General features: G+C 65.5%; 113 protein-coding genes, 2 tRNA genes, 2 pseudogenes and 1 riboswitch (1 of these 118 running past the window's edge). Of the genes and pseudogenes, 42 read left to right on the top strand and 75 right to left on the bottom strand.

Going from position 1 to position 111,008, the window contains the following annotated elements; genetic code table 11:
• Positions 1-204 (top strand): annotated as a pseudogene (locus ABIC21_RS14370) (HNH endonuclease); the annotation flags it as partial.
• An 80-nt stretch (positions 205-284) separates the two neighbouring features.
• Here the strand turns inward: ABIC21_RS14370 and ABIC21_RS14375 are convergent.
• Positions 285-629 (bottom strand): hypothetical protein, encoded by a 345-nt coding sequence (locus ABIC21_RS14375; RefSeq protein WP_354351075.1) that lies wholly within the window; start codon positions 627-629, stop codon positions 285-287.
• 212 nt (positions 630-841) lie between these two features.
• On the opposite strand from ABIC21_RS14375, the gene ABIC21_RS14380 reads away from it, so the two are divergent.
• Positions 842-1,315 (top strand): YybH family protein, encoded by a 474-nt coding sequence (locus ABIC21_RS14380; RefSeq protein WP_354351076.1) that lies wholly within the window; start codon positions 842-844, stop codon positions 1,313-1,315.
• A 1-nt stretch (position 1,316) separates the two neighbouring features.
• Here ABIC21_RS14380 and ABIC21_RS14385 read toward each other — a convergent pair whose 3' ends face one another.
• Together ABIC21_RS14385 and ABIC21_RS14390 are read right to left on the bottom strand one after the other, a co-directional pair.
• The gene (locus tag ABIC21_RS14385) at positions 1,317-1,637 is read right to left on the bottom strand and encodes a GYD domain-containing protein (RefSeq protein WP_354351077.1); all 321 of its coding nucleotides are present in this window, start codon (positions 1,635-1,637) and stop codon (positions 1,317-1,319) included.
• Positions 1,638-1,832: 195 nt separating this feature from the next.
• The gene (locus tag ABIC21_RS14390) at positions 1,833-2,291 is read right to left on the bottom strand and encodes a universal stress protein (protein ID WP_354351078.1); all 459 of its coding nucleotides are present in this window, start codon (positions 2,289-2,291) and stop codon (positions 1,833-1,835) included.
• A 257-nt stretch (positions 2,292-2,548) separates the two neighbouring features.
• Here ABIC21_RS14390 and ABIC21_RS14395 point away from each other — a divergent pair, with 257 nt between their 5' ends.
• Positions 2,549-3,106 (top strand): hypothetical protein, encoded by a 558-nt coding sequence (locus tag ABIC21_RS14395; RefSeq protein ID WP_354351079.1) that lies wholly within the window; start codon positions 2,549-2,551, stop codon positions 3,104-3,106.
• A gap of 2 nt (positions 3,107-3,108) precedes the next feature.
• Complete coding sequence (locus ABIC21_RS14400) at positions 3,109-3,657, top strand: hypothetical protein (RefSeq protein ID WP_354351080.1); 549 nt, start codon at positions 3,109-3,111, stop codon at positions 3,655-3,657.
• Here the strand turns inward: ABIC21_RS14400 and ABIC21_RS14405 are convergent.
• From ABIC21_RS14405 to ABIC21_RS14420, 4 genes and pseudogenes are all read right to left on the bottom strand, one after another.
• The gene (locus ABIC21_RS14405; RefSeq protein ID WP_354351081.1) at positions 3,654-4,166 is read right to left on the bottom strand and encodes a mycothiol transferase; all 513 of its coding nucleotides are present in this window, start codon (positions 4,164-4,166) and stop codon (positions 3,654-3,656) included. The genes ABIC21_RS14400 and ABIC21_RS14405 overlap by 4 nt on opposite strands.
• Before the next feature lie 80 nt (positions 4,167-4,246).
• Positions 4,247-6,242 (bottom strand): annotated as a pseudogene (locus ABIC21_RS14410) (aldo/keto reductase).
• Positions 6,239-6,793, bottom strand: coding sequence for a hypothetical protein (locus ABIC21_RS14415; RefSeq protein WP_354351082.1), 555 nt, complete (start codon positions 6,791-6,793; stop codon positions 6,239-6,241). Before ABIC21_RS14415 ends, ABIC21_RS14410 begins: the two are co-directional and overlap by 4 nt.
• A gap of 108 nt (positions 6,794-6,901) precedes the next feature.
• Positions 6,902-8,224, bottom strand: coding sequence for a hypothetical protein (locus tag ABIC21_RS14420; RefSeq protein WP_354351083.1), 1,323 nt, complete (start codon positions 8,222-8,224; stop codon positions 6,902-6,904).
• 403 nt (positions 8,225-8,627) lie between these two features.
• Here ABIC21_RS14420 and ABIC21_RS14425 point away from each other — a divergent pair, with 403 nt between their 5' ends.
• The gene (locus tag ABIC21_RS14425; protein WP_354351230.1) at positions 8,628-10,817 is read left to right on the top strand and encodes a transglycosylase domain-containing protein; all 2,190 of its coding nucleotides are present in this window, start codon (positions 8,628-8,630) and stop codon (positions 10,815-10,817) included.
• A 169-nt stretch (positions 10,818-10,986) separates the two neighbouring features.
• Here the strand turns inward: ABIC21_RS14425 and ABIC21_RS14430 are convergent, their stop codons facing one another.
• Complete coding sequence (locus ABIC21_RS14430; RefSeq protein ID WP_354351084.1) at positions 10,987-12,315, bottom strand: MFS transporter; 1,329 nt, start codon at positions 12,313-12,315, stop codon at positions 10,987-10,989.
• A 174-nt stretch (positions 12,316-12,489) separates the two neighbouring features.
• Here ABIC21_RS14430 and ABIC21_RS14435 point away from each other — a divergent pair, with 174 nt between their 5' ends.
• Positions 12,490-13,326, top strand: a complete 837-nt coding sequence (locus tag ABIC21_RS14435) for a shikimate dehydrogenase family protein (RefSeq protein WP_354351085.1) — start codon at positions 12,490-12,492, stop codon at positions 13,324-13,326.
• Between the two features lie 127 nt (positions 13,327-13,453).
• Positions 13,454-14,251, top strand: a complete 798-nt coding sequence (locus ABIC21_RS14440) for an IclR family transcriptional regulator domain-containing protein (protein WP_354351086.1) — start codon at positions 13,454-13,456, stop codon at positions 14,249-14,251.
• Here the strand turns inward: ABIC21_RS14440 and ABIC21_RS14445 are convergent.
• Together ABIC21_RS14445 and ABIC21_RS14450 are read right to left on the bottom strand one after the other, a co-directional pair.
• Complete coding sequence (locus tag ABIC21_RS14445; protein WP_354351087.1) at positions 14,248-14,727, bottom strand: MmyB family transcriptional regulator; 480 nt, start codon at positions 14,725-14,727, stop codon at positions 14,248-14,250. The genes ABIC21_RS14440 and ABIC21_RS14445 overlap by 4 nt on opposite strands.
• 75 nt (positions 14,728-14,802) lie before the next feature.
• The gene (locus ABIC21_RS14450; RefSeq protein WP_354351088.1) at positions 14,803-14,952 is read right to left on the bottom strand and encodes a helix-turn-helix domain-containing protein; all 150 of its coding nucleotides are present in this window, start codon (positions 14,950-14,952) and stop codon (positions 14,803-14,805) included.
• 197 nt (positions 14,953-15,149) lie between these two features.
• Here ABIC21_RS14450 and ABIC21_RS14455 point away from each other — a divergent pair, with 197 nt between their 5' ends.
• A complete protein-coding gene (locus ABIC21_RS14455; protein WP_354351089.1) occupies positions 15,150-15,449 on the top strand; it encodes a hypothetical protein in 300 nt (99 codons plus the stop codon).
• 142 nt (positions 15,450-15,591) lie between these two features.
• Here the strand turns inward: ABIC21_RS14455 and ABIC21_RS14460 are convergent, their stop codons facing one another.
• From ABIC21_RS14460 to ABIC21_RS14475, 4 genes are all read right to left on the bottom strand, one after another.
• Complete coding sequence (locus ABIC21_RS14460; RefSeq protein WP_354351090.1) at positions 15,592-17,526, bottom strand: plasmid pRiA4b ORF-3 family protein; 1,935 nt, start codon at positions 17,524-17,526, stop codon at positions 15,592-15,594.
• Between the two features lie 144 nt (positions 17,527-17,670).
• Positions 17,671-18,066: an Asp23/Gls24 family envelope stress response protein gene (locus ABIC21_RS14465; protein ID WP_354351091.1), complete on the bottom strand. Its 396-nt coding sequence runs from the start codon at positions 18,064-18,066 to the stop codon at positions 17,671-17,673.
• Positions 18,059-18,673: an Asp23/Gls24 family envelope stress response protein gene (locus ABIC21_RS14470; RefSeq protein ID WP_354351092.1), complete on the bottom strand. Its 615-nt coding sequence runs from the start codon at positions 18,671-18,673 to the stop codon at positions 18,059-18,061. The genes ABIC21_RS14465 and ABIC21_RS14470 overlap by 8 nt, the downstream gene beginning before the upstream one ends.
• Positions 18,664-19,260 carry an RNA polymerase sigma factor gene (locus tag ABIC21_RS14475; RefSeq protein ID WP_354351093.1) on the bottom strand — a complete coding sequence of 199 codons (597 nt, stop codon included), beginning with the start codon at positions 19,258-19,260 and terminating at the stop codon, positions 18,664-18,666. Before ABIC21_RS14475 ends, ABIC21_RS14470 begins: the two co-directional genes overlap by 10 nt.
• Before the next feature lie 191 nt (positions 19,261-19,451).
• On the opposite strand from ABIC21_RS14475, the gene ABIC21_RS14480 reads away from it, so the two are divergent.
• From ABIC21_RS14480 to ABIC21_RS14500, 5 genes are read left to right on the top strand one after another with little or no spacing between them, the layout of a single operon-like run.
• Positions 19,452-19,955, top strand: coding sequence for an Asp23/Gls24 family envelope stress response protein (locus tag ABIC21_RS14480; protein WP_354351094.1), 504 nt, complete (start codon positions 19,452-19,454; stop codon positions 19,953-19,955).
• A gap of 57 nt (positions 19,956-20,012) precedes the next feature.
• Positions 20,013-20,192, top strand: a complete 180-nt coding sequence (locus ABIC21_RS14485; RefSeq protein ID WP_307465510.1) for a hypothetical protein — start codon at positions 20,013-20,015, stop codon at positions 20,190-20,192.
• Positions 20,189-20,623, top strand: a complete 435-nt coding sequence (locus tag ABIC21_RS14490; protein WP_354351095.1) for an Asp23/Gls24 family envelope stress response protein — start codon at positions 20,189-20,191, stop codon at positions 20,621-20,623. Before ABIC21_RS14485 ends, ABIC21_RS14490 begins: the two co-directional genes overlap by 4 nt.
• Entirely contained in the window at positions 20,620-21,207 is a 588-nt protein-coding gene (locus ABIC21_RS14495) for a DUF6286 domain-containing protein (RefSeq protein WP_354351096.1), read from the top strand. Before ABIC21_RS14490 ends, ABIC21_RS14495 begins: the two co-directional genes overlap by 4 nt.
• Before the next feature lie 47 nt (positions 21,208-21,254).
• On the top strand, positions 21,255-21,872 hold the full coding sequence (locus ABIC21_RS14500) for an Asp23/Gls24 family envelope stress response protein (protein ID WP_354351097.1): 618 nt from the start codon (positions 21,255-21,257) through the stop codon (positions 21,870-21,872).
• On the opposite strand, the gene ABIC21_RS14505 is transcribed toward ABIC21_RS14500, so the two are convergent.
• Positions 21,869-22,048 (bottom strand): hypothetical protein, encoded by a 180-nt coding sequence (locus ABIC21_RS14505; protein ID WP_354351098.1) that lies wholly within the window; start codon positions 22,046-22,048, stop codon positions 21,869-21,871. The two genes, ABIC21_RS14500 and ABIC21_RS14505, sit on opposite strands and share 4 nt — an antisense overlap.
• Before the next feature lie 64 nt (positions 22,049-22,112).
• Here ABIC21_RS14505 and ABIC21_RS14510 point away from each other — a divergent pair, with 64 nt between their 5' ends.
• On the top strand, positions 22,113-24,260 hold the full coding sequence (locus tag ABIC21_RS14510) for a transglycosylase domain-containing protein (RefSeq protein WP_354351099.1): 2,148 nt from the start codon (positions 22,113-22,115) through the stop codon (positions 24,258-24,260).
• A 131-nt stretch (positions 24,261-24,391) separates the two neighbouring features.
• On the top strand, positions 24,392-26,803 hold the full coding sequence (locus tag ABIC21_RS14515; protein ID WP_354351100.1) for an alpha/beta fold hydrolase: 2,412 nt from the start codon (positions 24,392-24,394) through the stop codon (positions 26,801-26,803).
• A gap of 62 nt (positions 26,804-26,865) precedes the next feature.
• On the opposite strand, the gene ABIC21_RS14520 is transcribed toward ABIC21_RS14515, so the two are convergent.
• On the bottom strand, positions 26,866-27,081 hold the full coding sequence (locus tag ABIC21_RS14520) for a hypothetical protein (protein WP_354351101.1): 216 nt from the start codon (positions 27,079-27,081) through the stop codon (positions 26,866-26,868).
• 143 nt (positions 27,082-27,224) lie between these two features.
• On the opposite strand from ABIC21_RS14520, the gene ABIC21_RS14525 reads away from it, so the two are divergent.
• Positions 27,225-27,419: a hypothetical protein gene (locus ABIC21_RS14525; protein WP_354351102.1), complete on the top strand. Its 195-nt coding sequence runs from the start codon at positions 27,225-27,227 to the stop codon at positions 27,417-27,419.
• Between the two features lie 21 nt (positions 27,420-27,440).
• On the opposite strand, the gene ABIC21_RS14530 is transcribed toward ABIC21_RS14525, so the two are convergent.
• On the bottom strand, positions 27,441-28,175 hold the full coding sequence (locus ABIC21_RS14530; RefSeq protein WP_354351103.1) for an NUDIX hydrolase: 735 nt from the start codon (positions 28,173-28,175) through the stop codon (positions 27,441-27,443).
• Between the two features lie 107 nt (positions 28,176-28,282).
• Here ABIC21_RS14530 and ABIC21_RS14535 point away from each other — a divergent pair, with 107 nt between their 5' ends.
• From ABIC21_RS14535 to ABIC21_RS14545, 3 genes are read left to right on the top strand one after another with little or no spacing between them, the layout of a single operon-like run.
• Entirely contained in the window at positions 28,283-29,344 is a 1,062-nt protein-coding gene (locus ABIC21_RS14535) for an SPFH domain-containing protein (RefSeq protein ID WP_354351104.1), read from the top strand.
• Between the two features lie 10 nt (positions 29,345-29,354).
• Complete coding sequence (locus ABIC21_RS14540; protein ID WP_354351105.1) at positions 29,355-30,254, top strand: diacylglycerol kinase catalytic domain-containing protein; 900 nt, start codon at positions 29,355-29,357, stop codon at positions 30,252-30,254.
• A 9-nt stretch (positions 30,255-30,263) separates the two neighbouring features.
• Complete coding sequence (locus ABIC21_RS14545; protein ID WP_354351106.1) at positions 30,264-30,953, top strand: DUF3841 domain-containing protein; 690 nt, start codon at positions 30,264-30,266, stop codon at positions 30,951-30,953.
• A 51-nt stretch (positions 30,954-31,004) separates the two neighbouring features.
• Here ABIC21_RS14545 and ABIC21_RS14550 read toward each other — a convergent pair whose 3' ends face one another.
• The 9 genes from ABIC21_RS14550 to ABIC21_RS14590 form a co-directional block, all read right to left on the bottom strand.
• Positions 31,005-31,361 carry an endonuclease/exonuclease/phosphatase family protein gene (locus ABIC21_RS14550; RefSeq protein ID WP_354351107.1) on the bottom strand — a complete coding sequence of 119 codons (357 nt, stop codon included), beginning with the start codon at positions 31,359-31,361 and terminating at the stop codon, positions 31,005-31,007.
• 247 nt (positions 31,362-31,608) lie between these two features.
• Positions 31,609-32,268 carry a DNA alkylation repair protein gene (locus tag ABIC21_RS14555; RefSeq protein ID WP_354351231.1) on the bottom strand — a complete coding sequence of 220 codons (660 nt, stop codon included), beginning with the start codon at positions 32,266-32,268 and terminating at the stop codon, positions 31,609-31,611.
• A 48-nt stretch (positions 32,269-32,316) separates the two neighbouring features.
• Positions 32,317-32,664: a GNAT family N-acetyltransferase gene (locus ABIC21_RS14560; RefSeq protein ID WP_354351108.1), complete on the bottom strand. Its 348-nt coding sequence runs from the start codon at positions 32,662-32,664 to the stop codon at positions 32,317-32,319.
• 238 nt (positions 32,665-32,902) lie between these two features.
• Positions 32,903-33,622: an HNH endonuclease family protein gene (locus ABIC21_RS19340; protein WP_502936008.1), complete on the bottom strand. Its 720-nt coding sequence runs from the start codon at positions 33,620-33,622 to the stop codon at positions 32,903-32,905.
• Positions 33,623-33,795: 173 nt separating this feature from the next.
• Positions 33,796-34,131, bottom strand: coding sequence for a hypothetical protein (locus ABIC21_RS14570; RefSeq protein WP_354351110.1), 336 nt, complete (start codon positions 34,129-34,131; stop codon positions 33,796-33,798).
• 432 nt (positions 34,132-34,563) lie between these two features.
• Positions 34,564-35,652 (bottom strand): class I SAM-dependent methyltransferase, encoded by a 1,089-nt coding sequence (locus ABIC21_RS14575; RefSeq protein WP_354351111.1) that lies wholly within the window; start codon positions 35,650-35,652, stop codon positions 34,564-34,566.
• A gap of 171 nt (positions 35,653-35,823) precedes the next feature.
• Positions 35,824-37,446, bottom strand: a complete 1,623-nt coding sequence (locus ABIC21_RS14580; protein ID WP_354351232.1) for a LuxR C-terminal-related transcriptional regulator — start codon at positions 37,444-37,446, stop codon at positions 35,824-35,826.
• A gap of 65 nt (positions 37,447-37,511) precedes the next feature.
• Positions 37,512-40,061, bottom strand: a complete 2,550-nt coding sequence (locus tag ABIC21_RS14585; RefSeq protein ID WP_354351112.1) for an AMP-binding protein — start codon at positions 40,059-40,061, stop codon at positions 37,512-37,514.
• 154 nt (positions 40,062-40,215) lie between these two features.
• A complete protein-coding gene (locus ABIC21_RS14590) occupies positions 40,216-40,842 on the bottom strand; it encodes a dihydrofolate reductase family protein (protein ID WP_354351113.1) in 627 nt (208 codons plus the stop codon).
• A 346-nt stretch (positions 40,843-41,188) separates the two neighbouring features.
• Between ABIC21_RS14590 and ABIC21_RS14595 the strand changes: the two genes are divergently transcribed.
• On the top strand, positions 41,189-41,713 hold the full coding sequence (locus tag ABIC21_RS14595) for a DUF2087 domain-containing protein (protein WP_354351114.1): 525 nt from the start codon (positions 41,189-41,191) through the stop codon (positions 41,711-41,713).
• Between the two features lie 11 nt (positions 41,714-41,724).
• On the opposite strand, the gene ABIC21_RS14600 is transcribed toward ABIC21_RS14595, so the two are convergent.
• Genes ABIC21_RS14600 through ABIC21_RS14610 form a run of 3 tightly spaced genes read right to left on the bottom strand, consistent with a single transcriptional unit; the run spans position 41,725 to position 43,223 of the window.
• Positions 41,725-42,372: a dihydrofolate reductase family protein gene (locus tag ABIC21_RS14600; RefSeq protein WP_354351115.1), complete on the bottom strand. Its 648-nt coding sequence runs from the start codon at positions 42,370-42,372 to the stop codon at positions 41,725-41,727.
• Positions 42,372-42,878, bottom strand: coding sequence for an SRPBCC family protein (locus ABIC21_RS14605; protein ID WP_354351116.1), 507 nt, complete (start codon positions 42,876-42,878; stop codon positions 42,372-42,374). Before ABIC21_RS14605 ends, ABIC21_RS14600 begins: the two co-directional genes overlap by 1 nt.
• Positions 42,879-42,881: 3 nt before the next feature.
• Positions 42,882-43,223 carry an ArsR/SmtB family transcription factor gene (locus ABIC21_RS14610; protein WP_354351117.1) on the bottom strand — a complete coding sequence of 114 codons (342 nt, stop codon included), beginning with the start codon at positions 43,221-43,223 and terminating at the stop codon, positions 42,882-42,884.
• A 457-nt stretch (positions 43,224-43,680) separates the two neighbouring features.
• Here ABIC21_RS14610 and ABIC21_RS14615 point away from each other — a divergent pair, with 457 nt between their 5' ends.
• Positions 43,681-44,115, top strand: a complete 435-nt coding sequence (locus tag ABIC21_RS14615; RefSeq protein WP_354351118.1) for a hypothetical protein — start codon at positions 43,681-43,683, stop codon at positions 44,113-44,115.
• Positions 44,116-44,575: 460 nt separating this feature from the next.
• On the opposite strand, the gene ABIC21_RS14620 is transcribed toward ABIC21_RS14615, so the two are convergent.
• The 7 genes from ABIC21_RS14620 to ABIC21_RS14650 all read right to left on the bottom strand — a co-directional run bounded on the left by ABIC21_RS14620 (position 44,576) and on the right by ABIC21_RS14650 (position 50,573).
• A complete protein-coding gene (locus ABIC21_RS14620) occupies positions 44,576-45,364 on the bottom strand; it encodes a hypothetical protein (protein WP_354351119.1) in 789 nt (262 codons plus the stop codon).
• Positions 45,365-45,482: 118 nt separating this feature from the next.
• Complete coding sequence (locus tag ABIC21_RS14625) at positions 45,483-46,295, bottom strand: AAA family ATPase (RefSeq protein WP_354351120.1); 813 nt, start codon at positions 46,293-46,295, stop codon at positions 45,483-45,485.
• Positions 46,292-47,620, bottom strand: a complete 1,329-nt coding sequence (locus tag ABIC21_RS14630; protein WP_354351121.1) for a TnsB C-terminal domain-containing protein — start codon at positions 47,618-47,620, stop codon at positions 46,292-46,294. The genes ABIC21_RS14625 and ABIC21_RS14630 overlap by 4 nt, the downstream gene beginning before the upstream one ends.
• A gap of 140 nt (positions 47,621-47,760) precedes the next feature.
• Complete coding sequence (locus tag ABIC21_RS14635; RefSeq protein WP_354351122.1) at positions 47,761-48,375, bottom strand: recombinase family protein; 615 nt, start codon at positions 48,373-48,375, stop codon at positions 47,761-47,763.
• A gap of 308 nt (positions 48,376-48,683) precedes the next feature.
• On the bottom strand, positions 48,684-49,274 hold the full coding sequence (locus ABIC21_RS14640; RefSeq protein ID WP_354351123.1) for a hypothetical protein: 591 nt from the start codon (positions 49,272-49,274) through the stop codon (positions 48,684-48,686).
• Positions 49,275-49,285: 11 nt separating this feature from the next.
• Complete coding sequence (locus ABIC21_RS14645; protein ID WP_354351124.1) at positions 49,286-49,948, bottom strand: TasA family protein; 663 nt, start codon at positions 49,946-49,948, stop codon at positions 49,286-49,288.
• Positions 49,949-49,982: 34 nt separating this feature from the next.
• Entirely contained in the window at positions 49,983-50,573 is a 591-nt protein-coding gene (locus ABIC21_RS14650) for a signal peptidase I (protein ID WP_354351125.1), read from the bottom strand.
• 367 nt (positions 50,574-50,940) lie between these two features.
• On the opposite strand from ABIC21_RS14650, the gene ABIC21_RS14655 reads away from it, so the two are divergent.
• From ABIC21_RS14655 to ABIC21_RS14665, 3 genes are all read left to right on the top strand, one after another.
• Entirely contained in the window at positions 50,941-51,372 is a 432-nt protein-coding gene (locus ABIC21_RS14655) for a MarR family winged helix-turn-helix transcriptional regulator (RefSeq protein ID WP_354351126.1), read from the top strand.
• A gap of 458 nt (positions 51,373-51,830) precedes the next feature.
• Positions 51,831-52,220 (top strand): hypothetical protein, encoded by a 390-nt coding sequence (locus ABIC21_RS14660; protein ID WP_354351127.1) that lies wholly within the window; start codon positions 51,831-51,833, stop codon positions 52,218-52,220.
• A gap of 151 nt (positions 52,221-52,371) precedes the next feature.
• Positions 52,372-52,674, top strand: coding sequence for a DUF4193 domain-containing protein (locus ABIC21_RS14665; RefSeq protein WP_354351128.1), 303 nt, complete (start codon positions 52,372-52,374; stop codon positions 52,672-52,674).
• Between the two features lie 693 nt (positions 52,675-53,367).
• On the opposite strand, the gene ABIC21_RS14670 is transcribed toward ABIC21_RS14665, so the two are convergent.
• Positions 53,368-54,549: an MFS transporter gene (locus ABIC21_RS14670; RefSeq protein WP_354351129.1), complete on the bottom strand. Its 1,182-nt coding sequence runs from the start codon at positions 54,547-54,549 to the stop codon at positions 53,368-53,370.
• 134 nt (positions 54,550-54,683) lie between these two features.
• On the opposite strand from ABIC21_RS14670, the gene ABIC21_RS14675 reads away from it, so the two are divergent.
• Together ABIC21_RS14675 and ABIC21_RS14680 are read left to right on the top strand one after the other, a co-directional pair.
• Positions 54,684-55,616 carry an ABC transporter ATP-binding protein gene (locus ABIC21_RS14675; RefSeq protein WP_354351130.1) on the top strand — a complete coding sequence of 311 codons (933 nt, stop codon included), beginning with the start codon at positions 54,684-54,686 and terminating at the stop codon, positions 55,614-55,616.
• Between the two features lie 7 nt (positions 55,617-55,623).
• The gene (locus ABIC21_RS14680; protein WP_354351131.1) at positions 55,624-56,943 is read left to right on the top strand and encodes an ABC transporter permease; all 1,320 of its coding nucleotides are present in this window, start codon (positions 55,624-55,626) and stop codon (positions 56,941-56,943) included.
• 1,796 nt (positions 56,944-58,739) lie between these two features.
• Here ABIC21_RS14680 and ABIC21_RS14685 read toward each other — a convergent pair.
• Together ABIC21_RS14685 and ABIC21_RS14690 are read right to left on the bottom strand one after the other, a co-directional pair.
• Entirely contained in the window at positions 58,740-59,429 is a 690-nt protein-coding gene (locus tag ABIC21_RS14685) for a hypothetical protein (protein WP_354351132.1), read from the bottom strand.
• Positions 59,430-59,561: 132 nt separating this feature from the next.
• A complete protein-coding gene (locus ABIC21_RS14690) occupies positions 59,562-59,810 on the bottom strand; it encodes a hypothetical protein (RefSeq protein WP_354351133.1) in 249 nt (82 codons plus the stop codon).
• Between the two features lie 223 nt (positions 59,811-60,033).
• Between ABIC21_RS14690 and ABIC21_RS14695 the strand changes: the two genes are divergently transcribed.
• On the top strand, positions 60,034-60,420 hold the full coding sequence (locus ABIC21_RS14695) for a PadR family transcriptional regulator (protein WP_354351134.1): 387 nt from the start codon (positions 60,034-60,036) through the stop codon (positions 60,418-60,420).
• Positions 60,417-61,133, top strand: coding sequence for a hypothetical protein (locus ABIC21_RS14700; protein ID WP_354351135.1), 717 nt, complete (start codon positions 60,417-60,419; stop codon positions 61,131-61,133). The genes ABIC21_RS14695 and ABIC21_RS14700 overlap by 4 nt, the downstream gene beginning before the upstream one ends.
• 356 nt (positions 61,134-61,489) lie before the next feature.
• On the opposite strand, the gene ABIC21_RS14705 is transcribed toward ABIC21_RS14700, so the two are convergent.
• On the bottom strand, positions 61,490-61,948 hold the full coding sequence (locus ABIC21_RS14705; RefSeq protein WP_354351136.1) for a hypothetical protein: 459 nt from the start codon (positions 61,946-61,948) through the stop codon (positions 61,490-61,492).
• 698 nt (positions 61,949-62,646) lie between these two features.
• Here ABIC21_RS14705 and ABIC21_RS14710 point away from each other — a divergent pair.
• Positions 62,647-62,790 (top strand): hypothetical protein, encoded by a 144-nt coding sequence (locus ABIC21_RS14710; RefSeq protein WP_354351137.1) that lies wholly within the window; start codon positions 62,647-62,649, stop codon positions 62,788-62,790.
• 140 nt (positions 62,791-62,930) lie between these two features.
• Here ABIC21_RS14710 and ABIC21_RS14715 read toward each other — a convergent pair whose 3' ends face one another.
• Positions 62,931-63,158: a PLD nuclease N-terminal domain-containing protein gene (locus ABIC21_RS14715; RefSeq protein ID WP_354351138.1), complete on the bottom strand. Its 228-nt coding sequence runs from the start codon at positions 63,156-63,158 to the stop codon at positions 62,931-62,933.
• A gap of 199 nt (positions 63,159-63,357) precedes the next feature.
• Here ABIC21_RS14715 and ABIC21_RS14720 point away from each other — a divergent pair, with 199 nt between their 5' ends.
• From ABIC21_RS14720 to ABIC21_RS14730, 3 genes are all read left to right on the top strand, one after another.
• Entirely contained in the window at positions 63,358-63,891 is a 534-nt protein-coding gene (locus tag ABIC21_RS14720) for a GNAT family N-acetyltransferase (RefSeq protein ID WP_354351139.1), read from the top strand.
• 84 nt (positions 63,892-63,975) lie between these two features.
• Positions 63,976-64,485 (top strand): GNAT family N-acetyltransferase, encoded by a 510-nt coding sequence (locus ABIC21_RS14725; protein WP_354351140.1) that lies wholly within the window; start codon positions 63,976-63,978, stop codon positions 64,483-64,485.
• Between the two features lie 104 nt (positions 64,486-64,589).
• Entirely contained in the window at positions 64,590-65,339 is a 750-nt protein-coding gene (locus tag ABIC21_RS14730; RefSeq protein WP_354351141.1) for a phosphotransferase, read from the top strand.
• 61 nt (positions 65,340-65,400) lie between these two features.
• Here ABIC21_RS14730 and ABIC21_RS14735 read toward each other — a convergent pair whose 3' ends face one another.
• Positions 65,401-66,453 (bottom strand): S66 family peptidase, encoded by a 1,053-nt coding sequence (locus ABIC21_RS14735; protein WP_354351142.1) that lies wholly within the window; start codon positions 66,451-66,453, stop codon positions 65,401-65,403.
• Positions 66,454-66,692: 239 nt separating this feature from the next.
• On the opposite strand from ABIC21_RS14735, the gene ABIC21_RS14740 reads away from it, so the two are divergent.
• A complete protein-coding gene (locus ABIC21_RS14740) occupies positions 66,693-67,907 on the top strand; it encodes a virginiamycin B lyase family protein (RefSeq protein ID WP_354351143.1) in 1,215 nt (404 codons plus the stop codon).
• Positions 67,908-68,428: 521 nt separating this feature from the next.
• Here the strand turns inward: ABIC21_RS14740 and ABIC21_RS14745 are convergent.
• Together ABIC21_RS14745 and ABIC21_RS14750 are read right to left on the bottom strand one after the other, a co-directional pair.
• Positions 68,429-68,878 (bottom strand): hypothetical protein, encoded by a 450-nt coding sequence (locus ABIC21_RS14745; protein WP_354351144.1) that lies wholly within the window; start codon positions 68,876-68,878, stop codon positions 68,429-68,431.
• A 343-nt stretch (positions 68,879-69,221) separates the two neighbouring features.
• Positions 69,222-69,575, bottom strand: coding sequence for a hypothetical protein (locus ABIC21_RS14750; protein ID WP_354351145.1), 354 nt, complete (start codon positions 69,573-69,575; stop codon positions 69,222-69,224).
• 921 nt (positions 69,576-70,496) lie between these two features.
• Between ABIC21_RS14750 and ABIC21_RS14755 the strand changes: the two genes are divergently transcribed.
• The 4 genes from ABIC21_RS14755 (at position 70,497) to ABIC21_RS14770 (ending at position 72,682) form a co-directional block, all read left to right on the top strand.
• The gene (locus ABIC21_RS14755) at positions 70,497-70,862 is read left to right on the top strand and encodes a hypothetical protein (RefSeq protein WP_354351146.1); all 366 of its coding nucleotides are present in this window, start codon (positions 70,497-70,499) and stop codon (positions 70,860-70,862) included.
• Positions 70,863-70,977: 115 nt separating this feature from the next.
• On the top strand, positions 70,978-71,190 hold the full coding sequence (locus tag ABIC21_RS14760) for a hypothetical protein (protein WP_354351147.1): 213 nt from the start codon (positions 70,978-70,980) through the stop codon (positions 71,188-71,190).
• Between the two features lie 348 nt (positions 71,191-71,538).
• Positions 71,539-71,715, top strand: coding sequence for a CsbD family protein (locus tag ABIC21_RS14765; protein WP_069951468.1), 177 nt, complete (start codon positions 71,539-71,541; stop codon positions 71,713-71,715).
• 376 nt (positions 71,716-72,091) lie between these two features.
• On the top strand, positions 72,092-72,682 hold the full coding sequence (locus ABIC21_RS14770; protein WP_354351148.1) for an ABC transporter permease: 591 nt from the start codon (positions 72,092-72,094) through the stop codon (positions 72,680-72,682).
• 369 nt (positions 72,683-73,051) lie between these two features.
• On the opposite strand, the gene nrdF is transcribed toward ABIC21_RS14770, so the two are convergent.
• The 8 genes from nrdF to ABIC21_RS14810 all read right to left on the bottom strand — a co-directional run bounded on the left by nrdF (position 73,052) and on the right by ABIC21_RS14810 (position 82,342).
• Positions 73,052-74,026, bottom strand: a complete 975-nt coding sequence (gene nrdF / locus ABIC21_RS14775) for a class 1b ribonucleoside-diphosphate reductase subunit beta (RefSeq protein ID WP_024368367.1) — start codon at positions 74,024-74,026, stop codon at positions 73,052-73,054.
• Positions 74,027-74,121: 95 nt separating this feature from the next.
• Positions 74,122-76,242 (bottom strand): class 1b ribonucleoside-diphosphate reductase subunit alpha, encoded by a 2,121-nt coding sequence (nrdE, locus tag ABIC21_RS14780; protein ID WP_354351233.1) that lies wholly within the window; start codon positions 76,240-76,242, stop codon positions 74,122-74,124.
• A 71-nt stretch (positions 76,243-76,313) separates the two neighbouring features.
• Entirely contained in the window at positions 76,314-76,802 is a 489-nt protein-coding gene (gene nrdI / locus ABIC21_RS14785; RefSeq protein ID WP_354351149.1) for a class Ib ribonucleoside-diphosphate reductase assembly flavoprotein NrdI, read from the bottom strand.
• A 42-nt stretch (positions 76,803-76,844) separates the two neighbouring features.
• Positions 76,845-77,090: a glutaredoxin-like protein NrdH gene (nrdH, locus tag ABIC21_RS14790; protein WP_354351150.1), complete on the bottom strand. Its 246-nt coding sequence runs from the start codon at positions 77,088-77,090 to the stop codon at positions 76,845-76,847.
• Between the two features lie 533 nt (positions 77,091-77,623).
• Positions 77,624-78,862: a class I SAM-dependent methyltransferase gene (locus ABIC21_RS14795; RefSeq protein WP_354351151.1), complete on the bottom strand. Its 1,239-nt coding sequence runs from the start codon at positions 78,860-78,862 to the stop codon at positions 77,624-77,626.
• Positions 78,859-80,232, bottom strand: a complete 1,374-nt coding sequence (locus tag ABIC21_RS14800; RefSeq protein WP_354351152.1) for a class I SAM-dependent methyltransferase — start codon at positions 80,230-80,232, stop codon at positions 78,859-78,861. The genes ABIC21_RS14795 and ABIC21_RS14800 overlap by 4 nt, the downstream gene beginning before the upstream one ends.
• Complete coding sequence (locus ABIC21_RS14805; RefSeq protein WP_354351153.1) at positions 80,229-80,960, bottom strand: DUF1365 domain-containing protein; 732 nt, start codon at positions 80,958-80,960, stop codon at positions 80,229-80,231. The genes ABIC21_RS14800 and ABIC21_RS14805 overlap by 4 nt, the downstream gene beginning before the upstream one ends.
• A complete protein-coding gene (locus ABIC21_RS14810) occupies positions 80,957-82,342 on the bottom strand; it encodes an NAD(P)/FAD-dependent oxidoreductase (RefSeq protein WP_354351154.1) in 1,386 nt (461 codons plus the stop codon). The genes ABIC21_RS14805 and ABIC21_RS14810 overlap by 4 nt, the downstream gene beginning before the upstream one ends.
• A 171-nt stretch (positions 82,343-82,513) precedes the next feature.
• On the opposite strand from ABIC21_RS14810, the gene ABIC21_RS14815 reads away from it, so the two are divergent.
• Positions 82,514-83,446 carry a LysR family transcriptional regulator gene (locus ABIC21_RS14815; RefSeq protein WP_354351155.1) on the top strand — a complete coding sequence of 311 codons (933 nt, stop codon included), beginning with the start codon at positions 82,514-82,516 and terminating at the stop codon, positions 83,444-83,446.
• Positions 83,447-83,512: 66 nt separating this feature from the next.
• On the opposite strand, the gene ABIC21_RS14820 is transcribed toward ABIC21_RS14815, so the two are convergent.
• The gene (locus tag ABIC21_RS14820; RefSeq protein WP_354351156.1) at positions 83,513-84,919 is read right to left on the bottom strand and encodes an aldehyde dehydrogenase family protein; all 1,407 of its coding nucleotides are present in this window, start codon (positions 84,917-84,919) and stop codon (positions 83,513-83,515) included.
• Positions 84,920-85,018: 99 nt separating this feature from the next.
• Between ABIC21_RS14820 and ABIC21_RS14825 the strand changes: the two genes are divergently transcribed.
• The gene (locus ABIC21_RS14825) at positions 85,019-85,525 is read left to right on the top strand and encodes a DUF2004 domain-containing protein (protein ID WP_354351157.1); all 507 of its coding nucleotides are present in this window, start codon (positions 85,019-85,021) and stop codon (positions 85,523-85,525) included.
• Positions 85,526-85,653: 128 nt separating this feature from the next.
• Here ABIC21_RS14825 and metE read toward each other — a convergent pair whose 3' ends face one another.
• Both metE and ABIC21_RS14835 read right to left on the bottom strand, forming a co-directional pair.
• A complete protein-coding gene (gene metE, locus ABIC21_RS14830; protein ID WP_354351158.1) occupies positions 85,654-88,017 on the bottom strand; it encodes a 5-methyltetrahydropteroyltriglutamate--homocysteine S-methyltransferase in 2,364 nt (787 codons plus the stop codon).
• A 41-nt stretch (positions 88,018-88,058) separates the two neighbouring features.
• Entirely contained in the window at positions 88,059-89,033 is a 975-nt protein-coding gene (locus tag ABIC21_RS14835; RefSeq protein ID WP_354351159.1) for a methylenetetrahydrofolate reductase, read from the bottom strand.
• A 432-nt stretch (positions 89,034-89,465) separates the two neighbouring features.
• Between ABIC21_RS14835 and ABIC21_RS14840 the strand changes: the two genes are divergently transcribed.
• Complete coding sequence (locus tag ABIC21_RS14840) at positions 89,466-89,669, top strand: hypothetical protein (RefSeq protein ID WP_354351160.1); 204 nt, start codon at positions 89,466-89,468, stop codon at positions 89,667-89,669.
• Positions 89,670-89,703: 34 nt separating this feature from the next.
• Here the strand turns inward: ABIC21_RS14840 and ABIC21_RS14845 are convergent, their stop codons facing one another.
• The 4 genes from ABIC21_RS14845 to ABIC21_RS14860 form a co-directional block, all read right to left on the bottom strand.
• Entirely contained in the window at positions 89,704-90,957 is a 1,254-nt protein-coding gene (locus ABIC21_RS14845) for an ROK family transcriptional regulator (protein ID WP_354351161.1), read from the bottom strand.
• 83 nt (positions 90,958-91,040) lie between these two features.
• Positions 91,041-92,252, bottom strand: coding sequence for a class I SAM-dependent methyltransferase (locus ABIC21_RS14850; protein WP_354351162.1), 1,212 nt, complete (start codon positions 92,250-92,252; stop codon positions 91,041-91,043).
• 45 nt (positions 92,253-92,297) lie between these two features.
• Positions 92,298-93,458 (bottom strand): NAD(P)-binding domain-containing protein, encoded by a 1,161-nt coding sequence (locus ABIC21_RS14855; RefSeq protein ID WP_354351163.1) that lies wholly within the window; start codon positions 93,456-93,458, stop codon positions 92,298-92,300.
• Positions 93,459-93,474: 16 nt separating this feature from the next.
• Entirely contained in the window at positions 93,475-93,828 is a 354-nt protein-coding gene (locus ABIC21_RS14860) for a zinc ribbon domain-containing protein YjdM (protein ID WP_354351164.1), read from the bottom strand.
• 167 nt (positions 93,829-93,995) lie between these two features.
• Between ABIC21_RS14860 and ABIC21_RS14865 the strand changes: the two genes are divergently transcribed.
• Positions 93,996-94,442: a DoxX family protein gene (locus ABIC21_RS14865; RefSeq protein ID WP_354351165.1), complete on the top strand. Its 447-nt coding sequence runs from the start codon at positions 93,996-93,998 to the stop codon at positions 94,440-94,442.
• 80 nt (positions 94,443-94,522) lie between these two features.
• On the opposite strand, the gene ABIC21_RS14870 is transcribed toward ABIC21_RS14865, so the two are convergent.
• The 13 genes from ABIC21_RS14870 to ABIC21_RS14930 all read right to left on the bottom strand — a co-directional run bounded on the left by ABIC21_RS14870 (position 94,523) and on the right by ABIC21_RS14930 (position 108,363).
• Positions 94,523-94,595: transfer RNA gene (locus ABIC21_RS14870), tRNA-Ala, on the bottom strand.
• Between the two features lie 309 nt (positions 94,596-94,904).
• Positions 94,905-94,977, bottom strand: a tRNA-Ala gene (locus ABIC21_RS14875).
• A 139-nt stretch (positions 94,978-95,116) separates the two neighbouring features.
• A complete protein-coding gene (rsfS, locus tag ABIC21_RS14880) occupies positions 95,117-95,518 on the bottom strand; it encodes a ribosome silencing factor (protein WP_354351166.1) in 402 nt (133 codons plus the stop codon).
• A 117-nt stretch (positions 95,519-95,635) separates the two neighbouring features.
• Complete coding sequence (locus ABIC21_RS14885) at positions 95,636-97,015, bottom strand: hypothetical protein (protein WP_354351167.1); 1,380 nt, start codon at positions 97,013-97,015, stop codon at positions 95,636-95,638.
• 7 nt (positions 97,016-97,022) lie between these two features.
• A complete protein-coding gene (gene nadD / locus ABIC21_RS14890) occupies positions 97,023-97,667 on the bottom strand; it encodes a nicotinate-nucleotide adenylyltransferase (protein ID WP_502936009.1) in 645 nt (214 codons plus the stop codon).
• 55 nt (positions 97,668-97,722) lie between these two features.
• Positions 97,723-97,962 carry a hypothetical protein gene (locus ABIC21_RS14895; RefSeq protein WP_354351169.1) on the bottom strand — a complete coding sequence of 80 codons (240 nt, stop codon included), beginning with the start codon at positions 97,960-97,962 and terminating at the stop codon, positions 97,723-97,725.
• 80 nt (positions 97,963-98,042) lie between these two features.
• Positions 98,043-99,437, bottom strand: a complete 1,395-nt coding sequence (locus ABIC21_RS14900) for a glutamate-5-semialdehyde dehydrogenase (RefSeq protein ID WP_354351170.1) — start codon at positions 99,435-99,437, stop codon at positions 98,043-98,045.
• Between the two features lie 26 nt (positions 99,438-99,463).
• Positions 99,464-100,678, bottom strand: a complete 1,215-nt coding sequence (proB, locus tag ABIC21_RS14905) for a glutamate 5-kinase (RefSeq protein WP_354351171.1) — start codon at positions 100,676-100,678, stop codon at positions 99,464-99,466.
• A complete protein-coding gene (obgE, locus tag ABIC21_RS14910; RefSeq protein ID WP_354351172.1) occupies positions 100,668-102,257 on the bottom strand; it encodes a GTPase ObgE in 1,590 nt (529 codons plus the stop codon). The genes proB and obgE overlap by 11 nt, the downstream gene beginning before the upstream one ends.
• A gap of 117 nt (positions 102,258-102,374) precedes the next feature.
• Positions 102,375-102,638 (bottom strand): 50S ribosomal protein L27, encoded by a 264-nt coding sequence (gene rpmA, locus ABIC21_RS14915; protein WP_009372867.1) that lies wholly within the window; start codon positions 102,636-102,638, stop codon positions 102,375-102,377.
• Positions 102,639-102,699: 61 nt separating this feature from the next.
• Positions 102,700-103,008: a 50S ribosomal protein L21 gene (gene rplU, locus ABIC21_RS14920; RefSeq protein WP_024368343.1), complete on the bottom strand. Its 309-nt coding sequence runs from the start codon at positions 103,006-103,008 to the stop codon at positions 102,700-102,702.
• A 355-nt stretch (positions 103,009-103,363) separates the two neighbouring features.
• Positions 103,364-104,944 carry a bifunctional hydroxymethylpyrimidine kinase/phosphomethylpyrimidine kinase gene (locus ABIC21_RS14925; RefSeq protein ID WP_354351173.1) on the bottom strand — a complete coding sequence of 527 codons (1,581 nt, stop codon included), beginning with the start codon at positions 104,942-104,944 and terminating at the stop codon, positions 103,364-103,366.
• Positions 104,927-105,024, bottom strand: a riboswitch (TPP riboswitch). (Overlaps the previous gene by 18 nt.)
• 105 nt (positions 105,025-105,129) lie before the next feature.
• Positions 105,130-108,363: an Rne/Rng family ribonuclease gene (locus ABIC21_RS14930; protein WP_354351174.1), complete on the bottom strand. Its 3,234-nt coding sequence runs from the start codon at positions 108,361-108,363 to the stop codon at positions 105,130-105,132.
• Between the two features lie 473 nt (positions 108,364-108,836).
• Between ABIC21_RS14930 and ABIC21_RS14935 the strand changes: the two genes are divergently transcribed.
• Positions 108,837-109,508 carry a vitamin K epoxide reductase family protein gene (locus ABIC21_RS14935; protein ID WP_354351175.1) on the top strand — a complete coding sequence of 224 codons (672 nt, stop codon included), beginning with the start codon at positions 108,837-108,839 and terminating at the stop codon, positions 109,506-109,508.
• A 118-nt stretch (positions 109,509-109,626) separates the two neighbouring features.
• On the opposite strand, the gene ndk is transcribed toward ABIC21_RS14935, so the two are convergent.
• The 3 genes in view from ndk to ABIC21_RS14950 are tightly spaced (at most 40 nt apart) and all read right to left on the bottom strand, a layout consistent with a single transcriptional unit that may run on beyond the window.
• Positions 109,627-110,046 carry a nucleoside-diphosphate kinase gene (ndk, locus tag ABIC21_RS14940; protein WP_354351176.1) on the bottom strand — a complete coding sequence of 140 codons (420 nt, stop codon included), beginning with the start codon at positions 110,044-110,046 and terminating at the stop codon, positions 109,627-109,629.
• A 40-nt stretch (positions 110,047-110,086) separates the two neighbouring features.
• The gene (locus tag ABIC21_RS14945; protein ID WP_354351177.1) at positions 110,087-110,530 is read right to left on the bottom strand and encodes a DUF4233 domain-containing protein; all 444 of its coding nucleotides are present in this window, start codon (positions 110,528-110,530) and stop codon (positions 110,087-110,089) included.
• A 3-nt stretch (positions 110,531-110,533) separates the two neighbouring features.
• A protein-coding gene (locus ABIC21_RS14950; RefSeq protein ID WP_354351178.1) for a bifunctional folylpolyglutamate synthase/dihydrofolate synthase crosses the window boundary here: on the bottom strand, positions 110,534-111,008 show its final stretch. It continues 884 nt past the right edge of the window; 475 of the gene's 1,359 nt are visible here — the last part of the coding sequence; its start codon lies off the right edge, out of view; its stop codon occupies positions 110,534-110,536.

The raw sequence follows: 111,008 nt of genomic DNA on the forward strand, positions 1-111,008 counted from the left end.
CGGCCCGGCCCACGGCACACCCTCGGCGTCACCACCCCCACCGGCCACACCTACCACTCCACCGCCCCGCCACCGCCGGGAACCCCTGCCCGGCAAGCGGAACCGGACCTGGCCGCGGCAAAAAGCCCAAGCCACCGCCGCCAACGCCGCAGCAGAGCCAACGACCTCCACCAAGCCCGAAAGCAACGCCAACGGGCGGCCTAAACGAACACCCGACAGCCTGACCAACACCCGCACCGTGGACAAACAGCCGTGGAACGCCGCCGCCCTGCCTGACGGAGGTTTCAGCGGCCGGTCAGCGCATGGATGATCCCTTCGAGCGGCCCTCCGGTCAACATCATGAGGAACCCGGCGGCGGGAACGCCCAGCACCCACGTCGCCCGCCGCCGTCGGGCCCTGTCCACCAGCGACCTCAGGACAGCGAAGTCGTGCTGGATTGTATCGGCGTCCCCGGGTTCGGCAGGGCTCCGGTGCCAGGTCCGGGGCACAACGGCCGCCGCCGCAATCCGGGACACTTGTTCCGGGTCCAGCACGTGGGGGCGCCGATTGAGCCAGCGCAACAGCTGCCGCTCCGTGAGCACTTTCACCTGCTCCGGGGCCGCCTTGATCGTCAGCGACCTCGGTGCCACGAGCACCACGACGGCGGTGACATCGACGGCATCGCCCGCCGGGGGTCACGCGGCTGGGCGTCCTCTTTCCGGAAAACTTGCGGAACCCTTGCTTAAGCCGTGCCCTGGGGCTCCAAATCCCGGCCCCGCCCCACCTGAGAATCACTAACCCCTTGCTGCTGCGCTGCCGGGTTCCGATAATTGAGCCCGGGAGCTCGAACGGAGGCAGGACCGTGGACGACGTTAATGCATTTCTCGCGGCCGTCATGCCGCAGTTGACGGCGGCCGAAACGGCGCTGCACAACGGTGACGCCGGACCCCGCAAGGCCATGTGGTCAAGCGTTGATCCCGTGACGCTGTTCGGCGCTGTGATGACCAGAATCGGACGAGATCAAGTGGCGCCGGCCTTCGACCTCCTGGCATCCCGTTTTTCTGACTGCACGTCCTTCCAGTACGAAGTCATCGCGTCCGGCACCAGTGGCGACATCGCCTACATCGTGGGCATTGAGCAAACGACGGCGTCGATCGCCGGCGCAGCACCTTTGCCCTACGCGCTGCGGGTCACCACCGTGTTCCGGCGGGAGGACGGGGAGTGGAAAATCATCCACCGGCACGGCGACGCCCTGCCGGACGGCGACAGCAGCTCGACCCGGCTCCAGCTCGGCCTGCTGGAACAGACCGGCGACAACCCGGACGACGCCGGATAATTTACTGCCCGGGCGCCCGGTAGCTCGGTGTCTTCTTTGCCGCGTCGTCAAGATCCTCCAGCGTCATGAGCGGCTTCAGGCGCACATTCACGGATCCTGTCGAATTGATCATGAGCGACAGCGCGGCGGCGTCGGAGGCCTCCGGAACTTCGAAGACGCCCAGCACGTCGGTCTCCCCAAAGGCGTAGTAGAAACACTCGAGCGAGCCTCCAACAGATTTGAGGGCGTCGACGAGCGCATCACGGCGCTTCGTTCCGCCTTCAAGCATGAGGCCCTTGATGCCCTCACCCACGTAGTTTGCTTCGAACAGATATTTGGCCATGGTCTTTTCCGTCCCGTGATGTCCAGGACTCAGGCATCCGAAGGTGTGCCCAGAACTTTATGCGGGCGGGTCCCGGAGTTGGCTTCCCCAGAGCGGGGCTGTGGCCACATCGTAGGCCCTCCCCCGCGCCCTTTACAACGGGTTTCGGCTGAGTTCCCCGTCCGTCAACAACCGGGGGCGCCGGCTCCTTGCAGCTCAGGAAGCCTTGGGCCGGACGACGAGGACGGGACACGGTGCATGGGTGATGATCTGGGTGGCCGCCGATCCCAGGTCCAGGCCGGGAAATCCGCCGTGTCCGCGGGCGCCAACGACGACGAGATCCGCGTCCTTGGCGGCATTGATTATTGCCGACGCCGGCGAATCACTGTGGACGATCTGCCCGGTGGCCGCTACCCCCTCGCTTTCAGCGGTTTTCAGGGCATCAGCCTGGACCGTCGCTGCGAGTTGTTCCGGGGAATCCTCTGTCACGATTTCGCCGGCCGCCGTTTCCAGGAGCGCTGGAAACCAGGACAGTGGCGGCTTGCTCCAGACCGTGACGAGACGGATATGGCCGTTGCGCTGCCGGGCCTCGTCCATGGCCCATTTCAGTGCAGTTTGCGAATTCTTGGAACCGTCAAAACCAACCACAATCACGAATGAGCCTGTACTGGTCATTGTCTTTCCAATCCCTAGCCTCGGGGGCAGCCTGGATCTTTCAGTCTCGATGACCGTGAAAGTCAGTGTCAAGGTCCGCGCAAACGCGGTGGACGCTCCCGGGTTCCCGGCAAAGACGGACGACGGACCCTATGACAACGCGCCCGGAGCCTCTAGTCTCTAGCCATGAGAGTTGGGGGCGGATGTCGGCGACGGAATTTCCGCCGTCATAGGCGGGATTGCCTGGGCTGCGGAGCCCTACCGCGTGCGGGTGGCTCATGAAGACCGACACACCCCCGAGCCCTGACAACTACGACGCCTTTCTGGCGAGGCTGGACGCAGCCACAACAAGCCTGAGCACGCGGGCGGCGTCGCTGGACAAGGCGCTGGCGGCCGTCTCGTTGCTCCTGGGACCCTACGAATCGGCTGTCAGGAATTGGGAACGACGGCGCCTCACCGTGGACGGGCAGCTCGCCCGGCACTCGGGGTCGCCGCAGTCCTACACCGCGCTGGGCGAACTCCACGACGTGGCGGTCAACATGGAAGCAATGTTCCGGGACCGTGCCCAGCGCATCCGGGACAAGCTGTCAGGGATGCAAGGGCGCCGCGAGGCGATCGACAAGTCACTGCTGGAACTGGAGCTGAGCCGGGTCAAACTGAATTCGTCCCGGCTGCTTTCAGAAGACCGCGAAAAACTCAGCTCGGTCTTTTCTGCACTCGCCGGGTCCACCGTGGCCACCTCAGCCATTCCCGACCTTGGCCTGCTGAACGATCTCAAGGAAGCGCGCAAGGCCGTCGTTCTGGCGGAAGCGCTCATGGACGTGAAGGGGTACTAAACATGGACATTCCGCTGCACGATCAGCCCCCTAAGAGGACAGTCGCTCTTGTCCGATGGTCAAAGAAACCCGGGGAAAACCCCCTGGTCCGATTCGTGGTATCCAGCGTCTTCGCCTTGATCCTTTGCTTCTTCTTGATGATCTTCATTCACGGCCTCAGAACTTTCGGGGCCGTTGTGTTGTTCACAGTCATTGTCTCGGCGCTACTGACGGGACCCACGGTCTCGCGTCAGCGGGCGTTCATGACGGGGCTAACCAAGAGGGTGAATGACACGATCGCCGAGGTGACGGGTACGCCTGGCGACCTGCTGTCGGTCAGGGAGTTCCGGCGCATGGTCAAGAGCGGTGAGCAGCTGCCGCTCGTCGTCGGCGGTGTGCCCGGGTTGAACCTGCACGTGGAGCGGGTTGCATCGGTCGAGACGAATGCCCCCGAGAAGTGGTTTGCGGTCTTCACGGTGGTCCCCCCGGAGATCGGGACCGCCAGTTTTGATCGACTGGTTGCCGCGGCAAGCGACGCACACCCCGGGACCGCGAGCACGGACAATTCCTAGGCTGCGGGCTCGGGGTTCAGGCCCCTGGCGTACGCGGCCTGCCCCGCGTGCTGGAGGCAATCCGCGATCGTGCTGACCAGCCGCACGCCGAGCGTGACGGGCGGATCCCACCGGGTGTCGACGATGCGGTCGAAGTCCTCATCTCCGAGGCTTTTCAGGAACTCCACCGTCTGCCGGTGGACGGCGTCGTAGTAGTCGAACAGGAGGCCCGGCGGTGCCTTCACGGCGTCGACCTGGCTGCTCGAATGGCCGTAGCCGGTGTCGCGCCCAGAAAGCGGCAGGCCGAAGCGGCCGGCGAAATCCTGCGAGGTCCAGACCTGCTCCAGGCCGGCGGCGGAGGCCAACTGCGCGTCCTCGACCCTGCTGAGGTGCCAGATGAGCCAGGCCATCGAGTTCCCCTTGCCTGCGGGCCGGCGAAGCAGTGTCTCGTCGTCGGCCTCTTTGAGGGCGGCGGCCACGGTCTCATGGATCCGGCCAAACGCGTCCAGCAGCAGTTCATTGGATTTCATCGGGTCCCCTCACGGTGCATCGTCGCAGAGCCCTATGTTTGCACGGGCGCCGCACCGGCGGATAGGGCCGAGCAGTGGTCTCACGGGCGTTCTGCGCTATGAGACGGAACTCGACGAAGCCCGGTCCGTCGTCTCACCGTTCCCGTTGGTTTCCGTCGGGGCCAGGCTCCCGTCGTCTTCATAGTGGGTAGCGTTTGCGAGGTGGCGGCCGGCGATGTAGCCGAAGTCAGGGCCGGGCCGAGGTTGATGCCGCCGGCCGGGTAGTGCCCTCCCATGACTGAGGCCTGATCGCTTCCCGCGACGTAAAGTCCAGTGATGGGATTTCCGGCGTTATCCAGGACCCGGACGCGCGAATCGGCAGCGAGGCCAGCGAAGGTGCCAAAGGACCCCGGCACGATTTTTACCGCGTAGAACGGCCCCTTTTCGAGCGGGCGCAGTGACGGGTTCGGGGTGTTTTTCGCGTCCCCGCCATAGCGGTTGAACTCGCTGGCGCCACGGTCGAACAGCGGATCCACCCCTTTCCGCTCGTTCTCGTTGAAGTCAGCCACGGTTTTGGCGAGCCCGTCCGGGCTGATGCCGCAGGCCTCGGCGAGCTCCTCGATGGTGTTGCCCTTTTTCAGGTAGCCGGAGCGCAGGTACGGGAAGAGCGGTACAGGCAGCGGCTTGGCCATGCCCAGCGGGAACTTGCGGACGAAGGCGGCGTCGGCGATCTGCCAGGCTACGACAGGTTCGCCGTCCGGGGTCGCCTTGAGCAAGCCGTCGACGTAGTCGTAGTAGCCATTTGCTTCGTTCGCGAAGCGCCGTCCGTCCGCGCGCACCCCGATGCTGCCCGGCTTGGCCCGGTCCATGATGTGCGGGAACGTCCCGGTACGTCCGCTGCGGTACGGGACCAGTGAGACCGGGCACCATGCGGCCGGGGACTCCACGTCGGTGTCGAAGCGGGCACCGACGGCCCGGGCCATGGTGATGCCGTCGCCGGTGGTTTCCGAAGGTGCCAGTGTCCAAGGCTCGCGGCCGCCAGGTGTCTTAGGGAACAGCGCGGCCCGCCGGGTAACGTCGTTCGGGAAGCCGCCGGCGGCCAGCACGACGCCGAGTCTGGCGTTGATTGTGTAGCTGCCCGTGGGCGAATCCACGACGGCGCCGGTAACGGATCCGGTGTAGTCCGCCAGCAGGCTCCGGGCCGGCGTGGAGACGCGGATCTCCACGCCGAGGTCGTCAGCGGATTTCATGAGCCGGCCGGTGAGCGCGGTGCCGTTGACCAGTTGCATGTTGCGACGGTGGGTGAGGAGATCCAGCATATGCAGGCCCAACCGCCAGGCGGCGTGAAAGAGTCCCTGGATATTGCCCTGCGGAGAGGAACTTGGCCAGGTCCGGTCCTGCCATGATGCCCATGCCAAGGAACGAGGTTTCATAGAGCTGGTGGCGCATCTTGGCACGCAGCTCGGGCCTGATCCTTCGGGCGTTGAAGGGTTTGGGCCCACCGAGCGGTGCCCGGTACCGGCGCCTGGGGTGCTGCCATAGATGTCATTGATTTTGGCACCGGGCACGAACTGCAGGCTGGTCTTGTCCTGGAAGAAGCCAACCATGTGCGGGACCGCCTCAAGGAAGGCGTCCACCCTGTCCTCGTGGTAGTTCCCGCCGAGCCGGTGGCGCAGGTAGGTGCGGAAGAGGTCGCGGTGCTCGTCGACGCCGTCAGCCTTGGCCAGGGGGTTCCCCGGGGTCCAGGCCCAGCCGCCGGACCAGGAGGTGGCACCCCCGCAGACCCCGGCCTTCAACGACTATGACGTTCAGCCCGTGGTAGGCGGCCGTGACCGCGGCGGACAGGCCGCCGGCCCCGGAGCCCACCACCAGGACATCACAGCGGTCGATCCCGCTTCGCCGGATCCCCTCCCCCACGGCGGCCTCATTGGCGTAGTTCTCGGCCGTGTCGATGTGCCGGTACCCGCTGCCGCTGGCCTGAGCCACCGCGGCGGTGGCGTCCTCGCCCGCCAGCGGCCACGTGCCCAGCCCGATGAGCGGGATGCGGACGCCGGGGTTCAGTTCCGCCGTCGTGGCATCTTCCATGGTTCCATTCATCGGTGGCCTGCTCCCTGGAGATTTCCTGTTTCCCTGAGCGTGGTAGCAGTAGCCAGCACCGCGTCCAGCCCTGATTTGAGCCGTCGCGCCCAGCCAAGCCCTCCGAGTTCAGCAACGCGGCGGTCCGACGGCGTCTCCGCACTCAGCGGGAGGCCATCCGGAAGGGCGGCTACGACTGCGGCAAGGTCGAAGTCGCCTTCGCCGGGCACCGCCCGTTCCGAGCGGGACTCGATAACGAGGCCCTCGCCGTTCGAAGGCCGCCGAGTCGGTCCGTCACACAGCTGGAGCAGTGGAACCAGCCACTCGCCGCCGGGTGGAAGGCCTTCGCAGCTGATCAGGACCCGGGCGCCGTCGTACTCCTCGATGGTCGATCCGAGCCGGATCCGCACCCGGGGGTTGGCCGTCAGCCGGGGCACCGTCAGGATCTTGGCGCGACGTCCGGATTCGGGGGCGATAACACCTTGGGGGCCGACCAGGAGCACCGCTGCCCCGCGGTCCGCAAGCGTGTCCGCGACGCTCATGGCGACGGAGTCGGCGCCCCAGATGGTCACCGCCCCGGGGACGGCGGCGCCGATGGAAGCGCTGGGGTCGAGAATCTCCGGACGCGCAGCGGGTAAGACGCGCAGCGGGTAAAGGGTCAGGTTGGCCGTTATCCTGTGTCAGCAGTTGGGTGAGTCGAACTCGTAGGCCCCCGAATCGGCAGCGGCCGTCCCGTTGCAGTCTCCGTCCTGGGGCACCGCGCGTCCGGCGAGGTCGAAGGCGGACGGGCTCGCTCCGGCGCGGTCGATGGCCGGGCTGGTCGCGGTCAGGTGGAGATCGCCCGGTGCGTTCACGAAGCGCGCAGACGCAATGGTGGACGTGCTGTTCGGCACGAAGTTGACCGGACCGTTGAGGACGTTCTGCCTTTCGGTCCAGCCCGAGCCATTAATCCACAAGGAGTTCTTGACCCCTACCAGGATGTTGCCGCGGATCACGGTCGATGAAGGGCAGCTCGCATGGCAGACAATCGCCTGGGACTGCGGCCCGCTCAGGTAGATGGTATTGAACTCAAAAACGGTGCCGTTCGTGGGCCCGAAAGAGGTCCCCGGTCCCCGGGCGATCAAGCCTTTGGCCTGGCCGCAGTTGGCACCACACGTCGACCGGACCAGGTTGTAGCGATAGATGTTGCCGTCAGCAGTTCCGGAGGACTTTCCGATCTCGGAGAAGTTGTTGTTGTCCAGGGACACATTGTGATGAATGTAGTTCCGGTTGCCGTTGTAGATTTCGAAAGAACCGCCGTCGCGCTTGTAGTCGTAGGAAAACGCCGTGGAGCCGCTGACCGTGTTGCCCGAAAGCTCGTTGTCGTTGCCGTTGATCAGCACCCCGGAAGCTCCGGAGTCGTCATTGCAGTTCACGGCCTGGGGTGTTCCGCAGTTCGTGCCCTGCGTCAGGACGTTCATGATGTTGTTGTTCGTCAGTACGTTGCCGGTGTATTTCCCGAAGTCAGACCCGGTCCCTGCCTTGATGCCCACGGCGTTGTTGGAGGCGCTGGAGTTCCGAACCGTGTTGCGGTCGCCGGTGATACTGATGCCCGCATAGCCGCAGGAAACGCCGCGAAGTCCGTGAACTGTGGTGAAGTTGCCGTTGATCCTGATGCAGTTTCCTGACTTGCCGCCCGTGATGGTCGGGGCGTTGCCGGTCCCGTAGCCGTTCAGGGTGATGGGCGCGGTCTCAGTGCCGCTCTGGTTGGCCACAATGCCGCCGGTCCAGGTGTCGCCCCTGCGGAAACTGACGGTGTCGCCCGGCTTGAGGACGATGGAGTTGATCTTTGCCAGTGACTTCCACGGTGCAGCGCTTGAGGTTCCCGCATTGGTGTCGCTCCCCGCGGCACTGACGAAGTAGGTCGCACCCGCGGCCTGGGCCGGCGCAGAGAGGCCCACCACCAACCAGCTGACCGTGAGGAGGGGCGTGAGTACGGCGGTGATGGCGGAGGTGAACTTCATGACGATCCTCGCGGGGTTGCTGGTGAACGGAGGAGAGCTCCGCGGTCCTGGGCTGCGTCTGGTCCGGCGCTTCGACGATGAATAGACACGGGTCATCCGTCGAACCTACTGAGCGTAGGTTGTGAAAAAGTGGGCCCGGTCCGAAACTGTTGGTGTCCAGGGCTCATCGAAAGCGATTGTTGTGTGGAGTTGGTCTTGTCCCGTCCGAATGGCGGTGTCAACATCTAAGGGAAACGACAGCAGGACCATCCGGTTCGGGTGAGGTGCAGTCCGGCGCGACGCCTCTACGGTCAGGACATGGGCGGCATAGGTTCGACGGCGGCACGCCAGTGCCGGCGTTCTGACCAGCGGGTGGCCTGCGGCAGCGTGAACATAATTTTAGAGCGTGGCATACGGGGGGAAGATGGCGCCGACGAATCGAGCAGGATCGAAGTCACGTGCTGGCCTGCGAGCGCTCGTGGGGTACTTCTCGGTAAGCGTGACCTGCGGCGTCCTGGCCGCCAGCCTCGTGGTCCCCGCCGTCGCCGGGGCCGGCGTGGCGCTCCGGGAATCGGTCGGGTTCTTCAACGGCCTCCCCGGGGAACTGACCGTCGACCCGCCATCGCAATCGACCAAGGTCCTGACCGCTGACGGGAAGACGATCGCCACTTTCTACGCCGAGAACCGGGTGAAAGTCAGCCTGGACCACATGTCCCCGTACATCAAGGACGCAATTGTCGCCATCGAAGACCGCCGCTTCTACGAGCACGCCGGCGTCGACCCCCAGGGAATTCTTCGGGCCCTGGCGTCCAACCTGACCAGTGGGGGCCGACAGGGGGCGTCGACCCTGACCCAGCAGTACGTCAACAATGTCCTCAACGAGTCCCTGGTGTCGGCGGACAAGGGCGACCGGATTGTCCTCAACGGGCAGAAGAGCATCGGCGACAAGGTGCGTGAGATGCGGCTCGCGATCGAGCTGGAGAAAAAGTACACCAAGGATCAGATCCTTGAGGGCTACCTCAATATCGTGTTCTTCAGCCGGGATGCCTACGGCATTGAGGCCGCGTCGCGCCACTTCTTCAGCACTACCGCCAAGAACCTCACCCTGCCGCAGGCCGCACTCCTCGCCGGCCTGGTGAAGAGTCCCAGCTTCTACAATCCCGCGGTCCATCCGGACAACGCCATCCAACGACGCAACCACGTGCTCGACGCAATGCTGGAACTCGACAGGATCACCCAGTCGGAATACGACGCCGCCGTCGCCACCGGGGTGGAACTCACCCTCGCGCCGGGGAGGCAGGGCTGCGCCGGCGCGGAAATGGCACCGTACTTCTGCGACTACGTCTCGCACCTCATCCTGAACAACCCGGCCTACGGCGTCGACCTCGCCTCCCGGGTGAGGAAGCTGTACCGCGGTGGCCTGACCATCACCACTACGCTGGATAGCCGGCTGCAGCAGGCCGCGCAGGCACAGGTTGATGCCACGGCCGGGGCCAACCCGGACAAGTGGGGTGCGTCGCTGGTTTCCGTCGGGCCGGGGACGGGAAAAATCCTCGCGATGGCCCAAAACACCGTGTTCCTCCCCGAGCCAGGGAAGTTCGATACCCAACTGAATTTCAATGTTGATTCCAAGGACGCTGAAGGCAACGATCTGAACGGCGCCGGCGGTTTTCAACCCGGGTCCACCATGAAACCGTTCACCTTGGCGCAATGGCTCAACGAGGGCAGGTCCCTGACCGACACGGTGGATGCCTCCCGGCGCTCATATCCGCTCGGTTTCCCCTGGAAATCCACCTGCGGCAAGGTGCTCGGCGCTTACAGCACGAAACAGAAGATCCTTGGGGCGGCGGACGACCTGCAGAACAATGACGCCGGCTACTACCGGCCCATGCGCGTCGATTACGGGCTGTATAACTCCATCAACACCGCTACCTTCGCGGAGGCCGCCAAGCTGGATTTCTGCGGAATCCAAAAGATGGTGGATGCGGCCGGAATCCACAGCGGGCTGGATAACGCACAGGTGAACATGCATCAACTGGGCAATCTGCTGGGGGCGATCGGGGTGGCGCCGCTCGTGCTGGCCAATGCCTTTGCCACGTTCGCCAATGACGGCCGGTTCTGCGAGCCCGTCGCTCTGGTGGAGGTGACCGATGCAGCAGGTAAGCAGCTCCCGGCCCAGACTGCGTCCTGCCGTGATGCCATCAAGCCCGACGTTGCCCGCGGGGTCAACTCCGTGCTGCAGGACGTGCTGAAAAAGGGCTCCGGCGTGTACATCAAGCCCAAGGTCCACACCAGTTTCCCGGTCGCTGCCAAGACCGGCACCTCCAACACCAATGGCGCCACCTGGGTGGTCGGCTACACCAGCGGCTTAGCCACCGCCTCGTTCTTCGGCGATGCCCTGGAAGGTCAGAAACGGCCCGGGCAGAACGTCACCGTCAACGGCAAGTTCTACAAGAGCATCGACGGCTACATGCTCGCTGGCCCGCAGTGGGCGAACTACATGCTCGAGGTCGCCGGGCTGTACCCTGCCGGGGCGTTCCCGCCGCCGCCCGAGGCGAAGACCAAGAAGCCTGATCGGCGGGAGCCTGTTCGGCGGGATTCTGGTCGGGGCTAGGCGGCACGCGGCCCGGCGGATCGTCCGACGCGCACCGGGTACGGAAGCAGCACTTTTGACGTGAAGCCTTTGCGCAGATGTGAAGACCGTGGCAGTTTTCACGGCGCCAGAAACAACGGGCGACGGCAGGAGTTTCCCGCCGTCGTCCGTCCGTTTCACGCGCCCGCCGTCAGTTGACGTGGTTGCCCAGTTCGCGCAGCGGGGTCTTGCTGGTTTCGCGGGCCCACGCAGCGCCGGCGGCGGCCAGCACTGAGGATGCTGCGACGATCCACGCCGCAGGGCCCCAGTTGGCCTTGTCCGCTCCGACCAGTGCGGTGGCGAGCAGCGGGGTGAAGCCGGCGCAGAGGATGCCGACCTGCAGGCCGATAGCCATTCCGGAGTAACGGACCTTGACGTTGAACAGTTCCGAGAACCACGCGGGGTAGACGGAGTTGGAGGCCGCGTAGGTGCCCGCCGTGATCAGGGTGCTGGCCAGGAAGATCATGGGGATGTTGCCGGTGGAGATGACGGAGAAGTACACGAAGATCATCAGCCCGGAGCCCACGACGCCGGTGATGAAGACAGTACGGCGGCCGAACTTGTCCGAGAGGCGGGCGAAGAGCGGCTGGCTCACTATCGCGATCACGTTGCCGACGATGCTGACCCACAACATGGTGGACGCATTGACTCCGACGGAGACGGCGTACGCCAGTCCGAACGACTGCATGAAGGTGTTCGTGACCACCTGGAACGACATGAGGGCGACCTGGAAGAACTGGGCCGGGTGGGTCTTGAACATTTTGGCGAAGGGCAGTTTCACGAGCTCGCCGTGGTCGTGCTTTTCCTCGAAAACCTCTGGTTCCTCCAGCGTGCGACGGACGAGATACGCGACGAGCAGGACGAGAATGGAGGACCAGAACGGGATGCGCCAGCCCCAGGCGAGCCGGTCGGCTTCGCTCATGGCGGCGACCGGGAGGAATGCCAATGAGGCCAGCACGATGCCGAAGGAGATGCCGCTCATCGCGAAGCTGGCAAAGAAGCCTCGGCGTCCGGCGGGGGCCTCTTCCATGGTCAGTGCCGATGCGCCAGCCGTTTCGGCGCCCGCGGAGAGGCCCTGCATGAGGCGCAGCAGCACCAGCATGGCCGGTGCCCAGTAGCCGGCGGTGCTGAAGTCGGGCAGCATGCCGATGAGGAAGGTTGCCGCTCCCATCAGGACCAGGGTCATAACCAGTGTGTTTTTGCGGCCGATCTTGTCGCCAAGGTGGCCGAACAGCACAGCGCCGAAGGGCCGCGCGACGTAGGCGACACCGAAGGTCGCGAAGGAAGCCAGCAGCGCCACAGTTGGGTCCCCAGCGGGGAAGAAGATCTTCGAGAAGATCAGCGATGCCGCGGTGGCATAGATGAAGAAGTCGTAGTACTCGAGGGCGCCGCCCAGGAACGCGGCCAGGGCAGCCTTCCTGGCCCGCTTGAGCTTGCGCTCTTCCTCGACGACCGTGGGGCTGGTTGCGAGCTTGGTCATGGTGCTGGTCCTTCCGCACTGAAAGACGGTGGTGGGTGATCGGGAGTTTGTGATGTGTGCGCATTCCGTACAGCTGTGCGGTATGCGACTATTGAATAGCATACCGCAGCGTGAGGTGACTCACAACGACTTATTGCTTCGCCCTGCGGCTCCACCACTCTGAAAGGCGGCACCATGGACTACCAGACACTGGCCTCCCGGCTGTTCCTCATCGGCTCAGAAGCTTCGCAGGCCATGTCGCCCGGGCTGTGGAACCCCGTCCTCGAGCAACTCGGGGGCCGCTGGAGCTACGAGGCCTGGGACGTCCCGCGGGACGTCCCGATGTCCGTGGTCCGCGTCCGGCTGCTGGAATCCGACGTCGTCGCCGCCAATGTCACCATGCCCCACAAGCAGTGGGCCGCCCTGGCCGCTGACGCTGTGACCGAAGCCGTCCGGCTTAGCGGTGCCTCCAACTTGCTGATCCGGGACGGCCGGAGGCTGGCCGCGCACAACACCGACGTTGCCGCCGTCGCCGAATTGCTCGGCGGGCGGCACCAGCGGCATGCGGTCATGCTGGGGGCCGGAGGTGCCGCCCGCGCAGCCCTCGTGGCGCTCAAGGGGCTGACCGGCCGGGTCACCATCGCCGACCGGGACCCGGAGGCGGCGCGGCAGCTGCTCGTGCTCGCCGGGAGCCTGGGCATGGACGCGGCGACCGCCTCGTGGGCGGACGCCCAGGAACAGGCGTCCCGAGCCTCACTGATCATCAACGCGACGCCGGTTGGCAAAGGGAGCAACGACGCTCCGGTCTGGGGCGCGGCCCGGCTGGCCGGTGACGCCTTCGTCTACGACTTCGTCTATGCCGGACACGTGTCCGGCACAATTGCTGCCGCGAGGGAACAGGGGCTGGATTGTGCCGACGGCTGGGACCACCTGCGCGCCCAGGCAGCCGCCATGATCCCGCTCCTGGATCTGGCGCCGCAGACGAATGCGCTGCTGCAGCGCAGGCTCGCCGCCATCCAGACAAAGAGCTGACAAACAGCCCACTCCGTGACGCAAGCGCCGCCGTCGTGGTTCCGGGCCTTATATGATCGAAAACAGACCTGCAGACTTTCGGCATCTGCCGGGCCCACGTGCAGGTTCAGGGAGAGACAGGAAGTCCATGGAGGAGCAACCGGCCTATTTTGTGAAGTCAGTGGAAAAGGCCTTTGACGTCCTGCTCGCCTTTACCCCGGACACTCCCCGGCTGACCGTCTCCCAGATCGCCACCCAGGCGGACATGACCCGGGCCTCGGCGCGGCGCTTCCTGCTGACACTGACGGACCTGGGCTACCTTCGCGCCGACGGCGCGCACTTCGAGCTGACGCCCCGCTCACTGTCCATCGGCCAATCTTTCCTGGCGAACCTGGCGCTCCCGAGGGTGGCGGAGCCCCACCTGAAGTCCCTGGCCGCGCGGCTCAACGAAACAACCTCGCTGTGCATCCTCGACGGCACCGACGTGGTCTATGTGGCGTGTGTGCCCTCGCCGCGGCTGCTCAGCGTCTCCATCAGCGTGGGCACGCGGTTCCCCGCCTGGGCGACCTCGATGGGCCGCGTCCTCCTGGCGGCCCTCTCAGAACCTGAACTGCGGGCGTACTTCGACTCGGTCCAGCTGCAGCGCTTCACCGACCGTTCTATCGGAAGCGTCGACCAGCTCCGGTCCGAGATCGATGCGGCCCGGGCCAAAGGCTGGTCGATGGTGTCCCAGGAACTGGAGGAGGGCCTGCGCGGCGTGGCCGTCCCGGTCTGGCGGGGAAACGACGTCGTCGCGGCGGTTAACGTGTCCCTGCAGACGCACCGCGCGCCCGCCGAAGCCATCGAAAAGACAATCGTGCCCCTTCTTCAGGAAACCGCGCGGCAGATCGGCAATGACTATGGCGGACGGAAGGCCGGAGCGTCCACGACTGCAGTGCGAGGTTAGTGCGAAATAGCGGTGGCGCTCCAGCTGGAGAGTATTCGCATGGCATAGGCGGTAGCGGATCCGGGCTCGACGGTGTAGACGAGCATGACCAGGCCCGGGTCTGTTGAGAGTTCGAATGATTCGTAGCCGAATTCCAGGTCGCCGGCGGCGGAGTGCGTCAGCATCTTTGCTCCGGACCGGTAGCGGAAGACATCGTGGGAGGCCCAGAGCGAGCGGAACTCCTCGCTTTGGGTCGAGAGGGTGCCGATGATCTGGATCAGCTCTTTGTCGTAGGGGTCCCGGGCCGTTGCGGCGTGAAGGAGAGCGACGACGTTGTGTTTGGCGGTGTCGAGGTCGCGGTGGAACCGTGCGGCGCGTGAGTCCAGGAAGAGGTATTGCGCGTAGTTGAAGCGGTCCCGTGATCCGTCCTCGGGCAGGGAATACAGGGCACGGCCGATCCGGTTCGACGCGAGGCGGTCCAACCGTGCGTTCTGCACGAAGGCCGGGGCGTCGATGGAGTCGAGGACGCTCTGGATGACGGGCCTGACGGTGGTCCGGTTGGAGGGCTTTCGTCACGGGCCACGGCGCTGGGTGAGCCGGGCGAGGTCCAGGAGGTGGTCGCGTTCGTCCTCGTCGAGCTGCAGGGCGCGGGCGATTGCTTCGATGACTTCGCGGGATGCGCCGGAGATCTTTCCGCGTTCGAGCCGTGCGTAGTAGTCCACGCTGACGCCGGCGAGATGCGCGACTTCTTCGCGTCGTAGGCCGGGGACGCTCGGGCTCCGCTTTAGAGCGGGACACCGGCATGCTCGGGGGTGAGTTGGGCGCGGCGGGAAGTGAGAAAGCTGCTGATCTCGGCTCAGGAATCCATAAGTTTAAGGGTAGGCCTGGCTCCTCGCTGTCTGGCAGGACCTGCCTGACCATGTCTCACTGGGTCCTTCCGCGCGCATGGGAAGTGCGGGACCGTCGAATAGGCGGAGCGCTCCGGCTCCCAACACGACCCCGCGCAGCACCCACCGTCGCAGCAGCATTGTCGGTGTCCGCGTTCAACGGAGGAACCGCGGTCGGCGCCTGGCTCGGAGCATCGGCGCTCGAATCGACTTTGGGTGTCCTCGGCCCGCTGACCGTCGCCATCATCATGGCAGTTCTCGGTCTCCTGACTCTCCTGGCCATGGCCCTCATGCGAGCGACAAGCGACGAGAAGGCCAGACCGAACGCGTAACCGACCTGGCAGAGAGTTGTTGCGCTGATGGACGTCACGCCTTTCCGAAGACCCACCCTCCACCATGCCGACGAACTTGGGTCCGTGCTGTACCGGCTCCAGGCCACACTGTGGCGGATCGCGGAGGAGCCTGCGGCAGTCGTCAGAAAGTGATGTCAGCGAGGTTTTCGTTGACTTCGTCCACGTCGAAGGCTTTGGGGTCCAGCGTGTCGCCCGGCTGCATTCCCAGCCACTCCCGGTATTCCTGGTGGTCTTCGTGGTGCGGATCGTTGACCGCCTGGACAATGTTCGCCCAGCCCCAGGTGCCGCCGCTGTCCTCCGCCGGCGCCATGCCGCGTCCCGCGGTGCACCGCGGAAGCTGCCCGCCGCCGTCGTCCGCCAAAGTCTTCTCCACTTTGATTGCGAGCACCCAGTTGTCGCCAAAGTCATACGTGTAGCCCATGGTGCTGCCCACGGCCGGCAGCAGTTCTCCGACAGTGGCCGACGACTCGTCGCGGGAAGCATCGCCGTCGAACTCGTCCTCACCGTCCGGGTCCGCGGGCGCATAGGCGGTGCCACGGAATCCCCCGATCCGGAACTCATGCAGGTGATAGTCGAGCCAGCCGAACGCTGCCTGGATCACCTGGTGCAGCTGAGGGAGCGGCATTCCGGCCGGAACGAGCACACGCCGCCAGATTGGCGGCTTCGAATCGTTGAGCGTGATTTTCAGCTGCAGAATCGGCGTTCCGGCCAGCCGTGGCGACTCGCGGGCCACGGACAGCGCCGGGGCCGGAGCGGCAGCCTCCGGAGCGGCCCCGCCCTGCTCGAAGGGTGCGAAATCGGCATCGTCCGGGGCGTCCCCGAGTCCCAGGTCAGCCAGCACCCAGTCGTCGTCGAAAACGTTCGCGATGCACCGGATGAGGGCCGGTGGAACCCGGAAGTGCGTGTCGATGGTCAGCAGCCCCAGCTCCGCGAGCTCTTCGAGACGGCTGATGGCGACGCCGGTCAGGAGATCCGCCGTTGCCCGCTCCGCAGGCGGCGCGTGGTCCGGGGCCGCGAGGATCCGCGCCTTCTCCGGCGGGTCCGCTGTCGCCGCGGCGAGCAGCAGCGATGCCTGCATTGCCGAGAGCGTCCGTTCCCACGGCTGCGCCGGATCCGATGCGAGCACCGCCGTTTCCAGGAACTGGTCTACGAAGAACACGAGGTCCTCCAGCCGTTCGGAAGGCCCTCCGGCCAGGAACACGCCGGAATCCGCCGAGGGAACGACCTTCGTCGAGCTGATCTCAATGAGCTCGGCCGCCTCCAGCGCGTTCCAGAGCTGGGCCAGCAGCGGCACCTCGTACATGCTCCGGACCGTGGGCACGGGGCCGCCCGGACCTGCCGTCCCCGGCAGCGGGGAGGCGGGCCCCTTCGTGCCACCCTTGACGGCGACGCCGACGCAGGCAGCGGCCGCTTCAAGGTCCCGCAAGCGCAGCGCGCCGGTGGCCGTGACAGGCTTCCCCTCACCGATCCACTGCAGCAGCGCCGTGGTCCGCCGGATAAGCGGCAGCTCGGAGAAGGCCGCCAGGACTTCCTCATCAGGGATGTCCGGCACGTCGACGAAACCCCCGCCGTCGTCGTCCTGGCCGGTGGTGTCGAGGAAGTCCATGACTGCCGCCAGCTGTTCCGCTGAACCGCTCCACCGGCCGGTCTCGACGAGGAATTCGACGAAGGCGCCGATGGAGTGGACGACGTACGTGCTGCTCTCGATGTCGCCCGCGTCGCCGTCCGTGGCGCCGGCGGGTCCGGCGTCATCCAACGTGGCAATGATTTCCTCCGAGACGGCGACCGACAGTCCAAGAGGTTCAAGGCTTGTCACGTCGGCCGCGGGCGTCGTATCCATGTAGCGGCCCAGGACGGCCTTGATCGGCTCCAGGCATTCCAGAGCGGCAACCGCCGAGCCGGGTGAGACCTCCTCGAACCACCGGACAAATGCCGGTGTGAGCGCGTCCACGGCACGGTCGGCCCGGACAGCGCTTAGGGATTGGGGTGCGGAGGCGCGGCCACCGGGACCGCCCGCGCCCTTCCCCTTGTGCCGGTTCCTGCCATTCCTGCTCATGGTTCCCCCGCCTGCGTGCGAATTGGTATTACGACGACGGTACTAACCCTGCGGGCGGCGTGCCAGTGCCACGCGGGACTGAGGCGCCGCAAAGCTGCAGACGGCGGCTGCGACATTGTCATGCAGCCGTTGATTGCACCCCGGTTACCTGATCGTAGTGCCGCGGTGGTGTTCTATGGCGAGGATGGTGATGTCGATCGCGCCCGGGGTCAGGCCCGTGTGGCTGATGCTTTCACGCACGCGTTGTTGTACCGCTTCGGCGACATCGAGGGCGGTGTAGGCGATGTCGGTGGCGATATCGAGGTGGACGCGTGCGGTGCCGTCGCTGATCGTCGCGGTGACGCCGTCGTGCCGGTAGGTGCCGTTTACGCTGCCGGGATGGCGGAGGTGGCGCAAGGCGCCGGGACCGAGCCGGGCCAGGAATCCTTGGACGGTGGGTTCGAGTCTGAGGACCCCGGGTGTTTCCAGCGTCGTGCGGGTAGCGAGGGAGGCGATGAGCTGGCTGGTGATGATCGAGCCTTGAAGGGGCGGGTCAGACATCGTACAAGTCCTCCACGGTGATGTTGACGGTTCCGGCGCCAATGCCGACGCCGGCCGGAATCGCGTTGCTGATCTCGTGTCGCAGCGCCTCCGCCATGAGGGGGATGTCGATGCCCGGGGCAGCGGCCACCCGAAGATTGACTATGAGGCGAGGACCCGAAGTGGTGGCGGTGCCGGTGGCTCCGGACGGGTGGTCTTCACCGGCGAGGCCGGCGGCGGCCGGGCGTATTTCGATGCGGCAGCGTCGTGAGTGGACCCCGGGGATCGCTGCTGCCGCGGACCGGACGAGGGAGCTCAGGGCCTGTTCGCTGATCTCCGTGGTGCCGTTGTCTGCGCTGCGCAGGAGGATTCTGCTGCCGCGGCGGACTTCCGCGCGGGCCACATCCATGATGGCGTCTTTGATCCCGGGGCCCGGTTTCAGCGCGGGATCGTGCAGGTCGCTTTCGCGCAGTGCACGGGTTGCTTCACTGAGTCTTTCCAGCCGGGTTCTGGCCGTCTGGCAATGTTCGCACTGTTCCTGGTGTGCGGTGGGAGGCCGGTCGATGGTAGCCCAGATGCTGTCGATGCTGCGGCCGCAGCCGAGCCGGGGGACGTCGTCTAACGCCATTGGCTCATCCCTTCTGCTATCTGGTGACGTGCCCGGGCGAGTGTGCCGCGAACTGCTGTCGGGCTGATCTTCAGTGTGACACCGATCTCGGCGTAACTGCGTCCGTGCATTTCCCGCAGCAGCCAGCAGGCCCGTTGTGCCGGGGGAAGCGTCTTCAGGAGTGCGGTCAGGCCGTCCTGTTCGGCGGACCATTCAGCCTCGTGGGCCGGATCCCATCCGGCCGGGACGGAGCGGGCGCGGGCTCCTGGAATGGCGTCCATGTCGTCCGAGTCGACGATGCTCTCGGCATGGGCGGACCGCTTGCGCAGCACGTCCAGGCACTTGTTCGTCGCCAGCCGGTAGATCCAGCCACCGAAAGCATCGGCATCAGCGAGCATGGGCAGACCACACCAGCTCGTGGTCAGGGTTTCCTGCACGATGTCTTCGGCTTCGCCGCGGTCATTGAGCATCCGATACGCCAGCCGAAAGAGTCTGTACTGATACGTGAGCACCAGGTGTTCGAATGCTGCCAGGTCGCCGTCCTGGGCGCGGGCGACGATGCTCCCCTCGTCCAGGTCCGGTTCGAAGCCGGGGCCGTGATCACCCATGTACTGTCCATCCCGTCCGGTGACTTGCCGGTGTCTGGCCCAATATGCCACAGCCAGGCAACGCCGGGAACCGCGAGGAGGTTACGTTGCCCGGTGAGGAAAATAATCCGTGCCGACACGTGACGATTCCTGTTGGGCTTCGTCTCTATCGGTGTAAGCACGATCACCAGTCCGACGAGGAGATGTTTCCCATGACCGAGACACCCAGAACCCCCGGAGCTTCCAGCGGCGTCATGTCCACACCCGAGGAGCAGAAGCACGGCAGCGCGCTGGCACCAACGAAGGCACGGGACGCACTGCACACCGATCGCGGGGCCACCACGATCGAGGAAACCGTTGTGCAGAAGCTGGCTGGCATCGCCACCCGCGAGGTTCCCGGTGTGTACGCCATGGGCAGTGCCGGACGGCGGGCGTTCAGCGCCCTGACCGAACGCATTCCCGGTTCCCAGACCAACGTCAGCGGCGGCGTCACCGTGGAAAAGGGTGAGCGTCAGGCCGCCATCGATGTCTCCATCGTCATCGACTACGGGTTCTCCGTGGTGGAGGTCAGCCAGGCGATCCGCCGCAACATCATCCAGTCCGTTGAACGCGCCACCGGATTGGAAGTGTTGGAAGTGAACATCAACGTCTCCGATGTTCACCTGCCCGAGGAGGAACACGACGACCAGCAGGTCCAGAAGACCCAACTGCAGTAACCACCTGTCACAGTATCCCCGCCAGGAAAAACGGGTCGTTGAGGAAAAAGGATGGCTATGTCTACTACACGTTGGTGCGTGACCATAGGTCTGGTACTGGGTATCGTTTTGGGCTTCGGCGGCTGGCTGGCTCTTCTGGCCACGGTGGTCCTCGGATTCATTGGACTGCTGGTCGGCCGGGTCGCGGAAGGAAAACTCGATGTACAGGCCCTGTTCGGTAGAGCATCGAGCCGATGAACCCGCCAGGAGCCCACGCTCTGCCCTTGCCCGGGGGCGGGGCCGGGGACGCCGTCCCCGGCCCCGCAGAGACGGGCACACGAGGGCAGACCTTCCTGGCGGCCAGGGTGATCGAAAAAATTGCCGGCCAGGTCGCCAGCGATGAATCCTCCGCCGGCGGTTCCTCCGGCGGATTTCTGGGCATCGGAACCCGTGCTGATCTCTCCGCCCGGCCCAAGGCGTCCGTGGAACTCACCGGGAACATCGCGACCCTAAGAGTAGAGGTCGGGATGCTGTATCCGGTGCCGCTGCGCCAGGCCACCGAGGAACTGCGCCGCCGGATCGCGACCAGGGTGACCGAGTTGACCGGAGTCGATGTCCGACAGGTCGACATCAGGATCGCGTGGCTGACCACGGGCACCGACAGCAACGGCCGAAGGACGCTGCTATGAGCCGGCCCGGCCAACGGTCCACCCGTCTGCGGCACCGGCCCAGCCGCGCTATCCCGGCACTCATCGCCGGAACAATGCTCCTGGCCGCCGGCGTCGCGCTGGTCTGGCTGAGCGTCTCCCGGCTGGTCAGCGGCTCGTGGCCGGCCGTGCTGCAGGGACCGGTCGACTGGCTCGCCGGGCTGGCATGGAACGACCCCGCCGTCTGGCAGATCGGGACAGCCGTCATTGTCGCAGGGGTCATCCTGTTACTGTGCGCGATCATTCCAGGCGGGTTCACCGCCCTCACCATCGATGATTCCGGCACGCGCAGCGGAGATGAGGCGCCACCGGTGCAGGAGCAGGAGACAGTGATGACCCGACGCGCCGTCGCCCACCTGGCCAAAGCCCGGTGCGTGCAGATCGACGGCGTCGGCTCGGCCTCAGCGACAGCCACCACGCGGCGCGTGCACGTGAACGTGACGACTTCCCTGCACGAGCCAGGAGACCTGCACCAGAGGATCACCGAGGCCGTCCGGACCCGTCTGGAGGAAGCCGGGCTCTCGCCGGTGCCGCAGGTTACGGCCACGGTCCGGTCCAGAGACTAAGACCATGCGCGCCCCGTCCACCGCCACTAGTTGAAGGATGTCTTCCAATGAGGCAGAACGCAGGAACCCTGAACCGGACATGGTTGGCAATTCTCGGCATCCTCGTCCTGGCCGCCGGCACTGCACTGCTTTTGCAGGCCAGCGGGACACTGCATGCTCTTCTCAACACCGCCCCCGCATGGCAGTCCGTCGTCACCGGTGATCTGCACGCCTTCCTCGCGCCGCCGGGGGTGGCGGCCGTTGTACTGATCATTGGACTCATCATCGGGGTCCTGGGGCTGCTGTGGATCATCGCCCAGATCCCGAGGAGAAACTCGGCAGGCGCCTACCGCCTCCATGATGACGGCAGCCGGGGATTCACCCTCTGCGACCCGTCGGTCCTCGCCGCCGCCGTCGAAAAGCAGATCAACACCCTGCCCGGTGTCGTCACATCCGCGGCCCTGCTGCGAGGATCCGCCAATGCCCCCGACCTGACCCTGAAGGTGACCGTCAATGACAGGGCCGACGTCCGGGACGTCATCCACCGCATCCAAACCACCACCCTGCCGGAGCTCTCAAGCGCCCTGGGGGCGCCCCTGCAGAGCAGCCGGCTGCAGATCGACGTCAGCGGACGAACCCAAAGCACCGGAACCGTGGTGCATTCCACCGGCACAGTCGTCTACTAGCCCGGAAGTGCCATTCCCGTGCCTGAGCCAAGGTACCCGCTGACGATCAGCCGGGTGCGCCCGCCTTCCGCGTCCTTCAGCTCGAACCCCCACAGCGAGTCGGTGAAGTACCGGGTACGCTGTCCCGCCGGATCGAACGGGCGGCCACGCAGATGGGCCCGGAGGACTTCCGGCACTGGTCCCCCGGCGGCGTACCGGCCTATTCTGGACGCACATTTTGAGCTCGACAGCTGGACAAACATGGCGCCGAAGAAACGGAATCGATCTCGCCTGGCCGCGGCCCTGTGGAGGGTCCTCGGATTCCTGACAGTGAGCGCCGTCTGCGGTGTTCTGGTCGCCAGCCTGGCGGTCCCGGGCGTCGCTGCTGCCGGAGTGGCCGTCAGCAGGTCAATCACCTTCTTCAACAACCTCCCCGCTGAGCTGGCGGTTGCTCCGCCGTCGCAGTCAACCACAGTGCTGAGCGCAGACGGGAAGCCGATCGCCACCTTCTTCGCGGAGAACCGCGTGAAGGTAAGCCTGGACGAGATGTCCCCCTACATTAAGGACGCGATCGTCGCCATCGAGGACCGCCGCTTCTACGATCACGCCGGCGTCGACCCCCAGGGGATTCTCCGGGCGCTCACGACAAACCTGACCAGCGGCGACAGGCAGGGCGCATCCACACTGACCCAGCAGTACGTAACAAACGTGATCAATGAGTCCCTGGTGTCGGCGGAGAGGACCGATCAGGTCATCCTCAGCGGGCAGAAGAGCATCGGCGATAAGGTGCGGGAGATGAAGCTCGCCCTCGAGCTGGAAAAGAAATTCACCAAGGACCAGATCCTGGAGGGCTATCTCAATATCGTGTTCTTCAACCGGGACGCGTACGGCGTTGAGGCCGCAGCCCGGCATTTCTTCAGCACCTCCGCAAAGGACCTCACCCTGCCGCAAGCTGCCCTGCTCGCCGGCCTGGTCAACAGCCCCAGCTTCTACGATCCCGCCGTCAACCCGGACAACGCCGTCAAGCGGCGCAACCAGGTCCTGGACAAAATGCTCAGCGACGGAAAAATCCTCCAGGCTGATCATGACGCCGCTGTCGCCAGCGGTGTCGAACTGAAGATCACACCTGCAAAGCAGGGGTGCTCGGCGGCTGACATGGCGCCGTACTTCTGCGACTACGTCTCCCACCTGATCCTCAACAACCCGGTGTACGGCATCGACGCCACGGCTCGCGAGAGGAAGCTGTACCGCGGCGGCCTGACCATCACCACCACGCTGGACAGCAGGCTGCAGGCTGCCGCGCAGGCGCAGGTTGACGCCACCGCCGGAGCCAACCCGGACAAGTGGGGCGCGTCTCTGGTCTCGATCGGTCCCGGCTCCGGCAGGATCCTCGCGATGGCGCAAAACACCGTGTTTCTGCCCGCCCCCGGAAAATTCGACACCCAGCTGAACTTCAACGTCGATGCTAAGGACGCCGACGGAAATGACCTGAACGGCGCCGGCGGGTTCCAACCCGGGTCCACGATGAAACCGTTCACCTTCGCGGAATGGCTCAATGAAGGCAAGTCCATGGTCGCCGAGGTGGATGCCTCCCGGCGGACTTATCCGCTGGACTTCCCGTGGAAGTCCAGCTGTGGAAAGGTCCTCGGGGCCTACAACACGGCTGAAAAGGCCCTCGGCGCCGCAGACGACCTGCAGAACAACGACGAGGGCTATTATCGCAAGATGCCCGTCAATTACGGGCTGTACAACTCCATCAATACGGCCACCTTCGCGGAGGCCGCCGAGCTGGATTTTTGCGGCATCCAGAGAATGGTGGATGCCGTGGGACTTCACAGCGGCGTGGATAACGCCCCGGTGAACATGCATCAGCTGGGCAACCTGCTGGGTGCCATCGGGGTTGCCCCGCTCCATCTGGCCAACGCGTTTGCCACGTTCGCCGCTGACGGCAGGTATTGCGCCCCGATCGCTATCGCCGGCGTGACCGATGCGGCGGGACGGGAGCTACCGGCCCAGATCAGCGACTGCCGCAGCGCGGTGAAGCCCGAGGTTGCCCGGGGCGTGAACTCCGTGCTCCAGGATGTGCTGAAACTGGGGTCCGGCGTGTACATCGAACCCAGGGTTCACACCAGTTTCCCGGTCGCGGCCAAGACCGGCACGTCCAACACCAACGGCGCGACGTGGGTGGTCGGCTACACCAGCGGCTTGGCCACCGCATCCTTCTTCGGAGACGCGCTGGAAGGCCAGAAACGGCCCGGCCAGAACGTCACCATCAACGGCAAGTTCTACAAGAACATTGACGGCTACATGCTGGCTGGCCCGCAGTGGGCGAACTACATGCTCGAGGTCGCGGGCCTCTATCCCGCCGAGGCTTTCCCGCCGCCACCGGAGTCCATGACCAAGCCGTGACCCGCCGCATCCACCAGGTCCGCCCTGCAGCGGCCGGGGCTGCGCCCTGGACACCGTCGGACGGTGTCGGCGGTGCCCGTCACCTCGCAGATGTTCTGCGCCGGGATGTTCTTACTTGGTAACTTGGCCTCATGAGCGAACACGTTGATGTGTTGATTGTCGGAGCCGGGCTGAGCGGCATCGGATTCGCCGGCCGGCTGAAGCGCGAAGCGCCTGGGAAGACCTTCACGATCCTTGAGTCCCGCGGTGCGGTGGGAGGCACGTGGGATCTTTTCAGGTACCCGGGCATCCGCTCCGACAGCGACATGTACACGCTCGGTTACTCCTTCCGGCCCTGGGCCGGCGCCAAGGCCATTGCCGACGGCGATTCGATTCGCGAATACATCGAGGCGACGGTCGCGGACGAGGAACTCGAACCGCGGATCCGGCTGCATCACCGGGTCGAATCGGCTGAGTGGTCAAGCGAAACCGCACTGTGGACCGTCACGGCCGCCCTGACGTCCGGCGTCGAATATCGCCGGGACGATCCGGCGTCGCACGCCGGCCCGTCGGTCACGTTCACCTGCTCGTTCCTGTCCGTGTGCTCGGGCTATTACCGGTATGACGAAGGGTTCACCCCGGTCATCGAGGGGGCCGAGACGTTTGCGGGATCGATCGTCCACCCGCAACACTGGCCTGCTGATCTCGATTACGAAGGCAAGCAGGTGGTGATCATCGGCAGCGGGGCAACCGCAGTAACACTCGTGCCGTCGATGGCGGGCTCGGCCGCCAAGGTCACCATGCTGCAGCGCTCCCCCACCTACATCGCCCCCGTGCCGTCCCGGGATCACCTCGCCGACCATCTTCGAGGCAAGGTACCCGCGCAACTGGCTTACGACGTCGTACGGGCCAAGAACATCCTATTTTCGATGCTGACGTACCAGCTCAGCCGGCGGCGGCCGGAAACGATGAAGGGGATCCTCCGCAAGGCGGCCATCGCCAAGCTGCCGGAGGGCTTTGCGGTCGACACGCACCTGACCCCGTCGTATCAGCCCTGGGACCAGCGGCTCTGCGCGATCCCCAATGGCGACCTCTACCGCGCCATCAGCGCAGGCACTGCCGACATCGTGACCGACGAGATCTCGCGGATCACCCCGAGCGGGCTTGACCTGGTCTCGGGCGGGTCGATCCCGGCCGACGTGATCGTCACAGCGACAGGGCTGAACCTGCTCGTGCTCGGCGGGATGACTCTCCGGGTCGACGGCGAGCCGGTGGACGTGGGCAGGACCCTGACCTACAAGGGCATGATGCTCGACGGCGTTCCCAATTTTGCGCTCACTGTCGGCTACACCAACGCGTCGTGGACGCTGAAAGCGGATCTGGTCGCCGGCTACATCTGCAGGCTGCTGAAGTACCTCGACCGGCGGCACCTGCAATGGGTTACGCCCCAAGCTCCCGCCGACGTCGCGGACGCTGAGCTGACGTCCCTGATCGACCTGAAGGCGGGCTACGTCCTTCGCGACGCCGACCACCTGCCCCGGCAGGGCACCGGCTCGCCGTGGCGGCTGCACCAGAACTATGTGCGCGATTTGGCCCTGCTCAGGGCCGGCAGGCTGACGGACCACGTTCGTTTCGGCCGGCGCGGGCAGCAGGTGATTGCGCCTGGACGGGAAACCCCGGAGGCACGCCAGGGCCCTCTCGACCTCCCGGGAACAGCACACGTCGACGTCGGAGGGACGCGTTTGCGCTACCGGAAAACCGGCGCCGGGGACCCCGTGCTGCTCCTGCACGGCATTGGCCAGAGCCTGGAGGACTGGAACGAGCAACACCAGCGTCTCTCGGCAAGCCACACCGTCTACAGCGTTGACCTGCCCGGCTTCGCGTACTCCGACCGGCTCTCCGGGACGGCGACTCTGGCGAAGCTTGCTAACGCCCTGCCCGCCTTCCTCGACGCCCTCGGGGTGCACGAACCGCTTCCGGTCATCGGCAATTCGCTCGGAGGTGCCGTCGCCATGAAGTTCGCTGCCGACCATCCCCACCGCGTCTCAGCCCTGGTGCTGGCCAACAGTGCGGGATTCGGCCAGGAGGTTGCCCTGGTCCTGCGCCTGCTCACGGTCGGGCCACTCGCTGCGCTGCTCATGCGTCCCGACGAAGCAGCTTCGCGCCTTACGGTCCAGTCGCTCTTCTGTGACAAGGAGCTGGCGACAGGTGCCCGCGTCGACCATGCATTCGCCCTGTCACAACGGTCGGCCCACCGCCAGACAACCCTCGACATTGCCCGCGATCTCGGAACGATCGTCGGCATCAGGACCGAATGGCGGACGGCCCTCGTCGAGGCCCTGGCGCAGTTGGACATTCCGGCGCTCGTGCTCTGGGGCGACCACGACCACATCCTCCCGTGCAGCCAGCTGAGGGCGGCGACCGCGGCGTTGCCCCGCGCCGAGTCGTACGTCTTCTCGAACACGGGGCACATGCCCCAGATCGAACGGCCCGACGAGTTCGCCGCGATCGTGGAACAGTTCCTGTCCCGGGTCATGGCGGGCCGCCAGACGGCAGGCATCTGACACGAAAGGCGCATCTCTGTCAGAGAGAAGCGCCCTTCATTTGACCGTGACGACGAGGTGGTTCAGGCGTTCGACGCCTCGGTCGCCTTTGAACGGACAAACTCATGATCCTCCTGGGACATGACCGTTTCGCCGTGCTGCCCACTGGCGAGATCCTCGCCAGCCGCCTTGGAGACAACTGCGGTGATGGTCCTGGGAAGGATCTGGCATCCGGGGTTGTCGATAAACCACTTCCGCGTTGCAGGGTCCAGACGGTCCCAATGGTCCTTAATGTGCATCTGACGATGCCGCCTTCCTTCTCGATGTGTGGTTCGGGGTGGAACATGGCGCGCTGCCAGAGGTCATGATGCTCGCCCCAGCCCCACAAGCAAACGTCTTGCCCAGGAGGAAGGCTAGGGCCAAAGTCCCTCAATTTTCGTGGGTGCCGAGCCTCCAAGAAATCTTCCAGTTTTCGCTGGAAAACTATGCCCTCCGGAAGCAAAATCAAACTCAGAGGCCGGCGCGGGGATCCACGGAGGAGATCCTGGACTGGCAGCCGCACTCCCCCGAGGTACTGCAAAACATGCGGAACCACCTTGAAGAGCTCAAGCGCCTTGGCATCGAGGCAATCAACTGAACCGCCGAGCGGTCCCTGGCGTCAGTCCCGCGCCCGCATCAGCGGCGGATTGAGCACCGCCCGGATCGGCTGACCAGCGGCCGGACGGGCGGCGGCGGCCAGCCGGAAAAGCGCCGCCGGGCGGCCCGTCTCACCCGTCGTCATCCGCCCCGTGTCTTCCAGAAAACCAGGCGTTCCCGTGGCCTTGCGGTGGAAATTCCGGGGGTCCAGGCGCGTGCCCCAGACGGCCTCATACACAGTCCGGAGCTGGGCGACGGTGAACTCATCGCCGCAAAAGGCCGCCCCCAGTGGCGAGTATTCGAGCTTCGACTTCGCCCGCTCCACGGCGTCCGCGAGGATCCGCCCGTGGTCAAAGGCGAGCTCCAATTCGCCATCCAAGACCTGGCTGACCGGGTACCAGGCGGCATGCTCGGCGTCGCTCCCGGCGGACAGGACGGGAAAGTTGGGTGCGAGGAGCAGGTGGGCCACGGTGAGCACATCCCCGCGCGGGTCCCGCCCCTTCGGCCCGTAGCTCCCCAGCTGTTCCAAGTGGCCAGGGACCTGCTCGACGCCGGTTTCCTCCGCCAGTTCCCGGCCCGCCGCCGTCACCAGGTCCTCACCGGGCAGCACGAAACCGCCCGGCAGTGCGAGCCTGCCGCGGAAGGGCTCGATGAGGCGGGTGACCAGCAGGACGTTCAGGACGTCGTCAACCACGGTGAGGGCGACGACGTCGACCGTCACCGGGAAGCACGCAGGCGCCGGGTGGGATTCAGGCATGAATCCATAGTAGGGACTTATCGTCACCTTGACAATAAATCGTTGTGCCGTTTACAGTTTCAGTTATCGTCAAGTTGACGAAAAATCGAACGGATTAGGAGAACCCCATGGCCAGCATCAAGCGCTACCCTTGGATCAGCCACTTCCTGGGCAGCCCCACAGGCCACGTCGTCCACCTGCAGAAGGGCCAGGTCAGGCACCAGGGTGTTGGCCAGGCCTTCTGGTTCCGGCCGGCGAACTCCGTGCTCAGCGAGGTTCCTGTGGACGACCAGGAACTGCCCACGCTCTTCCACGCCATCACCCGTGACCACCAGGACGTGAGCGTCCAGGCCAACGTGACCTACCGCTTCATCGACCCGGTGTCCGTCTCCACCCGGCTCGACTTCGGCCTCCAGCCGGCCGGCTCGACCCAGGCAACCGGCAAGGAGCAGGTGGCCACCATCATCGGCCAGCTGTGCCAGAGCCACGCGATCGACCAGATCGCCACCACCACGCTCGCCGAGGCGCTGGAACGCGGAGTCAGCCAGCTCCGCAGCGTTCTCACGGAAGCCCTCCGTGCGGACGACCGGCTCCAGTCCACCGGCATCGAGATCCTTGGAGTGCAGGTTCTGGCGGTCCGGCCGGAGTCCGACGTCGAGAGGGCCCTGCAGACACCGGTCCGGGAACAGCTCCAGGCCGAAGCGGACCGGGCCGTGTACGAGCGCCGGGCCGTCGCCGTCGAACGCGAACGGACCATCTCCGAGAACGAAATGGCGAGCCAGATCGAACTGGCCACCCGGCGCGAGCACTTGGTCGCCCAGGAAGGCGCCAACTCACGGCGTCAGGCTGAAGAAAAGGCCGCCGCGGGGCTCATCGAGGCGCAGGCCTCCGCCGAGCGCCAAGGCATCAACGCCTCCGCCGAAGCAAACCAGATCCGGCTGGTCGGCGAGGCGGCCGCGGCACGCGAGGCCTTTACCATGGACGTATACCGGGACGTGGAACAGGCCACCCTGCTGGCACTGGCCCTGCGCGACGCTGCCGCCTCACTGCCCAACATCGGAAACCTCACCATCACGCCGGACCTGCTCAGCGGAGCACTCGCCGGGCTGTTCAGGGAGCCTGCGGGCAGCGCGGTTCCGGCCGCTGCGGCCGGCGTCGGGGCTGCAACAGCCGTCCGGGCCGGGAAGTAGGATTCCGGTCATGGCAACTCCCCGTCTCGTCATCGTCCACCGGCGGACCGAACTCCAGGAACTCCTGGACCGGCACGCCACCCGCGGGCAGGCCGAATTCTTCCTCCGGACCCGCGGCCGCACGCTTCAGGATGTGCAGGAGCGCCATGACGGGCTCTCCGCGGCCCTGGCGACCGTCCGCGCCGCGGTTCCGGCCGAGTGGCGTCACGCCGAGGTGGAACGTGCCGATTTGAGCCGCTTCCTGCTCACACCGGAGGACATCATCGCGGTTGTCGGCCAGGACGGGCTGGTGGCGAACGCGGCGAAGTATCTCAACCGTCAGCCCGTCATCGGGATCGATCCGGAACCGGGAGCCAATCCGGGCGTCCTGGTCCGGCACACGCCCGGCGCGGCGGCAAAGCTGCTCCAGGAGGCCGGCCGGGCCGGCCCGGTGGAGCGGCTGCGCTGCCAGGAACTCGCCACAGTGACAGCACGGCTCGATGACGGGCAGGAACTCTCGGGACTCAACGAAATCTTCATCGGGCATGCCTCGCACCAGTCGGCCCGCTACCAGCTCACGACCCCGGGCGGCCGGGCTGAACGCCACTCTTCGTCGGGCCTGATCGTCTCCACGGGCACGGGCGCCACCGGATGGTGCGCCTCCATAGCCCTGGAACGCGGAGGACGTGCCTTGCCGGCACCGACGGATCCCCGGCTGGCGTGGTTCGTCCGCGAGGCCTGGCCCTCCCCCATCACCGGAATCACCTTGACCGAGGGCGAGCTGGCGGCAGGCGAAACGCTCCGCGTCACCGTTGCCTCCGACCAGCTCGTGGTGTTCGGCGACGGCATGGAGGACGACCGCCTCACCGCATCCTGGGGCCAGGAAATCATGGTTCAGTTGGGCGACAGGCCGCTGCGGCTTGTGGCGTAGGACCCCAGAGTGACCAACCTCAGCGAGGATCGTCCTGTGCCGACTTTTCGTATCACAAGTGCCCGTCCCGTCGACGCCGTTCCCAGGGGCCGGATCGGCTATGACCTCTCCGCGGATCGGCTGTTGCTTCACACCATTCAGCCGAAGGGAGCCGTGGACGCCCTGCTCTCGACTGGCGTCCTGGTGCCAGACCGGTCGCTCGCCGAACCGTATTTCGCTGACGCCTACGCATGGATGCTCCAACGGATGGGAAAGAGACTCGCCACGACGGGTGACGGGGCGCTCTGGTTCTGGGCCAAGATCACCCGCCGGGACCTGGTGGACTTCTGTCGGCGCTCCAAGGGCGATGTTCTTCTGACGTGCAGGGCGCCCCGGGAACGGGTGCTCCTCTCCCACTTTGGCGACTGGCATTCGGTCCTGAACGGACGCCCGCTTGTCTGGGATCAGCCAGGCGAGAGCGACGAAGACTTCACCACCCGCCTGGATCGTGTGTTCGACGATTTCGAGGACCGGATCAGGGCGGCAGGGTCTCAGGATTTGAGCCTCCCGTATTGGCCGGAAGATCTGAGGACCGAAGTCGAGCAGGGTTGGAAGAGCATTCTGGAACCGGACAACTACGGCCGCTTCGGGAGCTGGCAGGCCACCATGCACGAGCTGCGCGCCGAGGATGTGATGAACGCCGTCAGGCTCGAAAGCTGAGCAATCGCGGCCAGCGTTACCGTCCCGAGAGGCTTGCCACGAGCTCAAGTCCTACGCGATGTCGAGGATCAGCGGCATGTGATCGCTATGCGGCAACCAGTCCTCGGAGTCCCCTACTGTGAGCTGTGCCGGCACACCGTCGCTCAGGAATGCGTAGTCGATGTGATGCCCGAATCGCTGGTTACGCGTGTGAAAGTAAGTCTTGGTCGACTCCTCCCCTTGGTTCTTCCCACCGTCGCGGTGGTAAACGCTGCTGAGTCCAAGCCCGCCCAGCTTTTCAACCAGCATGCTGTGGTTCCTTCCAGGATGTACCTTGTCCCAGACGGTGTTGCTATTAAAGTCCCCCATCAGCAACGCCATTTCGCCAGAGAGGAAGCCAGCGTGCCGGTCGACAATTTCGTGGGTCACGCGCACATATCTCAGCTCGCGATTTAGCTGATGTGCCCATAAGGCGACGACGCTAAGTCCGTCCACCGAGAATGGGAGATGCCAGGGCAAGTTCGCATCTACGGGTTCTGTCACCCGGTATCGGGAGCTGGCGATTCCCAGTACTCCGAGCCCTTTATTCGGGTTGCTGCCCGTCCACGCAGCGAAGGGGTTAGTGGCTGCGTTCTTGACTGCTCATGACGATGTCCGGGTCTGAGCGCAAACCTTCCTACTTTTCGTGCTGTCGGCGCACCATCTCGGTGATCCACGTGGGCGCGAACGGAGACGTGCAGCCCGGGGAAGTCGGGTAGTCCTTGAGCACTTCCAGGCGCTCACCGATGTCGATGGCGCGGGTCCGGTGCTCGGCGTGCTCGATCCCGATCTGAGCGAGGCAGTGGTTCATCGCCCATTGCAGGCGGTCCGGGGAGTCTTTCATCTCCGCCTCGATGACATCAAGCAGTCCTGCGAGGTCGAGACCCTCGGGCTTCTTCGTCACACGTTCGGAGGTCAGCGCCCAGCCTGCACTCGCGACAACTGGATCCGGGTCGGCAGACCAGGCCAGGCGCAATCCTTCGGAGTAAGGGTTCTTCTTCACCACGTAGTTCACGAGCCAGTCGTGCACCTTGGGTACTCGCGACTCGCGCAACATGCGGTCCAACTCATCACGCTCGAACGCCTTCCCGCGGCAGATCAGGATCGCCAGCAGTCTCGCCGGGGTGTCATCCGTCTCCCATAGCCGGCGCGCGAGGTCCTGCTGTGTCTTCAGCCTTTTAGCGAGCGCGCGCAGTTTGCTGAGATTCACACCGTGATCGTCTCCGTGTTTCTCGTTCACCCGGCGTGCCCTTGGGTCCTCGAGCTGCGCCAGCTCGGCCATCACCTCGGCAAGCATCGTCTCGGCCACCTCGGTCTCCTGTCCATTAGTTCCGGAATCCCTATCTCACCATGCGGGCGTTCCCACTCCGGTGCCATAATGCTCTGCCGCTACAGAGATGCTGAACACCTGACGATCGCGCGGGAGTTCCTGGCCCTCCGGGCCGAAGCTTGGGCCGAAGAACGCGAAGCCGATGACCTGCCCTCGGCTCTCCGCAATTCTGACGTTCCATTCCTCGCGTGGATTCCCGAGGATGTGATTCCACATCCGGTGACGGCTCTGTACCTGCCCTTCGGTAAAGAAGTCCCCAGGGAGCAGATGAGCGTATGCCTCGCGCCAAGTGGCCACGTGCAGTTCAGCGATCTGTCGTGAGTCGGCGAGCGCGGGCTCACGCAGCGTGAACGGCTTCACCACATCCCGCCAGAATCCTCGCCGCGATTGTGACTGCCATCGCCGAAGCACCTGCTAGGAACCTCTGCGTGGAGACCCTGGCCCGCGGCCCCGTCCTGGCGGCGGACGACAGAGAACCCTACCCGCTCCATCCAGACCAGTGCAGCTGCTGCATCCGGGTAACTAAGGTAGGCAAAGAGTTTTGCATTCATGACGGGACCGTATTCCGGCGAGCAGGACTTTGGAAACGGCCTGCTGCTGCTTAGGCGCGGGTAACGGTCAGCGTAACGCTGGGGCAAGAATCTGCGTACCGGACCAGTGCCGCCTTCTCCGCGCTGTCGACGCGGAGGCCCCAGCGGATTTTTACCGCCACCCAGTGGCGGATGTAGGCGCAGCGGTTGGCCGGCGGCATCCAGGCTTCCGGGCCGCTTGCCTGCTTGGACGCGTTGAGGGCAGACGTCTGGGCGCTCAGGGTGCGAGTGTCCCCGAGGTCGTTGTAAAAGGCCACGCGCCGTGCCTGGGACCAGTACCTCGCGCCGGATCCCCAAGCCTCATGGACAGGCACGAGGTGGTCGATCTGCACCGTAGAGGCGGACGTGTGGATACGGTTGTCCCACGAAGTCACCCATCGTCCCGTGCTGGCCGTGCATCCACGGCTCGTGTAGGTGACCGCCGCTCTGGACTCCTGTACCAGGACTTCCTGGCGCGTGTTCTGACAGTCCCGATTGGTGTCAATCCAGCCGCCGAAGTACCGATCCCTGTCATACCCCGTGTTGACCTCGGTAGAGACGACCAGGCTCCGAACGGCAGTTCTCAGGGACGCCTGGTATACGGTTGCTGCTTCCGCCGGAACGGCAAGACCTGTCAGAAGCAAGCCTGCGACCGCGCCCGTGACCCCAAAGGTTCGCAGGAATATAGTAAGCCGCCTCGGCTTCAGGGCCAGCGGTTTGATCGCGACAAAGCTGGGCAGATGGATTTTCATGGTTCCCCCGAAATAACGAGATGCCTGAGTCAGGCATGTCAGACCGACAATTCGCTAAGACTAGCCCGGCCAGAGGTCATTTCGGCCAAATAAACGCATTATGGCGCCGTCGCGGGAGATCAAGCTGTAATGGTAAATTTCCGGCAACAGGCAATAATTAACGGCAGCCTCTGCTAGGGAACCAAATTCCATTCCACAATTGTTGATTCCGAGGTGTATCGAGCTTTTGTCATTTGTGTCGCCGCCTGACCCTGAATGATGACCCATCCGCGGATACAGTCGCCCCGTCTGATTTGTGTCTCTTCTGGGTATCCAGGTACCGCGCCCGGATGCTCCCAGGTCTTGGTGGCGAACTTATAGCGGCGATCCTCTGCGTCATAAATGGCCCACGGCCCCGAACCGATGGTGACTTCGGACGATTTACCCGCACCCATGCAGACCTTCACGTCTATTGCTTCCTGGTTCGGGTCCTGGGGCTCGATGCCCTTGCGGTGTTCGTAGACGGTCACTGTCCCACCGGAGGGCGTCGGTGCCGACGTGCCCAAGGCCAGGGGCGTTGCGCTTGCGGGCAGCGCAGGTGGCGTAGCGGTGACGGTCACCGTCACCGTGGGCGCCGGCGCGTTCGCGCTGGAGTTCGCCTCGCAGCCTGTAAGCGTCACGGCCAGTAGGCACACCGAGGCTATTACTCTATTCATTCCAACCCCAAAGTCTCGCCGGCCAGCATCGCCGGGCTTCAAACGGAGGTTATCACGCCCCGGTACCCTTGCTTGGCCGGTGGACCGGGGCCGATCACAGGTCCACGGCGTTCTGTTGCTGCTCGGACGACGAACTGCTCCCATACAGAGCACTGTTCCCCGGAAAGTCAGAGCTGAAGCCTCAGTCCAACTTCCGGGGACCAGTTCAGGCAGGGGCCCTTCGGATATATGTCCGGCGGCAGCGTGCTACTTCCTGGCGATGGAGTAGGCGTTGAACGGATCCGATTCGACGTCCTTGGATTCCACGTTCGCGAAGCCGGCGTCGGCGAGCATCGACAGCGCGAGCTGTTTGCCCCAGACGGTGCCCAGCCCGTCGCCGTCGAGCCCGAGCGAAACGCTCATGCAGTGGAACGTTGAGATCGCGTAGAGGTAGCTGCCCCAGGGGAGGTCAATGTTCTCCTCCACCTTGCTGGATGCCTTGATGTCCACCATCAGGAAGATCCCGTCCGGCCGCAGCGCCCGGTGGATGTTGCGCAGCACCGCCGCCGGATGCGCCTGGTCGTGGATGGCGTCGAAAGCCGTCACCGCGTCGAAACGGGCCTCGACGTCCAGGCCGGCCACATCAACGACCTCGAAGCTGGCGTTCGCCAGTCCCAACCGTTCCGCCTCGCCGCGGGCGGCACGGATGGCTCCCTCGGAAAAGTCGTAGCCGGTGAACCTGCTGGCCGGGAAAGCCTGCGCCATGAGGTTGATCGCGTGGCCGCTGCCACAGCCGACGTCGGCGACGTCGATGCCGGCCTTCAGCCGTTCAGGCAGACCGGGAACGAGCGGCAGGATCACGTCCAGCAGTGCTGCGTCGTGCACCGCCGCGCTGGTCTGGGCCATGTTCCGGTGGAAGTGGGGGTAGTCCTCGTAGGACAGCCCGCTGCCGTGCCGGAAACGTTCGATGATCTTCTGTTCAACCTCGCCCATCATGGAAATGTGCTGCATCAGAATCGCCATGTTGTCCGGGCCCGCGGCGCTAGTCAGGACGGCAGCATGCTCGCGGGGCAGCCAGTACGTCCCGGCCGCAGGGTCGTAGTGGACCACGCGCGCCGCGGTCATGCCGCCCAGCCATTCACGCACATAGCGCTCGTTGAGGTCGCCGGCGTCGGCTATCTGTGCACTGGTCGCGGCAGGCAAGCCTGCCAGCGTCTCGAACAGGCCGGTCTGGTGCCCGACGCTGGTCAGCAGTGCGGTCGCGGCATCGTTCAGGATGCCCACGAAGCGTCCGGTGAAAGCCTTGGAGGCCTCGACGTCGAACTCCGCCAGTGATGTTTCCAACTCGATGGTCATTGTTGTTCCTCCCTTTGCTACAGGCGTCTGTGCCTGATTGATTCCAGCGTAGGAATTGCCAGGTGCCGCCGGCATCGGGCGAACGATGTGTTCTGTTCGGAGCCCATGGGGCGAATCATGCAGACGCCCGTCCGGCAGTTGCTGCCGGCGTCGGACAAAAGACAACGGGAACTAGCGGCGCGGCTGCAGGCCGTGTTCGTGAGCCCAGGCTGCGGCGGCCGTGCGCGAGGAGACGCCAATCTTGGCGTAAATGTTCGCCAGGTGCCTGCCGACCGTCTTCTGGCTGATGAACAATGCCTCGGCGGTCTGCTTGTTGCTGGCTCCCGCGGCGGTGAACGCCAGCACGTCCGCCTCGCGCTCGGTCAGCCCGCCGGGAAGGCGGCCGCCGTCGAGCCTGCGGACATCCGGCAGCGCACCGAGTTCACTGTAGATCGCCAGCGCGGTCGCGGAATCGGCGGCAGCAACGCTGGACTGTCCCAGCCCACGGTGCGCCTGGGCAAGCAGTTCGTAGGCCCTGGCGGTGTCGTAACGTGCGTGCAAGGTCCGGTACTCGTGGACAACGGACTGCAGCACGGGCAACGCCTCGGCGTGCTGAGACTGCGCGATCAGCATGGCGGCCCGGGCGTGCCCGGCCCAGGCGCGGAAGCCGGCAGTGGCGAACATCGCTGCGGTTTCCTCCAGCCGGGCGCAGAGCCGCTCGGCCTCATCAAAGTGTCCGAGTGCCAGGGCGATTTCGACGCCGGACAACAGCAGCCGTGCGCACGCCAGACGGTCCCGCCCCGCCAAGGCGGCGCACAGGCCGGCCCACGCCGCCTCGTTTTTTCCGGCGGCATGCTGGAGCAGCGACGCGCCCGGCTGCGGTTCGGTCCCCAATTCCCAGGCCCGGGCGTAAGCCTCCTCAGCGCCGCCGCTGTCCCCGCGAAGCCGCCGAATTTCGCCCAGCTGGTAGTAGGCCTCGCCCGCCACCCAGTTGTTCCGGCCCACGAGCTGCGCCCCGCTCTGCTCGATCGCAGGTTCCGCCGCGTCCCAGCCACCTTCGATGCTCTGCAGCTGCAGCCGGTGGATGCGGCAGATGCCGGCATACACCACGTCCCCCACGAACTGCTCGCCCCACCGCTCGGTGGCGTCAGTCCAGGCACGCATCCGGTGCAGGTCGCCGAGCTCGTGGCACGCGTGGATCACCGTGCAGTAGATCTCTCCTGCCCATTCCGGCGGCAGCCGGCCGGCGAGTACCGGGAGCATGGCCTCGTCCAGCTGGGCAAAGCCCGATGCGGTGCTGCCGCTGCGCAGGTCTGCCAGGCCGGCGAGCACCAAACCGAAGGATGTGAGTGCGGGGTCGCGCAGGCTCCGGCCCAGATCCTGCAACTTGGCCGCGGTCTCCCTGGCCGGGCCCAGGTCCGCGAGACTCAGCGCGAGGCAGGCATCCAGGTACAGCAGATAGCCGTGCTCCGGGCCTTCTGGAAGACCCTGCAGCAGTCTCCGGGCACGGCTCACCCAACCGGAAGCGATGACCACATCTCCGCGGATGAACCACAGCAGCCCCAGGTGCAGGGCCTTCATGGCCGCATCTGGTGCATCGCCGTCGTCCTGGAACCGGTGGTAGACGTCCTCGGACAGCTCCAGCGATTCCTTGACCTGTCCGAGCCACCACGCGGCCCTGCCCAGGAGACTCAAGTCCCCCGTGTCCAGTTCCGACAATGCCCGGGCCTGGCTGAGCTGCCGGTAAGCGGCATGCCAGTCGCCGCGGGCGTACGCCGTCCGCGCTGTGGCCAGCAGCCCGTCGAAGTTGTCCATCCCAGACACCACTTCAACGGTAACGCCGCGGATGGCAGCCGGTCGAGACTAGCCGCGTGAAACGTTCAAGTCGTTCGCGAGGTGGTGGGGGGAACCTGATTGCGGGATATTTCTAAGCGGGTCCGACGGCGGGTGGCTGCGTTGACGACTCGCGAGCACAGCGCCCAGTAGGCTGCCCCCGCGGCGAGCGAGGCCGCAACGGCCAGTGCCGGGCTTATCCCGGCCAGGGGCGGGTAGACCAGCCAGTGGACCAAATACGCGTAGAGCGAGGCGCTGGCCAGCACCACCGTGAGGCGGCGGAGGCCCTTCGGCACAGGGATGCTGGGCAGCCAGATGAGCAGCAGGATCCCGGCGAGGAGCGTGAATTCCCGGGTCGTGTTTTCGAAGAAACCCGGAACGGTCAGCGCCGCAATGGCGGAGACCACGCACCGTTGAGCCACCGTCCGGGACCGTGCGATGGCCCAGCCCAGGGCGAAAAGCCAGAGGGCGGGCGCCGTATGCGGCACGTCGGGGTTCACCAGCTCATAGCGGGTGAGCAGTCCGGCTCCGGTCAGGGCCAGTGGAAGGAGCAGGGGGAAACGCCGCTCGGCGCGGTCCGCCCAGGGAACAGCCAGCAGGGCTGTCATTCCCAGGAGCAGGTAGACAAGTATTTCTATGAACCAGAAGTGCCACTGTGTGGTCACCGCCTCCGGCCCGACTATCGCGTTCAGGAGCAGGATATTGGCAGGTGAGTAGTTGTCGGTGATCAGATAAGCGAAGGCGATACAAGCCACGCTGGGCACGACGATTCTGGCCAGGCTGATCAGCTGCCGCCGCAGGCGCTGGAGACGCTCCCCCGAGAGCTGGAAACGTGCGAAGTTGTACCCGGCCACGGCCATGAGCACGTGGGCCGCGCCCTGCCAGCTGAACAAGCCGACGTGTGTACCGACGATCAGGATGATACCCACGGCCCGCAACACAATGCCCGTTTCGAGCGGCGCAAAGAACCGCCGCAGCTTCCGGGCCGGTGCAGTGCGGGGCCGCGGTTCCAGGTCCCGGACAGGCGTCACGTGCCAGTCCGGCGGGAGATGGCCCAGGGCTTGTTCCAGCCTGACCGATGCTGCCACGTAGGACAGCGAGTCGCCTCCCAGCGAGACAAACGTGTCGCCGTCGGAGATGTCGGCGATCTCCAGGGTGTCCGCGTAGATCCTCCGGACGCTGCCGGGGCCGTCGGCCGCCGCTTGCGCGTGCACCTCGGCATCGGGCCGTGACAGCGCCAGGACAGCCTGATAGTCCAGCTTGCCGGTCGCCAGGCGCGGGAGGTGTTGGACCGAGTGAACCTGGAGAGCGGCACGCGGCACCCCCAAGCCCTGGGCAAGGACCTTGCCCAGCAGGCGCGTATCGTGGTCACCCTCGACGGCGACGACGAGACCGTCGTCGGTCCCGGCGCTGGCTGCCTGCACGCCGAGGTCGGCCAGTATCCGCTCCACCTGCCCGAGGTCAACGCGCAGTCCGACGATTTTGACGAACTGGCTGCGGCGCCCCACGACTTCGTAGACTCCTGTGGGGTGCTGCCGGGCGAGGTCGCCGGTGCGGAGCTCGCGGATGCTCCGGCCCTTTCCGAGGTCCTCGGCGGTCTCGGCGTAGCCGAGCATGACGTTGGGGCCCGTGTAGACGAGCTCGCCGTGCTCCAGGCCGGGAACGGGGTCGATGCGGAATGCGCCTCCGGGGACGGGGATGCCAATGGCGCCGGGGACCGTGGCCGCGAGTTCAGGCGGCAGGTATGCCATCCGGGCGGTGGCCTCCGTCTGGCCGTACATCACGAACAGATCCCAGCCCTGGCGGCGACCGAGTTCGGCGTAGTGTTGCACCATCTCCGGTGCGAGCCGGCCTCCGGCCTGGGTGACGTAGCGCAGACTGGGTAAATCCATGTCCGTGAACCCCACCCGTTCCAGCAGCTCGAAGGTGTAGGGAACGGCCGCGAATGCCGTCGCCCCGCGGTTTCGGAAAAGCTCCCAGAAGCACGGATCAACGACCGAAAGGTCTGTGAGGACCAGTCCCGCACCGCGGAGCAGGTGGCTGTTGATCACCGACAGCCCGTAGCAGTAGGACATGGGCAGCGTCGTCGCAGCCCGGTCGTCCGGGCCGATGTTCAGGTACTCGGAAATAGACTCGGCATTGGATTGCAGGTTCGCATGCGAGAGACGGACAAGCTTCGGCGAGCCCGTGGACCCGGACGTGCTGAGCAGGAGGGCCAGATCCGGGTGCAGCTCATGCCGCGTGCCCGGCCGGCGTTCGTCGAGGACGATTCTTCCGTTCCGGGACCGCACAACGACGTCCGGATCGTAGGCTGCAACGAGGGATTCCAGGGCAGCGGGTTTGTCCTCGGGCAGGAGGACCAGGGGATGCCCGCCGGCCAGTGCCGCCAGATAAGCCACAAGCGATTCGACGTCGTTCGCTGCGGCCAGCGCGACAAGGCGCCGCTCGGTGCCGAGCCGGACGGCCAGATCGCCGACGCGATCCGCCAGCTCCCGGTAGGTCAGCGCCAGGGTGTCGGTGAGAATGGCTGGCCGGTCCCCGTAGCTCGCAAGATCCGCGGCAAAGGGCACCCGCATGAAAACAAGCTGCGTGGTCATCCGGAAAATGCTATTAGATTAGGCTCCCCTAAACAAAATTACGGCACGAAATGCTTACGTAATGCGGCCGCACCGTGGTCTCCGGTGGCGCTCCGTCACCCCTGCGTTCGACTGAGGACTGGGGCCGCAATTGACCGTCGCCATGTTCTGCAACTTAGGGCAGATCTGAGACGCCCGTGTAGGTCGCGTAGGTGGGGAGTCCAGCTCGTTCATAGACCTGAAGGGTGAGTCCGCCAGGGGTGGTCTGACTACTGACGAGGCGGAGTCCCACGGACGGGCCGCCGTCGGGGAAGAGGCGGCGGCCGACACCGACAATGACGGGAGCGACCACGATCCGGAACTCGTCGATCAGCTCTGCCGCCAGCAGGGATTGGGCCAGCCGGGCGCTTCCGTGGATCTGGAGTTCCCGTCCGGGTTGCCGTTTGAGTTCTGCGACCTGGGCTGCGACGTCGGCGGAGAGGATCGTCGTCGGATTCCAGGTGCCCACAGTCAAGGTGCGCGAGGCGACGAATTTGGGCAGGCTGTTCATGAGCACGGTGAAGGGATCATTCGGATCTGTGATCTGGGGCCAGTCCCTCGCGAAAGCGTCGTACGTGCGTCGGCCGAGCAAGAGCCCGTCGGCCTGGCCGAGCCATTCCGCGGCTTGACGGATGAATGTTTGGTCCATGTACGGGACAAGCCATCCACCCCGGGTAAACCCGTCGCTGGTGTCTTCCTCAGGCGATCCCGGGCCCTGCGATACGCCGTCGAGGCTCACGAACTCGGTTAATGTCAGCTTCATGGACTTCTCCCTGCAGACTACGGTTGGGCTCTGCAACGCAGACACCGAATGGAATGGCTAAACGTTGAGTTCGCGTCTGCCCTCGGAAGGTGGCAGGGCCAGATTCAGCCTGGACTCAGTGATGGGTAAATCATGGCTGAGGGCCGGCGCCGAAACAACGACCCTGCGCTGAACGATTGTCATCTCGTCAGGGAAGGCTTGTTCAGCGATCGCCTTCGCAGTCAAACAGCATTTGTGCCGTCGGCCGACCCTGTCCGTCACACCTGCGCACGACTACCATCTTGCCTGTTGACCAAGCCCGCGGTGACAAGCACAGGCGGGGCAGACGCAGAGTGAGGAAAATGCTGTGACCGGATGGACGAGGCTGGGCGGACCGCACTGGCGGCGGGTGGTGGCTGCCCTCGCCAACAACGACGCGCGGACCGCCTACGCGCAAATCGTGCTGGGCGCCAGGCTATCCGACGTGGCTGCTGGCCTGAATGAGCGACGGCGGAACCGGGCCATCGCCGCCCTGCTTGAGTCAGGGCTTGTTGAACGGGATGCTGCCAACGGACTGGTGGCGTCTGAGGCGATCTTCCGCGACCTGCTCACTCAGCAACCCCGGCGACAGGCGCAGACCGGAGTGGCTCGCTTCATGCGCTTGGGCAGGATCGAGAGGTATCCAGCCAACAAAGCGGAGCGGCGGGAGCTCCTGGCTTGGCTAGTCAGCGAAGCCATCGAGCCGGGAGAACAGCTAACGGAAAGGCAGGTAAACGAACGGTTCCTCAGTTATACCGATGATGTCGTGATGCTGCGCCGCTACATGATCGACTTCGGACTACTGGAACGGACGCCCTCCGGCTCCTCCTACCGGCGGCACGACGGAACGTAGGCCTGGATCTGTCACCGGCCCGCCGGCCGGGGCGTTCGACGCCGAACGTGGACCGCGTAGGTCAGGTGGGTCACCCGCTGCGTCGACTCCGAACGCACCGGCTCCAGAGCCACGCGGCCCGCGTCCACGCCCTCGAACAGGCGGATCCCGGACCCGAACAGCACGGGTGAGAGCGCGATCGAGAACTCGTCGATCAGGCCGGCGTTCACGTACTCCAGCACCGTTGCGCCGCCGCCCGCGACGCGGACGTCGCGGTCGCCGGCAGCCCCGCGGGCCTGGTCAAGCGCGGACTCGATGCCGTCGTTGACGAAGTGGAACGTCGTCCCGCCCGGCCGCTCCCATGGGTCGCGCTTCTCGTGCGTCACGACGAAGACCGGCGTGTGGAACGGCGCCTCTTCGGGCCATGCGTGCTCGCCGGCGTCGAACATTCGCTTGCCCATGACGCTCGCGCCGGTGCGCTCGAACGTCTGCCGCACGATGTCGTTGTCGCGCCCTTCCTCGCCGCCCGCGCCGAGCTTCAGGTTCTCCCGGAGAAACCGCGTCGGGAAGATCCACTGCTGCAGTTCCATCCACTGCTGCCCCATCAGTTCCTCGGGGGAATCGGGCGCGATGTAACCGTCCAGCGACATCGAAACACTGAAGAACACCTTCCCCGCCATCAGCCCTCAGCCCCTTTGCGGACGATCTCGGTGACGTAGGCAGCCAGGTTGCTCAGGGTCTGCTGGCCGCCCTCGATCGCGTGGTACTTCTCGACCGCCTCGTCGCGCAGATCCTTGGTGGGGAACACCGTGCGCATCTCGATCCGGGTCGCCGCACCGTCGGGCACGAACGTCAGGACCGACGTGAAGGCATTCGGGTCGCCGCGGGACTCACCGTGGAGCATCGCAATCCGCTCCGGCGGGGCGATCTCGGTCCAGGTGATCCACTCCTGGTAGTCGGTCCCGTCCGGCCCGTGCATCACGAAGTCCCACTCCCCGCCGACCCGGAACTCGAAGGCGCGCGTGGTAGTTGTGAACCCCTCCGGTCCCCACCACTGCGACAAGTGCCGCACCTCGGTGAATGCCTCGAACACCAGCTCTCGTGGGGCGTCGATGAGCCGGGAGATGACGATCTCCCGGTCGGCCGTCGCGGACTGCGCCGGCGCCCCTCGTCCCATCTCGCTCATCACCTACTCCTCCCGCCTTGCCTGCTTCAGGTCCTGGACGTACGCGTCCAGCCGGCCGAAGCTCTCGTTCCAGAACTGCTCGAACCCGCCGGTCCACTCGTGAACCGCTCGCAGCCCGCGGGCGTCCAGGTCGTAGAGGCGCTGCTTGCCTGCCTTGCGGTCCCGCACCAGCCCGACCTCTCGGAGCACCCGCAGGTGTTTGGATGCCCCCGGCTGGGATATCCCCAGCTCCCGGGACAACTCGGTCACCGGCCGCTCGCCCGCCCGCAACAGCATCAGGATCTCCCGGCGCTGCGGCTCGGCGATCGCGTTGAAGACGTCCGACGTCGTCGATGCTCGTGCCATACCAGCCATCGTATACCCATATAGGAATGCGTCAATACCCCTGAACCGGCGTCTTGATGGACCGGGTACAGGCCGGGCAGCAACCCCTGCCGGGTGTCCGCGTCGACCGCGGAATCCTCGTGCTCATGACTGACAGCCCGCAACTGGTGAACCGAGCACGCGATTGGATCGCCAAAGCCCGTTCATTTCACTACCAGCAGCTCACCACGCACCGCAGGGTGAGGCGCTTCGGAAAGACCCGGCTGACATTCACCACGGGCCAGGCCATAACCAACTTGGGCGCCTTTTTGTTGCCGAGTCGACAGGCTCAGCGGGCTTACCGGATTGGGCTGTCTTGGGCGTTATGCTCGGGGGCTTCTTGGGGGGCAAGTACCTGTTCCCAGTCCCGGTCAGCAGTATCGCCAGTCGGAGAGGCCCAGCCGATGTGGTCAGCAAAAGCGCAACGGAGCTGGACAGTATGGCCCCGGAGGAAATCCGGGTTTACGAGAACAACATGGTCCTACAGCACCGGCTCAAAGACGCCGGAGGGCTGGGGGCCACGCAGGCGCTGCAGCGCCAGCTAGAGGCGTCCCGGACTGCGGAGGAGACCGCCGGCCTGGCCGCTGGAAGCCTGACTGGGCTGTCATTGGTTGGCACTCGGGCCTTTAGCGCCGCTGCTGCGCGGCACGAACTTCTCAAGAGCCGGTGGCTGGCCTATGAGGTCGATCCGCAACTGCAGTTCGACTTTCCGGCGATGTCCGATACTGCGTTCCCCGCTACCGCGGCCATGATCAGGGCAATGCGGACGGCCGATCAGGCAAAGTCAGAAGGCAACACGGCGAACTACCAGTCTGCCGTCGCAGCATTCTGCGAAACGTTGACGGTAGCCGAGGCCGCCGCCGGAGTGCCATAAATGACGGCTAACGAACTGGCTGAGCGCAGACGCATGCCAGTGTTTTTCAGGGCATGACGGCCCCGCACGTTGGATTCAACGCGCGTGGCCTTTTCGTTCCGTTCTGGGCTTACGCGCGCTCACGTGCCTCATAACTAACGATGAGTACTCGATTTTTGCCTGAAGGTTGCAAGACATAGTTACGAGAATTGCCCTTGCCACAGCACGTCCAGAATTCCACCGAAAATCTGTGACCGTGCAAGTGAGGCAACTGTTCACTCGTTGAAACATCTCGTTTCCCAAGGGTTTCAAGACAGCCGGCTACCCGAGGTGCGCATATAGAAATTGACGGGCTGTTCAGCCGGCGATGAGCAAGGGTCCGATCCCTGCGCGGCAGTGCCCTAACCGCCTCATGCGCAGGCATGCACCATGCACGGGCATTGCGAATTAACGATGGGGTGCGACAGGACTAGATCAGCGTCTATCCCTTGGAAAGTCGCGGAAGGTCTACCGCCTGGTCTTCAAACCATGAATCAATGTCGGCTCCGGCTCGCCACTGGGCAAGGAACCATAGATACCCAATGTGATAGCCGTAGTCGATTCCAGAGAACACACCTTCGGTTTGGTAGGCAGTTGAGTCGAGCAATCCAACGAAACCGGATAAGCCGTCTGCAGACCCATCACTACGCATCTGCCTATGAAAATCAACGGCGCGGGGATTGATGTAGAGCCTGAATCCCGTTGACGGGCAACGGTCTGCCCCATTTAGGAATTCAATCAGCTCCGCAGGTACCTGCAGCTGATGGGTAGCCAACATGCACCCAAGTTGCTTGCCGAAGTAGCGGGCAAGGTTCCGCGACTTTTCTCGCCAACCAGAGCTGTAGACCGTTTGCCAATCAATCCGTTCCCAAGTGGACATCACGTCGATGTGCTCGACGAGGAAAAGTTCAAAATCGTCATAGGCGCGGTCGAACGGCTGACTTTTGGCGTTGTTGCAATTGCCGCAAAGGTTCTTACGCCAACGTACTTGAGTGCCCTTGTTGAGGCTGCGAAGTGTCGCCTCGTAGTCAGAACTCTTTTTAAAGACGTTGCCCGGTGCGACGGTGCCGTCGCCCAACCTGGCTACCCGACGAAGCGTGGAAGCCTTGATTCTGTGTTCTTCGGTAGTCGCCACGTCGCCGCACCACCAGCAGCGATCACTCGCGGGCACCTGAAGATGTCCAAGCGCCGGGTTCAGCTCCAAGCTGCTTCTCCGCCGTTCGTCGCTCATTCAGGCATTATCCTCTCGGCCGGCGTAATGCCGTGCATACAACCCCGAGAACTGACAGTGGAGGGAAGGTGTGACTGTTGGTTCGGATTGGCGGCTTTCGCAGTTCGGTTTGGCGGTTTTAGCTGATTCCGATGACGAGGGTCGAGCGTGCGGCTTCAATGACGTCGTCGGTGATGGTGCTGAGTTCATTGATTTTCATGACTCGTTCGACTTGGGTGAAGAGCCGGTCGATGAGGCGGAAGTTGCCTCGGGTAATCCGGGCAACGGCAGCGATGGCCTGGGCATCGGTGAAATCTTCCGGGTCCAGGGTCTGACCGAGTTTGTGCCATCGGCGCTCCAAAACGAAGTTCAGTTCTTCCTGGGCCAGTGGGCGGTATTCGTGGGCGAAGCCGACCCTGCTGTAGAGCTGCGCGTAGCGGCTGAACCATTTTTCAATCCCTGGCATGCCGATCAGGATCAGGGCTATGTTGTCCCGGTCGTAGCGGTCACGCAGGAGTTCAAGTGCCGTGGCGTTGAGCCGCTCGGATTCGTCAATGATGAGCAGCTCCACATGCTTGCCGGTGCGGGTCGGTGGTCCTGTCTTCTTGCCGATCTTTTCCAGATGCTGGTCAACGCAGATCGATACGCGGGTGCTGACGTGCTCGAGTTCGGCATGGATCTGTTTCGGCGAGGTGAGCACGGCAGGGGTGTAGAAGACGGTGCGTGCCCGGGCCAGGGCTGCATAGATCTGGTAGTCAGAATCGTCCCGGGGACCCCACTGTTCCAGGAGGTTCTCTGCCTTGTGCCAGTTTGCGTAGCGCCTGGCGGAGAGGGTCGTGCCGATTCCGGCCTGGCCGTAGCAGATGCCGATGGTGTGCTGGTGGCGCACCGCGTCCGCGAATTCAGCGAACCGGCGGTGCTCTTTCGTGGCGATGAAGCTCGGTGCAGTCATTGGCCGTCCTCCAGGTAGGTGCGTAGCTTTGGGCGCTTCTTGGGCTGATCAACAGCGTCCGGGGCGGGAGTCGGTTTCGTTGACGCCAGGTCCGGCAGGTGCCGGGCCACGACGGCGATGCGCTGGTTGATTTGTCCGCGCAGTTCCCGACGGCGGGCCGATCGCGCGGCCTGGATGTCTTTCAAAGTGAGAGTGGAGGTTTCGTGGTCAGGGTCCACGGCCCGGCAGATGAACTGGTTCTTGTGGAAGACGCGGATCTCGGTGATGTCCCGCGGGTCGTAGCGGACAATGACGGGTTCTCGGACGTAGGCGGCCAGGAGTGGCGAGACGTATCTGAGCCCCTGGAAGTGCACGCCGTCGCGGTGGACGATCCGGGGTTTGGCCACGGTCAGCAGCAATAGATTCAGTTCGTCCATGGTTGCCGGGAGCCTGGGCAGCCAGCCGTCGCCTACCCAGGCATGATGCGGGGTGTCTTTGATCTCGGGGTGCTCGCGTTGGTGGTAGTTCTCCGTGATGAAACGGCAGATGGCCGTGTCCAGCTCTTTTAGGGTCAGCACCGGCGCCGGAGGCGGGTGTCCGCGGGTCAGGTGTCCGGGCAGTTCGGTCAACAGCTCGGTATTCACGCTGCCGAAGAACCGTTCGATCTTGCCCCGCCCTTGGGGTCTGGCAATGGTTGAGTAGATGATTTCGAAGTGCAGGTCCTTCGCCGTCTGGGCCAGATGGTTGCTGGTGAAATCCGACCCATGGTCGACGTAGAGGGTGTCGGGGATCCCGCACATGGGCCACTCTGCCCGGGCTTTGGGCCAGATGGCCTGTCGCAGTGCCAGCGCTGTGTTCATAGCTGACGGTGCTCCGAGGAAGAGCATGTAGCCGCAGACTGCGCGGGAGTAGTCGTCAAGGATCGTGGTGAGCCACGGGCGCCCGGGCTTCAGGTTCGCGTCCAGGACGAGGATGTCCAGTTCGGTGTGGTCTGCCTGCCAGATGGCGTTGGCGCGCTTGGCCCGGTGCCGCCAGGCCAGTTCATAGGTGTCCCGGTAGGCGACCGCTCCCTGCTGCGCGAGGGTTCTCATGCCGGGGTCAAGGCCCGTGGCGATTGAACGGACCGTGCTGTATGAGAGCGGCGGCCAGTCGTGGTCCGCGGCGACGCGGTTGGTCTTGCGGGCGATGGTGGCCACGGGCAGGCGCGGTTTCAGCAGAGCCAGCCCTTCGACAAGTGCGACCAACTCGGGAGTGCTCCTGCGTTGGGTGGTCCCGCGGTTTGCTGTGGCGAGTCCGGCGATGCCGCCGCGTTTGTGCGCCGCGTGCCAGCGCTGCAGTGTCCTCATTCCTATGCCTTCGAGTGCGGCGAGGGTCGTCAGTGGCACGCCGTCTTCGATATGCCGGCACAGGATTTGCCAGCGCATCAATGCCGTCTGCTCAGGCGTGGAGGCAGCATCCCCCGTCGGGGTACTGCTGCCTCCGACAGTCACCGCACTGTGTTCTCTGTTGCGGGTGACCGCCGCCGCCGCGGCGCAGCAGGGACCGGCTCGCGCCGGAGTGCGCGGTAAACGGTGGCGCGGCTGACGCCGAGGACCTCACCGATCTTCTCAACCGTCATCTCCTGCTGCTCGTAAAGCCGCCGTGCAGTCCGGAGTTTGTCCTTGGTCAGCAGGGCGGGCCTGCCGCCGGAGCGCCCGCGTGCCCGTGCTGCATGGAGGCCTGCGTTGGTCCGTTCACGGATCAGATCCCGTTCGAACTCCGCCAGGGCGGCGAATACGTGGAAGACGAGCCGCCCACCTGAAGACGTGGTATCTATCGCTTCCTGCAGGGAGCGGAATCCGATGCCGCGTTCCTGCAGGCCAGCCAACTGATCAATCAAGTGCCGGATGGACCGGCCGAGGCGATCCAGCCTCCATACCACCAGCGTGTCACCGGGCCGGAGTTGGTCCAGGACCTTCGTCAGTTCCGGGCGGGACTCCAGGGAGCCGGACGCCGTGTCCGTGAAAATGCGGTAACAGCCGGCCGCCTTCAACGCGTCCTGCTGGAGGGCCGCGTCCTGGTCCGCGGTCGATACCCGGGCGTAGCCCAACAGATGTCCCATGCGCGCAAATGTACCAATACCCGTCAACCATGGGAAGAACCGCAACATAGAAACCGACACTGGGTTCCGCTACAAAATTCGGGAGTCCACCGAATCTTTTGAACGCTGTCACTTTCCGAAGTCGTCTGCACGGAGTGTCCACACTCGGCTGCAAGACCACCACATGTCTGTATGGGGATGGGTGAACGAGCCATGCTCCCCGGTACCGCCGTGCAAGGATCTCGTAGTCAACCGAGAGGAGATACGGCACTTTGTTGATCCCCGCACAGTCACGTCGAGCGAAGGTCCGCCGATGATGCGTAGTTGGGTCAGCTCCCGGTCCTCGTTGCGGCCCTGACCTGGGCGCGGGTGACTGTGACGTCGATGGTCAGCGTGGACGTGGACTTCTTCGGTACGTTACCGGTGGTTTCGATTCGTGCCCTGAGCCGGATGGATGTGCCGGGAACCGCCGGGACGGTGGCGGAAGTAACCGGGTCCGCGGGGGACCCGAATCCTGCTTCCAGGACCGTGGACGGTGTTCCGCCCTGGCACACGTCCTGTTCTTCAACCCACCCGGTGCTGCAGGACTCGATAATGAACTGCACGGTCGACGGGGCATCCGCCGTTCCGGTGTACCCGGCCCGTGTGAGGGGCAGTGTGCCGGTGTTGCCGACGGTGAAGTACTGGGGCGTGAACGAGGGCTGCGCGGGGTTGCCATTGTTAGCGAACGTGAGTGTCAGGGGGCCGGGTCCGTAAGGGGCGGGGCTCAGGGTCGCGACGGCGCCCCAGGTGCCGCTGCTCACGGCCTGGGAAACCGAGGATGCCTTCGCGGTTGTGGCAGCCTCGGCCGGTGTGGACGTGCACACCAGCAGGGCGGCGGCCGCAACGACGGCCCCCGCCCTGCCGGTGTGAGTGCGCACGTCCACGCAGCTTAGCTTCCGGTGGTCGTGGCGGTGCGCTGGGATTCGGAGAACGTCCAGGTCAGTGCAGAAGACAGGCCCTGGATGGTGCCCGCGGGAGTGATTCCGTTGGTGGTGGTTTCGGCCTGGTCCGGGAGGGTCAGGGAGACCTGCAGGTTCAGGACAGAACCGGCGGCGTTAACCCCGGCCTTTACCGCTGCCGGGGAGGCGAGCGTGCTCAGTGGCGTGCTGGCCAGCAGGACGGTGGGGGTTCCGCTGCAGGTCCCGGCGCCGGTTCCGGGGACCCAGGCGACCGAGCACTGGGTGACGGTGGCACGCAGTCCCTTTGTGGCGCTGGTGGTGAGGAGGGTCGGGGTGGCATCGGCGACGGCCAGGGTGATGTCTTTGCCGTCCAGGACCGTGCCCTGGGTCAAGGTGATGTACCTGTTCACGACGTCACCGGGGACGAGGTTGGAGACGGCCTGGCCGAATCCGGCGCCGTTGTTGCCCATGGTCAGGCTCAGGGTGCCGGAGGTTGCGTTCTGGGCGGTGGTGTTGGTGGCGTTGGCGGTCAACGCCGCGTACACACCGCCACCGGTGATGGCCAGACCGGTGGCCGCGACGGCGAAGGCAGCGATCAGGCGGGCGCGGGGAAGGCGGGTGGTGCGGGCGGTGCGGGTGGTGGCAGCAGACATGACGGATCCTTACGGGAGAGGGTGACGGGTGATTTTAGAGAGCGGGGACGGCAGAGCTTGCGCTGCCGGGGGATGCTGTTGGTTCGCGGAGAATCCAGAGCACGGCGGCCCCGGTCACCATCAGACCAAACAAGGCGGTCAGGAGGGCACGCTGTACCGGGCCCTGGATCCAGAGCAGAACGGTCCCAACGGCCGGGACGGTGGCCACGACGACGGGAACCTGTGCCTGATCCAACGTGGCCCGCCAATGATCCGGGGCCGGATTCGCGTCACCCTTGGTGGTGAGCACCGGCTGTGCCGCAGTGCCGGCGATGGCGGTGATGCGGTGGGCAAACGGGACGGATTCCCCGGGGGGCGTGAAAACTGCAATCTCGCCCGGACGCAGACCAGTCACGTCCTGGGGCGCGGTGATCAGCAGGTCCCCCGGGGCGTAAGCCGGCACCATGCTTGCCGTCAGGACCGGAGAGAAGCCGATGTGAAGCAACGGCGCCACGACGCCGACGCCCAGGCACACCAGGGTGACGGTTGTGGCGGCGATCATGCCCAGTACATGCAGTACGGAGCGAAATCCACGGTTCCGCGCCCCCCGGCGGGAATCCGTGTCCAAGCTGAATGAAGCGTCCATGCGGACGAATCCCTTCGTTGAGACCTTGCACCAGTCCCGCTGTCGGAACCAATAAAGTAAAGCTATATTACTTTTACTTGTTTTTCAAGCTACTGGGTAGCAAAGCTAGATTCAAGGCTGGCGATCGGCCTGAGAACAAGGGTTTCATCCTCCGCGGACGCTGCTCAACATAGCTTGACAGTAAAGTAACTTGATAAGTATCCTTAAGGCAGATTAGTCGTGGACCACTGCGGAGCGGCATTCTCGAGGTGGCAACCAGGCAGTGCGGAACCAAATAGATAGATATGATCCGGAGCGAGAGTTAGACATGACAGAACACACCGGGGAACAACCGGGGACGACCCCCCGGAAGGATTTGGCGCGGGTGATGCAAGGCCTGCGCCTTGTTGATGTGGGCACGTATGCACTCAGGATGCGCCTGGCCAGCCAGCTGGGAATCAGCACCATCGACATCAACGCCATGGCATTTGTCGGAGAAACTGACGGCGTAACACCCAAGGCCCTCGCCGCCGCCCTGAACATCACCACCGGGTCCGTAACCGCCATGCTGGACCGCCTGGAATCCAAGGGTTTCATGGTCCGCAAACCCCACCCCACGGACCGGCGCAGCCTCCTCCTGCAGCTCAGCCCGGCAGGGACGCACGCGATGCAATGGTCAACCGAACACTTCTCCGAAGCGGCAGCGGCCGTCCTCGCCGGATCCTCCAATGAAACCATCGCCGATATCAGCACATTTCTCGAAAGCATCGGGCAACGGCTCCTCGCCGCCGCCGGAGCACCCGACGAGACAACCAGCTAAAACCCACCCCGCATCGGCGTTCGGCGCTGCAGAGGTTCGCCTACCCGACTGAACCCCCACACAAGGGACGGCAGACGTGGATCTTCCCCTCACTGGTTAGGGGCCAAGAACCCGATTTGACGCCTATAGGAGCATCATGGGCACGGCAAAAGCAATCTCCTTCGGGCTTTTCCCGCACCCACGTGGACGACCGGACCCAACGAACCGCCTGCACACCATCGCCAGGTCACCACGGCTCCGCACGTCACCTCCAGTGACCGACGATCCTGCACAGCCTCCAGCCACTGTGGTCCGACACAAACCCGCCGGCCCGGCAACAAAGACGAACATCCCGTCCTGTTGGCGATGCGGCCGCAAAAGTCACCGGCGGCACAGATTCCCCGTCGGTTGCCCATCTCCACATCCCGGCGGGAATGGCCGTAAGCTCGCCCCCAAACGGAAGACGGTGACGACATTCAATGACGTACGACGGCCTGGAACTCCTCGGCTTTTGGGCGCTCTCCATCTTCCCCGCGGCGGCGCTTGTTGTGCTCGGTGTTCTCATCCACAGACGGTCATCCGGCCCCCGGCAGATGTCCCGCTATCTCTTCGGCGGGATTGGCGCATCTATTCTCTACGCAATGTTCGCCGGCGTCCTCGCCGCGCGGATGTTCCCGCCATCGTTTGACCCCTACTTCTCCTCGGGCCGGGGACTCGATCTGCGTGGAATCGGCTTCGTTCTGGGCGGCTTCGCCGGCGGAGCCTCAGGAGCCGCCACTGCATTTCTTGCCTTCATCACCTCGAAGGCAATGACATGGCACCGGCAACGCAACGCCAAACCGCAGGACCGCACTGTCACCCGTGACTGATGCACCCCCGTACCCGCACCCACCGCACCCCGGACTACTCCACGCTTCGTCCTGGGCGCCGACTCGCCCAACAGGTCCAGTGACTGCCGGGCCCGGATTTCCGGTAGGGTCCACACCGAATAAACCACCAAACGAAAAGAGAACCCACCCCATGGCAGCCGACTACGACGAAGTGAAACCCGACGTCGCCGAATCCCGCAACGCCTCCATCGAAGCTCTCAAAGAGGCCAACTCCCCCGACGCCCGCAGCGTCGTCCTCGAACTGGACGAAACAGACACCGTCGACGGCGTCGAACTCCCCGGCGCCGACCTCTCCGGCGAAGAACTCATCATCCAGGTCATCCCCCAGGCCCCGGACGAATTCACCTGCTACTCCTGCTTCCTCGTCCGCCACAACTCCCAAATCGCACGAACCAAAGATGGACACAACTACTGCATCGACTGCGAAGCCTGACCACCCTCAACCCACCCGCCTGAGAACCCACCCCGGGCCCGGGGACTGGGTGGATATCAACAGCGGCGGGTCCCTCTTCAGCCGGGGGCTTCAGGGTTAACCCGGACCTCATGCGTGAGATTCACCCGAAACCCTTTCCCCCCGGGCGAAGGATCAACGTAGACGCGCCGGTTATCAACGTCATTGCCCTCACCGGGCTGGGCGGCGCCTTCTTCTCCGTCCTCTACGGAGTCCTCAGAGCCGCTGTTCGAGACGGGACACTCCAGGTGCAGGAACGTCGCAGCAGCACAATGGAACGACCAGCCTGCTGAACCGGGATCACCGGTCGCTGCGGCCGGCACCGGACCGGAGCAAGCGTTCGAGCAGAACAAGCCGAACAGCCCAAAACACGAACAGGAAAGCACCAGCTGTCAGGAGCAGGGCGTCAGGCCAACTGAAGCCCCGCTCCGAGAGACGGAACCACGCCGGGCCAGCAATCGTCGTCGAAACGAAGATCCCCAACCACCCGGCCAGCCTCGTGCCATAACGTTCTGTCGGCGCCTTCTCCATCAGTCCCCCTGCATCATTGACGTACCGTCCCGCCCTCGACCTGAGAAAACCCATCAGCAGATGTAGCCAACCTGCTGGCTGAGTACATCTACGCGGTGCCGGAACACGGGTGCTGTCCGGGCACGCACCGGGGAACGAGCCGCACTACGCGCGGGTCACGACAGCCACATCGGGGCCCGGGCGGTCGCGGACGCCCAGCTTCCTAAGCGCAAGCGGTCCCAGGACGGTTCCGCTGAGGATGATGCCCGCGAAGATCAGGCACGACAGCTGCCACGACCCACCCTCATACAGCAGCCCCGCGATCAGCGCCCCTGCTGCCGCGCCGAGCATCTCGAAATTTGTCAGCAGGCTCAACCCGCGGCCCACCCGGTGCCCGTTCACCTCAGCCACGACCGCCCGCTGGATCGGGAGCAGGATCGCCCACGAGGCACTCGTCAGCACCCACAGCGCGGCAATCACGACCGGACTGGGCGTGAACGAGAGACCGGCCGCCGTCCCTGCCGACGCGACGGAGGCGATGACATAACCCGTCCGCCGGCCACGACGTTCAACAAAGCGGTGCAACACACGGGGCATCACCGTGAGCACGATTCCCCCGGGTAAATAGATCAGCGCAATCTGGTAGACCTCGAGCCCGAGCGCGTTCTGCAGATGAAGCAGCAGCAACAACGACACCCCGGCCTCGGCGACAGCGGTCACCGACGCGACAGCCAGCAGCGGGGCCAGGCGCCTGCCATCGCCCCGGATCCCGCCCGGTGGCTGGCCCTGCGGTGGGACCAGGAACCTCGGCACGCGCAGCAACAAAACCGCCGCGGCGATACAGACGATCGAGAGGGTCCCAAAGACGCCGCCGAAGCCAACCAGCGGCAGCAGGACCATAGCCGGAATCCAGAAAGACCACGAGCCCAGCGCCTCGGACGACAACATCCCGGCCATGGAGCCGGAGTCCAGGTCAAGGTCCTCGGCCGCGATCGCCCGGACAGCGATCCAAAAGAACGCACCGCCCACACCGCCCACACCAGCAGCGGCGAAGGCAAGCGGCAGCGATGACGCCAGGGCATAGCCGCCGCAACTCACCGCGTACAGCAGCGCACCCGCTGCGGCGACCCTCGTACGCACCCGGGTGTCGACCAGCCACCCCGAAACCGGCCGCGCGATCACCGAGACAACAAGCTCAACAGCGACGAGAGCGCCGATCGCGCCGGGCGCCAGGCCCAGCTGCGTCTCGCCCCACAGCGGAATCAGGAAGTCCACCAACTCCGCGGATCCTCCAACAAAGGTCGCGGCAGTGCCCGCCGCCCGCTTCCGGTCCGGTCCATTCCCCATGCCCCGACCCTAAGTCCGGCATCACGAACCTCCCCCGCTTTTCCGATCCCCCGGCCACGTCAAATCAGCGATGGCACAACCGGCGCCAGAACGCGGACACAACCCACCGTTCGCTGCCGGTTAGGCTAGTGGGCATGACGTTGGGGGACGCGGCCGCCGAGCCGCTTGTACACATCAAAGACTTTCGCATGGATTTCGGGGACACGACGGTCATCAAGGACCTCTCCTTCGATGTCCGGGCCGGGGAAACCTTCGGGTTCCTCGGCAGCAACGGATCCGGGAAGACCACCACCCTCCGGGCGCTGCTGGGGATCTACCAGCCGACCGCCGGGACACTGCACATCGGCGGCAAACCCTTCGCCCCGCAGGACGGCGCGTTCCTCGGGTACCTCCCCGAGGAACGCGGCCTCTACAAGAAAGAGTCCGTCCTCGACGTCATGGTGTACTTCGGCCGGCTCAAAGGCCTGACCAAAACCCACGCGAAAAACTGGTCCCGGGACTACCTGGAACGCGTCGACCTCGCCGACAAAGCCAGCACGCGGCTGGACAAGCTCTCCGGCGGGCAGCAGCAGAAAATCCAGCTCGGCGTGACCATCATGAACGACCCCGAGCTGCTGATCCTGGACGAACCAACCAAAGGCTTCGACCCGGTCAACCGCCGCCTGCTCATGGACATCATCGAGGAACAAAAACGCGCCGGCGCGACCGTCATCATGGTCACCCACCAGATGGAAGAAGTCGAACGCCTCTGCGACCGGGTGATCCTGCTCAAAGACGGCACCTCCCGCGCCTACGGCACCGTCGCCGAAGTCCAGGAACAATTCGGCGGCACCGTGTACCGACTCACCTACGACGGGGCCCTGCCGCCCTCGGCCCTGTACGACATCATCACCTATACCGGGTCCGACGCAGAGCTCTCCCCCCGCCCCGGCGGGAACGAAACCGCCGTCCTGCGCGAACTCATCGACCACGGCGTCGCTGTACGGTCCTTCACCACCGCGCGCACGTCCCTGGACGAGGTCTTCATCAAGGTCTACGGCGAGAACCACGAAATGGCGGAGGTCTAAGAACCCGATGACACAGCAAACATCCACACAACTCCCGCCCGACTCCCCCGCCCCGGCGCCAGCCACCCCGCCGGCACCGCCGAAACGCCCTTTCGCCCGGCACAACCTCCGCACCGTCGTGGCCTTCGAATTCGGACGCACGATGAAGAAGCGCGGCTTCTGGATCGCGACGCTGTCCATCCCGGTCGTGATGGCGATCGTGTTCGCGCTCATCTACCTGAGCAACTCCTCCACGGCGGCCAGTGCAGACGCCCAGAAGACCGCCGCCGTGGCCTTCACCTACACCGATGACTCCGGGCTCGTGATCCCGGACATCGCAACCGCCATGGGCGGTACGAAGGCCGCCGACCCGGACCAGGCCGTGCAGGATGTGAAAGACGGTGTGACGGAGGCGTACTTCGTCTACCCCGCCGAACCCGCCACGGCCCCGGTGAAGGTCTACGGCACAGATAAAGGGATCTTCGAAAACGGCAAGTACGACGCCGTCGCCAAACAGCTCCTCACCGCCTCAGCCCAGACTGCGGTCGGCTCCCCGCAGCTGACCGCCGCGGCCAGCGGTGACGTGACGACCGAATCCGAGACCTTCAAGGACGGCCAGGCCACCGGCGGGTTCGGCGCCGCGATACCGCCGCTGATGTTCCTGGTGATTTTCTACGTCTCGATCCTCCTGCTCTCGAATCAGATGCTCAACAGCACCCTGGAGGAGAAAGAAAACCGGGTCATCGAGATGATCCTCACCACCCTGAGCCCGACCACCCTGATCACTGGCAAAGTCGTCGCCCTGTTCATGGTCGGGCTCGTCCAGATCCTGGTCTTCCTCACCCCCATCGCGGCGGCCTACATCTTCTTCCGCGACAAACTCGCCATCCCCGACCTGGACCTGTCGACCATCAGCTTCGAACCCGGCACCATGATCGTCGGGGCGCTGCTGCTCCTGGGCGGCTTCACCGTCTTCACCGGTGTCCTGGTCGCCATCGGCGCGGTCATGCCCACCGCCAAAGACGCCGGCACCATCTTCGGGCCCCTGATGGCCATGATCTTCATCCCGTTCTACGCGATCAGCCTGATCATCTCCGACCCCCGGGCCCTGATCGTGCAGATCTTCACCTACTTCCCGCTCTCCGCCCCCGTCACCGCGATGCTCCGCAACGCCTTCGGCACCCTCAGCCCACTTGAGTCCACGATCATCATCGCCGGACTCTTCATCACCGGATTCCTCATTCTCCGACTCGCGGTCCACCTCTTCCGCTACGGGTCCATCCAGTACTCAGGCAAACTCTCCATCGCCAGCACCTTCCGGAAACGCACCACACCCACCGGGAAATGACGCCTATGCCAAACAAGCTCACGGACCCTCAGACGTCCCGGCTAAGCCGATGCCTACGGTGGGCCCTCTGCACGTCAATGACGGGGCTCACCATATCGATGATCCTCTCGTGGGATCATCCGGATCTGCCCCCGCTGCTTGGACCGATACTGGTTCTCACGTTTTTTGTCGGTGCGGCGAGCAGCGTAACCGGCCTAGCAGTAATACGAATCAAAAACTCTCGGAATTAGCCCAAGTAAAGCGACGGAGAGTAACTGTTGACGCCGCGACGTGCCCTTCACAGAAGGTCGTCGCGCGGGCAGACGACTTCTGACACTGACACCGGTCAAATACGACCCTTCGTGCATGGGCAGGCGGGACACCCAGCAGGCCTTGACGAACAGCTGTCTCGGTGACTTTCGGCGGTAAACGGCGGCGTTCTCACAGCGCTTTTTGGCCCATGGTGCAGCCCGCAGCGCGCGTCTCGAAGCGAGCGAGGGATCGGCTTCTGTGCGCTATTGCTCGAGCGCGGCTCGTAGGAGGCGAATGGCCTTCGGTCCAACTCCGTGAAGCGCCGCGAGGTGATCGAGGCCGATGCGCTCTGCATCATCCAAGCTCCGCACCCCTGCCTCCGCTAGGGCCCTGACGGCTGGAGCGCCGATGTTCGGAAGAGGTCGCGGGGCGTCCATGGGTTGAAGGATACGCTTCGTATCGACCGCCCGTAAGCCGGTGGTTCTACGGACGCCGTGAAGCGGGAAGGGAGTTCACCTACGTCACTCGATGAAGACGACTTCCGATCGGCCACACCAGGGTGAAAGATTGCAGGATTAAGACAATTGAGTGGTGGCAAAATCTAGACTCCGTGGCGCAGGCGTGGCTAATTGCGCACAATGGCGACGTTATCCCCGCGGACGTAGTGGACAAGATCGCGGCCGCCGGCGGCGTTGTGACATCGGACGCTTGGTGGATGGGCGACCGAGGACCCGAGGGCATTTTTCTCTCCGACGAAGCAGTCGATTGGATCGAGGCAACGGCCAACGGCGAATGAACTGAATCGCGCCCGCCAAGGGATCGGCTTACGGGCAGCTGTAGAAGGACGAATTCGGCGCCTATTCTTGCTGGTGCGGTGGACGGTCCCTGCGGTGTGACTGGGCGTGAGTTGATTGGACGGCCGAACCGCTTTCGGCAACGATGGTGGGGTGAACGAAGGACACGATGTTTCGGATCTAACATTCCTCACACGCATGCCAGGTCCATACCGGGTGGGTGTGGTCATTCTCGGCTTACTCACCACGTCCGCAGTGGTGGTTCCGTTGAGCGCTGAGATCCCGAGTGTGATGAGCCTGGTCCTCGCGATCTTGCTTGCAGCTTTGTTCACTGCCGTCTTTTTGATGCGAGCCGTCGTGCGCCTTGGGGTGCTTGGGGTGCATATTCGGGTCGCGGGTGTCTTCACGACGACCATCCCATATGACCAGATCACCGGGGTTGCCCCCGACCGGGTTACGGGAGTTCGTGAGGGAATGGGCTTGCGCATACTGCCGAATAAGACGACTGGCTACTTGGTGGGGGGTCCCTCCGTGCGTATCAACACCAGCGGAGGTACCGCTGTCCTAGTCTCATCAAAAACTCCGAACGAGCTTTCAGAGGCTATAGGGCGTCGTTCATAAGAGACGACACGATTGAGGACGGGCGCCGAGGAACCCAACCCGAGCGGAGGTAACGGCGCGCAGGACCCGCATCCGTGAGCAGAAGGGGGTGGCAAGAGCACTCCCGCTGATGGATCGGCTAGCGGGCAGCGGGAGCGGGAGAATCAGTGCTTAGACGATAGCCCCGTTGTCGAACTGCCGTAGCCGGGAAGATCGGCGCGGCAGGCCCCAGGCCCAATACGCCATCATCAGGCCTGCGGTTGCCGCTCCGCCCGCGTAGGTCAGGGGCGAGGACCATGAACCGTCAGGTGCGGGGATCACCAGGGCTAGAACGACAGCAGTTAGGGCCAGAAGGACCTCCGCGGCCGCCTGCAGTAAACTTGCCCGGTACTCGGAGTAAGCCAGCCGGGCCAGCGGAATGATTGGCAGCAGGAACAAGCCGAGGCTAAAGACCTGGTAGATGACGTTGAACGTAAAGATCACCAAGCCCAGCACCATCAGCCCCAGGAACTTCAGCAGCTGGAAAGGCTTGAACTGGTCCTCTGGTGTCCACCGGCTGAGCAGGAGTCCCCATGCGGGCAGGCTCAGCAGCCAGCCGCCGGCCCAGAAACCCAGGTTCAGAAGCGCCAGCGGAACCAGCAGGGCGCCGGGCAGCAGGAACGCCACGGCTTGCCGCAGCGACGGCAACTTCCGGGCGGGACCGAAGATGCACACTCCGATCAGCAGGTATGCCGCAACATAGCCAGGCAGCAGCTCGAGCACCGACCCCCAAAGCGGGCCAAACATTAGGAGCGTCAGCGCGGCGACCATCACGCACACCGCCGCGAAGGTCCATGGTTGTCGGCCCTCTGTAGCATTCACAGCTCGACGCTACTGCCGGTTCGTGTCCGGAGACCGGAGGGTAGTTCCCGCATGTGAGCATTTGGGCCCTGAGTTACCCGTTGGAGTGTCCGGTAAAGGTTCGCCCAATTGGACGGTCTGCGGTGATGGTAGTCAGATGGATCGGGCTTTTCCGCTGGCGTTGCAGCGGGCTGCGTGGACAGTCACGCCGACACTTACTACCAAGCTCAGGAACAGGGCCAGGAAGCCGGCTGCGGCGGCGACATAATAGCTTGCCGGATCAGGCACTGTATCGACTACTGGTTCCATGTAGAACCAAATGGTGGAGCCGGCGTTCACACCCAGTAATGCGATCACGCCAGTCAGGACCCACGCGGTTATAGCAAGAATGACCATCTTCATTTCATTTCTCCCCCAATTTTGGACTGGCTGCATCCGTTGTGCCCTGATCCTAGCCGCGGGGCATAATTCCGGCGGATGTGTCCCGTAGCGGGTTCGTCTACCGGACACCAACAGTGCGGTGGTCGACCGGCTATCGGGCATGTGCTCGTGTCGCACCCGTGCCCAGCCACGCCCAGTTGAAGACGTTCTTGACAGGCTAACTACTGAGATAGACAATCTAGTCATGAATGTTCCTGCCTCTGATCCGCAACCCATAGGAAGCGCGGACTGGCCCAGTGATTGGCTCCGGGCCACGCTTGGGTTCCTTGCCCTCCGCGCCCTATCCGCCGGGCCGTCTTATGGATACGCGATCATCAGCGAACTCGAGCGCCATGGGTTCGGCGCCATTAAGGGAGGGACCCTGTACCCACTCCTCACCCGGTACGAGGCTGCCGGCCTGGTCACCACGGATTGGCGGGCCGGCGACGGCGGTCCTGGCCGCAAGTACTTCGCACTGACAGATCAGGGCCGCGCCGAACTCACCCGCCTGAGCGCTGACTGGCTTCGTTTCGCCGTCACCAGCACGCATTACCTCGACCCCGAGCGGCTCACGAAGGAGATCTCCGCATGACGCAGCAGACCAACGATAAGAAATGGTTCGACCAGCTCGTCATGGAGTTACGTGTGCGCCAGGTGCACGGGAGTGCCATCGGTGACACCATCGCAAGCGCCAGGGAGCTCCTCGGCGATACCGGCCAACCGGCTGAGGAAGCCTTCGGGCCGGCCCGGGAGTACGCTGCCGCGCTTGAACTCCCGTCCGAGCCGAAGCACGATTGGGTGCGAAAAGCACTGTGGCCGTCACTGCTCGGGCTCTTGGCTTTCCTGCTTTTCAATCAGGCAGTGGTGTCCTGGACACGGTCAGAACTGCTGCTGGTTTCACCTGCGCAGCTAGCCCTCCTCGCTACACCAGTCGTGTTGCTGGCGTTTTTGCCGCTCTACCTCGACGCCGTCATCCGGCGCATCTGGGTATGTATCGGAATCACCGCCATTTGCGTCCTGGCAGGCATCCTCTCAGCCTTCATGACGCCAACGACTCAAGCCGAAGCATGGCTAGCGATCGACCCGCTGCCCTGGCTCATAGGCAGCGCACTCGTGATGGTGGCACTTTCAACCATGAACACCATCCGGTCATCCCACTCGGAGGACGACAACGACATCACCGATCCACTCTCCGGAACAACGGACAGCCACGGAAGAGGCGCCAGGGCAATCGTTCAGGTAACTAACTGGCTGTTCCCCATACTCGCCATCGCCATGCTCGGCCTCGCGCTGTCATTCCGCTAGATCAGCTAGATGCCTGCCAACATCCTGTCGCGGTGGGGGATCGGCATGCGGGCACCCATAGGAGTGTCTACCGCCCTCCGGTCTCCGGGGGCGCCCTGAGTCCGACCGACCGGTACGGCATCAGATTGACGTACTCACACGGAGGCCTTTGCAAGGAAGCTAGCGGTCTGCGTCTGCCTCTGAGCTATCTGGGTTCTGGCGACGTTCCTTGAGTCCTGACCGCACGGTAGTGAAGATCGCGATGCACATGGCCACTGCGGTGAACCACAAACCCGCCGATCCCTGAATGGCCGTAGCCACCGAGACGATCAGGAGTACTACGGCAACTGTGAGAAGTGCCCATCGTCCGGCGGCCATCATTTCCCCTGTTCGGTGGACTGGTGGAGCGTGCCTTTCTGATGCGGGCGAGCCCTGAAACCCAGAACTGAACGGTTTCGACCGCTGGTTTCGCTGTCCCACGGACCGCGGGTTGAAAGCGCCACCAACCCAATGCCGGCGAAGGCGATCAGAGCCCACGGGAATGCTTGCGACTGATCCAGAACGATGCGCAGAATACCTGTCAGAATCGCCATGGTGCCGATCGAGAACAAGACACGGGTTACTTCCCATCCAAACATTCCGCCTTCGGAGTGCTCGCTTTTCGCGGGTCGGCGGCCGGTGAAGTACTTGATGATCAAAGCCAGGCCGATCGGCACGAAGATGATGCCAGTGACCAGGCGCAGAGTGTCCACTGGCGCCCACGTCAGAAAAATTGCCGCCCAGACCAGGAAGAACACCCCAGCAATAAGCCCCGGAAGTGCGGGTCGACTACTCATTGGTTTCCTCTCGGTGTACTGCCTGGGCCGGTTGTCCGGCTCCAGATACAGCCCAATCTCGTGACATGCCGCGAGCCTACCCACTCGGGCCTCGAACGCAAGTCACAGCCGAAGCACCCCGCCAGACGACAGGATCGCTCTGGTGTACTCCCCGTGAGCAGCAGTAAACCGGCGCCGCACGAGCCATCGGGGGCACCACCGCGCCCCGACGGGTGCCAGGTGAGGCATCCCCATACGGACATGTAGTGGGTCGTGCAGCGAGTGTGGACACTCCGTGCAGACGTCTTCGGAAAATGACAGCGCTCAAGCAGAACGTAGTACCTGAGGAGATGTACCTATAGTCAACGCCAGCATCCATTCAGGTCCCGGTCGATCTGGTTCCGTTGCTGATGTTTGGGCTGGCCTTAGGCTGGAGTGACGAAGAATGTTTTTCTGATTGGGGACCAGATATGAACCGACTTACGTTGGGCACTGCCACCGCCGTCATCGCTCTCTCGTTAGTGTCTTGTTCTACTTCCGATGTCACGCCGCCGCCGGCGGATGGCGGAACGTTTGGGACGATTGACGAGTTGAAGGAAGCTGTGGAATCCGCTGGCCTGCGATGCCCGGAGTTGGTCTTGGACACACCGCCTGCCAAGTACGCCTCCTCCTCGGGAAGCTGCGGCGAGTTCTTATACCTTGCTACCTACAGCAACGACATGTACTTGGAGTCGGAGCTTGATTTCGCGAGGCCGGTTGGGCAGCGTGCGATCAATGTCGGCAAGAACTGGACCGTCGTCAGCGAAGACCCGACACTCATCCAGAAAAAGCTGGGCGGCACCGTCCTGCACACAGGGCCGTAGCTCCTGTCTGGTCAGTGACCGTGAGGTGGATCCCCTACTAGTGGACCGTGCCGCAGAGGGTTCCGCTTTCGGAACTTTCCGAGCAGGATCCGCATCTGCGTCGCCGCCGGACTCACCCGCGATACATGGCAGGATGTCGCTTACTTTGGTTGGGAAATGTGGCCGATTTCTTTTGGCCCGACCCAGAACCATGCGATTGCTCCGAGCACGGGCGCAACCAGGACGATGAGGATCCACACAGCCCTCGCCGTAGGGTCAATCGTCGGGTGCTTTGCAATCTGCACGAGGGCGGTAATAATCAGCGCCGTCAACGCGAGCCCCAGGACGCCTACCAAGAGTGGCCACATGGGAACCTCGTCTAATCTCATGTCTCCCCCAAAAAGTCTTTGCTACCGTCGGCCCCTCAGCGTTCATTCTCACCGTACTCGTCGGGGCAGGGAGGCAGAAGGATTCCGGCGCACCCCAGCCGGACTTCTCTGGCAACGGCATCCCGTTCAAGGTTCCACTAACGGACCGGCTTACGGGCAAATTCATGGCCGCCGTACTATGTCGGGCACGATAGGAGCTATGACCGTCGAACTTCGCCGCTGGACGCTTGAGGACGCACCCGCACTGTGGGATGCATATCGGCACAACCCGGACCTGAAGACGCAATTTGGCAGTGCAGACCTAGCCACGGTCGACCAGGCGCGTGACTACATCGGCGCCCAACTTCCGTTGACAGAGTCCAGGCGTAACTGGGCTATCACGATCGATGGTGCCGCTGTAGGCAATGTAGGGCTATCAGCCATTGACCGGCGCCACGGAACTGCTTGGACGTACTACTGGCTCACCTCTGCCGCCCGTGGCCGCGGCTATGCAGTGCGAGCCCTATCAACGATCGCCGCAGCAGCATTCGAAGATGGACTTTTCCGCCTCGAGCTAGGGCACCGAGTCAACAATCTCGCCTCGTGCAAGGTCGCCCCCAATGCCGGATTCATCCCCGAAGGTATCGAGCGCCAAAAGCTGCTGTACGGTGCTGAACGCTTCGACGTCGAGACCCACGCGCGGCTGCGTACGGATTCAAACCCAGATCTCAAGATGCTCCCGTTATCCCAGTGAGGGATTCCTCACCGGACGCGGATGGGGCCCTCCGGTGACGCTGTGCTCGGTACGCTTATCGAGGGACAGGGCGAGGGGGAACGTATGGCCGCGGAGTTAGTAGTTCGGCAGTGCACCGACGGCGATTTGGCTGCCCTGGAAGAGGCCGAACCGCCACGATCCGGCATTGCACGCTACCTGCTCAATCAGCAGGCGGCCGGCAATATTGTGTACGCAGCAGCGTGGCGCGATCATCAGCTGCTGGGCACCGTGGTCTTGGATCTGCGCTCCGACTACACCCCGGAGCTGAAGCATCTCTTTGTGCAGAAATCCCGCCGAGGTGCCGGCGCGGGTACGGCCCTGTGCGTCTGGACGGAACGTCACGCGAAGCGGGCGGGATTCGACAAGCTCTACCTCGGTGTCGGCGTAGAGAACCATGGCGCCCGCCGGCTCTATCAGCGCCTGGGTTTCACATTTGCGGGGCCCAGGACCACAACGACATATCAGTACGTCGACAGCGACGGGCACAAGCAGTGGGCTACTGAAACGGACGACATTCTCGAGAAGGCGCTGGACGGTGCGGCAGCCGCGTCCGCTGTTGCTGGCGGCAGCTGAGAGCTGGAGGCGCCGCCTGGAAGGATCCTTTAGCGGCGTATGGAGTGGCTCCGCCCTTGGGAGTTGGCTTGGCCCCCTCGCTGGCACGCAGTAGCGTTCGTCGGGTGAATGAGGAAGCTGAAGAACTTGCCGGCGGAAACGCCTCAGAGAGTGTCCTTCGTGTTGGCGGTACGGTCCGCAAACCGTGGCTGAAAAGCTCTGCCACTGTCCAGGAGTACCTGAAAGCCCTCCAAAAAGCCGGCCTCGACGTTCCAGAACCTTTGGGCAGAGATCACGCTGGGCGGCAGGTCACCGAGTACGTCGAGGGCGTCCCGGCGCTTGACCAATTGCCACTGGGACAGCATGACCTGCTGCGGGTCGGTCGTTTGATTCGCCAGATTCACGATGCCAGCGAAGGATTTGAACTCCCGGATACGACCGGATGGAACGTCTTGCTTCCTGCCGAGAACCCGGACCTGATGTGCCACAACGACCTTGCTCCGTGGAACTTCATTATGGGTAAACGGTGGGTGTTCATCGATTGGGACGCGGCGGCCCCGAGTACGCGCCTCTGGGACCTTTCCTATGCAGCGCAGTCCTTCGGAATGCTCTTTGACGGCCAACCGGTTCCAGATGCAGCTGCGAGACTGCGCGCTGTTGTCGACGGTTACGGGGCGGACGAAGTCCTGCGGGAAGCGTTGCCCGAGGCCCTAGGACAGAGGACGGCGGCCATGCACGAGCTGCTGAAGTCCTCACATGAGACCGGATTCCAGCCCTGGGCTGACATGTACGTCAACGGACACGGCCAGCACTGGCGCGCTGCGACCGACTATGTTTTGGGCAACCGAGACGCCTGGCAACAAGCCCTGACCTAGATTGCCGCCGGTGGGCAGCCGCCCGATAGCCGAATCTTGACCGGGACGCTGCCGGCCACGGTCAGGTGTAGCTGGCGGTGACCGTCTTGGTGTCTCCATCTAGTTGGATTCTGCCGCCGTAGGGGAGGATCCACTGCGGCCGGGTGTGTCCGAACGGGACCCCGATGCAAACGACGGCGTCCGGGTTGTACCGGGCGATTTCGGTGCTAACCACATCTCGCTGTGCCGCGCGCAGCCGGGCCCGTTCGGCGGCAGGCGGAACGTGCCCGTGGCTGCTGACGGGCGGCCTGGCGACCATCACCCCGTCGACCGCGCCCAGGACGCCACGCTCTCCGAGCGCTCGAACCCAGCGTTTAACCCAGTCTGCCGGAGCCAGCAGTTCGCTCGTTTCCAAGATCAGGACCGCGCCCGCGAGCTCGTCGACGGAGGGCAGCCTGTCGGCGATGGCGAGCTGGTCGAGGACTTCGATGCAGCCACCCCACGTCCGACCGGAGACCGTGCGTCTGGGACCTGTCCACGTCCACGGTTCGGTGGGTTCGCGGTCGCCGTATTCGACGAGTGCCCGCGGTTGGAGCCAATCCGGCCCGAAATCCTCTGATTCCCCGGGATCGGTGACCTCGAGCTGGCCTCCGGTGAGCAGCGCAGCCCGCAGGGAAGCGAGGTGGACCTCGTCCGCGCCCGGCCCGGCGCCGAGGTGGACCTGGGTCGAACCGCCGTAATATGCGGGAATCCCGAGAGACCACAGCCAGTTGAGCAGGTTGGTGTTGTCGCTATACCCGATGAAGATCTTGGGGTTGGCTGCGGCCGCCGCCTCGTCGAGATGGGGTATGACCGTGATCTGGTCATCGCCGCCGATGGTGGCGAGAATCGCGCGGATGGCGGGATCGGCGAACGCAGCATTAATGTCCGCCGCACGTTCCTGGGGGCTGGATTCGAGCTTGCGGGTCGTCGGAAACTCCACCGGGATCAACCCGGTAGCCGCAGTGAGCCGCCGCATTGCTTGTTCATGCACGGCCGGGGCGATTCCAGGCGCCGCGAACGACGGGGAGAGAATCGCGACACGATCGCCCGGAACGAGCTTCTGCGCGGACAAGTCAAGCTGCGAATGATCCATTCACTCATGGAACCAGATGGCGCACGGATCGCGGCTTTTTGGCGACGGGACGTGCCGGTGGAGGATCCCTGAGCGGGCGCTGTTTCCGCACACCGACGGACATGCTGTCCGGATTCCGTAGGGCCGAAAGTCGCCGGTGGCTGGACTAAGCTCCATGCAATGACATTGTGGCGCTGTGTGGTGCCACGTCTATTGGGGGTAAAAGCGTGAAGCATCAAAGTCTGAGGACTGCCGCAGCGGTGACGGCGGTCCTTTTCCTGGGGGCGGCACCGGCCGTGGGGGCTCCTGCCGAGATTCTCGACGTCGGCGGGACACCCCTCGGGGTAGTGGTTGGCAGTGACGGCACAGCGTACGTGGGCGATTACGGCACCGGCGGGATTCGGGTGATACCGCCGGGAGCGTCCCGGCCTTCGCGCACGCTCAGTACGGGTATCAATGTCTCCGGGATCGCATTGGACTCGGACGGCACGTTGTACGTGGCACAGCAGGACAGCGCCACGGGTGAGGCAGTGGTGGGTGTCATCCCGGCCGGGGCGGCGGGTGTCGTACGGAGCATTCCGGTGTCGGATGGGAACCATCTGATCGCCGCCGGACCCGACGGGACGGTCTTCGTTCCGAACCCTGCCGACGGCACCGTGTCGGTCATCGCACCCAATGGATCGGCGGTGGACCGCATTGTCACGGTCGGGGCCGGCCCGGTGGAAGTGGCGGTCACGAAGGACGGCACCGCGTTCGTGACGAACCAGTACGGCGGGACGGTCTCGGTGATCCCGGCCGGAGCGAACACCGTCTCGCGGACCATCCAGGTCAGCTCCACGCCCCGGAGGACAGAGAACCCCCACGGCATTGCCGCCGGCCCGGACGGGACGATCTATGTCACCAACATCAGTTCCAATGATGTCGCTGTCATCAAGCCGGGCGCCGACACCGTGGCCTACCGCATCTATGTCCCGGGCGGACCCACGGAGGCCGCCGTCGGGCCGGACGGGACCCTCTACGTGGCCAGCGCCCTACGTCCCGCCCTGTCCGTAATACCGCCCGGGGCCACAGCGACCGGTCCCTCCATCCCGACAGGGAGCAACCCCGGTCGCCTCGCGGTAGCTCCGGACGGGACCATCATCGTGACGACCCCGGGCAGCGGCGCGGGAAACGGTTCCGTGGCCCGCTACGCCACCGCCGCTGCAGTTGCGGCTTCGGCCCCCGCCCCAGCCTCAGCACCGGTATCCGCCGCGACCCGACCCGGCGACGCGGCGACAACCCCGTGGGACTCCCCGGCCGGAATCGCTGGAACGGCCGGAGCAGCAGCTCTCGTCATCGCCCTGCTCCTCGTGGCCACGCAACGCCGGCGAATGGCGTCTCTTCGCGACCGCGCCAGCGGGTCAGAGGAACACCCCGCCGATCACCACAGCGCAGGTTTCTGGAGCGGGCACGCCGATGCAGGCCAAAGCAAGTGATCTGGCCCGAGCGGGCTTAACCGGCTTTCCCGAGCTGATGTGGAAAACCCGGACAGTAAACCGTAGCCACAGCTATCCGCGGGTCCACGCCACCCTTTCACCGACTTCGGATGGGCAGTTCGGTCGCAGGCAACGGTGTGCAGAGGTAGGAGGGGTCGCCAGCTATCTATATATGGCACGCTTCACCCCGCCGAAAGAAGTCAGTCCGAGCCACGATCGTCGCAAACAGGAAATGGCGGAAACACATGCCACTAGAGTTCATGGACATGCTGGCGAAGCCCACTCTTGGTTTCAGCCAGGCACTACTCTCAAATGCGAACCCGGAGTCAGTCCTGAATCGCTGCGCCTGCACGCCGAGTGGTATCGATAGAGTCCCGTAGAGGGATCGGCTATGGGACAGGCAGCAGGTGCTAGGGCAAGTCACGCGGGCCGCGAGGTTTTCCCTACCCGAGGTAACTTTCGACGATGAAGTCTTGAAGATCGCTCAGCACGAAGCAATCGAGGGCGTCGACCGATTTGAGCTAGAGAGCCCGTGTGGGCATGGATTCCGTGTAGGCCTCCGGGACCTTCGTCTTCGCGCCAGAGATGCGTAGCGGGTTCGGGGTGCCTCGTTTCCTACGCAGCCTCTGGGCTCGGTAGTCCGCTGTTGTGAACCAGAGGCAGGCGGCGACACCGGGGAGGAACACTCCGACGGCGATGAGTCCGCGCCAATACGGTTCTCCCCCGCTCAGGGTGGGTTCCACCACGACGGCGACGCCGAGGGCGACACCACCCACCATGAACGCGAGCTGGAAGAGGTTCACCCACCAATGTTTGGGCCCATTGGGTGGCCCTCCGAGTTCGTGCTTCAGGTAACTGTGGAGCATTCCGTCCTCGGTCAGATAGAGAACGCGCGCTTCACCTCGGGCCAGAGCCTCCTTGTGTTCGGCATGTATAACCTCATCGTGCGCCTGGTGCGGGCTAGTCGTCATGCGTTCCTCCTGGTTCTCATCCCTGACAATACGATCACAGGACTGCAAAAAGATGGCCATAAGGGGCCGTATGGGCGGCAACCCCGGACAAGTGTCGAAAACGACTATGACGGCTGCATCCGATCATCCGGAGTAAGCCGGAGCGCACCGTCCGATGTTCGGTTCTCGCAGCGGTGTCGTCTTTCCGCCGCCGGGAGGCCAGACCATCAGATGCAGTGTCGGCGTTTCAGTCACGGCATCCTTTTCCATAGCCAGAAGTCCATTGGTCGCACTCAGCATCGCCCGAAAGCCGATGGTCGAATGCGCACCGAAAATACGCGGTGAAACAAGTGGTGAGTGGATGTCAGTTTGTGGATGGTGAAACCGGTTGCCGAAGGTTCAGACGGAAGAACGCGACCTCCTTGCCCATCGCGTACCCGGCCGCCGATGTCGGGATAGGCACGAAGGCGAGCCCCTGCCAGGGATGGGGCAGCAGGAGAAGTACAGCCAATCCGGTGAGGATCAGAGCGTAGATCGGCCAGTGCGGCCCTTGAATGCCCGTGAAGAATCCGATGGCGCCGCCGATCAAGAGCGCAGCCCCGGTGATCAACAGTGCAGGCGGAAGCGCATCAAGTGGCACGGAGGTGAAGAGAAGGACGAGCAGCCCGGCGAAGAGCACGCCGGGAATCGCTATGTGAAGCCAGAAATCTCGGGCCATCCGCCGTCGATCCAACGCATGTCCGTCCAACGTGTCCCCCAATTCGTCCTCTGCGTAGCTTACCGAGCGTGCGGCTAGACATTTGGTGCCGCGTCTAGCCGCGGGTTAGCAGCATGGGCACATCGCGCCCGTAATCCGGTCCCCCACCGGTCGCACACACCGCTGAACTGCATCATTGCGAGCTGGCGTCCATCGGCGTCCCGTAACCCCCGTCCGGTGAAGCGACCGGTGACGGGGCGTGAAAGGGAACGCCGGCGAGGCCGGATGCGCTGGCCAGGGCGGTGGTGCCGGCCGCTGATGGTACGGGCGGGTCTACTGCTATCGCGAGAGTAGTTTCTCACCGTCGGGCCGCAGCTCCATCATTGGGCGAACATGTTCGACCCACCTAGGAGAAGTAATCGCCAGACCTACCCCTGCCACTTCTGGGCGGACGAGGGTGGCCCGGCCACCTACTTGCAAATCTTCCAAGTAGGTGGCCCGGCCCTTCCAACATGAAGGGCGTGCTTCCTCCTAGGTCGGAGTCTCACAACTCGATCACACGGTTGGCCAACTGCATGAAACAGTTGGACAATTACTGTGAAACGTGGCCATCTAAGTTGGGAAATGGCCAAGTACCGTGGAACCTCACAGCCAACTAGACGCCGATCTCACAGGGGGAAGGGGTGTAGATGGACAGGCTACTTGGTCCCGAGGACCATTTCGCCCCTGCGCATTTCCGCGGAAGCAGCAGTCCCTGCGCGCCTGTACATGGACAAACCAAATGGTCCTTTATGCTCCCTGCGCGGTTCTGGAACAGCCTCTTGGTATTCCCCCTTGAGCTTTCCCGGCAGCCCAGCCGTGCCACTCGGGAGTTTCCAGCTTCGCCCGGATCACTGCCCATGGCCACGTGACTGCACAGAGCATCCAGGCCTCCACGAGATCGTGAAACGCGCAAACGCCGTGATGGAATGCCTGGCCCTGGAAGTCGACATGGCCCGCGCCAGCGTCGAACCCGTCGCCCTGGAGCAGCTGCTCGCCTGCTCGCAGTTCCACCGCCTGCCCGCACACATAGATCCGCTCCAGGCTGATTGCGGGCTCAGCATCCCGGCCCCCTGGCGATGCCGTAGTACCCGCCCTGGCCATGGGACTGGCGGCCTGACCTGCCGCCGAGGTGCCACCCGGAGTCCGGCTGAAGGCCAGCAGCTCGCCGGCCTCGGCACGATCCACAATGAGCAGCTCCTCCTCGACCCCGACTGTACGCAAACCGGCATTATGGGCCGCCGACACCCGTTCTGTCCGAGCACCTGATCGACAGCACTCATATCGTCCCCCGGAACAACAAACTCGACGAAGCCCGGGCCTCCCCGAACGCCCCCGGCGCTACTATAATTTGATTCACACACCCCGCAGCGGGAGATGAGCGATGATACGCGGATTTGGCAGGCGCAAGATGGGCGGACGCGGAATAGGTCTGATCGGGATCGTGTATCTGATCATCGGGGTTGTGGTCGCCGCCACCCATGGTTATCTCGTGGCATGGAACGTTCCCGGCAACATTCTGGAAGGCCTCGCGGCGATTGTCCTGTGGCCTCTCGTGGCCCTCTTCGGGGTCGATCTTCACACCTTGATCGCATAGGGCCCCGCAAATCCAGGCTGCTGACGGTCCTTCACCGTTCGTGGATGATACCGCGTGCCGGGGCACGGCGGCGGTGCATGACGCTTTTTCTGTGTCTCCGGGTGCCATTTCAGCACTGACGAAGACCTGCCACTCGGCACCGAAATTACAACTGTATGCCTGCAGCGAAAAACGGTGCCAAAATCCATGTGCCTGAACCTCCGGGCCGCACCGGCTGCCCATTCCGGCCCCAAACCTCCGGATAGCCCTATCGCCAATCGCACCCACTCTGACGGTTCCGTACCTACAATTAACTGTCGGCCTCCACGGCATTCACGTCGCGGGGGCGGCCAAATAAGGAGAACGACCATGGGTTTGGGTGACAAGATCCACAACGCCGCCGAGAAACTCCACGGCAAGGGCAAAGCAGCCGCCGGCGATGCCACCGGCAATGACCGACTGAAGGCCGAGGGCAAAGGCGAGCAAGTCAAAGCGGACCTGAAGCAGGCTGGCGAAAAAATCAAAGACGCCTTCAAGAAGCACTGAGACACGCAGACAGAAGGGAGAGGTGGGGGGGGGGGGGGGGGCCCCCCCCCCCCCCCCCCCCCCCGGGGGGGGGGGGGGGGGGCGGCCCCCCCCCCCCCCCACCTCTCCCTTCTGCCTGGCAGCAGGAGGGATCGATGAGAAACCGCCCGCTCCTGAAGTTTCCTCAAGTCCCAACAGGTGTAAATGATAAGTTCGTTTGACGGGCATCGGGCTGCATCTGCGGGTCCCTGGTCCCTCCCTCGCCCTCGCGAATCACCCCCAGTAGGGACCGCCAGGCCGCCGGCGGCTTCGGCTCCGCCATCCCGCCGCTGATGTTCCTGCTGACCTTCTACGTCTCCATCCTTCTGCTCTCCACCAGATGCTCAACAGCACCCATTTGGAAGAGAAAGAAAACCGGGTCACCGAAATGATTCTCACGACCCTGAACCCGACCACCCTGATCACCGGCAAGGTCATCGCACTGTTCATGATCGGCCTCGTCCAGATCCTGGTTATCCTGGCACCCATCCCCGGCCTGGACCTCTCCACCATCAGTTTCGAGCCCGGGACCATAATCGTCGGGACGTTGCTGCTCCTCGACGGATTCACCGTCTTCACCGGCGTCCTGGTCGCGATCGGCGCGGTCATGCCCACCGCCAAAGACGCCGGCACAATCTTCGGTCCCCTGATGGCACTGATCTTCGTCCCGTTCTACGCGATCAGCCTGATCAACTCCGACCCCGGGCCCCATCGTGCAGATCATCACGTACTTCCCGCTCTCGGACCCGTGACCGCGATGCTCCGCAACGGCTTCGGCACGCTCAGCCCGCTCGAGTCCACGATCATCATCGCCGAGCTCTTCATCACCGGTTTCCTCATCCTCCGCCTCGCCATCCACCTCTTCCGGTACGGGTCCATCCATTACTCGAGCAAACTCTCCATTGCAGGGACCTTCCGCAAACGCAACGCCCTGGACGATACAAAGTGAGGGGCGCCGGTCCTGGCCCCGTCCGGGACCGGCCATTGAAGCCGGGCGTCGCCGCCTTCAGGGTTCACCCGGTGCCACCGACCTGACAGCGATTCGACTCCAGCGAAAGTACGGGCGACGGACCCGGTGCTGTCCGGATGGGACAGGGGCACTCGTTGGGCGCCGGGCATGGAGGGACCCCAGAACGGATGCACGAAAAGCCCCGCACGTTAGAACGCGCGGGGCCTGCCTCGTTGACAGCCAAAGCACCAGGTCAGCAGCCTACGTCAACCGCCAACTCGACCGGTCTTCGCCAAACTTCTAGTCCCGTTTCGTCGCCAACTAGTGTTCAAACCGCCAACTAGCCTCCGACCTCACAACGATAGGGGACTAGAAGTCCCAGTCGTCATCCTCAGTGTTGACAGCCTTGCCAATCACATACGACGAACCCGACCCGGAGAAGAAGTCGTGGTTCTCGTCCGCGTTCGGCGACAGGGCGGACAGGATCGCCGGGTTCACGTCGGTGACGGAGGCCGGGAACATGGCCTCGTAGCCGAGGTTCATCAGCGCCTTGTTGGCGTTGTAGTGCAGGAACTTCTTGACGTCCTCGGCCAGGCCAACGGAGTCGTAGAGGTCGTGGGTGTACTGGACTTCGTTCTCGTACAGCTCGAAGAGCAGCTCGAACGTGTAGTCCTTGATCTCCTGCTTGCGCTCCTCGGACAGGCCTTCCAGGCCCTTCTGGAACTTGTAGCCGATGTAGTAGCCGTGCACGGCCTCATCGCGGATGATCAGGCGGATCAGGTCGGCCGTGTTCGTCAGCTTGGCCCGCGAGGACCAGTACATCGGCAGGTAGAAGCCCGAGTAAAACAGGAAGCTCTCCAGCAGCGTGGAAGCCACCTTGCGCTTCAGCGGATCGTCGCCCTGGTAGTAGTCCATGACGATCTGGGCCTTCTTCTGCAGGTTCACGTTCTCGGTGGACCAGCGGAATGCCTCGTCGATCTCCTTGGTGGAGGCCAGCGTGGAGAAGATGGAGGAGTAGCTCTTGGCGTGCACGGACTCCATGAAGGCGATGTTCGTGTAGACAGCCTCTTCATGCGGGGTGATCGCGTCTGGAATCAGCGAGACGGCGCCGACGGTGCCCTGGATGGTGTCCAGCAGGGTCAGGCCAGTGAACACGCGCATGGTGAGCTGCTGCTCGTCCGGGGTCAGCGTCGCCCACGACTGTACGTCGTTGGACAGCGGGATCTTCTCCGGCAGCCAGAAGTTGTTGACCAGGCGGTTCCAGACGTCGACGTCCTTGTCATCCTGGATGCGGTTCCAGTTAATGGCTTCAACGTGGCTAAGCAGCTTGACCTTCTCGGTCATGTCATCCCCTAAAAGTTGGGTTAGTTCTTTAGTTAAAGCGTACGACGGCGGGCGGGCGCCCGCCGTCGTACCCCAGCAAAATCAACCGATATCGGTTACAGCATGCAGCTGACGCAGCCGTCAACCTCCGTCCCTTCCAGCGCGAGCTGGCGGAGACGGATGTAGTAGATGGTCTTGATGCCCTTCTTCCAGGCATAGATCTGGGCCTTGTTGATGTCGCGCGTGGTGGCGGTGTCCTTGAAGAACAGCGTCAGGGACAGGCCCTGGTCCACATGCTGGGTGGCGGCGGCGTAGGTGTCGATGACCTTCTCGTAGCCGATCTCGTACGCGTCCTGGTAGTACTCCAGGTTGTCGTTCGTCAGGTACGGGGCCGGGTAGTACACGCGGCCCAGCTTGCCTTCCTTGCGGATCTCGATCTTGGACGCCACCGGGTGGATCGAGGAGGTGGAGTTGTTGATGTAGGAGATCGAGCCCGTCGGCGGGACGGCCTGCAGGTTCTGGTTGTAGATGCCGTGCTCCATGACGGAAGCCTTCAGCTCGCGCCAGTCATCCTGCGTGGGGATGTGGATGTTCTTGAACAGCTCCGCGACCTTGGCGGTCTGCGGGACCCATTCCCGGTCCGTGTACTTGTCGAAGAACTCGCCCGAGGCGTACTTGGACTTCTCGAAGCCGCCGAACGTCTGGCCGGTCTGGATCGCCAGGCGGTTGGAGGCGCGGACCGCGTGGTACACCACCGAGTAGAAGTAGATGTTGGTGAAGTCCAGGCCCTCTTCGGAGCCGTAGTGCACCCGCTCGCGGGCCAGGTAGCCGTGCAGGTTCATCTGGCCCAGGCCGATCGCGTGGCTCTGGTCGTTGCCGCGGGCGATCGAGGGCACCGAGGTGATGTTGGACATGTCCGAGACGGCCGAGAGCGAGCGGATGGCCGTCTCGATGGTCAGGCCGAAGTCCGGCGAGTCCATGGTCTTGGCGATGTTCAGCGAACCCAGGTTGCAGGAGATGTCCTTGCCGGTCTGGTCGTAGGACAGGTCATCGTGGTACGTCGTGGGCTGGGAGACCTGGAGGATCTCGGAGCACAGGTTGGACATGATGATCTTGCCGTCGATCGGGTTTTCCCGGTTCACGGTGTCCTCGAACATGATGTACGGGTAACCGGATTCGAACTGGATTTCGGCGAGGGTCTGGAAGAACTCGCGCGCCTTGATCTTGGTCTTCTTGATCCGGGAATCGTCCACCATCTCGTAGTACTTCTCGGTGACCGAGACGTCGGAGAACGGCATGCCGTAGACCTTTTCGACGTCGTACGGCGAGAACAGGTACATGTCCTCGTCCTTCTTGGCCAGCTCGAAGGTGATGTCCGGGATGACGACGCCGAGCGAGAGGGTCTTGATGCGGATCTTCTCGTCCGCGTTCTCGCGCTTGGTGTCCAGGAAGCGGTAGATGTCCGGGTGGTGCGCGTGCAGGTACACCGCGCCGGCACCCTGGCGGGCACCGAGCTGGTTGGCGTAGGAGAAGCTGTCCTCGAGGAGCTTCATCACGGGGATGACGCCGGAGGACTGGTTCTCGATCTGCTTGATCGGCGCGCCGACCTCGCGGATGTTGGTCAGCGCGAACGCCACGCCGCCGCCGCGCTTGGACAGCTGCAGGGCGGAGTTGATGGAACGGCCGATCGACTCCATGTTGTCTTCGATGCGGAGCAGGAAGCAGGAGACCAGCTCGCCGCGCTGGCGCTTGCCGGCGTTGAGGAAGGTCGGGGTGGCCGGCTGGAAGCGGCCCTCGATGATCTCGTCGACCATCTGCAGCGCGAGCTGCTCGTCGCCGCGGGCCAGGTGCAGGGCCACCATGCAGACGCGGTCCTCGTAGCGCTCCAGGAAGCGCTTTCCGTCGAACGTCTTCAGCGTGTAGGACGTGTAGAACTTGAAGGCGCCGAGGAAGGTCTCGAAGCGGAACTTCTTCTTGTAGGCGCGGTTGTAGAGCTCGCGGATGAAGTTCATCGTGTACTGGTCGAGGGTCTCGCGCTCGTAGTACTCGTTCTTCACGAGGTAGTCGAGCTTTTCCTCAAGGTCGTGGAAGAACACGGTGTTGTTGTTGACGTGCTGCAGGAAGTACTGGTGCGCCGCCTCACGGTCCGCCTCGAACTGGATCTCCCCGTTCGGGCCGTAGAGGTTCAGCATCGCGTTGAGCTCGTGGTAGCCCAGGCCCTGGTAGGCGGCCGGCATGGCCGGCTTCTCACCGGGGACGGTGTGCTTCTCGACGGCGGTCTTGGCGGCGGGCTTCATGGCGGAGCCGGTTACTTCTGTGTCTGCGACAGTCGTGTCCAAAATTCTTCCAATCCTTGTTGTACTCGGCTGACGTCTTCCGGCGTCCCCATGAGTTCGAATCGATATAGGTGCGGGACCTGGCATTTGGCGGCGATGATGTCGCCGGCCATGCAGTAGTTGTCCCCAAAGTTCGTGTTGCCCGCCCCGATCACTCCCCGGAGCTGTTGCCGGTTGCGCGGATCGTTCAGGAAGCGGATGACCTGCTTCGGAACGGACCCTTCTCCCCCGGTGCCGCCGTAGGTGGGAAGCACCAGCACGTAGGGCTCGGTGGCCACAAGCGCGGGTTCCCTCGAATGGAGCGGGATCCGGGCCGCGTCGACGCCCAGCTTCCTGATGAAGCGTGCGGTGTTCTCCGAGGAGGAGGAGAAGTAGATGAGATGGCTGGCGGTGGTCCGGGCGTCTGCGGTCACCTGCCCGGCGCCGGCTGTCGGCGTCGCGGCGGCTGTTGCCAGTGCCATGGAGTAATTCACCTCATCTGACGTGTTTTCGTTCGAAGCGGTTCAGGCGACGGCGACGGCGTGTGCCTGCGCCAGTTCTTCGATCTTGTCGGGGCGGAATCCGGACCAGTGGTCCTGGTCGGTGACGACAACCGGGGCCTGCATGTAGCCGAGGGCCTTCAGGCGCTCGAGGGCATCCGCATCCTGCGAGATGTCGACGCTCTGGTAGGTGATGCCCTTCTTATCCAGCGCGCGGTATGTCGCGTTGCACTGAACACAGGCCGGCTTCGTGTAAACCGTTACGGTCATGGTCCCTGTCCCCTTTGTTGAAGTCTTTGGTACTGCGAAATGTGTACTGCGTAGGAGCCGCTGCTGTTGAGCTGAGTCTCTGTTGCGTCTGTGGTGCCAGTAGTCCGGGCGGGCCGCTCCGGGACAGGAATCCTGATCCGATACTGGCCTTGCCTGGCGAGCACTGCTGCTCCGCTGGAACTGTATGTCGATACTACATGTAGTGCAAGAGCCCGACGTGGACCCCAAGATGATGTATTACAAGTATGTCATTTAATGCACCGCCAGTCCACAGGCGGGGTGCCTCAAAATGTCCGGATTTCCGCCGTTTTGCCGGACGAAATCCACAGGCTGTGGAGTACCTTTGCACAATTAACTCCCCTGCGTGTCGCCCGGCAGACGGCGTGTCGCGGCCGCGGCCCCGAAGGTCCGGAGTGCGATTAAGCACTAGATATGGTGTCCGCAAACACGCAGAAGGCGGGCACCCGGGGGTGCCCGCCTTCTTAGAACGTGAGGTGCCTAACAGCAGTTGCCAGGGGGTAGGCCTTCGCTGCCTACCTTCCGGCCTCCGGCCTGCTGCAGAGGACCTGCTCCACGCCCATCCGGCGCTCGGCGAAACTGCGCAGCGCGCCCACGAGGTAGAGCCGCCAGACCCGGGCGATCTCCTCGCCCATCATCGCGACGGCGGCCGCATGGTTCTCCTCGAACCTCGCGTACCAGGCTTCGAGGGTCCGGACGTAGTCCCGGCGCATGCCCTGCACGCCCTCGATCTCCAGGCCCGCGTCCTCCAGGAATCCCAGCGTCTCCCCCACCGGACGCATGTGCATGTCCGGGGCGATAAAGGCCTCGATGAACGGTCCGCCACCGGGGTGCCTGCCGCGCCGGGACATCTGCTGGACCAGCACCCGCCCGCCGGGCGTGACGTTGTTGAACAGCGCGGCGGCGTAGACGGGGTAGTTCCGCTGGCCGACGTGTTCACCCATCTCCAGGGAGGCGACGGCGTCGAACGGCCCGTCCGGGATCTCCCGGTAGTCCTGGATCCGGATCTCCACATGCCCTTCGAGGCCGCGTTCGCGGATGCGGGCGTCGATGAACGCCTTCTGCTCCCCGGACAGGGTGACGCCGACGACCTCGGCGCCGTAATGCTGTGCGGCGTGCAGGCTCAGCGATCCCCAGCCGCAGCCGACATCCAGCAGCCGCATCCCCGGTTTGAGGCCGATCTTGCGGCAGACCAGGTCCAGTTTGTCCCGTTGCGCGTCCTCCAGCCCGTAGTTTGCTGATGAATTTGTCCAGTACCCGCTGGAGTAGGCCATCTGCGGGTCCAGGATCAGCGCATAGAAGTCGTTGCTGAGGTCGTAGTGGTGGCTGATCGCGGCGCGGTCGCGGATCAGGCTGTGCAGCCTGCCCTTGACCCTGGCCTGGCTGGCCGGCGGCGGGGGCGGCGGCCCGAGCGCCCCGGCGGCGCGGGCAATCCGTGCGGCCCCGGCCAGCACCGCGGGGGTGGGCCGGACGCCGGAGAGGCCCCGGTCCCGGACCACTTTCCAGAGGTGCTCGAGCACCGAGTTGAGGTCGCCGTCGACGTCCAGTTCCCCGGTGACGTAGGCCTGGGCGGCGCCGAGTTCCCCGGGCGCCCAGAGCAGCCGCCGGATGGCGTCCGGTGAGTTCAGCCGGACGACGGGGGCGCCGGCCGGGCCGGCCTCGCTGCCGTCCCAGACCACGAGCCGGACCGGCAGGTCCCCGCCGGCCAGCGGTCGCAGGACCTCCTCGATCAGCGCCGCGAGCGGCGCCGTCATGCGTTGGATCCGTAAGTGGCCTCGCCTGCTGTCCGGCGGTCCAGCACGATCTGCTGCACATCGAGGTAGCCGGTCTCGAAGCCCGCGCGGGAGTAGCAGAGGTAGAACAGCCACATGCGCTGGAAGATTTCGTCGAAGCCCAGTGCCTGGACGTCGGCGGAGCGGGCCATGAAGCGCTCCTCCCAGAGCCGCAGGGTCTGGGCGTAGTGCTCCCCGATCGCGAGGCGTTCGCGCACGCGCAGTCCGGTCTGCTTCTCGGTGATGTCCTCGATGGCCCGCACGGAGGGAATGACGCCGCCCGGGAAGATGTATTTGTGCACCCAGGTGTAGCTGGAGCGGGTGGCCAGCAGCCGGTCGTGGGCGATGGTGATGGCCTGGATGGCAACCTTCCCGCCCGGGGCCAGGACCCGTTCGATGGTCTGGAAGTACGTGGCCCAGTACTCGAAGCCGACGGCCTCGATCATCTCCACGGACACGACGGCGTCGTACTCGCCCTCGACCGCGCGGTAGTCCTTGAGCTCGATCGTGACGGCGTCGGTGTAGCCGGCGTCGGCGACGCGCTTGCGGGCCAGCTCCTGCTGCTCGCTGGAGAGGGTGACGGAGTAGACGGTGGCGCCGCGCTGCGCGGCCCGGAGAGCGAGCTCGCCCCAGCCGGTGCCGATTTCCAGCACCCGGGTGCCCCGCCCGACGCCGGCCTTGTCCAGCAGCCGGTCGATCTTGGCCTGCTGCGCGGCGGCCAGGCCGTTCCAGCCGACGCCCTTCAGCGCCTCGCCGGATTCCGGGAAAATCGCGCTGGAGTAGGTCATGGTCTCGTCGAGGAACGTGGCGAAGAGTTCGTTGGAGAGGTCGTAGTGCCGGGAGATGTTCGAGCGGGTGTTCTGCTCGGTGTTGCGTTCCTTCCGCGGCTGGCGCGGCAGGTAGAGGGCTCGGAGTTTCTGCAGCGGCTCGGGCACCAGCGTTCCCACCCGGGCGGCAAAGACCTCCATGACGGCGGTGAGGTCATCGGCGTCCCAGTCTCCGGCCATGAAGGACTCCCCCAGGCCGATCAGTCCGCCGTCGCCGAGCCGGGCCGCGAACGCCTCGGGACGGTTCAGGGTCATCACGGGGTACGTGTGCCCGGGTGCGGCCGCCTTGCCCAGTACGGTGCCGTCAGGGTAGCGGACCTCCAGCGGCAGGCGGCGGACCGCGGCCTTGAAAATGGCCTCTGCAACGCGGCCGGCGACGGCGACCTTCAGGCCGGAGGGGACGGCGGCGACGCTGGGCCAGATGCCGGCGTCGACCACGGCGGGCGGCTGCGGGACGGTGTAGGGGGCTGCGGCCTCGTTGGTCCGGCGCGCGGCGCCGGATCCGGTCGCTTCGGTCATAGTCACTGAACTGCCTCCTGTGAAGGGTGGTGTGGTCGTTTGATGAGGGGCAGCCGGCGTGCCCAAAGCTTGATGCCCTGCCAGCGGATCTGCACCGAGACGCGCAGGGGTGCCAGCGGGACCGCGAGCGCCGCGGCGAGGATGTTCCGCACGGTGGCGTCGTGGCGTTCGCCGTCCATGCTGGCAACGAAGGGCTGCTGCCCCTCGCGTTCGAGGACGATCGAGACGGCGAGCCGGTCGCCGGGTTCCGGGAGTTTCATCCGGTACTGGCCTTCGACGTCGTTGAACGGTGAGACGTAGAACGCCTTGGGGACGCTGGCCCGGCCGGCGCCGTCCGTTTCGAGGAGGTAGCAGTGCCGTTCGCCGTAGGTGTTGTGGACCTCGGCGAGCACGCAGCGCAGCTCCCCGGCGGCGTCGTGGCACCAGAACAGGCTCAGCGGATTGAACACGTGCCCGAACACCCGGGCGCTGGCGAGCATCGTGATCCGGCCGCCGCCGAGGTCAATCCCCCGGGTGGCCAGGAACGCCTCGACGTTGCCGCGCAGGGTCCCGTCCGGGTCGCCGAGGTGGTCCGCGACGCGGAAGCCGGCGAGGGGCCGGAGCAGGCGGGGCAGCGCGGGCAGCCGGTCGACGTTGACATACCAGCTGTAGCTGCGGTAGGTGAACGCGTTCTTCAGCGGGGTGCGCCGCACATGCGCGATGGAGGTGCGGTAGATGGCAGCTGTTGCGCTCATGAGCCCTCCGCGGGGACGGTCTGCAGGTCCGGGTCCAGGGAAACCGTATCAAGCGCGACGCCGGCGTCGTCCCACTCGCGTCCGAGGCGCGCCGCGGCCCGGACCCCGGAGAGGGCGCCGTCCTCGTGGAAACCCCAGCCGTGGTAGGCGCCGGCGAAGGCGAGCCGGTCGTCGCCGAGGGCGAGGATCCGCTGCTGGGCTGCGAGGGAATCGGGGGTGTACTGCGGGTGTTCGTAGACCATGCGCTCGATCACGGTATTGTCCGCGATCAGTTCTGATTCGCCCAGGCTAACGATGTAGCGCCCGAGGTCCGCAGGCGCCAGCCGCTGCAGCCGGGTCATGTCGTAGCTGACCAGCACCTTGTCCGGCCGGGCGTCGCAGGCGGGCAGCCGGTAGTTCCAGGACGCCTTGGCGTTGTCGCTGGAAGGGAGCACGGCGGCGTCGCGGTGGAAGACGGTGTGGTTGACCGAGTACGGCATCCCGCCGAGCGCGGCCTCCTCGGACGGCGAGGCGTCGGTGAGCATGCCCAGTGCCTGGGCCGGGTGGGTGGCGATCACGACGGCGTCGAAGGTCTCGGTGGTCAATGTTCCCGAGCCGGTGCTGGCGGTCAACTCCACCCCGTCCGCATGGCGGCGCACTCCGGTGACCGGGCTGGAAAGGCGGATGTCCGGCAGTGTTGCGGCGAGTTTGTCCACGTAGCTGCGCGAGCCGCCGGTGACGGTGCGCCACTGCGGTGAGCCCGAGACGCCGAGCAGTCCGTGGTGGCCCAGGAAAGTGAAGAGGTAGCGGGCCGGGTAGGCCAGGGCGGTGGTGGGGTCGCAGGACCAGACCGCGCTGACAACCGGGGTCATGAAGTGCGAGATGAAGTAGCTGCTGAACTTCTCCCGCGCCAGGAACTCCCCCAGGGTCAGCTCCGGCTCGCCTGAACTGTTCTCCTCGGCGAGCAGGGCGCGGGCCTTGCGGTAGAAGCGCATCACCTCGAGCAGCATCAGCAGGTAGCGTCCGCGCAGCAGGGTGGAGGGCCGGGGAAGGATGCCGCGGCCCTTGGCCCGGGCGCCGGCGTATTCCAGGCCGCAGCCGTCGCAGCGGACGGACATGCTCATTTCCGAGTCCTGTGTTTCGATACCCAGCTCGGCGAAGAGCCGCAGCAGCGTGGGGTAGGTCCGTTCGTTGTGGACGATGAAGCCGGTGTCGATCCCGAGCACGGGCCCGCCGGCCTGCGGGACGTCGTGGGTGTGGGCGTGGCCACCAAGCCTGGAGTCGGCTTCGAAAAGGGTCACGGTGTCGTGCCGGTTCAGGACGTAGGCGGCGGTCAGTCCCGCCACGCCGCTGCCAATCACGGCTACGCGCCGGCCCTCGGGAATCCCTGCTGCATCTGACACTGATCTGCTCCTGTTGGCTGGTTCATCGATTGCCTGAATCGTCTTATGGGCAATTCGTCGCCGGAGGGCGGACGGATGTGTACGACTTTCCAGCTTTTCGCTTCGAACCAATGTGCCAGAATGAAGCGGGATTGCGGTCCCGCCTCACCGGAACCTGCGAAGGGCAGACCTTTGATTAACCCCGTCCATCTGCGGACCCTCGTCGAAGTGACCCGGCTGGGCTCCTTCGCGGCCGCCGCCACCCGGCTCGGCTACACGGCGTCGGCTGTTTCCCAGCAGATGTCCGCCCTGGAACGCGACACCGGCGTCGAACTGTTCCAGCGCTCGGCCCGCAGCATCCAGCCCACCGACGCGGCCCTGGTCATGACCCGGCATGCGGCCAAGGTCCTCACCGACATCGACGCGCTCATGGCGGCGGCCTCCCGCACCGGGGATACCACCCGGCAGGAGCTCCGGCTCGGCATCTTCCCCAGCCTGGCGACCTTCGTGCTGCCGCGAATCCTGGCGAACCCGGCCTGGAAAAAGCTTGGCATCGACCTGCGGGTCTCCGTGGCCGAGCCCGCCCAGACCATCCAGGGCCTGCGCACCGGCGGCGAACTCGACGTCGCCCTCGTCTACCAGGTGGGGCAGTCCGGCCTCGCCTGGCCGCACACCGTGAACCGGCAGTGGATCGGCGACGACGACTTCCGGGTGGTGCTGCCGGCAGCCTGGGGCATCGGCACGGAGTCGAAAGTCGCGGCGGACCACCTCTCCGACATGCCGTGGATTGTGCACCACCCCGGCACGTCCGACGCCACGGTGATCGAGCGGCTCTTCGCCAGCTGCAACCTGCACCCCCGGGTCGTGGCTTACAGCGATGACTTCCATGCGAGCCTCGAGATGGCCGCGGCCGGGCTGGGCGCGGCGCTGGTCCCCGAGCTGGCCCTGCTGCACCGCCCCGCCGGCGTGGTGGTGCTCGACGTGCCCGAGATCCGGCTTGCCCGCAACGTCTTTGCCCTGCTGATCAACGAAAAGCAGACCGCCCAGGTCCAGCTCTTCGTCGAACTCCTGGCCGACACCTTCAACTCCCCGGCCCTGAAGCAGGCCGCCCAGCGCCAAGGCTGAGTCAAGACTGAGTCAGGGCTGGGCCAGGGCTGAGAGCGCAGAGTTCGGGTTGATTCAGCGCGGAGTTCAGCGCGTCCGGAGCCGCTTGCGGAGCCCGGTCCCCATCCCGGCGAGCGCGCTGATGATCCGGTGTTTGGTCCTGGTGTAGGGCGGGTAGATCAGTTCCAGGGTGTCCGGCCGGAAGGTCTTGGCCAGGGTGGACCGCTCATGCGAGAACGTCCGCAGTGAATGCTCCCCGTGGTAGGCGCCCATGCCGCTGCCGCCGACGCCGCCGAAGGGCAGCCCCGGCACCATCAGGTGGGCCGCCGGGACGTCGAAGCACAGCGCCCCCGAGGAGGTGCGTTCGGCGAAGGCCCGGCGGGTGCCGGCGTCGTTGCTGAACACGTACAGCGCGAGCGGCTTGGCGCCGTCGTTGATCATCCGGATGGCCTCGTCCCTCCCGGCGACCGGCACCAGCGGCAGCAGCGGGCCGAAGATCTCCTCCCCCATGACGGTGTCCCCGGGGGCCGGGCGCAGCAGGGTCGGGGCGAAGTGGCGGCTGGCGGCGTCCCGTTCGCCGCCGTGGACCACGGTGCTGCCGTCGGCGAGGGCGGCGATGCGTGCGAAGTGCCGGTCGTTGACGATCCGGCCGTAGGACTCGCTGCGGGAGGAGTCCGTGCCGAAGAGCGCGCCGATCGCCGTGACGAGCTCGCGCTCCAGCGGAACCAGCACGTCCTCCGTGGCCAGGATGTAGTCCGGCGCCACGCAGGTCTGCCCGGCGTTCATGAACCGGCCCCACGCGAGCCGCTTGGCCGCCTTGGCCAGGTCGGTGGTGGAGTCCACGTAGGCCGGGGACTTGCCGCCCAGTTCCAGGGTCACCGGCGTCAGGTGCTCGGCCGCGGCGCGCAGCACCACCTTGGCGGCAGCTTCCCCGCCGGTGAAGAAGATGTGATCGAAGCGCATCGCCAGCAGGGCGGTGGTTTCCGGGATGCCGCCCTGGACCACCTCCGCCGCGCCGGGCAGGTATTCCGGGATCCAGCGGGCCAGTGCGGCCGAGGTTGCGGGGGCGTGTTCGCTGGGTTTGAGCACCACGGTGTTGCCGGCGGCGAGGGCGCCGGCCAGCGGTGCGAGCAGCAGCTGCAGCGGGTAGTTCCACGGGCCGATCACCAGCACCACCCCCAGCGGGGTCAGTTCGGTCCAGGCCTTGGCGGGCTGGACGGCGAGCGGCACGGCGACGGGCCGGGGCCGCAGCCAGGCCTCGAGGTTCTTCTCCAGGTGCGCGGCTTCGGCGGTGACAAAGCCGATTTCAGTCAGCAGGGATTCCGTGGCGTGCTTGCCCAGGTCGCTGGCCAGCGCGTCGGCAAATTCCGTGCGGCGCTCGGCCAGCATCCGGCGCAGGCTGCCGAGCTGCTCCAGCCGCCAGGCCAGTGGACGGGTGGCGCCGCTGTCGTAAAGTTCACGGGCGCGGGCGACGGCGGGGGCAATGGTTTGCATCCGCTTAATGTACCGGCCCCGGGCGTCCGGCCGGGTGCAGTACCGGATAAAACCTTGGGAATGCTGGAACGGGCCGGATTTGAGGACTATGTTGAAGGTATGAACAAGGTAGCGAGCAAGCACTTCGGAGAGGTTGAGCTCAACCATGGAAGGGACCACAATCTCACTGCCAAGCATGAGTTGGCGGGCCAGACCGTGGAGCTTGACCTGAATGTCAATGCGCATGACCACTTCGACGAAGCGGCGATGCACAAGGTTGACTACCGGCTGCGCTTCCTGCCCGAACTCGTGGACCAGGTCCGCGAAATGATCGCCGATGAACTGCAGCAGGAGGGCACCAGCCCGCAGGAGTACCGGCACTTCCACTGCAACGCCATCAAGGAAGAGCACCTGAAGAAGGTCTTCGGCGTCGAGGACAAGAGCCAGCTCACCGACGCGGTCTTCCTCAAGGCACTGAAGCTCGGCCACGTGGGCATCTACCCCGGCCAGCCGGAGCGCTACTTCGTCCTGGACTTCACGCTCGGCCAGCACTTCACCGACGAGATCCTGGTTGCCTCCGCTGACGAGGACGGCGTCGTGGACGACGAGATCCTCTGGGAATCCTGAATCGACTGCTCCGCAACGGCCCTTATGAGCGTTCAAAAGGGCGGTTGCTCAGCAATCGATGAGTAGAACGGACGACGGCGGCCGGTCACCCTTGAAGGGTGGCCGGCCGCCGTCGTTGGTTCAGCCTGCTACTTGGCTGCCTGCAGCAGTTCGGCGCGGACCGTCTTTGTGGCGTGGACCAGGTTGCGCAGGGACTCTTCGGTCTCGGCGTAGCCGCGGGTCTTCAGGCCACAGTCCGGGTTGACCCAGAGCTGGCGGGACGGCACGTGCTTGACGGCGGTGCTGAGCAGTTCGGTGACTTCCTGCTCGCCCGGGACGCGCGGCGAGTGGATGTCGTAGACGCCCGGGCCCACGCCGCGGCCGAAGCCGTGGGACTCCAGGTCGTGGACGACCTCCATGCGGGAGCGCGCGGCCTCGATCGAGGTGACGTCGGCGTCGAGGCCGTCGATCGCGTCGATGATGGCGCCGAACTCGGAGTAGCACAGGTGTGTGTGGACCTGCGTGGCGTCCCTGGCGCCGGCGGTGGCGAGGCGGAAGGACTTCACGGACCAGTCCAGGTATGCGGCCTGGTCGGCCTTGCGCAGCGGCAGGAGCTCGCGGAGGGCGGGCTCGTCCACCTGGATGACCTTGATGCCGGCGGCTTCGAGGTCGGCGATTTCGTCGCGGAGGGCCAGGGCCACCTGGTTGGCGGTCTCGCCGAGCGGCTGGTCATCGCGGACGAAGGACCAGGCGAGGATCGTGACCGGTCCGGTGAGCATGCCCTTCATGGGCTTGTTGGTCAGGGACTGCGCGTACCGGGCCCATTCCACCGTGATGGGGGCGCTGCGGGTAACGTCGCCCCACAGGATCGAGGGGCGGGTGCAGCGGGAGCCGTAGGACTGGACCCAGCCGTGCACCGTGACGTCGAAGCCCTCGAGGTTCTCGGCGAAGTACTGGACCATGTCGTTGCGCTCGGGCTCGCCGTGGACCAGGACGTCGAAGCCGAGCTCTTCCTGCAGCTCCACGACGCGCTTGATCTCGTCCTTCATGAGCTGTTCGTACTGTTCAGTGCTGAGCTCGCCCTTGTTGGCGCGGGCCCGGGCGGTGCGGATTTCCCCGGTCTGCGGGAAGGAGCCGATGGTGGTCGTCGGCAGCGGCGGCAGGTGCAGGGCCTCGGTCTGCGCGGCCTCGCGGACGCCGTACTCGGAACGGCTGAAGTCGGCGTCGGTGAGCGCGGCGGTCCGGTTCCGGACCTCGGCGCGGCGGACACCGCCGGCGGCGGCGCGGTCGGCGATGATGCGCGTGGCCTCATCGATGGCCGGCTGGACATCCCTTGACTGAACACCAGTTGCCGGGTCGGTCAGGAGGCCGGCGAGGGTGACCACCTCGGTGGCTTTCTGGTCGGCGAAGGCCAGCCAGCTGCGCAGCTGCGCGGAGAGCTGGACTTCCTCGTCGACGTCGTGCGGGACGTGCTGGGTGGAGGTGGAGGTGCTGACGGCCAGCGTGGCGACGGACTTTTTCAGTTCGGCGATCTTCTGCGCGGAGGCGGCAAGATCGTTGCGCCAGATGTTGTGGCCGTCCACGACGCCGGCGACGAGGGTCTTGTTGCCCAGGGCGGCCAGTGCAGCGGCGGAGGGAACGGCGCCCTTGAAGACGTCCAGGTGCAGGGCGTCGATGCCCGTCGCGGCGAGCGTGCCGAGCTGGCCGTTGAGCGCACCGTACGGGGTGGAGACGAACAGCTGCGGGCGGTTGGCGGCGGCGGAGAGCACCTCGTAGGAACGGGCGACGGCGGCCTGGATCTCGGCGGCCGGGGTGTCCTGGTCCACCACGAGGGCGGGCTCGTCGAGCTGGACCCAGCCGGCGCCGGCGCCGGCCAGCTTCTCCAGCAGGGCGGTGTAGACCGGCAGCACGTCCTCGAGGCGGGACAGCGGGCTGAAGCCGGCCGGGGCGTCGTCGGAGGCCTTGCTCAGCAGCAGGAAGGTGACCGGGCCGACGATGTACGGGCGGGTTTCCACGCCGTTGGCGAGGGCGTATGCGAATTCCTCGACGATGCGGCTGGAGGTCAGCGCAAAGTTGGTCTCCGGGCCGATTTCCGGGACGAGGTAGTGGTAGTTGGTGTCGAACCACTTGGTCATTTCCAGCGGCTGCTGGTCCTTGTTGCCGCGGGCCAGGGTGAAGTAGCCGTCGATGTCCAACTGGCCGCCGGCGTTCAGGAGGTTGCCGAAGCGGGCGGGCACGGCGCCGAGGTGGGCGGCGGCGTCGAGCACCTGGTCGTAGTACGAGAAGGTGCCGGGGACGGCGGCGGCTTCGGTCAGGCCCAGGCCCTGGAGGCGCCTGGCGGTGCCGAGCTGGATCTCCTTGGCGGCGGCGTCGAGGGCGGCGGCGTCGATCTTGCCGGCCCAGTAGGCCTCCACAGCCTTCTTGAGTTCACGGCGGCGGCCGATCCGCGGGTACCCCAGGATGGAGGCGGACGGGAAGGGGGTCTTGCTGGTGGCAGTGTTCTGTGCAGTCATGGGAAAGTCCTAAGCGTTGGTGGGGTGGCTAGCTGGCGAGGTCAGCTGGCGAGCTGGCGGCGGCCGGCCGTGCGCTGGTGGCTACTGTGCCGGTTGCCTCTTTGAGGGCGGGGAAGGGCGAGTTTGTCCAGCACGTCGAGGGCGGCCGTGTGTTCGTTGAAGGTGTAGAGGTGCAGACCGGGGGCGCCGGCGTCCAGGGCCGCGTTGGCCAGGTCCACGGTGGCGCGGACCCCGATCCGGGTGCGTTCGGCGTCGGTCTCCGCGGCGGCAAGCCGTTCAATGAGGACGGGGTCCGGTTCGACGCCGGTCAGCTCGCTGAGCCGGGCGAGCCGGCGGAGGCTGATGAGCGGCATAACGCCCGGGATGATCGGTATGGTGACTCCGGCCCGGCGTGCCCGGGTCAGCAGGTCCGCGTACTGCTCGGTGTGGAAGAAGACCTGGGTGATGGCGAAGTCGGCGCCGGAGCGCTGCTTGGCCAGCAGCACCTCGACGTCGTGCGCCTCGCTCGGGGATTCCGGGTGACGGGTGGGGTACGCGGCGACACCGACGGCGACCTTGCCGGCGCAGAGCATCGCGGAGCGGCGCTGTTCGACGCGGCGGATGAGCTCGATCAGGTCCTGGGCGTAGCGCAGCGAACCCTCGGCAGGGGCCCCGCCGTCCTTGGGCTGGTCGCCGCGCAGGGCCAGGATGCCGCGCACGCCGACGTCGAGCAGTTCGCCGATGATCTCGGCGAGCTCCTGCGGGGAGTTCCCCACACAGGTCAGGTGCGCCAGCGGCCGCAGGGTGGTTTCCTGGACGAGGCGGTTGATGAGCTCGACGGCGGTGTTCCGGTTGGATCCGCTGGCGCCGTAGGTCACGGACACGTAGTCCGGGTCCGTGGCCTCGAGTTCGCCGATGGTGGTCCAGAGCGATTCGGCGGCCGCGGGCGACCGCGGCGGGAACAGTTCATAGGACAGCGCGACGGGCGCCGTACCGGCAAGATTTGGATGGGTGTCAATAAGGCTTGGTGGAGACATTTGCGTCCTTGGCTGTGAACACTGACGGCTGGGCCCGGAAAACGGGGACCGTCGGTGAATTGAGTTTGGGGAACACGGAGGAAACTCCAGCAGGGCGCAGCCGCGACTGTTACGCCTGATACGAAGTTGTCCGTGAGCAAATGTCAGGCCCACATGGGGGCACCCACACCCTCCTGGGCCGCCGTGGGGCTGGCCGTGAGCGGAGGATCGCTGACACGTTACTGAGGTAACTTGGATAGAACTCTACGGGCGACCCGGGAGGCCGTTCAAGTCGGCCCCCGAATTAAGACGCAGCTTTACGGCATATTTCATCTCGGGACAGAATATTCTTCGCCCGGATGGTCGTCAGGGGTTGTCCGTGGGCGGTCCCGTGCTGTGTGCCGTTGGACGCCGGCACTCCCCATCGTGCCCGCGCAGGACTATCCTTTTGCCATGATCCAGCTTCCAGCCAGCTACCAGGAGTATCTCGCCGGCAAGAGCGAGAGTTTCATCAACACCGTCCGGCCGATCCTGATGCAGTCCTCGGCGGACAAGTCGCACGGTGTCCGGGTCACGTACAACCCCGGCCCCACCGGCCACCAGGCACACGTGGACGAGACCATCCCCTTCGGCACCGTCGTCGAGGACATCGACTGACTCACCGGCCCGGGGGCCGGTCCGCCGGCCGGCTCTAGCCCTCCAGCAGGAGGCGCTGCGAGCGGGGTGCCAGCGTGTGCTCCAGCACGAGGCAGGCGGCGCCGATCGCGCCGACATCCTCGCCGACGCCGGTGCCGACCACCTCGATCTCATGGATTCTCCGGGTGGCGCTGCCTTCCCGGACCAGCTCCGGGATCCGTTCGAGATACCGCTGCGAGAGGCAGGTCCAGAAGGGGCCGCCGAACACCACCCGGTCCACGTCCAGGGCGTTGGTGACGGTCGAGACGGCGCGGGCCACAAGGACGGCGGAGTGGTCGATGATCGCCTCCGCCCTCGCGTCGCCGCCGGCGGCGGCGGCACACAGTGCGGCGAAGCTCTCCTGGATGGCGGGACCCGTCACGGCCTCGAGCGGACCCCTCAGGACCCCGGCTTCGACGGCCCGGGCCACCAGCACCTGGGGAATACAGGTCGACTTGACGCAGCCGCGCTGGCCGCAGTCGCAGGGTGCGCCGTCGGGATCAACGATGATGTGCCCGATCTCCCCGGCGTTGCCCGAGGTCCCGCGCACCACCTCGTCATTGAGCACGATCCCGCAGCCGATTCCGGTGCCCATATACATAAAGACGAAGCTGCCCGCGCCGCTGGGACCGCCCGCCCAGGTTTCGGCCACGGCGGCACTGGTCACGTCCTTGTCCACGATGGTGGACAGCCCGGTCGCTTCGGCCAGGGCGTCGCGGAGCGGCACGCGGTCCCAGCCGAGCAGGAGCGGAGGGTCGACGACGGTGCCCTCCTCGAGGTCAATCGGTCCGGGCGAGGCGATCCCCAGGCCGGCGATCCGGGCCGGGTCGACGCCGGATTCCGAGATGAGCTGCTTGATTTCGGCGGCGATGGTGTCGATGACGGCCCCGGGATCGCTGCCGGCCGGAGTCTTGATCCGGGAGTGTTTCACCACGGCGCCGACCAGGTCCAGCACCACGAACGTGGTCACGGCCGGGTCCAGGTGGACGCCCACGGCGTACATGCCGGAGGACTTGAGCCGGAGCATGGTCCGCGGTTTGCCCGGTCCGGTGCCTTCCTTGCCGGCCTCATAGATCAGGTCCTGGTCCAGCAGCCGGCGGGAGATATTGGAGATCGTCTGCGGGGACAGCCCGACGATCTGGGCCAGCTCCACCCGGCTGAGGCCGGCCGGGGAACGCCTGATGGCATCGAGGATGACCGTGAGGTTGAAGTCCCCCATCCGGGGCAAATTGGTTCCGCGCCTCGGCGAGGACTGGCGGATCTCAGTCACTGATACCCCTAAACGTCTTTGGCGATGCACTGCTTATCTCAGAATCGTACGTTACGTCCCTGTGACCGGCCCCACGCCCCGCTTCACACTTCGGTGGTTTTCCGTACGCTGGCCGTCACAGTGAATTTCGGGTTCCGGCCGACCTCGCGGGTTGGGCCGATCAGCCGCTGCAGCGCGGGCTGGTAGTGCAGGTGGCTGTTGAACACCGTCCAGAGTTCCCCGCCCGGTGCGAGGACCCGTCCGGCCGCCTCGATCAGCTTGAGGCCGGCCCCGGCATGCACCGCGGCCCCGACGTGGAAGGGCGGGTTGAGCAGGATCAGATCGGCGCTGGCGTCCGGCAGGGAGGCCATGGCATCGTCCTGGAGGACCGTGACCTGGGCGGCGAGGCCGTTGGCTTCCGCCGTGGCCCTGGCCGAGTCGACGGCGGCCGCGGACTGGTCCGTGGCCGTGACCCGTGACCCGGGGTTGCCGCGGGCGTACATGGCGGCGAGGATCCCGGTGCCGCAGCCGAGGTCGATGGCGTGCCGTGCCGGCGGCATCTGCGGCAGGAACTCCAGCAGGAACCGGGTGCCGATGTCCAGCCCGGTCCCGGCAAACACGGCCCCGCGGGCGCACACGGTCAGGCCCAGCTCGGTGTTGGCCTCCGTGACCGGGAACGGCGGGGCGCCGGTGGCGGGCCTGGGGCCGCGGGCCAGCAGGATCCGGGATTTTTGCCGGGCACGCTGGGGCTGGACCTCGCTGAAGTGGCGCTCCAGCACCGCGTTCATGCCCAGGCTCATGTGCTTGACCCGGCCGCCGGCCAGCAGCACGACGTCGGGCGCGGCGTGGCGGGCGACGGCGTCGGCAATTTCCTCCAGCTCCGCCAGGGACTTGGGCAGCTGGAGGAGCACCACGCCGGCCCCGGACAGGAGCCCGGCGCCAAGCGGCAACTGTTCGAAGCCGCCGGAGCTGCCGAGCTTCCCAGCGTTGCGGCGGAGGGCATGCTCGCCGGTGATGAGGTCCTGGTGCACCCGGACCGGGCCGGCCCAGCCGATGGTGCCGTCAGAGTCAGCGGTGTCAGAGGCGGCGGGAGGGCGGACAGCGTCGAGGGCCAGGGCACCCAGGGTCAGTGCCCCGTAGCGGTCCCCCACCACGGCGAGCCTGCTGCCGGGCTGAAGAACCCCGGCCGCGAGCAGGTCGACGGCGGTGTCCAGCAAGAGCCGGTCCGTGGCGTCCCAGGCCTGCAGGTTGACCGCCTCCACGTCCGGGAACCTGCCCAGCCGGGAGAAGAGGGAATCAAGAGTGTTGTCCGCCACGCGCGAGCTGCCGCCTTTTGTGAGTCAGGTTGGTGGGTCAGGGTGTTAAGGGTGGGAGGTGAGGGCCCCTGCAAACTTATCCTGCTCCCCCAGGAAACGCAGGATGCCCGTTACCGCGGCCCGTCCGGCCCGGTTGGCGCCGATCGTGGAGGAGGAGGGTCCGTAGCCCACCAGGTGGACGCGCGGCTCCGCGGCCACCTGGGTGCCGTCCATGGCGATCCCGCCGCCGGGGCCGCGCAGGTGCAGCGGGGCGAGGTGTTCCAGCTCGGCCCGGAATCCGGTGGCCCAGAGGATCACGTCGGCGGCCAGGAAGCTGCCGTCCGCCATCCGCACTCCGCCGGGCTCGATGCCGGTGAACATGGGGTGGCGCTCCAGCACACCCCGCGCGGCGGCCGCCCGCAGTCCTGGGGTCCAGATCAGGCCGGTCACGGCGACCACGCTCTGGGGCGGCAGTCCCTGCCGGACGCGTTCCTCGACCAGCGCGACGGCGTCGTGCCCGGCCTGCCGGTCAAAGGCGGCGTCCCGCCAGACGGGTTCCCGGCGGGTGAACCAGCTGGTGGTGGTGACCTGGGAGATCTCGTCGAGCAGGCCGACGGCCGAGATTCCGCCGCCGACCACAATCACGTGCCGGCCGCGAAAGTCCTCCGCGGCGACGTAGTCCGCCACGTGCAGCTGCCGGCCGCGGAACGTGGCCTGTCCCGGGTAGATCGGCCAGAACGGCCGCGTCCAGGTGCCGGTCGCGTTTATGACGGCCCGGGCGGACCATTCGCCTCGGGACGAGGAGATCCGCAGCCGCCCGCCGTCGTCGCTGTCCTCCCGCGAGACGGTGCGGACTTTGACGGGACGTTCGATGGACAGCGCAAGTTGGCGTTCGTAGCCGCCGAAGTACCGGGTGAGGAAGCTGGAACTGGCCTCCTCGGGATCCACGGAAGGCTGCGCGATGCCCGGCAGGTCGCTGATGCCGTTCACGGTGGCCATCCTGAGGCTCTTCCAGCGGTGGCGCCATGCACCGCCGGGGCCGTCTTCGGCGTCGAGGACTATGTAGCTCCTGGCCGGACCGGCCGCGGGATCCAAGTGTTCCGGTGCCGTCCCGGCCGGGATGAGGCCCCGGCGCTGCAGGTGGTACGCGGCGGATAGTCCGGCCTGGCCGGCGCCGATAACAACGACGTCGGCGGACCGGACCGGGTCGTCCGTCCCTGAGGTCACGCTGATCGGGTCCCGGTCAGATCTTCTTGACCACGCTGGATTTCAGCTGCATGGGTCCAACGCCGTCCACCTTGCAGTCGATGTCGTGGTCGCCGACGCCGTTCACGAGCCGGATGCCGCGGACCTTGGTGCCGACCTTGATCACGGTGGAGCTGCCCTTGATCTTGAGGTCCTTGATGACCGTGACGGTGTCCCCGTCGGCCAGGATGTTCCCGACGGCGTCCTTGATCGGCTTGGCTTCCTGGCCCTCTGCCCCCGGCTCCGCGGCCGGTGACCACTCGTGTGCGCATTCGGGGCAGACCAGGAGCGCCCCCATCTCATACGTGTATTCGCTGGAGCATTCGGGGCACGGGGGCAGGGTCTCGTTCACGTCCCCAACTTTAGTCGAGCGGGCGCACGAAGGGCCGGTCGGGCCGGATTGCTAAGCTGGTTTCCCCAGAGTGAAGGCGGCACCTCATGGCCGACAGCCCAGTCCAGTCCCCCGGTCCGGTTCCATCCCGCAGTCTTCCATCCCACCGGCCTCCATCCCACCGGCCAGTGCCGCCCGCCGCGGAGTCCTGGCTGCGCTCGGGGTTGCGGACCGCCGGCCGGCTGCTGCTGGGCGGATTCCTGGTCCTGGCCGGTGTCAGCCACCTGGGTTGGAGCCGTGAGGCGTTCCGAGCCCAGGTGCCGCCCTGGCTGCCGCTGGACGTGGACTTCGTTGTGGTTGCCTCCGGGCTGGTGGAGATCAGCCTGGGGCTGGGTCTGCTGCTGATCAGGCGACGGCGGGTGGCCCTCGGCTGGATGGTGGCGGCCTTCTTCGTCCTGGTCTTCCCGGGCAACTTTTCGCAGTTCGCCACGGGCACCGATGCGTTCGGACTCAATTCGGACCTGAGCCGCGGGACTCGCCTGCTGTTCCAGCCGTTTCTGGTGCTGTGGGCCCTCTGGTCCACGGGCGCGTGGCGGGCCTGGCGGGAGAGACGGACCGGCCAGCGCTCCGGCTGAGGGCGCCGGGGCGCGCAAGTCACGGTTAAGTCATCCGCAAAAACAAAGGAGGTCCTGCTCAGTGAGCAGGACCTCTTCGGTGGAGCTGAGGGGACTCGAACCCCTGACCCCCTGCATGCCATGCAGGTGCGCTACCAGCTGCGCCACAGCCCCGAACTGCCCGGCAAAACTGTCCCGTAAAGGACCGTCTTCCCTGAAGCAACCTGTTTATCTTAAACCACATTTCCCGTTCACGCGAATCGGCGCGCCCTCGCGTGGCAAAAGTTCCGGCAGGCCGTCACTTTCCGGGTCGTGGCTGGCAGCGCCTCCGCCGTCCGGGGCGCTTTTGGACACGGTTCCGGCCCCCCAGGGTCCGGTGTCCGCGGCGTGTCCGTGTCAAAGTGCCCCCGGACCGCAGCAGCCCGACCAACTCCGCACACAAAAAAATCCGCCGGAATCTTTCGATTCCGGCGGATTATCCGGTGGAGCTGAGGGGACTCGAACCCCTGACCCCCTGCATGCCATGCAGGTGCGCTACCAGCTGCGCCACAGCCCCGAATTTTCGTTGCTCCGAACCCGTCAGCTAACGCTTTCGGTTCCGGCTTTTTGGTCCGGATCTCTCCGAAGCAACTCAAATATCTTAGAACAGCCTTTCGGAAAATTCCAAATCGGGAATATTCCGTGGTGCTCCCCTGCTACTCCGCTTCGGAGGATGCCGCGGCCTTGGCGGAGGCGTCATCCCCCAGCTGCAGGTCCACGACGGGGCAGTCTTTCCAGAGACGCTCAAGGGCGTAGAACACACGGTCTTCCTCGTGCTGGACGTGGATAACGATGTCGCCATAGTCCAGCAGGACCCAGCGGCCGCCGGAGCGTCCTTCACGGCGGATCGGCTTGAGTTCGAACTTGGAGAGTTCGTCTTCGATGCCGTCAACGATGGCGTTGACCTGGCGCTCAGACGGTGCGGAGGCAATCAGGAAGATGTCGGCCAGGGCAAGCCGTTCGCTGACGTCCATCGCGATGATGTCCTCGGCGAGTTTCTCCGCGGCAGCTCGGGCTGCGTGTCGGGCTGTGGCGATGGCTGATTGTGTTGCAGTCACGGGACTCCTTGTTGGGAAAAGCTTGTTGTGAAAAAGCTTGGTGGGTGAAAAAGCTTGTGTGGCGGATATGCGTGGAACGGCCGCGGGCCGCAGCGGCGGGGCCGGGAACGAGGGTGGCTAGCCGGATAGGCCGGTGATGATCAGCATGATGCCGACAATCAGCGCAATCACGCCAAGGGCTAGCACCGCGAGCTGCACGAGGCGGAGCCGCCGCGCCCTGCCCAGCCCAGCGGTGTCCGCGTCGAGTGGCTCAAGCCCGTGGGCGGTGGTTGCGGCGACGGGTGACCTGCCGGCGAAGTCCTCGTCCGCCTGGGGCGCGGCAGGGTTCCCGGCCGTGGGGCGGGACAGTGCTTGGGGCGGCGCGGAGGCAGCCTGGGCAGCGGCATCGGCTCGTGCCAGCACGCCGGCGCGGCCGGTGGTGCCTGTACCCCGCTGGCGGGAGGGAACCGGACGGCGGTTGCCGGACTTCCGGGGCTGCTCAACCCGGGGACCCGGATTGGTGGCGACGGGTACGTAGGACGTGGCAGGACGCTTCAAGACGGGCCGCTCCACGCCGGGCACCTGGACGAACTCCAGGGGGGTGACCATGGCCAGGTTGTTGGCCGTGGTCGGGTCGTTCCGAACCGGATCGGGCTTGGTGTTCTGTTCGGCAAGTTTTTGTTTCGCTGCGGCGCGGCGGTTCAGCACGGCGGCCCGTTCGGCCAAGGCGATCTGCTCCGCCAGCACGTCCGGATCGACGGCTTCCGGGTCAGTGGCGTTGATGTGTTCCATTTTGGCCAGCTGGTTTTGGGCCTGCTGGGCCAGCAGTTCCCGCGCGGCGAGGGCCTGTTCCACGGTCATGCCAACGGGTCCCTGACCACCCCGGCCGGCAGTGCCGCCGTCGGACTTCTGCCCGGGGGCTTTGGCGCCATCAGCGGGAGCGCGCTCCACGGCGGGCTGCGCGGCCGCCGCGTCCGGCACGGCGGGGGCTGCCGGCGCACCGGCAGCGGCGCCGCGCGGGGGAACGGCCGGGGTGGCCCGCGTCCGTGGGGAAGCAGGGACAATCAGGTTGGCTGAGGTAGCCGGGGCCGTTTCGGCAGCCAGCTGCAGCAGCCGAAGCTGGCGCCTGGTAGGCGGTCCGCCACCGGACAGATTGCCTTCTTTTTCGGCGAGTTCCTTGATGGTGCGCAACGTGGCGCGGTCCCGGGCACGGACCTGAGAGGACCGCTCGGATCCGGCCGTGGTGCGGACTGAGTCCACGGGGCCCGCATTTCGGCGGCGTCCGGTGACTTCCGCCTCCGTGGGCTCGCCGGGGTCGACGACGCCGGGGGCAGCACCGCCGGGGGGAACAATACTGGCAGGCCGCGGAGCGGCGGGGATGCTGGAGGCAGGGTTGTTTGAGGCAGGGGGAACCGCGCCGGGACCTGGAGTACCGGGCTCCTGGTTCGCTTCCGGGCGTTCATCTCTGGCCTGCCGCAGTTGGCGGCGGCTGCGGATTGGTGGCTGTTCCTGACTCATTGCAAACTCATTCGGTGCTGGCGGGTTGGGCTATCTCGGTGCTTCGGTCATAGCGGGCGGCGCCATTGCCGGCGGAGGTGTCCCCGGTGTCGGGGTCGCCGCCGTACAGCCCGTATTTGGCGATGTACTGGACCACACCGTCGGGGACGAGGTACCACACGGGGTTCCCTGCCGCGACCCTGGTGCGGCAGTCGGTCGAGGAGATCGCCATGGCGGGAACCTCGAGCAGGCTGACGTCCTTGCGGCCCATTCCGTCCAGCACGTGGCCCGGCCGGGTCACCCCGACGAAGTGCGCCAGGGACCAGAGTTCGTCGATGTCCTTCCAGGACAGAATCTGGGCCAGGGCGTCGGCGCCGGTGATGAAGAAGAGGTCCGCGTCCGGGCGCAGGGTGTGCAGGTCGCGCAGGGTGTCGATCGTGTATGTGGGCCCGGGCCGGTCCACGTCCACCCGGCTGACGGTGAAGCGGGGATTCGAGGCCGTGGCGATGACGGTCATGAGGTAGCGGTGCTCGGCCTCGCTGACCTTCTTGCTCATCTTCTGCCAGGGCTGGCCCGTGGGCACGAAGACCACTTCGTCCAAGTCGAACTTGGCCGCGACCTCGCTGGCCGCGACAAGGTGCCCGTGATGGATGGGGTCGAACGTGCCGCCCATCACACCCAGGCGCAGGCGGCGCTTGGCGCCACGCTGCTTCACGATGGCGGAAATATTAGTGCCCTTGGCCGTGATCGTGCTTGTTCGGGTGCTGGCGGTGCGGGTCCGCGTGCTCCTCGACGGCTTCGTGGCGCTTGCCCAGGTTGGAGTAGGACAGCGTGATGAACAGCATGACCAGCAGGACCGCGAACATGATGGCGCCGATGACGAACGGCGGTGCAATAAGCGGCGCCAGTTCCTCGTGGCCTGATTCGCCAGCGGCGGCGACGATTGTGGCGATCTGCTGCGACAGCATGTTCTCCCCTAGTGAGTTTAAGATTTGACGACGGCGGGTATCCCCGCCGTTCCGGACTTCTGTTCCATGTTACAGCGTTGCTAGGCCCTGATCTGGCCCTCGCCCTGGACGATCCACTTGGTGGTGGTCAGTTCCGTCAGGCCCATCGGCCCGCGGGCGTGCAGCTTCTGGGTGGAAATGCCGACCTCGGCGCCCAGTCCCAGTTCGCCACCGTCGGTGAAGCGGGTGGAGGCGTTGACGATAACGGCGGCCGAATCCACCTCGGCAATGAAGCGTTCGGCGTTGCCGAGGTCATTGGTCAGGATGGCTTCGGTGTGGCCGGTGGACCACGTGCGGATGTGCTTGACGGCGTCGTCGAGGCTGTCCACCATGGCCACGGCGAGGTCCAGGTCCATGTATTCGGTGGCCCAGTCCTCGTCCGTGGCGGGGACCGAGTCGACCGAGGCCGGCAGCGCGGCGCGGATCCGTTCGTCGGCGTGCAGGGTGACGCCGGCGGCGCGCAGTGCTGCGGCGACGGCGGGCAGCACAGTCGACGCGGAGTGGACCAGCAGGGTTTCCACGGTGTTGCAGACGCTGGGCCGCTGGGTCTTGGCGTTCAGCAGGATCTCCACGGCCATGTCCTCGTTCGCGGAGGCGTCCAGGAATATGTGCACGTTGCCTTCCCCGGTCTCGATGACGGGGACCTTGGCGTTGGTCACGACGGACTGGATCAGTTCCCGGCCGCCGCGGGGAATCAGGACGTCGACGCGGCCGCGGGCGCGCATCAGGGCATTGGCGCCGTCGCGGCCGTACTGGTCGACGCTTTGCACGGCGTCGGCGGGCAGGCCTACGGAATCGAGGGCGTCGCGGAGCACGGTGACGAGGGCGGCGTTGGTCGCGGCGGCGGCGGTCCCGCCGCGCAGGATGACGGCGTTGCCGCTCTTCAGGCCGAGCCCGGCGATGTCCACGGTGACGTTGGGGCGCGCCTCGTAGATGGCCGCGACGACGCCCATGGGCACGTTGACCTGGCGGAGCCGGAGCCCGTTGGGCAGGGTCTGGCCGCGGACCACGTTGCCGACGGGATCGGGCAGGTTGGCGAGGTTCTCCAGCGCGGCGGCGAGGCCCTGGATGCGGGCGTCCGTGAGAGTGAGCCGGTCCAGCATGGCCGCGGACGTGCCGTTGGCTTTGCCGGCGGCGACATCCGTGGTGTTGGCGGCGAGGATCTGGGCCTTGCGTTCCAGCAGCGCGGATGCGATGGCGCGCAGCCCGCGGTCCTTCCAGGCCCGGTTGGCGCCGGCCATCCTGCGCGCGGCCTGGCGCGAGCGGTCGGCGATGGCGTGGACGGCTGCCTCGACGTCGACTGACGCGCCGTTTTCCGGTGCAGTGTCCGGGCCGGCATCGCGGGTGGCGTCCGCCGGTCCGTCCGCGGGGAGCAGACCTTCGGCGAACAGCTTTTCGGCGAGCACGGCAGAGCGGGGGGTCAGGGCCTCAGTCATGCTTCCAGTTTAGGCGAGCGGGCGGCTCAGACCAGCACCAGATCGTCAACATGAACAACGACGCGGTCATATCCGCGGCCGAGGGCCTTGCCAAGCTCCTTCGTGGAGCGGCCCAGCATCTGCGGAAGTTCGGCGGCGCCGTAGTTGACCAGGCCGTGGGCGATCACGGTGCCGTCGGGTGAGACCATTGCCACGGCGTCGCCGGCCTCGAAGTGCCCGTGCACGGCGGAAATGCCGGCCGGGAGCAGCGAGGTGTGGCGGTCGCGCACGGCATGGACCGCGCCGTCGTCGAGCACCAGCGTGCCCTCCACGGAGGCGAGGTGCGCGAGCCAGAGCAGGCGGACCGGCTTGCGGGAGCCGTTGACGGAGAACCAGGTTCCCACATCCTTGCCTGCCAGCGCGGCGGCGGCGTTGCCCGTGGACGTGACGAGGGCGGGGATGCCCGAGCCGGCGGCGATGGTGGCCGCCTCGACTTTGGTGACCATTCCCCCGGTGCCGGTCCCGGCCTTGCCGGTGCGTCCGATCGTGACGCCGTCGAGGTCTTGCGGGCCGGTGACGTGCGGGATCCGCTTGGCGCCGTGCGCGGGAGGGCCGTCATAGAGGGAATCGACGTCGGAGAGCAGCACGAGGGCGTCGGCGCGGACCAGGTGGGCGACGAGGGCCGCGAGCCGGTCGTTGTCGCCGAAGCGGATCTCATGGGTGGCGACGGTGTCGTTTTCGTTGACCACGGGCACGACGCCGAGGTTCAGCAGCCGGTCCAGGGCGCGCAGGGCGTTGGTGTGCTGGCTGCGGCGCATGAAGTCTTCGGCGGTGAGGAGCACCTGGCTGACGGTGACGCCGTGGGCCCCGAAGGCGTGGGTGTAGCGGGCCATCAGCAGCCCTTGGCCCACGCTCGCGGCCGCCTGCTGGGTGGCAAGGTCGCGGGGACGCTTGGCGAGGCCGAGCGGCGCGAGCCCGGCCGCGATCGCGCCGGAGGAGACCAGGATGATCTCGGTGCCGGCGTTGCGCTTGTGCGCGAGGGCGTCGGCGAGCTCGGTGAGCGCCTCTTCCGAGATGCCGCCCTTGATGGACGTCAGCGACGACGATCCGACCTTGACCACGATCCGCCGGGCCCCGGACAGCAGGGAGCGGTCGGGGGCCGGCGTGACCGTAGCACGGCTGTCCGGGGCCCGGCTGTCCGATGCCCTGCGGGGATCCGGGGAGACCGCCGCGCCGGGTGCAGTGACGGCTTTACTCGTCATCTGTTGCGCCCAGTCCACTCTCCTTGAGCGGCTTGGCGACCCTGCGGCTGCTGACGGATTCGGTCCAGATCCCGGCCTTGCGCTCGGCTTCGAGTTCGGCGCGGGCGGCAGCCTTGGCCTCGCGGCGTTCGATCTGCTCGTCGCGCTTCTGTCCGCGGGTGGGGCGGTCGCCGATGTCGGCGAAGCGCACGTCGGTGCCGCGCGGGGCGGCCAGCAGTTCGGCGCCGGCCATCATGGTCGGCTCCCAGTCGAAGACGACGCCGTCGTCCTCGCCGATGACGACCATGTCGCCGGGCTTGGCGCCCTGCTTGAACAGTTCGTTTTCGACGCCGAGCTTGGCCAGGCGGTCGGCGAGGTAGCCGATGGCTTCCTCGTTGGTGAAGTCGGTCTGCTTGACCCAGCGCACGGGCTTGTCGCCCAGGACGCGGAACAGCGGTTCGAGGTTCTTCTCTTCGCGGCGGATCTTGAAGCCGGATTCGTTGACCGCACGCGGCTTGAGAATGGGGGCATGCACCTTCGGCGGGGCGGCAGCGAGGGCGTCGCGGGCTGCCTGGACGATTTCTCCCATGGCGAAGCCGAGCTGGCGGAGTCCTTCATGGCTGGTTGCCGAGATTTCGAAGACCTTGTAGCCGCGCGATTCCAGTTCCGGACGGACGAACTCGGCCATGTCCTTGCCGTCGGGCAGGTCCACCTTGTTGAGGGCGACCAGGCGGGGGCGGTGGTTCAGCGGGACGACCTCGCCGTCGGCACCGCTGTAGCTCATGTCGACCGCGTACTTCTCCAGCTCGGCCTCGATGATGGCGAGGTCGGAGAGCGGGTCGCGGTCCGATTCGAGCGTGCCGCAGTCCAGGACGTGCACCAGGGCGGCGCAGCGCTCGACGTGGCGGAGGAAGTAGTGGCCGAGGCCCTTGCCCTCGCTGGCGCCTTCAATCAGGCCCGGGACGTCGGCGATGGTGAAGCGCACGTCGCCGGCCTGGACCACGCCGAGGTTCGGGATCAGGGTGGTGAACGGGTAGTCGGCGATCTTGGGCCGCGCGGCCGACATGGCGGCGATCAGGCTTGACTTGCCGGCGGAGGGGAAGCCGACCAGGGCGATGTCGGCGATGGACTTCAGCTCCAGGACGACGTCGCTGGATTCGCCTTCGATGCCGAGCAGCGCGAAGCCCGGGGCGCGGCGCTTCTGCGAGGAAAGCGAGGCGTTGCCCAGCCCGCCGATGCCGCCGGCGGCCGCGATGTATTCGGCGCCTTCGCTGACGAGGTCCGCGAGGACCTGGCCGTCCTTGGACTTGACCACGGTGCCGACGGGGACCGGAAGGATCAGGGTTTCGCCGTGTTTGCCGGCGCGCCAGTCGCCCATGCCGGGGCCGCCGTTGGTGGCGTGGCGGTGCGGGGCGTGGTGGTAGTCCAGCAGGGTGGTGGTCTGGGGGTCGACGCGCAGGATGACGTCGCCGCCGTTGCCGCCGTTGCCGCCGTCGGGACCGCCGAGCGGCTTGAACTTCTCGCGGTGAACGGAGACACAACCGTGGCCGCCGGTACCGCCGGATACGTGCAGTACTACCCGGTCTACAAAGCTAGCCACGTGGATCTCCTCAGTGCTGTTCCCCGGGGGTCCGAGGACTCCCAAGATGATTGTAATGCGGTTAAAACACCGGTGGAGCGGACCTAATGGCCCGCCCCACCGACTTAAGACTTGTTGTTACTCTGCAGCTGCTGCAGCCACAATGTTCACAACGCGACGACCGCGGCGGGTGCCGAACTCGACAGCGCCGGGGGTCAGGGCGAACAGGGTGTCGTCGCCGCCACGGCCAACGCCGGCGCCCGGGTGGAAGTGGGTGCCACGCTGGCGGACGATGATCTCGCCTGCGGAAACTACCTGGCCGCCGAAGCGCTTGACGCCGAGGTACTGGGCGTTAGAGTCACGACCGTTGCGAGTGGAACTCGCGCCTTTTTTATGTGCCATTTGGAAATGCCTGCCTTAAAATTCTGGGGAATCTGCTGAAAACCTGAACAGTAACGATTAGTTACTTGATACCGGTGATCTTGACCTTGGTCAATTCCTGACGGTGACCCTGGCGCTTCTTGTAACCGGTCTTGTTCTTGAACTTCTGGATGACGATCTTGGGACCGCGAAGGTCCTCAAGGATCTCAGCCGTAACCTTTACCTTGGCCAGGTCCGAAGCTGCAGACGTGACCTTGTCACCGTCTACCAGGAGCAGTGCGGGCAACTCAAAGGTGCTGCCGGCTCCACCGGGGACGCGGTTCAGGGTAACGAAGTCTCCAACGGAAACCTTCTCTTGGCGGCCGCCTGCGCGGACAATCGCGTACACCACTGGGGAACTCACTTCTCTCGACGTTTATTACTAGATTTGCGTGCGGAACCTGGGTCCAAATGTTTTTGGTCCGGCTCACGCTGTGCCTCTACGCCGGTGGGTTCCCCGGGGGGACCCATGAGCTATCCCGTGGACAATCGCACTCGAAATCAAGTGGAGCGTCCTCAAGGTCATAACCCAAGTGTTGGCGTAAGCACCGAAGATCTAGACTACGCTAATTTTGCCTTCGGCCGCAAATGAGGCTGGTTCCGAAGGGAGGTACGTGGTAGGCGCCACTCTGTATGGACAGGGTGTTGCCGCAACGACTTCCGGAACCGTGCCCACCTATCGTACAGGCTCCGCCCGGCTCCCCGGGTCAGGCGTGCAGCCGCGGCGCGTCGAAGAAATCGACCTCGTACCGGGCGGACTGCCGGAAGGCCACGGTCATGGCCTGCCGTTCGCCCTCCGACGCCCTCCGCCCCGCCGCGTCGGCATATGCGACGGCCTGCCGGGTGGCGGCGGCGAATTCCTCATCCGCATAGGTTCGCAGCCACACCGCATAAGGGTGCTCGTCCGGGGCGCCGGCGGCGAGGAACTGCCCGTGGAGGGTCTCCCCCACCTCCGCATAGAGCCAGAAGCACGGCAGCACAGCGGCCACGAGCACCCCGTAGCTGCCGGAGACCGAGGCGGCCAGCAGATGGTCCACATAGGACTTGGTCACCGGACCCAGCGTTCCGTCGGCGGTTCGGGTACTCAGCCAGGTCCGGTGCAGCTCCGACTCGACTTCGAGGCAGTTCTGGGCGGACCGGGCCCAGAAGAGCTGCTCGGCCTCCGTGGGCGCGATTGCGGCGGCGCGAGCCAGGACCCGGGAATAGCCATTGAGGTAGAGGGCGTCCTGGGCGAGGTAGTAGGCGAACTCCTTCTCCGGCAGCGACCCGTCCGCCAGGGCCTTGATGAAGTCCAGGCCGTAGATCGCTTCGAGGTCGGCGGCTGCCGCGTCCCGGAGCGCGGCGGCGAAGGCCCCCTCGGCCGGGACGCGGCCGGTTTGGCCATGGTCCTGCGTGTGCTGCTGGACGTGGTGGAAATGATGGACCGGCCCGTTGCCGTTGCCGACGTCGAGGTCCGCCGAGGTGCGCAGCGCCTCCTGCAGCCAGGGCTTGACGTTGCGGAGCACGGTTTCCCAGTCCCCCCGCCCGTCGTGTCCCAGGATCCGGGCCTGTACGGTCGCCATCGCCGAGGACAGCGAGCATCCGGTGCCGTGGCTGTTGCGGGTGGGCACCCGCTCCCCCGGCACCACGACGACGTCCTGGGCCAGGAGTCCTCCAGTGTTGACCAGCGCGTCCGGGCAGCCGGCGCCGTCGTCGAGGTGGCCGCCCTTCACCAGGACCGTGGCCCCCGTCCGGGCGGCGAGCCGCTTGCCCTGCTGCAGGGCCGCGGCCCAGTTCCCGGCGGCGGGTTCTTTGAGCAGGATGGCGAGTTCGGCGAGGTTGGGGGTGATCAGGTCGGCGTAGGGCAACAGCGCCTCCAGGGCCGCCTCGGCCGACTCCTGCAGCAGCCGGTCGCCGCTCGTCGCGACCATCACGGGATCCAGGACCACGACGGCGGGCCGGGCCTTCTCCAGCCAGGTGCGGACGGCGTCGATCACGGCGGCGTCCCCCAGCATCCCGATCTTGACGGCGTCGATGCTGATGTCCCCGCTGAGGGCGTCCAGCTGTGCCGTGAGGAACGCCGCCGGCGGGACATGCACGGCGCTGACTCCGCGGGTGTTCTGCGCGGTCAGGGCGGTGATGGCCGCCATGCCGTAGCCGCCGTGCGCGGCAATGCTTTTGAGGTCGGCCTGGATTCCGGCACCGCCGGAGGGATCGGAGCCGGCGATCGCGAGCACCCGCGGGATGCGGGGGGCCGCCGGGGCCGGGACACACGGAAGAAACGATGAGGTGGTGGTCAAGAGAGACATCCCTTCGCCGGTGCTAACCGGACAGGTTCAACGGGTCTGGATCTCAGCCGGCTCGATGCGCGGCACCCCGTGTCAGGGACCCAGCCTAGCCGCATCCCTTAACGAAGTCGCGGGCACGGCCCGAACCTGGTCGTATTGCTACGCCGTCCGGACCGCACCCGCGGCCTTGCTGAACTGTTCCGGTGTTAGAGCTCCGAAGCCGGAACCCCGACACCGAGGATGATCGGCTCGCCGGCGGCAGGCCTGGCCGCCGGCGTGGTGGCTGCCGGGACCTTGGCCTCATGCACCGAAACGGCGGCCTGCGGGGTTTCCTGGCGCTGTTCCACCGAGGTCTCGTTGGCTGCACCCTGGGCGCGGCTGGCGCTGCGGTTGCGGCGTCCGCGGCGGGCCCGGGAGGTGCCCGCCTCGGCTTCCGCCTCGGTCTGGGATCCCGGCGCCTGGGCGCGTCCCGGTCCGGTTCCGCCCGTGCGCGCCGGGGCGGCCGTAGCGGTCCGGGCGGCCGGAGCCTTCGTTGCCGGCGACTGCGCGGCCGGTGCCGCCTCGGCTTCACCCAGGTGGGCGAAGGCCTCGGCCAGGAGATCCAGGGTCAACGAGGGCGCGCTTGTCTCGTCGGCGTGTTCCACGAACGGCAGGGCGACCTGCTCGCCGCCGAACGTCAGCACGGCGGCGGGACGTCCCGCAGCCTCCTCCGTCGCGGCCAGCTCGACGGCTGCCTCGAGGGCGGCCTGGCGGGTCCCGGCGTCGGCGGCGGCTGCCTCCCCGTCGTGCAGGTGGGCGGCGTGCGCCGCTGCGGCGATGTTCGCCAGCGCGGCGCGGGTGGCCTCGGCCTTGGCGTGGCGCTCGGCCTCGGTGGGCTCGGCGTGGACTGCTGCCGGGGCGGACTGCTCGTCCGTGCCCTGGCCTCCCCTGCCGCGGCGGCGGCTCTTGCGTTCCGTCCTGGCTGCGGGCTGGTGCTCGGTCCGCGGGACGTGGTGCTCGGCGGCCACGACGTTGGCGCGGCGGTGTTCCACCGGTTCGTCGTGGGTGACGATGCCGCGGCCGGCGCAGGTTTCGCACTGCTCGCCGAAGACCTCCAGCAGCCCGGTGCCCATCCGCTTGCGCGTCATCTGCACGAGGCCCAGCGAGGTCACCTCGGCGACCTGGTGCTTGGTCCGGTCCCGGCCCAGGCACTCGACCATGCGGCGCAGCACGAGGTCGCGGTTGGATTCGAGCACCATGTCGATGAAGTCGATCACGATGATGCCGCCGATGTCGCGGAGCCGGAGCTGCCGGACGACTTCCTCGGCCGCTTCGAGGTTGTTCTTGGTGACGGTTTCCTCAAGGTTGCCGCCGCTGCCGGTGAACTTGCCGGTGTTGACGTCCACCACGGTCATGGCTTCGGTGCGGTCGATCACGAGGGAGCCGCCGGAAGGCAGGAAGACCTTGCGGTCCAGGGCCTTGTGGATCTGCTCGTCGATGCGCCAGGCGGCGAAGATGTCCGTGTCCTTGGTCCACTTTTCCAGCCGGCCCACCAGGTCCGGCGCCACGTACGTGACGTAGGCCTCGATGGTGTCCCAGGCTTCCTCGCCGGAGACGATCAGCTTGGAGAAGTCCTCGTTGAAGACGTCACGGACCACCTTGATGGTCAGATCGGGTTCGCCGTAGAGCAGCTCGGGGGCGAGGATCTTGGTCGAGGTCGACTGCCCCTCGATCCCTTCCCACTGGGCGCGGAGGCGGTTGATGTCGTGCGTGAGCTCTTCCTCGGACGCGCCCTCGGCGGCGGTGCGGACGATGACGCCCGCATCTTCCGGCAGGCGGTCCTTGAGGATCCGCTTCAGGCGGTTGCGTTCGACGTCGGGCAGCTTGCGGGAGATCCCGGTCATGGAACCGCCGGGAACGTACACGAGGTAGCGGCCGGGCAGCGAGATCTGGCTCGTGAGCCGGGCGCCCTTGTGCCCGACCGGGTCCTTGGTGACCTGGACCAGCACGGAGTCGCCGGACTTCAGCGCATTCTCGATCCGGCGCTGCTTGCCCTCGAGGTTGACGGATTCCCAGTTGACTTCGCCGGCGTAGAGCACGGCGTTGCGGCCGCGCCCGATGTCGACGAAGGCGGCTTCCATGGACGGCAGCACGTTCTGGACCTTGCCCAGGTACACGTTTCCGATCAGGGAATCCTGCTGGGTCTTCGAGACGAAGTGCTCGGCCAGGACGCCGTCTTCGAGGACGCCGATCTGGATTCTGTCGTCGCGCTGGCGGACGATCATCTGGCGGTCGACCGATTCGCGCCGGGCCAGGAACTCGGCCTCGGTGATGACGGTGCGGCGGCGGCCGGTATCGCGGGATTCGCGGCGGCGCTGCTTCTTCGCCTCGAGCCGGGTGGAGCCCTTGAGGGAGGTGACGCGGTTGTTGACGGGCGCCTCGGCGGCTGCACGGGGTGCACGGACTCGGGTCACCGTGTTGGGCGGATCGTTGTCCTCCCCGCCGGTCAGTTCCAGATCCTGGTCGCCACGGCGGCGGCGACGGCGGCGGCGCGAGGTCACGCCGTCTTCGAGCGGCTCGTCGGAGCCTTCTTCTGCTTCTTCCGCTTCGTCCCTGTTGCCTTCGGCCGTGTCGTTGTCGGCACCGGACTCACTGTCGGATCCGCGGGTGCTGCGTCCACGGCGCCCGCGGCTGCGGCGGCGGCGGCGGCTTCCGGCGTCCTCGCCGTCACCGTCCTCGCCTTCTTCTTCCTCGGTTTCTGCCACTGCGGCGGCCGCCGGTGCCGGGCGCACGGCGGCGGCCAGGTCGGGGGCCTGGAAGATCATCGAGGTGACCGCTCCCGGCTCAAGGAACAGCGAGGCCGCGGCGGAGGGTGCCTCGGCGGGCGTTTCTGCTGCTTCTGTTGCTGCGGAGGCACTGGCCTCCACTGCGGCTTCCGCGGGAGTGGCTGCTGTTGCTTCGGGGGTTTCTGCGGTGTCTTCCGCGGCCGGGGTCTCGGCGGCGGGTGCTGCGGCGGCGGGTGCTGCGGCGGCGGGCACTTCAGCGACCGGGCCAGCGGCCTTGGCGCGGCTGGCACGGCGCCGGACCGGCTTCTCCACCGGAACGTCAGCGGCTTCAGCGGCCGGCGCGGCGCCCGCGGCATCGGCGAAGGCCGGAAGGGGCTCGGCCGGTTCGGCGACCTTGCGGGCGCGGGAGCGGCGGACGGGCGCCTTGGCAGTGGCTTCGGCGGCCGGAGCCACGGCTGCGTCGGTTGGCTCGGCGGGAACTGCGGCGGCTGTGTCCGCTACGGCGTCGGACGCCGCTGCCGTGTCCGCTGCGTCCGCGGGGGCTTCCTTCTTCGGAAGGGCCTTGCGGCGGGTCCGGACAGGCCGCTTCGGCGGTGTGGCCGCAGCTGCGGCTTCTGCTGAATCCTCGGCACCGAGGGCGTTGTCGTTGGCCGTTACAACCTGGTCATTATCCATATGTGGCGACACTCCTGCCCCTGACGTACCGCCACATCCGGCACCCGTTGGGGCAAATATTTGTCAACACCCGCAGGCATTGACAGAAGTCAATTGGGTACCCTCAGGTTCGCACCGGCAGTGGGGTGCGGCAGCCCTGGAGGGCCGGCGGAATTGTTCTGAAACCCGTTGATCTACATGTCACAACCAGGTGCCGTCCAATGGCATTGCGGGACAGCCGGGATCAGAGGATCCGTGGCTCCCTGCTCATCATTGGCGGTCTTGGGAACAAAGTCGCCGGACCGGAATCCGGATGTGGATCGGGTTCCAGCCACGATCATTGTCTCACAGGACCCAGGAATTCAGGCGTAAGGGAGGCATCCGGCCCGCACAGCGGACCGAATCACTGGGGAAGGCACGACGCTTCCCGGGCTTCATCCAGTCTCCGGCGATAGAATCGGACCAGTTGCACCGACCCAAAGGACTTTCATTCCATGCCCACCATCTCCAGCGCCACCGACGAGGCAGCCGAGCAGCAGCAAGGCTCCCGCACGTCCGTTGCCGAACGGCCGTTGCCTCCGATGACCCGCGACCGCCCGTTCGCGTGGCTCCTGCTGATCACCGGCGTCGTCGGCTGGCTTGCCTCCGGGGCGCTGGTGCTGGAAAAGCTGGAGGTCCTCAAGGATCCCAGCCATGTGACGGTGTGCGATGTAAACCCCTGGATCTCCTGCGGGCAGGTCATGCAGACCTGGCAGGGTTCGGTGTTCGGCTTCCCCAACATGTTCATGGGCATCGTGGCGTTCGCGGTCATCATCACCACGGCCATGGGCATCCTCGCGGGAGCCACGTTTGCCCGCTGGTACTGGCTGGGCCTGCAGGCCGGCGTGACGCTGGGCTTCGCATTCGTGGTGTGGCTGTGGTCCCAGGCGCTGTACTCCATCCACATCCTGTGCCCGTTCTGCATGGTGGTCTGGGCTGCGATGATCCCCCTGTTCGTCTGGGTCACCGTCCGCAACGTCACGCACGGCGTCATCCGCCTGCCCGCGGGCGCCACCCGGATTCTGGGCGACTCGGGCTGGATCATCACGGCGCTGCTCTATGTCGCCGTGGTCGCCACCATCTTCTTCGCCTTCATCCAGGTCTTCATCGGAACCTCCGGCTACTAAGGAACGAACCCCGGTTAACCACCGCGAGGTGACAGTTAAGGCCCATGTCCGCGCACGAACATGGGCCTTAACCGTCACCTCGGCACCGTCACCCCGGCGGGGACGGTGGGTCCGGAAGTTAGTCCTGGAACCAGATCTTGATCTCGCGCTCCGCGGACTCCACGGAGTCCGAGCCGTGGACCAGGTTCTGCTGCACTTTCAGGCCCCAGTCGCGGCCGAAGTCGCCGCGGATGGTCCCGGGGGCCGCCGTCGTCGGGTCCGTGGTGCCGGCGAGCGAGCGGAAGCCCTCGATCACGCGGTGGCCCTCGAAGATTGCCGCGACGACCGGTCCGCTGAGCATGAACTCGACGAGCGGCTCGTAGAACGGCTTGCCGACGTGCTCCTCGTAGTGCTGCTCGAGCAGTTCGCGGCTCGCGTCGACCTTCTTGAGCTCGGCCAGGGTGTAGCCCTTGGACTCGATGCGGGCGATGATGCTGCCGGTCAGGTTGCGGGTGACGCCGTCGGGCTTGATCAGGACGAGGGTTCGCTCAATGCTCACAGCTGCTCCAATGTGTTGGGGGCGGGATTCGGAAACAAGTCTAGTTGCTTTGACCTTCGGGGTGCGCTGCGTCCCAGGCGGCCTGTTCGCGTTCCCGCTGGGCGGCCTCCCGGTCGATCCGGATGCCGGTGCGGATGCCGTACCACCAGGCGACCGCGAAGAGGCCGCCGACCAGGAACATGGCCGGCTCCAGGATGCCGGTCAGGATCAGCACGATCTGCAGGATCCAGCCCAGGGCCACTCCCCACGGTTTGGTCAGCACGGAGCACGTGACGACGTAGATAAGGGACAGCGTGATCCCGACCGAGAAGATCAGGACCGGCGGGAATTCGTCCCGCCGCAGCCCGAAGACCGTGAGGGTGCCGAAGAGCACCACGAAGGCCTCCAGCAGCAGGACTGTCGAGGCGAACATGACCTTGGTGGAGCGGCGCTTCTTGGGCATGCCCGGGCGCCATTCGCGTTGGGCTTTGGTGAGCTTCGCCATGGCTTACGCGTCCGCCTTTCCGAGCAGGATCCGGGCGTCCGCGACGAGCGTGATGGACCCGGTGACGAGGACGCCGCCGGCGAGGTCGTCGTTGGATTCGGCACGTTCCACGGCCCATTCGAGGGCGTCGTCGAGCTTCTCGGCCACGTGGATGTTGTCCTCGCCGAATCCGAGCTCCAGCGCGAGTTCCGCCAGGTCCTCGGCCGGCACCGCGCGGGGAGAGTTGGACTGCGTGAAGCAGTACTCGGCGGCCAGGTCCCCGAGGGATTCCTTGAGCTGCCGGAGGATTTCCTCGGCATCCTTCTCCCGCAGGATGCCGACCACCACCACCAGCTTGGTGAAGTTGAAGGCCTCGTGGATGGCCTCGGCGGAGACCCGGATGCCTTCGGGGTTGTGGGCGGCGTCCACGATGATGGTCGGCGCGGTGCGCACCACCTCCAGGCGGCCGGGTGAGGTGACCGAGGCGAACGCCTCCTGC

It is taken from the genome of Pseudarthrobacter sp. PvP090 (genome assembly GCF_040547365.1).
Lineage (GTDB): Bacteria > Actinomycetota > Actinomycetes > Actinomycetales > Micrococcaceae > Arthrobacter.

Bases quoted from the DNA above. Each gene is read 5' to 3' on its own strand.
- ABIC21_RS14385 (WP_354351077.1), bottom strand. From the start codon at position 1,637: ATGGCCAAATATCTGTTCGAAGCAAACTACGTGGGTGAGGGCATCAAG.
- ABIC21_RS14390 (WP_354351078.1), bottom strand. From the start codon at position 2,291: ATGACCAGTACAGGCTCATTCGTGATTGTGGTTGGTTTTGACGGTTCC.
- ABIC21_RS14395 (WP_354351079.1), top strand. From the start codon at position 2,549: ATGAAGACCGACACACCCCCGAGCCCTGACAACTACGACGCCTTTCTG.
- ABIC21_RS14400 (WP_354351080.1), top strand. From the start codon at position 3,109: ATGGACATTCCGCTGCACGATCAGCCCCCTAAGAGGACAGTCGCTCTT.
- ABIC21_RS14405 (WP_354351081.1), bottom strand. From the start codon at position 4,166: ATGAAATCCAATGAACTGCTGCTGGACGCGTTTGGCCGGATCCATGAG.
- ABIC21_RS14420 (WP_354351083.1), bottom strand. From the start codon at position 8,224: ATGAAGTTCACCTCCGCCATCACCGCCGTACTCACGCCCCTCCTCACG.
- ABIC21_RS14425 (WP_354351230.1), top strand. From the start codon at position 8,628: ATGGCGCCGACGAATCGAGCAGGATCGAAGTCACGTGCTGGCCTGCGA.
- ABIC21_RS14430 (WP_354351084.1), bottom strand. From the start codon at position 12,315: ATGACCAAGCTCGCAACCAGCCCCACGGTCGTCGAGGAAGAGCGCAAG.
- ABIC21_RS14435 (WP_354351085.1), top strand. From the start codon at position 12,490: ATGGACTACCAGACACTGGCCTCCCGGCTGTTCCTCATCGGCTCAGAA.
- ABIC21_RS14440 (WP_354351086.1), top strand. From the start codon at position 13,454: ATGGAGGAGCAACCGGCCTATTTTGTGAAGTCAGTGGAAAAGGCCTTT.
- ABIC21_RS14455 (WP_354351089.1), top strand. From the start codon at position 15,150: ATGTCTCACTGGGTCCTTCCGCGCGCATGGGAAGTGCGGGACCGTCGA.
- ABIC21_RS14460 (WP_354351090.1), bottom strand. From the start codon at position 17,526: ATGAGCAGGAATGGCAGGAACCGGCACAAGGGGAAGGGCGCGGGCGGT.
- ABIC21_RS14465 (WP_354351091.1), bottom strand. From the start codon at position 18,066: ATGTCTGACCCGCCCCTTCAAGGCTCGATCATCACCAGCCAGCTCATC.
- ABIC21_RS14470 (WP_354351092.1), bottom strand. From the start codon at position 18,673: ATGGCGTTAGACGACGTCCCCCGGCTCGGCTGCGGCCGCAGCATCGAC.
- ABIC21_RS14475 (WP_354351093.1), bottom strand. From the start codon at position 19,260: ATGGGTGATCACGGCCCCGGCTTCGAACCGGACCTGGACGAGGGGAGC.
- ABIC21_RS14480 (WP_354351094.1), top strand. From the start codon at position 19,452: ATGACCGAGACACCCAGAACCCCCGGAGCTTCCAGCGGCGTCATGTCC.
- ABIC21_RS14485 (WP_307465510.1), top strand. From the start codon at position 20,013: ATGTCTACTACACGTTGGTGCGTGACCATAGGTCTGGTACTGGGTATC.
- ABIC21_RS14490 (WP_354351095.1), top strand. From the start codon at position 20,189: ATGAACCCGCCAGGAGCCCACGCTCTGCCCTTGCCCGGGGGCGGGGCC.
- ABIC21_RS14495 (WP_354351096.1), top strand. From the start codon at position 20,620: ATGAGCCGGCCCGGCCAACGGTCCACCCGTCTGCGGCACCGGCCCAGC.
- ABIC21_RS14500 (WP_354351097.1), top strand. From the start codon at position 21,255: ATGAGGCAGAACGCAGGAACCCTGAACCGGACATGGTTGGCAATTCTC.
- ABIC21_RS14510 (WP_354351099.1), top strand. From the start codon at position 22,113: ATGGCGCCGAAGAAACGGAATCGATCTCGCCTGGCCGCGGCCCTGTGG.
- ABIC21_RS14515 (WP_354351100.1), top strand. From the start codon at position 24,392: ATGAGCGAACACGTTGATGTGTTGATTGTCGGAGCCGGGCTGAGCGGC.
- ABIC21_RS14520 (WP_354351101.1), bottom strand. From the start codon at position 27,081: ATGCACATTAAGGACCATTGGGACCGTCTGGACCCTGCAACGCGGAAG.
- ABIC21_RS14530 (WP_354351103.1), bottom strand. From the start codon at position 28,175: ATGCCTGAATCCCACCCGGCGCCTGCGTGCTTCCCGGTGACGGTCGAC.
- ABIC21_RS14535 (WP_354351104.1), top strand. From the start codon at position 28,283: ATGGCCAGCATCAAGCGCTACCCTTGGATCAGCCACTTCCTGGGCAGC.
- ABIC21_RS14540 (WP_354351105.1), top strand. From the start codon at position 29,355: ATGGCAACTCCCCGTCTCGTCATCGTCCACCGGCGGACCGAACTCCAG.
- ABIC21_RS14555 (WP_354351231.1), bottom strand. From the start codon at position 32,268: ATGCTTGCCGAGGTGATGGCCGAGCTGGCGCAGCTCGAGGACCCAAGG.
- ABIC21_RS19340 (WP_502936008.1), bottom strand. From the start codon at position 33,622: ATGAAAATCCATCTGCCCAGCTTTGTCGCGATCAAACCGCTGGCCCTG.
- ABIC21_RS14575 (WP_354351111.1), bottom strand. From the start codon at position 35,652: ATGACCATCGAGTTGGAAACATCACTGGCGGAGTTCGACGTCGAGGCC.
- ABIC21_RS14580 (WP_354351232.1), bottom strand. From the start codon at position 37,446: ATGGACAACTTCGACGGGCTGCTGGCCACAGCGCGGACGGCGTACGCC.
- ABIC21_RS14585 (WP_354351112.1), bottom strand. From the start codon at position 40,061: ATGACCACGCAGCTTGTTTTCATGCGGGTGCCCTTTGCCGCGGATCTT.
- ABIC21_RS14590 (WP_354351113.1), bottom strand. From the start codon at position 40,842: ATGAAGCTGACATTAACCGAGTTCGTGAGCCTCGACGGCGTATCGCAG.
- ABIC21_RS14600 (WP_354351115.1), bottom strand. From the start codon at position 42,372: ATGGCGGGGAAGGTGTTCTTCAGTGTTTCGATGTCGCTGGACGGTTAC.
- ABIC21_RS14605 (WP_354351116.1), bottom strand. From the start codon at position 42,878: ATGAGCGAGATGGGACGAGGGGCGCCGGCGCAGTCCGCGACGGCCGAC.
- ABIC21_RS14610 (WP_354351117.1), bottom strand. From the start codon at position 43,223: ATGGCACGAGCATCGACGACGTCGGACGTCTTCAACGCGATCGCCGAG.
- ABIC21_RS14615 (WP_354351118.1), top strand. From the start codon at position 43,681: ATGGCCCCGGAGGAAATCCGGGTTTACGAGAACAACATGGTCCTACAG.
- ABIC21_RS14620 (WP_354351119.1), bottom strand. From the start codon at position 45,364: ATGAGCGACGAACGGCGGAGAAGCAGCTTGGAGCTGAACCCGGCGCTT.
- ABIC21_RS14625 (WP_354351120.1), bottom strand. From the start codon at position 46,295: ATGACTGCACCGAGCTTCATCGCCACGAAAGAGCACCGCCGGTTCGCT.
- ABIC21_RS14630 (WP_354351121.1), bottom strand. From the start codon at position 47,620: ATGAGGACACTGCAGCGCTGGCACGCGGCGCACAAACGCGGCGGCATC.
- ABIC21_RS14635 (WP_354351122.1), bottom strand. From the start codon at position 48,375: ATGGGACATCTGTTGGGCTACGCCCGGGTATCGACCGCGGACCAGGAC.
- ABIC21_RS14645 (WP_354351124.1), bottom strand. From the start codon at position 49,948: ATGTCTGCTGCCACCACCCGCACCGCCCGCACCACCCGCCTTCCCCGC.
- ABIC21_RS14650 (WP_354351125.1), bottom strand. From the start codon at position 50,573: ATGGACGCTTCATTCAGCTTGGACACGGATTCCCGCCGGGGGGCGCGG.
- ABIC21_RS14655 (WP_354351126.1), top strand. From the start codon at position 50,941: ATGCAAGGCCTGCGCCTTGTTGATGTGGGCACGTATGCACTCAGGATG.
- ABIC21_RS14660 (WP_354351127.1), top strand. From the start codon at position 51,831: ATGACGTACGACGGCCTGGAACTCCTCGGCTTTTGGGCGCTCTCCATC.
- ABIC21_RS14665 (WP_354351128.1), top strand. From the start codon at position 52,372: ATGGCAGCCGACTACGACGAAGTGAAACCCGACGTCGCCGAATCCCGC.
- ABIC21_RS14670 (WP_354351129.1), bottom strand. From the start codon at position 54,549: ATGGGGAATGGACCGGACCGGAAGCGGGCGGCGGGCACTGCCGCGACC.
- ABIC21_RS14675 (WP_354351130.1), top strand. From the start codon at position 54,684: ATGACGTTGGGGGACGCGGCCGCCGAGCCGCTTGTACACATCAAAGAC.
- ABIC21_RS14680 (WP_354351131.1), top strand. From the start codon at position 55,624: ATGACACAGCAAACATCCACACAACTCCCGCCCGACTCCCCCGCCCCG.
- ABIC21_RS14690 (WP_354351133.1), bottom strand. From the start codon at position 59,810: ATGAAGATGGTCATTCTTGCTATAACCGCGTGGGTCCTGACTGGCGTG.
- ABIC21_RS14695 (WP_354351134.1), top strand. From the start codon at position 60,034: ATGAATGTTCCTGCCTCTGATCCGCAACCCATAGGAAGCGCGGACTGG.
- ABIC21_RS14700 (WP_354351135.1), top strand. From the start codon at position 60,417: ATGACGCAGCAGACCAACGATAAGAAATGGTTCGACCAGCTCGTCATG.
- ABIC21_RS14705 (WP_354351136.1), bottom strand. From the start codon at position 61,948: ATGAGTAGTCGACCCGCACTTCCGGGGCTTATTGCTGGGGTGTTCTTC.
- ABIC21_RS14710 (WP_354351137.1), top strand. From the start codon at position 62,647: ATGTACTTGGAGTCGGAGCTTGATTTCGCGAGGCCGGTTGGGCAGCGT.
- ABIC21_RS14715 (WP_354351138.1), bottom strand. From the start codon at position 63,158: ATGAGATTAGACGAGGTTCCCATGTGGCCACTCTTGGTAGGCGTCCTG.
- ABIC21_RS14720 (WP_354351139.1), top strand. From the start codon at position 63,358: ATGACCGTCGAACTTCGCCGCTGGACGCTTGAGGACGCACCCGCACTG.
- ABIC21_RS14725 (WP_354351140.1), top strand. From the start codon at position 63,976: ATGGCCGCGGAGTTAGTAGTTCGGCAGTGCACCGACGGCGATTTGGCT.
- ABIC21_RS14735 (WP_354351142.1), bottom strand. From the start codon at position 66,453: ATGGATCATTCGCAGCTTGACTTGTCCGCGCAGAAGCTCGTTCCGGGC.
- ABIC21_RS14745 (WP_354351144.1), bottom strand. From the start codon at position 68,878: ATGACGACTAGCCCGCACCAGGCGCACGATGAGGTTATACATGCCGAA.
- ABIC21_RS14750 (WP_354351145.1), bottom strand. From the start codon at position 69,575: ATGGCCCGAGATTTCTGGCTTCACATAGCGATTCCCGGCGTGCTCTTC.
- ABIC21_RS14760 (WP_354351147.1), top strand. From the start codon at position 70,978: ATGATACGCGGATTTGGCAGGCGCAAGATGGGCGGACGCGGAATAGGT.
- ABIC21_RS14765 (WP_069951468.1), top strand. From the start codon at position 71,539: ATGGGTTTGGGTGACAAGATCCACAACGCCGCCGAGAAACTCCACGGC.
- nrdF (WP_024368367.1), bottom strand. From the start codon at position 74,026: ATGACCGAGAAGGTCAAGCTGCTTAGCCACGTTGAAGCCATTAACTGG.
- nrdE (WP_354351233.1), bottom strand. From the start codon at position 76,242: ATGCCGGCCGCCTACCAGGGCCTGGGCTACCACGAGCTCAACGCGATG.
- nrdI (WP_354351149.1), bottom strand. From the start codon at position 76,802: ATGGCACTGGCAACAGCCGCCGCGACGCCGACAGCCGGCGCCGGGCAG.
- nrdH (WP_354351150.1), bottom strand. From the start codon at position 77,090: ATGACCGTAACGGTTTACACGAAGCCGGCCTGTGTTCAGTGCAACGCG.
- ABIC21_RS14795 (WP_354351151.1), bottom strand. From the start codon at position 78,862: ATGACGGCGCCGCTCGCGGCGCTGATCGAGGAGGTCCTGCGACCGCTG.
- ABIC21_RS14805 (WP_354351153.1), bottom strand. From the start codon at position 80,960: ATGAGCGCAACAGCTGCCATCTACCGCACCTCCATCGCGCATGTGCGG.
- ABIC21_RS14820 (WP_354351156.1), bottom strand. From the start codon at position 84,919: ATGCAAACCATTGCCCCCGCCGTCGCCCGCGCCCGTGAACTTTACGAC.
- ABIC21_RS14825 (WP_354351157.1), top strand. From the start codon at position 85,019: ATGAACAAGGTAGCGAGCAAGCACTTCGGAGAGGTTGAGCTCAACCAT.
- metE (WP_354351158.1), bottom strand. From the start codon at position 88,017: ATGACTGCACAGAACACTGCCACCAGCAAGACCCCCTTCCCGTCCGCC.
- ABIC21_RS14835 (WP_354351159.1), bottom strand. From the start codon at position 89,033: ATGTCTCCACCAAGCCTTATTGACACCCATCCAAATCTTGCCGGTACG.
- ABIC21_RS14840 (WP_354351160.1), top strand. From the start codon at position 89,466: ATGATCCAGCTTCCAGCCAGCTACCAGGAGTATCTCGCCGGCAAGAGC.
- ABIC21_RS14885 (WP_354351167.1), bottom strand. From the start codon at position 97,015: ATGAGTCAGGAACAGCCACCAATCCGCAGCCGCCGCCAACTGCGGCAG.
- nadD (WP_502936009.1), bottom strand. From the start codon at position 97,667: ATGGGCGGCACGTTCGACCCCATCCATCACGGGCACCTTGTCGCGGCC.
- ABIC21_RS14895 (WP_354351169.1), bottom strand. From the start codon at position 97,962: ATGCTGTCGCAGCAGATCGCCACAATCGTCGCCGCCGCTGGCGAATCA.
- ABIC21_RS14900 (WP_354351170.1), bottom strand. From the start codon at position 99,437: ATGACTGAGGCCCTGACCCCCCGCTCTGCCGTGCTCGCCGAAAAGCTG.
- proB (WP_354351171.1), bottom strand. From the start codon at position 100,678: ATGACGAGTAAAGCCGTCACTGCACCCGGCGCGGCGGTCTCCCCGGAT.
- rpmA (WP_009372867.1), bottom strand. From the start codon at position 102,638: ATGGCACATAAAAAAGGCGCGAGTTCCACTCGCAACGGTCGTGACTCT.
- ABIC21_RS14925 (WP_354351173.1), bottom strand. From the start codon at position 104,944: ATGTCTCTCTTGACCACCACCTCATCGTTTCTTCCGTGTGTCCCGGCC.
- ABIC21_RS14930 (WP_354351174.1), bottom strand. From the start codon at position 108,363: ATGGATAATGACCAGGTTGTAACGGCCAACGACAACGCCCTCGGTGCC.
- ABIC21_RS14935 (WP_354351175.1), top strand. From the start codon at position 108,837: ATGCCCACCATCTCCAGCGCCACCGACGAGGCAGCCGAGCAGCAGCAA.
- ABIC21_RS14945 (WP_354351177.1), bottom strand. From the start codon at position 110,530: ATGGCGAAGCTCACCAAAGCCCAACGCGAATGGCGCCCGGGCATGCCC.